The organism is Vibrio sp. NC2 (assembly GCF_025195005.1).
GTDB lineage: Bacteria > Pseudomonadota > Gammaproteobacteria > Enterobacterales > Vibrionaceae > Vibrio > Vibrio splendidus.
This window is the reverse complement of the sequence record NZ_JANVFC010000001.1, coordinates 1-115343: the sequence shown is the minus strand read 5'-3', so window position 1 is coordinate 115343 and position 115343 is coordinate 1. Positions and strand designations below refer to the sequence as shown.

Below are 115343 nucleotides of genomic sequence, written 5' to 3'. Positions count from 1 at the left end.
TTTATAAAACTTATTGTTATAGACAAGGCAGACAGCAATAGATTCCAACCTTGAAGACTTATACTTACTTATACATATAGTCTTAGATTAAGAAAACAAGGTTAAGCATTAAATTGCAACATTTGATTACGAGATTGTAGATGAGTTAATCACGATCTATTAGACCTAAGTCGTATGGTGTCGATATAACAATCCGTTTACAGTGACGTCAGATGATTTATTGGCTAGTCCATGTACAAAAAGGGAAGGATCATGGTTGAAGGTACTAACACTCAAATGGCTATCGATTTACTGTGCTGTCACCTAGGGATTACTGAAGAAGAAGCAAAAAAGCAGATTGGGATCCTAACTCCACAAACGGCACAGACAAAAATCACAGAAACGCAACAAGCATTAATGGGACTGACAAAAGAACATTAATCCCAAACTTGTTCAAAAGACCCGTTTTTACAAACGTATGGTCTAAAGGCTTAACATAGCAAAAGGGCTGCAATCGCAGCCCTTTTCTTATTTAGTACACAAGGTGAGAATCAAAGCGCAAGTAAAGGCTGCACATCAATGTACTTACCAATGTTCTTAGACTTTGCTCTTGGTACGTAAGGGATTTCACCTAACTTCGGCGCACCTAGCTTGTCTTCAAGCATCGCAATAATATCAGCATAATGTTCAGTGCCTGGATTAATGCGGTTCGCTACCCAACCTACTAGGTTTAGACCATCTGCACGAATCGCTTCAGCAGTTAACAGAGCGTGGCTCAAACAACCCAGCTTAATACCAACAGTCAGGACAACTGGAAGCTGCTCTTTCTTAACCCAACTAGATAAATATTCGTCATCTGAAACGGGTACACGCCAACCACCAGCACCTTCAACTAAAACGATGTCAGAGTTTTGCTTATGCTCTTCTAGCTTCGCTGATAATACCGCTTCATCAACCACGACACCGTCATGCTTTGCCGCGATGTGAGGCGATGATGGTAGCAACAATGCATACGGGTTAACGTCTTCGTAAGCAACATCTTGCGTCGCAGCTTCCTGAAGGTGCAATGCATCACTGTTACGTAACCCTTCTGGGTATTGTTCACACCCTGCAGCAACTGGTTTATAACCAATTGTTGATAAATCCTGTGCGGCCAAAGCTTGAAGAATCGCTTTTGAAACCACAGTTTTTCCCACTTCGGTATCCGTACCTGCAATGAATAATGCATCAATCATAATTGAATAACCCCTAAACAAACTTGATATGTTGCTGGTAAGAAACCTTGATGGTTTTTAAACTCTCGATATTCCCGTTCAACAAACTGCAACATGCGGCGACTTGTTAAACCTTGTGAGCGACCACTTACGTGATTCGCGCCGATACCTTTAAGGTCGCGCATCAGTTCAAACGCAGTGTCGTACCAAACGGTGATGGTGGGCAAGTCTAGTTGATGAGCAGTACAGCTAGATTGCGCTAACGCAATTTTTACCTGATTGATTGTAATAAAATGGTTAACGTGTTGATGTGCGTCAATTTTGGACCATGATTTTTCCAGTTCAAACAGTGACCCATCAAGCAAAGTTGAGAAAATCACACGTCCGCCAACCGCTACAACGCGCTTCATCTCTTTTAAAGGTGAGGATAAATCATCGCACCATTGCAACGCTAAGCTTGAAAAAACGATGTCAAAACACCCATCTTCAAACGGCAATTGTTCAGCATCGGCTTGTTGATATAAAGAAACCGATGCACCACAGCGCTGCTCTGCCCTTTCTAACATTCCAACAGAAAGATCAGCACACACCACTTCAGCACCGCGCTTCACCATCTGTTCAGAGAAGTAGCCAGTACCACAACCTAAATCAAGCACCTTTAAGCCAGAGAGGTCTCTCGGTAGCTTGTCTAGGAGTCGGTGACCAACATCGCGCTGAAACTCAGCGTGCTTGTCATACGTTGTCGCTGCTTTACCGAAGGCTTCGGCAATCGCACTCTTATCTTGGCCTACGTAATTATGCACTACTGCTTCTTGTGACATTTACTGAGCCTCTTTCTTTAATTCAAAGCTTGATTCTATGCTTGGTTGGCTTCCAGAGTCGTTGCTTCGCTCTATTGCTTGAAGCAACGAGTCAGTTAACTGAAGAATCTGTTCCTGACTATGGTTCGCCGTTAAGGTAATACGCAAACGAGCAGTCCCAATAGGCACCGTTGGTGGCCTTATTGCCGTTACCCAAACTTGGTTACGCTTTAATTCTTCGGCAATAGATAATGCAGCTTGAGCTTCGCCAATAACGAACGGCTTGATTGGGGTCTGAGTATCAATAAAGCCTTTCACGCCACTCATCTGCTCAGCATAAAGGGCGCCAAGTTCTGTCAACTTCTCTCGACGCCACTCTTGCGTCTGAATCATCTTACAAGCATGAGACAAAGCCACCGCTTGTGAAGGGGGCATCGCTGTCGAATACACATGATGACGAGCAAACTGAGTTAAGTAGTCACCCACCTCTGACGAACAAAGAATCGCAGCACCAGAAAGGCCAAATGCCTTACCAAAAGTCACCACCAAGATATCAGGTGAGATTTGTGCCGCACTGCAGCTCCCAGCCCCTTTATCACCTAATACGCCAATACCGTGGGCATCATCAACCGCCAACCAACTGTCGTATCGATTAGTCAGGTTAAATATCTGGCTAAGAGGCGCTTTGTCGCCATCCATGCTAAACACACCTTCAGTCACGACTAACGATTGTGGAGAGCGGCTTAGTAAAGACTCGAGGTGCTGAGTATCGTTGTGCTTGAAACGTTTCATTGTCGCAGGAGAAAGCATCCCCGCTTCCATTAGAGATGCGTGGTTAAGCTTATCTTGCAATAGAGAATCGTCTTTCTCGAGCAGAGAAAACAACAAGGCTTGGTTAGCGCTGAAACCAGAGTTAAAGAGAATGGCACGTTCAAAGCCAAGCCATTCACACAGCTGAGCCTCTAAATTTCGATGAGCAGGGCTAAAACCCGTGACCAATGGCGATGCTGCACTGCCAGCACCATATTGGGAAAGTCCGGTTTGCCATGCATCGACCAGTTCAGGATCGTTTGCCAAACCTAAATAGTCATTACTCGAAAAATTAACGAAGTTAAAACCTTCACTAGTAAGCAAAGGGCTATTGCTGTTTTCGAGTACCTTAAGTTGACGAGTTAACCCTTGCTCACGGCGATGAGCAAGGGCACTTTTGATGCGAGATTTAAACAGTGGCATCGTAGAACATGTCATCTTTCGTTGGACGAGCAGCAACGCGCTCCACCACTTGATCTAACAATTCGTTTTCTTGAATTTCATCAGGCTTCTGAGCCACTTGTTGGCTGTTGATACCTAACTTCTTAAACAGCTGCATATCCGTGTCTTCATCTGGGTTTGGTGTAGTCAGTAGCTTACAACCGTAGAAGATAGAGTTCGCGCCAGCCATGAAACACATCGCTTGCATCTGTTCATTCATATTCTCACGGCCCGCTGATAGACGAACCGCAGACATTGGCATCATGATACGAGCAATCGCAATCAGCTTAATGAAATCGAAAGACTCAACATCATCGACGTTTTCCATCGGTGTGCCTTTCACTTTTACGAGCATGTTGATTGGCACACTCTCAGGGTGTACTGGGAGGTTCGCTAGCTCGACAAGTAGACCTGCACGGTCATTAGTGCTTTCGCCCATACCAATAATGCCACCAGAACAGATCTTCATACCGGCATCACGCACGTGAGATAAGGTATCTAAACGATCTTGGTAAGTGCGAGTAGTAATGATGCTGCCGTAGAACTCAGGAGACGTATCAAGGTTATGGTTGTAGTAATCCAAACCCGCATCCGCTAATTCACCCGCTTGATCGGGCGTTAACATGCCCAGTGTCATACAGGTTTCCAAGCCCATGCCTTTCACACCTTTGATCATGTCGGTAAGGTGAGGCATATCGCGCTCTTTCGGGTTTTTCCATGCAGCGCCCATACAAAAGCGAGTTGAGCCCGCATTCTTAGCTTTTAGCGCAGCATCCAAAACACGCTCGACTTCCATTAAGCGTTCTTTGTCGACATCCGTTCGGTAGTGAGCACTTTGAGGGCAGTACTTACAATCTTCAGGACAAGCACCCGTCTTTATCGATAGAAGCGTACTCACTTGCACGTGGTTGTGCTCTTGGTACCGTCTATGAACGACTTGAGCTTCAAACATTAAATCCATAAACGGTTTTTCAAGCAGTGCTGTTACTTCAGCAACTGTCCAGTCATGACGAACTTCCACGTGTCGATCCTTTTTTATTATTTGATGTTGCATCTCTATCAATAGAGATTGCATTTATGCTTGGCTAGTCTACCGACAAGCTTTAGACTGTCAACACATTGATAATATCAAAAGTTTACATCTGGTTATTTTTTAATCACACCAAGAATGGAAGTTACTATGGATCTCGCCTTTGATCGCCAGCATATCTGGCATCCCTACACATCAACGTTAACACCTCTGACCTGCTATCCAGTCACCAACGCAGACGGTGTTTACCTAGAATTAGAAGGCGGAAAACGAATTATTGATGGTATGTCATCTTGGTGGTCAACCATCCACGGCTACAATCACCCTGAGTTAAATGCCGCCGCACACAGTCAAATCGATAAGGTTTCACACGTTATGTTTGGTGGTATCACCCACCAGCCCGCTATCGATTTATGTAAGAAGTTGTTGAAACTTGCGCCAAGTAATCTAGAGCACGTATTCTTGGCCGATTCAGGTTCAGTGGCCGTGGAAGTTAGCCTTAAGATGGCACTGCAGTACTGGCATGCTAAAGGGCAACCTCGTTCAAAGTTCCTAACGCTAAGAGATGGTTACCACGGCGATACCTTCGCGGCAATGTCGGTGACCGATCCAGATAACTCGATGCACAGCCTTTACAAAGGCTTTTTGCCTGAGCACATTTTCGCTGATTCGCCAAAAACTGGCTTTTGGGATGAGTGGAATTCAAGTGACATCAATAGCTTTCGAGAGAAACTCACAGCGCATCATGCAGAGGTTGCCGCCGTAATCTTAGAGCCTATCGTTCAAGGCGCTGGCGGCATGCGCATCTACCACCCTGAGTTCCTGAGACAGGTTCGCTTGCTGTGTGATGAATTCAACGTATTACTTATTTTGGATGAGATTGCGACCGGATTTGGCCGAACAGGCAAACTGTTCGCCTGTGAGCATGCCGATGTTCAACCCGATATTTTATGCGTAGGCAAGGCTTTAACTGGCGGCTATATGACACTGTCAGCGACACTTGCGAGCAAAGAAGTCGCAGACACCGTATGTGGCGGTGAAGCCGGTTGCTTTATGCACGGGCCTACCTTTATGGGTAACCCTTTAGCTTGTGCTGTGGGTGCAGCAAGTTTATCCATCATCGAGCAAGGCCATTGGAAAAATCAGACTCAACAGATTGAACAACTCTTTTCTGAATTGCTACCGCCTCTACTCGAGCATGAACTGGTTAAAGACGTTCGTTGGCTTGGTGCTATTGGCGTTGTCGAAACTCACACGCCTGTCGATATGGAAACCATCCAAGCGCACTTTGTAGAGCAAGGTGTTTGGATCCGCCCATTTGGTAAGTTGATTTATATGATGCCTCCGTTCATTAGCAAACCGGAACATATCGAACAACTTGTTTGCGCAATTGATTGCGCATTAAAAGATAGCCGCTGCTTTAAATAGAAGACAAAACTATGACCTCTCCTTGCTGGTTCATTTGCTATCTGCAATATTGAAGTTAAGGAGAGGTCGGTTAGTTATTATCGACAATAGAGAACGACCGCCTTCTAACGAAGTTGGCTGTCTTTACTTGCTCTGCGATTGAACAATGAGTGACGATGCGCAACGTGTTCAAACATGGACTGGCATCCAATACAGAAACGCACGCCTTTAATCGCTAGCCGTCTCTTTTCTGATATCTCATCACCGCACTCGTCACAATAATGCAAGCTTTCCCCACTTTGAATGTTCCCTCTTACACGAGAGATCTCATCATCAATGGTATTTTGAATTTGCTGACTGACGCTATCGTCACCTGCCCATCCTAAGGCCATAAGTCCTCCTCTGTATTTGCATGAGAAAATTTGTACCTACCGCGGTAAGAGCACATTATAACCATTTTTGAGTGATGTAATAATAACCAAAATTAGAGAAACACTATTACAAATGAGTAATGAAACTGGCCCTCGACTTACTGCTTTCCGGTGTAACAGATAATAAAAAACCCAGCCGATTGACTGGGTTTTCGTATAACAGTTTTACTGATTAACCAATGTGCGTTACGCCGCCCATGTATGGTTGAAGTACTGTTGGGATAGCAATACGGCCATCTGCTTCTTGGTTGTTCTCAAGAATAGCAACCATAGTACGACCAACAGCAAGACCAGAACCGTTTAGTGTGTGTACAAGTTCAGGTTTCTTCTCGCCTTTACGACGGAAACGAGCTTGCATACGACGCGCTTGGAAATCCCACATGTTTGAACAAGAAGAAATTTCACGGTAAGTCTCTTGTGCTGGAACCCATACTTCTAAGTCGTAAGTTTTCGCAGAACCGAAGCCCATGTCACCTGTACATAGAATCACTTTACGGTAAGGAAGCTCTAGAAGTTGAAGTACTTTCTCAGCATGACCTGTTAGCTCTTCAAGCGCTGCCATTGAGTCTTCTGGCTTAGTGATTTGTACTAGTTCAACTTTGTCGAATTGGTGCATACGGATAAGACCACGAGTGTCACGACCGTAAGAACCCGCTTCAGAACGGAAACATGGCGTGTGAGCTGTCATCTTAAGTGGCAGTTCAGCTTCATCAGTAATAGTGTCACGAACCATGTTCGTTACCGGTACTTCTGCTGTAGGGATAAGCGATAGCGTTTTAAGAGGCACGTCACTTACTTGCTCAGTTAGTGGGCTTGTGTGGAACAAGTCTTCGCCGAACTTAGGAAGTTGACCAGTACCGTATAGGCTATCGTGGTTCACTAGGTACGGTACGTACATTTCTGTGTAGCCGTGCTCATCAGTGTGAAGATCCAGCATGAACTGAGCAATAGCACGGTGTAGACGTGCAAATTTGCCTTTCATCACGATGAAACGAGAACCTGAGATTTTAACTGCGCTAGCAAAATCAAGACCGCCAGACATTTCGCCAAGATCTACGTGATCTTTCACTTCGAAGTCGTAAGTCTTAGGTTGACCCCAACGAGAAACTTCTACGTTGTCGTCTTCATCTTTACCGTCTGGCACTTCTGCATCAGGTAAGTTAGGAATTGACATGGTGATCGTTTCTAGCTCAGATTGAAGCTCAGCCAATGTTACTTTAGCTTGGTCTAGTTCTGCGCCTAAGTTGCCTACTTCAGCAAGGATACGCTCAGCTTCTTCATGGTCGCCTTTTGCTTTCGCTTGACCAATGGACTTCGATCGAGAGTTACGTAACGCTTGCAGCTCTTCAGTTTTCATCTGAAGGGACTTACGTTTTTCTTCAAGTTCACGAATTGTCTCTACATCAAGGGTGAAGCCTCGACGTGCTAATTTTGCCGCTGTTTCATCCAGCTCAGCTCGAAGTAATTTAGAATCCAGCATTGCTAATCCTATGCTTTAGTTATTTGAATATTCAGTAGATTGCTACTGAATCACTGCTAAACCCCTAAAACTGGTGCTATTTCGACCAATTTCAAACGATTTAATTGAATTTTTATGACTAGGTAACGATATCCAAAAAAGACTACTTTTCATAGCGTTTTTGTGGGCTTTTTGCGTCCAAATCCGCCAGATAATCTAGCTTCTCGCCAATTTTGGTCTCTAAGCCTCGTTTTGTTGGGAAATAGTATTGTGTTTCGCCCATTTCAGGCGGCAAATACTTTTCGCCAGCTGCGTAGGCACCAGGTTCGTCATGAGCATAACGGTATTCTTGCCCGTAGCCCATGTCCTTCATCAAAGTTGTAGGTGCATTTCGTAAATGATGAGGAACTTCATACTCAGGCAGATTGTGTGCATCCGTTAACGCTTGCTTCCAAGCGGTGTAAACGGCGTTACTCTTTGGCGCACACGCGAGATAAACAACCGCCTGTGCAATAGCACGCTCACCTTCGGCAGGACCAATTCGAGTGAAGCAGTCCCAAGCGGACATTGCGACCTGCATTGCGCGTGGGTCAGCATTACCGATATCTTCAGAAGCTATCGCCAGCAAACGTCTTACGATATACAAAGGGTCACAACCCGCAGCAATCATTCTTGCTGACCAATACAACGCCGCATCAGGGTTTGAACCGCGAATCGATTTGTGAACAGCGGAGATCAAGTCGTACCAAATATCGCCCTTATTATCAAAGCGAGCGACTTTCTCCCCAGCTACCTCAGCCAGCAACTGTAACGTTATCGCTTTCTCGCCTTTGTCGTTGTCTTCTGCCATGTCATACAGCAGCTCAAGATAGTTGAGCGACATACGTGCGTCACCGTTGACCAGTTCAGCGAGGCGATCTAAGACGTTACCAGCAAAATCAGCCGTTACATCACCCAGACCGCGCTGTTTATCTTCAATAGCTTGGCGAATAACGAGAGAAATATCATCGGTATGAAGCGAAGTCAGCTTGTAAACACGCGCACGTGACAACAAAGCGTTGTTCAGTTCAAAGGATGGGTTTTCTGTGGTCGCGCCAATAAAGGTCACGGTGCCATCTTCAATATGTGGCAAAAAGGCATCTTGCTGACTTTTGTTAAAGCGATGGACTTCGTCCACAAACAGGATCGTTCTGCGCCCTGCTTGTTTGTTTTCACGCGCTTTTTCAATCGCGATACGAATGTCTTTAACACCCGAGGTTACCGCTGATACGCGCTCAACTTCAGCATTCGCATAGTTTGCTGCCACTTCCGCCAGCGTGGTTTTACCGGTGCCAGGAGGCCCCCATAAAATCATCGAGTGAATATGGCCCGCTTCCAACGCTCTACGAAGTGGTTTACCTGGGCCTAATATATGCTGCTGACCGATGTACTGTTCGACAGTTTCAGGTCTCATACGAGCAGCAAGGGGACGAAAATCTTCGTCCCCTGCAAAATCTAAGCTGTAATTACTCAATTGCAATCTCTTGATTCGTTGATGGCATCTGTGCCTATCGACGTACTACCAAATGATCTGCTTCATTAGATCAGTTTCTTTGGTCGTCGACCTCGACACCTTCCGGTGCCACAAAAGTAAAGCGGTCTGCTGCAGGTTTACCTAAGTCAACATTGCTAAAGGTAAACTCACCTTTCTGACCGTCTTGTTCAATCACGTTAAAGCCCTGAACAATGCCCTTTTCAGTAATCTTAATCTGGAAGTCGCCTTGATTAGAATCTACAGCTGTCGGCGTTAGCGTAAATTGGTTACCCGTTTGCGCGACATTGTAGTTGTCCCAATCGCTTTCTTGGTTACGAGTCAGCAATACAAAAGGCGTTTGCGATGTGGCTTGTTCTTGCCAGTAAATGCTCACTTGTTCAATGAACGGGCTGTAGTACCACAAGCTTTGACCATCAGATACCAATAGGTTTTCATCAGGGAAAGTCGTTTCCCAACGGAATAAGCTTGGGCGTGCAATCTCAACCGTGCCCTCGCCTTCCATAACAACATCACCATCAGGGCTAGTCACGACTTGTTTAAAGTCGGCGCTAAAACCTGCATTCAATGACAAGCGGCTACTCAGTTCTTCTTTCGGAGAAGCCAATACTGAAAAGCTCATAAATAAAAGTGCGAATACTTTTTTCATCAATAATCCTGTTAGAACATAAGTCGGTCATATTCTCGATTTGACCGACTTAATGGTTGTGAGTTCCGAGCGGAACTAATCTTTTGGTGGCGCTGGCGCTAAGACTTCACGGTTACCGTTATGGCCAGGAGCACTCACAATGCCTTGAGCTTCAAGCTGCTCAACAATTCGTGCCGCACGGTTATAGCCAATCTTGAATCGACGTTGTACGCCAGAAACTGAACCACGACGTGAATGGACAACGTGTTCTACCACTTGATCAAACAGTGGATCGACTTCTTCATCGCCTTCCATCTTCTCACCCGGTAACAGTGTTTCCGGGGTTTGGTCGCCGTTCGTAATCTCTTCAATATAGTTTGGCTTACCGCGTGCTTTCCAGTTGTTCACTACCGCGTGTACATCATCATCAGATGCAAACGCACCGTGTACACGAGTTGTGTGGCTTGAACCCGGTGGTAAGTACAACATATCACCCATACCCAATAATGATTCTGCACCACCTTGGTCAAGAATAGTTCTTGAATCCGTTTTGGTTGATACCGTAAAGGCAACACGTGTTGGGATGTTTGCTTTAATAAGACCAGTAATAACATCCACCGAAGGACGTTGAGTGGCTAAGATCAAGTGAACACCAGCCGCACGCGCTTTCTGCGCCAAACGTGCAATCAGTTCTTCAACTTTCTTACCGACTACCATGATTAAATCAGCGAATTCATCGACGACAACCACAATATAAGGCAGTTTTTCCAACAATGGAGCTTCAGGGTCCATGCTGTCGCCCGGTTTCCACAGTGGGTCATGAATTGGGTGACCCGCTTCCGCGGCCATCTTCAATTTGTCGTTGTAGCCTTTGATGTTACGAACACCGAGAGCCGACATCAGTTTGTAACGACGTTCCATTTCACCTACACACCAACGAAGGGCGTTAGACGCATCTTTCATGTCAGTCACAACTTCAGACAATAGATGTGGAATACCTTCATAGATAGACAATTCCAACATTTTCGGGTCGATCATGATGAAACGAACTTCTTCAGGCGATGCCTTGTAAAGCATACTCAAGATCATCACGTTCACACCCACAGATTTACCAGAACCGGTTGTACCTGCAACCAGAACATGTGGCATCTTCGATAGGTCAGCAATAACTGCTTCACCAGCAATATCTTGCCCTAGAACAACGGTCGTTGGTGACTTCGCTTCTTGGAACTGAGGGCTGCCCACCACATCGGAGAAGAATACGGTTTGACGGCTCATGTTCGGCAATTCCAAACCAACATAAGGTTTACCCGGTATTACCTCGACGACACGTACTGCCAATGCAGAAAGCGAACGAGCTAAGTCCATAGAAAGGCCAGAAATACGGCTTACTTTGACGCCAGGAGCCAGATCGAGTTCGAATCGAGTGATGACAGGACCTGGGAAAATATCAACCACATCAGCTTTAATCTTGTAGTCCGCTAGCTTCGATTCAACAAGACGAGCGATCGCCTCTAGTGCATCGCGGTCAATAAAGGTTTCACGTTTTTCAGGGTGGAACAACAACTCAAGCGTTGGCAATGGTTCGGCCGGTTTCGGTAAGTTAACATCTTGCTGTACCAGGAACGGGTTTTGTGTCGCCGCCATGTTCGCTTGTGCCTCAGAGACAAGGCTTTGGAAGGCTGCAACATCTTGATCTTGGTGAAGAGGCTCTTCTTCTGTTACCTGTTCCCAAGGAAGATCAACCGTTGGCTCTTGAGTTTGTTCGTTTGATTGCTCAAATTCTGAATTATTTTGTTGGTTAACTAAAGACTCAGATTGCTCTGCATTATCTTCTTCAGTCGATACAGACTCGAACTCTGTAGACTGTTCATAACTTTGTTCTTCAGCCACATCAAACGGTGATGCTTGTACTGAGAAATCGTCTTCGCTTGGTTCTTCTGGTTCACCCATTGGCGAAGCGTATAACGATTCAGGTTGAACATCTTCCGTATCGAATTCACTCTCAACTTCTGGAGTGCGATCAACTTCTGAAGTGCTATCGACTGCTGACTCAGCACTTTCAAGGCCAATGTCAGTAGGGACAACTTCTGGTTGGTCGTTCTGCATGTATTGTTGGTACGCAGCCTGAGATTCGTGAGCATCCGTCTGATCTTGCTCAGCGAGATCATCTTCATACATAGCGGCATTTTCTAGCTGCTCTATCGTCGCATTCAACTGCTTCGAGCGCTCAATACCTTCTTCGAAAGGTTCTTCTGGCGCGTGGTAAACAGGAGCGACAGAGATAGGTTGCTCTGGTTGAATTTCAGGTTGAACTTGCGGTGCCTCATAAGTAGAAACCTCTGACTTAGCTGGAGCCTCTACTGGCATATGAATATTGTAATGACGCTTCGACGTTGCACTGTTGTCCAACGCATTTACGCCAGTGTCTGAAGAGTCGTTGGTCGCAGAGAAGCTCATCGCAGGGTCGAGCTGATCTTGTTCTGCTTCTTTATACCCTTCTATAGCCTTACCTTCGATAAGATTGTCTTCTAACGCAGGGACATCACGGAAAGTCGGCTTTTGATGACGTTCTGTTAGAGAATCTCTGTCTGTCGATTCTTTCAATTCAGGCTCAAGTAGCTCTTGATCTTGGCCACGCGCCTTATTAACAGCAGATGTAAAAAATTTAATGGCACATTCGCCTAGCCATTCCACAATACTTAACCAAGAAATTCCAGTTAATAGCGTCAAGCCAGCTCCCCATAAGAAAAGAAGAACTAGCGTACTACCGAGAACATTTAACGTGGGAAGCGCAAGGCTTGTTAGTACATCACCCACGACGCCACCTGACGAAAAGTACCAAATGTCGTCAAAGTTGATATCGGCTAGACCGCAACTAGTAAGAATAAGGACAGTAAGGCCAAGTAAGCGAGTACCCCACAGCATGAAATCGATCTGCTCGTCTTCATTACGTTTACGGAATAATACCCACGCAGCAACCGTTACCAAGATAGGTAAAGGGTAAGCCAGAGAACCAAACACAAAGAAAAGCGTATCCGCCAACCATGCACCTAAGTAGCCACCCGCATTTTGAATGTCACCACCCCACGCCGTTTGCGACCATGATGGGTCTGCAGGACTAAAAGTTAATAACGCAACGGCAAGTAGAATAGAGAAGAGAACACCCATAATCAGGCTGCACTCTTTTAGACGTTGAGAACCATTCAAACGAGGAGACTGAGGCTCTTCACTCGTTTTAATGATTGTTTCTACTTTATTACTGCTCTGCTTGAACATAAACCAACTTAATAATTAAACGGAATAAAACATCTCGAGCGACCAAAGCCGCCCGTTTCAATGAAACTACTGTTGATTTAACCATATCAAACAGAAAAACCCAATTCCAGAAAGCAAGAAAGCGGAACAAATGTCCGCTTTCTTTCATTTCACCAATTGTGACTAACGAGTTTTAATCACAAGTTGATTGGTTTGTTTCACTTCTTCCATTACAACGTAAGTTCGAGTGTCGTTTACGCCCGGTAGACGAAGTAACGTATCACCCAGTAGCTTACGGTAAGCACCCATATCCGATACACGTGTTTTTAGAAGATAGTCAAAATCACCCGACACTAAATGACACTCTTGGATGTCATCCAGTTTCTGCACAGCGGTGTTGAATTGTTCGAACACATCTGGAGCACCACGGTTCAACGTAATTTCAACAAACACTAAAAGTGAAGCATCAAGATACTGTGGGTTCAGCAACGCTGTGTACCCAGTAATGTAACCTTGACGTTCTAAACGACGAACACGCTCAAGACATGGAGTTGGAGAAAGTCCTACTCGTTTTGAGAGTTCAACGTTTGAGATACGACCGTCTTTTTGCAACTCATTAAGAATGTTGCGGTCAATACGATCTAGTTCCTTGGACGGCTTCTTATAATTGTCTGCCATTTTTTATTCCACCTTATTACTTCCTTGCAAAAAAATATACTACAACTTTTTAATATTCGGTATCAAATTCTATCTGAACCTATCTATACTAGATATTAATTCGACAGAATTACCCTACACATAGATAAAACAACCATAATATAATGAGGAGTCAGGATGATCATTGGCGTACCGAAGGAAATCAAGAACCACGAATACCGCGTTGGTATGACCCCAGCTAGCGTGAGAGAACTAATCTCACATAGCCACCAAGTTTTTGTTGAAACCAATGCCGGTACTGGTATCGGTTTTTCAGACGATGATTACATCGCTGTAGGCGCATCCATTCTTCCTACTGCTGCTGACGTTTTCGCGAAAGCAGAGATGATTGTAAAGGTTAAAGAACCTCAAGCTGTCGAGCGAGCTATGCTTCGTGAAGGGCAAATATTATTTACCTATTTACACCTTGCACCAGATTTTCCACAAACGGAAGAGCTAATCAAGAGCAAAGCTGTCTGCGTAGCCTATGAGACTGTAACAGATAATATGGGTCGCTTGCCACTATTAGCACCAATGTCTGAAGTCGCTGGTCGCATGTCTATTCAAGCAGGTGCACAAACACTAGAAAAATCTAACGGTGGTTGTGGTCTTCTTCTTGGCGGCGTTCCTGGTGTTGAACCAGCGAAAGTTGTAGTTGTTGGCGGCGGTGTTGTGGGTGCTAACGCAGCACGTATGGCTGTTGGCCTTCGCGCAGACGTAACCATTCTTGATCGCAACGTAGATACGCTTCGTCGTCTTGATGAAGAATTCCAAGGTCGCGCAAAAGTGGTTTATTCTACTGAAGACGCTATTGAGAAGCATGTTCTAGAAGCAGACCTAGTGATTGGTGCAGTACTAATCCCAGGCGCAGCCGCTCCTAAACTGGTTACAAAAGATCACATCGCTAAGATGAAGCCAGGTTCAGCAGTTGTTGATGTTGCAATCGACCAAGGTGGTTGTTTTGAAACTTCACATGCAACGACTCACGCCGATCCAACTTACATTGTTGATGACGTAGTTCACTACTGTGTTGCTAACATGCCAGGTGCCGTTGCTCGTACTTCTACTTACGCACTAAACAATGCAACACTTCCTTACATTGTTAAGCTAGCGAACAAAGGCTACCGCGAAGCACTTCTATCTGATGAAGGCTTCCTAGAAGGTCTTAACGTTATTCACGGTAAAGTAACTTGCAAAGAAGTTGCAGAGAGCTTTGACCTTGAATACGTAGATCCAGCTGAAGCAATCGCAATGTTTAACTAATGCTGTAATAGCTAACTGAGCGCAATAATCTTCTCGTTGAAGCGTTCAGTTAACTCATACACATTAAACAAAAAGCCAGTACGACATTATGTCGCGCTGGCTTTTTTACATTTATAGCTTTGTCTTGTATTCATAGCTTCATTTTTCATTTATGAGTTTAGCTCGTAAAACACGCAACAGTTCTGTCTACTGATAACGCTCAACTTTAACCCCATGAATCAATAGATTTCTTGGCGTAATACTACGTTCACAGAACTCTTCAATCAAAGCTTCATAGCCTTGTTCTTGCAGATAGATGGCACGATCTAAGGCCAACCATATCTCCAATGGTCGTCTAAAGACTTGTTGTACTAAGCTCAACCTCTCCATTTCCCAGAAAAGCGCCTCGCCTTGGGCTAAGTAGAAATCAAAATCGACGTCTGAACCAAGCGATACTTTTTTAACTTCAGATGCCCAGCGGCAGAATGATTCAAAACCCTTAGATAACTCTGACTTTTTAATGCTTGGCACTGGAATGTATTCGTCGATATGACGTTCAGCTTTGAGCAGTTTGCTGAAGCCCAAACGATAACTCATCTCTAGTTGGCGATGTCTCTTTACTCTTTCACCACCAGTGACGGTTTCTTGAAGCGGGATTCTTAAGTCGCTTTTGCTCAACGTTAGTGCTGAACCTTTGGCCACGGTAGACATAGCTTGATACACATCGCCTCGAATAAGGTGATAGCAACAAGGGGAAATTGTTACCGCCGATAGCCCATGTGAAACAGACTTTTTCACCAGTTCAACATGCAGATCACCACAAGCATGGAGCGCAACAGCGTGTTGATCAGAGTTAAATACGCCATCTGCTTCCTCTGAAAACGCGTCACCTTGGACAAAGTGCATTTCTAATTTCTGGTCGTCTGCTACCTTTTGTCCGCTTTCACATAACGATTGTTGCCATTCAAAGCTAGTGACCTTTTGATCTGATTGTTGAGATAAAATTCGGCCCAGAAAACCTTTGCCAGAACACCACTCTAGCCACTCTTTACCATGATGGTGTTCAAGTACAGCCTCTCCCATCGCCACGATTTGTTGCAGCTTTCTGCCGGGAATACCATCAGCAGTACCACGTGGGAGGTCTAATCCAACCAAAGCCGTGTTATCAAACTGGATATTTTGGTTAGCAGCATCTAATCGAGGAAGGAAGCGAGTCAGTTCCTCGACCAAAAGCTGAGGCTGCTCTTTTAACGTTTGAATGCGCTCAATACTCAAACCTTCTAACCAATCGACAAGTGGACGATTCACATCTTTCCATGGTTGATGGTGAGTTTGGCATAGATGAAAAGGCTCCGAACGCCAATAGACTTGGTGCTCTAACAAGAATGAGTCGAGTATTGTAAATCGTGAATGCATGCTTCCCCCTATAATGCGAGGATTGTAGGGGGAAGAGGCCAAAATGGAAAGGAAGGATACAAATCGAGGCTATAGGGACAGGCTATCAGTAAATAATACCAGTCACGGAAAGTCAGTGAACAGAAGTAGCACAGGTAAAGGATTGAGAACAAGGCAGCTCTGTTCGGCAAGTCGTTTCGATAAGTACTTATTCTGCAATCAAAAGTTCTAACAACGTCATCGAGCGTTTTAACAAGCTAGAGTGACCCGTTATTTACTACTATTGGTATAAACCAAAACCGAGTTCAAATGAAAACGGCCTGTAAACAGGCCGAATAGGTATCGAATTAAAGACTGTGCCCCTTAGCGAACAGGCAGGTCGATGTCTTTAAACATCTCTTCGATTTCTTCATTCGATTTCAAAGAAATAGCTTGTTCAACCACAGGACGAGTTAAGTGCGGTGCAAAACGCTCCATAAAATCAAACATGTAAGAACGCAGGAAAGTGCCTTTTCTAAAGCCAATGCTTGTGGTGCTCGCACCAAATAGGTGGCTCGCATCAATAGCAACCAAATCTGTATCTTGTTCGTGGTCAATCGCCATACTTGCGATTACACCAACTCCGATCCCCATACGAACATAAGTTTTAATTACGTCTGCATCCGTCGCGGTAAAAACAACTCGCGGTGTTAATCCTACTTTGTTGAATGCAGTATCAAGCTCAGAACGGCCAGTAAAACCAAATACATAAGTCACGAGAGAATAAGCAGCAAGATCTTCAATCGAGATAGTTCGTTTTTGCGCAAGAGGATGATCTTTAGTTACGACGATTGAACGGTTCCAGTGATAACAAGGCAGCATAATTGCATCTTGATAAAGGTGCAGCGCTTCCGTTGCAATCGCAAAGTTCGCAGTCCCTTTAGCGACCGCTTCTGACATCTGGCTTGGTGTACCTTGGTGCATGTGAAGCGACACTTTTGGATAACGTGCCGTGAAGCCTTTAATCACATCAGGGAGCGCATAACGAGCTTGAGTATGAGTGGTTGAAATATTCAATGTGCCCATCTCAGGATGAGTGTGCTCACCCGCGACTGCTTTAATACTCTCTACACGTGCCAAAATCTCTTGAGAGATACGAATGATATCCTCACCGGCTTGTGTAACCTGAGTTAAATGCTTACCGCTACGTTCAAAAATCTGAATGCCTAGCTCGTCTTCAAGTAACCTAACTTGCTTACTAATGCCGGGCTGAGATGTATACAAACTCTCTGCTGTCGCTGAAACATTTAGGTTATGGTTTAGAACCTCAACAATGTACTTCAGTTGCTGTAACTTCATATCTAACCTCGTAATCCTTTACTCATTTCTGCGCTAACTTATTTGCAAATAGAGCTTTATAGTCTCGTGTAATATAATTAATAGTTATAACGCTTCGAGAACCAAAATGACAGAAATAATGAGTTTTTCTAGCTTAACAAACAAAAACATCACTAACGCTTTGCAACCCACACCTCATTCTCATACATTAGTTGGTAAGTTTTGATTGCCGATTGTGCTCAACAAGAGATAATCAGAAATTGCAATTTACGAGTGCCGATACACAATGGAATCGTGTATCCTCTCAAGTTAGCTATAGAAAACAACAAGCAGACACAAATATATGAATATTGGTTTAATAATCGCCTTAGTCGCCGTTCTTTTGGTGTTGGTTTTAGGCTACAACATCATGCTTCAATACAAAGTTAAGGTAGAAACAGCGAAGAAACAGGAAGCTTCTCGTTATCTAACCATTATTGACGGAACAGAAGAGTTGATTGGTAATGCTCACCACATGCCGTTTAGCCAAGATCTTCTTATATGCTTAAACAATCGAATTCTTGATGCGTTAGAAAACATGTATCAGCTCGATCCCAAAAACAAGCAGCTTGCCCAACGCATTGAAAGCGTAAAACAACAAATCACTCAGCTTAAAGAGAACTACCAAGGTGGTGAAAGTACTACCTTCCGCGTTCCGAGCAGTGACAAACAAGCGATCATGATGCTGAAGCTAGTTAAGCGCCTACGTGATACGGTCCGTAACGAGCACAATAAAGGCCGCTTCGAGACTCAAGCTTATGTGGTTGAAAACGCTCGTTTAGAGACGATTCAAATTCGCATCAACATCGAAAATGTTATCAAGCGTGCAAACGACTCGATTTCTCGCGGACAGCCAGGCACAGCAATTCAGTTACTGCGTAAAGGTATCGACGCATTAGCAACTAAGAACGATTCATACTCTACTCAAGCGAAAGAAAAGCTTCAGCAGATGCTTAACGATCTTGATCAGAAGCGCCAAGATAAAAACGCGCAAGATTTACAACAGATCGAATCTAAAGAGCGTGACGAAGACATGGACGCCCTCTTCGGTCAGAAGAAGAAATGGTAACTGTCTAACGCAATACTTAAAGGCCGCTTATTTACACTAAATTAGCGGCCTTTTTTGTACCTGTTGAATTTCCTTTCTCTGTATAGGGAGATCTCTTGAGCTGTGATAAAATCCCGCATTATCAACAAACTTGCCCTGACCATGTATCAAGAATTATTAGCTCCAATCCACTATTTTCTTAAAGCTGAAACGCCAGATTCATGGATCGATGAAGCCAAAAAGCCTGAAAACCTTCACATCATTCTACGCGATCACATGCTTTGTGAGCTTAAGGCGGCACAGAGTGCTTTGTTCCTTATCCGCAAGTACGCAGTTGATAAAGAAAGCGCAAAGCAACTGAATGAATGGATTTTGCCCTACGAGCAATTTGCTTACCGTCGTGTCGGAGACTTAGAGTCTCTGCGTGGTAAAAGCAACGTATCAAAGCAAATTACAGCGAAAGAAGGCTGCAATTACGGCGCTGACCTGATCGATAAAATGGTATTGCTGATCAAAGAAGAGCTGCATCATTTCTACCAAGTCATGGAATTGATGGTAAAGAAAGGCGTCACTTACCAACCGATTGAAGCGGGTCGCTACGCTAAGGGTTTAATCAAGCAAGTCAAAACTTACGAACCCGATGCTCTAGTTGATAAGCTCATCATCGGTGCGTTTATCGAAGCTCGCTCTTGTGAGCGTTTCGCTAAATTAGCTCCATTCTTGGAAGAAGATATGGAGAAGTTTTACGTGTCTCTGCTTCGCTCAGAGGCTCGACATTACCAAGATTACCTTGAGTTAGCAGAGCAGATCGCAGGGAAAGATATCTCAGAGCGTATTGCTCATTTCGCGCAAGTAGAAGCGGATCTTATCACTTCAGAAGACAGCGATTTTAAGTTCCATAGCGGCGCTCCGGTTTAGGCTAGGCAAGATAACTCAAGTCCAGACCAATTCAATGCCTCGTACACAAATGAAAAGGCCAGCAATTTGCTGGCCTTCCTTCTTATTCGAATAGCTTTCTGATGCAAACTTAAGCTAGCGTACCGTTGATCTCTGCAAGTACAGCGGCAGGATCTATCGCTTGAGTGATAGGGCGACCGATAACAAGGTAGTCAGAACCTGACTCAATCGCTTTAGAAGGCGTCATAATTCTCTTCTGGTCACCAACATCAGCACCTACAGGACGAATACCAGGAGTTACTAGCTTGAATTCTTGGCCAAGTGCACCTTTAAGCAAAGAAGCCTCTTGTGCCGAACATACAACGCCGTCTAAGCCTGAGTTTTTAGTCAGAGATGCCAAGCGCATCACCTGCTGCTGTGGCTCAAGATCCAAACCAATACCCGCCAAGTCAGATTGCTCCATACTAGTCAGTACTGTCACGCCAATTAGCAACGGACGATCTTTACCATACGGTTCCAAAATTTCGCGAGACGCCGTCATCATGCGCTCACCGCCACTAGCATGTACGTTCACCATCCAAACGCCTAGTTCCGCGGCAGCTCGCACAGCTTTTGAACATGTGTTCGGGATGTCGTGGAATTTGAGATCCAAAAATACTGAGAAACCACGTTTATGCAATTCACGAACAAATTCAGGACCAAACAAGGTAAACATCTCTTTGCCCACTTTTAGACGGCAAGATGCTGGGTCAATACGATCAACAAAGGCTAACGCATCCGCTTGGTTATCATAATCCAATGCTACAATGATTTTTTGGTCGTTCATTTCATCTCCTAACGCAGTTAACTTTCTACAAAATATTTATACCAATCAGGCCATAAATAACAGTCATAAAAATGCAGCCCGAAAGCTGCAATTAATAATTTGGTCTTAAAATGACCACGAATCTATTCACCATCAAGCCCACGAATAGGCTTGATCGTTCCCCATCCCTTACATGAAGGGCAGTGCCAATACATTGAGTGTGTTGAGAAACCACACTGACGACAACGATAATGAGGCTTAACCTTAAGTTGTTCACCAACCATAGATTGAAGTGTGGTTAAGCTGTCTTTCGCACGACCTTCTTCTGCTTCCGCTAGGTGATAATCGATTAATCGATAAAAACCCTTCATGGTTGGATTTTTGACTAGCTGCTTTGTTAGTAGCTCTTGAGCAGAACCAACATCTTCATGGTGAGCAACCAATTGAGCGAGCATCAGTTCAGCGGACACACCAGCTTTATTCTGAATACAGGCTTTAAGGAACTCGACTAATTGAGCCTCTTGCCCAAGCTTGTGGTAACACTCAGCAAGGGTTGGCAACACCTCACTAATAAAGTCGATATCTTGCTCGAGTACCGATTCCAAACAATCGATTGTCTTTTGGTAGTCTTCGTTCGCTAAGTGGAACGTGCCTAGAGCGATGCTAGCACGGACACATTTAGGGTCTTCAGAAAGTGCCTTTTTGAAATGCTGAAGCGCTTTAGAACGATTACCATCGGCTTGCTCTTGCATCGCAAGTTCACACCAGAAATGTGCAACTGTCGCACGCATCTTCATTTTCTTCTTACCGAGCTTAACTAGGATATTTCCGTAATGAATAGCCTTGTTCCACTCTCGAGTTTGCTGATAAATAGCAACCAACTGTTGTAGAGCACCCTCTTTGTGATCGGGTTCTTCTACAAGCTGTTCAAAGATTTTTTCGGCGCGATCAAGAAAGCCAGAGACCATATAATCTTTAGCTAATTGTTGTAGTGCGAGGTTTTTCTGATCGAGAGTAAGCCCCGAACGAGAGATAAGATTTTGGTGGATACGAATAGCACGGTCGACTTCACCTCTAGATCGGAACAAATTGCCCAAAGCTAAGTGAGTATCGATGGTTTCATTGTCGACTTGAAGGAGTTCAATGAAGTGATCAACCGCTTTGTCAGACTGATCTGACAGTAATAGGTTCAAACCCGTCACGTATTGACGGGAAATCTGGTGTGATTGTTTCTGTTTTTCTTGCTGAGCATTACGATTACCCATATACCAACCGTAGGCGGCGGCAATAGGTAAGAGCAAGAACAGTAACTCTAACATCAAATAAGACCTTTAAGCTTTGGTATCAGCAGCTACCTGCTTTGATTGCTTATTGAGTTGTTTCTTCAAACGATAAATTCTCAGTTGAGATCGCATGTGCATATTGCCGAAGACTAACCAAGCAAGACCAAAACCTGAAACGAAGACAACACCTAATAAGCTTGATAGGTGGAAGTCACCTTGCGCTAGCAGATAGTTGAAATTCACACTTGTTTGGTTTTGAGAGCCTAAAGCCAGTGCAATTAGGAAAAGTGCGATAACGGCGACTATTTTTATAATTTTCATAGTTCATCACTCATTGGTTAGTTAGCTGTACGATTATGCAGGAAAATTACTAATCAGACCACCATATTATGGTCATAAAAAAGCGGCATACATTATAGTATGCCGCTTTTCTTAATTCCGATAAGTAGTCTACAGTCCTGAGTTTACTCGTTCGCGTAGCTCTTTACCTGGTTTAAAGTGAGGAACGTATTTACCTTCCAACTCAACCTTGTCACCAGTTTTAGGATTACGTCCAACACGAGGTTCACGGTAATGCAGAGAAAAACTGCCAAATCCGCGAATTTCGATTCGATCACCACTTTCTAGTGTTGAAGCCATGTGCTCTAAAATGTCTTTTACAGCGTCTTCAATTTCTTTTGCAGAAAGGTGCGTTTGCTCAGCGCACAGTCTTTCAATCAATTCAGACTTAGTCATAGTTACCCTCGTTGGTTTTCTTTTTAGAAATTATAGACCTATCGGAAAAATAAGCAAAAAAAAAGGAGCCTTACGGCTCCTTTCTTGGCTATATAGCTATAATTCTCTTAACGAGAAGCTATTATTCGCCTTTAGCAGCTTTGAATGCGTCTGCCATTGCGTTACCGAACGCGCCTTCATCAGACTTGTTCAGTGAAGCCATTGCTTCTTGCTCATCAGCTTCATCTTTAGCTTTGATAGATAGGTTGATTACGCGGTTCTTACGGTCTACACCAGTGAACTTCGCTTCAACGCTGTCGCCAACGCTTAGGATTAGAGATGCATCTTCGATACGGTCACGAGAAACTTCAGAAGCGCGTAGGTAACCCTCAACGCCTTCGATTAGCTCGATAGTAGCGCCTTTCGCGTCAACTGCAGTTACAGTACCGTTTACAAGAACACCTTTCTTGTTGTCAGCAACGTATGCGTTGAACGGGTCGTTTTCCATTTGCTTAACGCCAAGAGAAATACGCTCACGCTCTGCATCTACTGCTAGAACAACAGCAGAGATTTCGTCGCCTTTCTTGTATTCACGTACAGCTTCTTCGCCGGCAGCGTTCCAAGAAATGTCAGATAGGTGTACAAGACCGTCGATACCGCCTTCTAGACCGATGAAGATACCAAAGTCAGTGATAGATTTGATCTTACCAGTAACTTTGTCGCCCTTAGCTTGCATTTCTGCAAATGACTGCCATGGGTTAGCTTTACACTGTTTCAGACCTAGAGAGATACGACGACGTTCTTCGTCGATATCAAGAACCATAACCTCAACTTCGTCGCCAACATTAACAACTTTAGAAGGGTGGATGTTCTTGTTAGTCCAATCCATTTCAGAAACGTGTACTAGACCTTCAACGCCTTCTTCGATTTCAACGAAGCAGCCGTAGTCAGTTAGGTTTGTAACACGACCAGAAAGCTTGTGACCTTCAGGGTAACGCTTAGCGATTGCTACCCATGGATCTTCGCCTAGTTGCTTAAGACCTAGTGAAACACGAGTGCGCTCACGATCGAACTTAAGAACTTTAACTAGGATTTCGTCACCAACGTTAACGATCTCTGATGGGTGCTTAACGCGCTTCCAAGCCATATCTGTGATATGTAGAAGACCGTCAACACCGCCAAGATCAACGAATGCACCGTAGTCAGTAAGGTTCTTAACGATACCTTTAACTTCAGTACCTTCTTGTAGAGTTTCAAGAAGTTCGTCACGCTCAACACTGTTTTCAGATTCGATAACAGCACGACGAGAAACAACAACGTTGTTACGCTTCTGGTCTAGCTTGATTACTTTGAACTCTAGCTCTTTGTTTTCTAGGTGAGCAGTGTCACGGATAGGACGTACGTCTACTAGAGAACCTGGAAGGAAAGCACGGATACCGTTAAGTTCAACAGTGAAACCGCCTTTAACTTTACCGTTGATGATACCAACAACAGTTTCAGCTTCTTCACAAGCTTTCTCAAGTACGATCCAAGCTTCGTGACGCTTAGCTTTCTCACGAGAAAGTTGAGTTTCACCGAAACCATCTTCAACAGCGTCTAGAGCTACGTCTACTTCAGCACCAACTTCAACTTCAAGTTCGCCAGCAGCGTTCTTGAATTGTTCAGCAGGGATAGCAGATTCAGACTTAAGACCAGCATCTACAAGAACGAAACCGTTCTCGATAGCTACTACAGTACCTTTAACGATGCTGCCTTGTTGGAATTCAGTTTCAGATAGAAACTCTTCAAAGAGTTGAGCAAAAGATTCAGTCATTATTTAATCTTCAATAATTAAACGTCCATGGGTATCCTACCGCATGGGGTTGATAAATTCGCCGGTCATCATCCTTGCGACCAACGTTCGTACTAGCTCGGCGAAATTACCCAGCCAGTTTCGATTCAATATAGTGTAGTGCTTTTTCTACTACCTGCTCAATATTCATTGAGGTGGAATCAAGCACTAGAGCATCCTCTGCAGGGCGAAGTGGCGCCACTGGGCGATTACGATCTCGGTCGTCTCGCTCTTGGATCTCGCTCAAAAGGTCGTCAAATTTAACATCTAACCCCTTCTGTTGCAACTGTTTAAGGCGGCGACTCGCACGCTCTTCAGCACTTGCATCTAAAAATATTTTCGCTTCAGCTTCAGGGAACACAACCGTTCCCATGTCACGGCCATCAGCAACCAAACCAGGTGCCGCGCTGAATGCGCGTTGACGACGAAGCAGAGCTTCACGAACGCGAGGTAAAGCGGCCACTTTTGAAGCTGCCATGCCGGTTTCTTCTTTACGAAGTTCACCAGACACATCTTCACCTTCTAGGATAACCTTAACTAAGTCGCCTTCAGCAATAAACTGCACGTCTAAGTGTGTCGCAAGCGGTACTAAAGCATCTTCTGATTCAGTATCCACACCATGGTGAATTGCCGCTAAAGCCAATACGCGATAGATCGCGCCTGAGTCTAGAAGATGAAAGCCTAGCTTATCTGCTAGCAACATACACAGGGTACCTTTACCTGCACCACTTGGTCCATCAACCGTAATCACTGGGCTTTGAGAAGGCATCTTTTACTCCACGTTTTGTCGTAAGTTTTATTCTGTACTAGCGATTCGCCACTACTTTATAGGCGGCATATTATAGAGAAAAATTGGAAGTCGAGCGAGGTAAATCTCAGATAATTCCGAGTTGATGATGCATAAACCAATGCAACCAGCCCAATATCCGTTTGCTTAGGTCAATACGCGAGCTTAGATCCATAAGAGACGTTCGCAATTTTCTATAGACATAAAAAAGCCTCACAATAAGCAAGGCTCAGCGGTGTTCTGTAAACAGCTCAAAGAAGCTTAGCCAATAATAGCTCGAACCGCTTCTAGATCTTCAGGCGTATCAACACCAGCAGCTGGCGCCTCTTCTGCAACTGCCACATGAATTTTTTCACCATACCAAAGCACTCGTAATTGCTCTAGGCATTCAATACGCTCAAGAGTACTAGGTTCCCAATTAATATAGGTATTGATAAAACCCGCTCGGTAAGCATAGATACCAATGTGACGAAGCAAAGGAGATTCCGCTGCAGTACCGTTGTTCGCGTAAGCATCTCGATCCCAAGGAATGGTTGCTCGACTGAAATACAAGGCGTAACCGTCTTTATCGGTTACAACTTTAACGGCATTAGGGTTAAACACTTCATCAGCATGAGTGATTTCCACACCGAGTGTTGCCATCGGAGCTGTACTGTTCGCAAGATTGTTAGCAACCTGATTAATGATCGCTGGTGGGATAAGTGGCTCATCACCTTGAACATTCACGATAATATGATCATCAGGAATCTTCATAACTTCAATCACTTCAGCTAGGCGTTCAGTACCTGACTCATGATTCGGTGATGTCATACAAACGGTCGCGCCAAATGCTTTAGCCGCTTTTTCAACTCGAGCGTCGTCGGTAGCGATAATAACGTTATCGGCACCCGCTTTCATTGACTGTTCATATACCCATTGAATCATCGGCTTTCCACCAATGTCAGCAAGCGGCTTCCCAGGTAAACGGCTCGATTGGTATCTCGCAGGTATAACAACCGTATAAGACATTACTTACCCTCATCCATAGAAACGGTGCGAGCTTCAGGTTCTAAAAGAACAGGAATACCCTCTTTAATTGGGTAAGCAAGGCGATCAATTTTACAAACAAGCTCTTGCTTATCCTTGTCAAAAGTTAGTTTACCTTTACATACAGGGCAAGCAACGATCTCAAGTAGACGGTGATCCATAGTATTCCATAACCTCTTTTATTCTTTTTAAAATTTGCTGTTGCGAATCTTCATCAAACTGCGCAGAAACTGGAAGATACCACCAGTTATCTTGAGCATATTCTTCGCATTTTACAGCGTCTTTTTCTGTCATAATCAGATTCATACCTTTCTTAGCTAAGGCATGAAGTTCATCTTTATCAAAATCTTGATGGTCGGCGAAGCCCTGTGTGAAAACCACATCACCATCAAGATCTTCCAATGTTTTAAAAAAGCGTGGTGGGTGACCAATACCAGCAAAAGCCACCAACTTCTGTAGTTCTGCTACCGATATTTTCTGACCAGTCTTTAGGTTAACGGCTTGGCTCGGTAGCAAAGACATAGAGAACTCTCGTCCTTGCACTTTACCGCCATTGTTAACCAAAAAGTCTACGTCATCTAAACGAGATATAGGCTCTCTTAACGGGCCTAAAGGAATTAGGCATTCGCTACCAAAGCGTCTAGCACCGTCGATAACCGCAAATTCAATATCACGTTCAAGTGCATAATGCTGAAGGCCATCATCCGTGATGATGACATCAACCCCTTCGCTCAACAAAGCCTTTACGGCGTTTGCACGCACAGGATCGACTGCGACAGGCGCACCAGTTCGCTTTCGAATTAAACGAGGTTCATCGCCAGAGTGTTCAGCAGGCGTGTTTTCATCCAATACTAACGGGTAGCTTGGCGCTTTTGCCCCATAACCTCGAGAAACCACTCCAGGCTTAAAGCCGTTAGCTTGAAGCATCTCAACTAACCAAATCACAACCGGTGTTTTACCATTGCCACCAGCGGTAATATTACCAACAACAATTACTGGTAAGGGCGGACGGTAGGTCTCTTTTTTACCGGATAGATAGGCGTCACGTCTTTGACCGCTGATCATTTTGAAAAGCAGACTCAATGGCCACAGTAGCGGCCAAAGAAGGTATTTTAACGGATGATTGTTAAACCAAATCTTTTCGATCACAACAAGGCCTAATCTTATCCGCTGAACTGAATTCGGTGGAGTTGTGCATAAGCGCCATCATGCGCGATTAGCTCCGCGTGTGCACCTCTTTCTACAATACGACCATCATCAACCACTAAGATCTCATCGGCTTGTTCGATAGTAGAGAGTCGGTGTGCGATAACTAATACTGTCTTGTCCTTTTGCAGCTCTTCTAACGCAGATTGGATCGCTCTCTCAGATTCAGTATCCAAAGCCGATGTGGCTTCATCAAGAATCAATACTGGAGCCTCTCTTAACAACGCTCTTGCAATAGCGATACGTTGTCTTTGCCCGCCAGATAAACTTGCCCCATTCTCACCAACAATCGTATCAATGCCGTTTTCCATGCCTTCGATAAATTCAGTAGCATGAGCAAGCTTAGCCGCGTGTTCGATTTGTTCGCGAGAATATTTAGCTTCTGCTGCGTAAGCAATGTTGTTGGCTACCGTATCGTTAAACAGGTGTACATTTTGAGAAACAAGCGCAAAGTGCTCACGTAGGTTTCTCAATTCGTAATCACGAATGTCGTGGCCATCAAGCTCGATAGAGCCTGAGTCTACATCATAAAAACGAGTAAACAGGTTCGCAATGGTACTCTTGCCCGAACCTGATCGCCCGACAAGTGCAACGGTCTTGCCTTTCGGTATATTAAAACTGACCTTATCAAGCGCTGGTTTCTCAGCACCTTGGTAAGTAAATGTCACATCTTTTACTTCGACTTCACCCGCTACGGTTTTAGGCTTCAACGTACCTTTATTTTGTTCCGTATCTAGATCCATCAAACCAAATAGGGTCGTACTCGCTGCCATACCGCGTTGGAATTCAGACGTTACATTGGTTAAGGCTTTCAAGGGGCGTAATAAGCCAAACATCGCGGAGAACACAACTGTAAACGTACCTGCCGTTAGCTCAGCTTTAATTGAATCAACACTCGCGAGGAAGAGAACAACAACAATCGCAATTGAGGCAATCATCTGAATAATTGGGTTAGCGGCAGCTTGAGCCGTTACCAGCTTCATGCTTTGTTGGCGCATCTGGTTACTAACGGTATCAAAACGGCCTCTTTCTAGCTCTTGACCACCGTAAGTTAGAACCACTTTATGACCTTTCAGCATTTGTTCTGCTGAAGAAGCAACATGTCCCATGCTGGTTTGCATGTTCTTAGAAATTTTTCTGAATCGCTTTGATACAATACTAATTGCCCAAGCAACAAAAGGAGCGACAGCAAATAGAACTAAAGACAACTGCCAGCTATTCCAGAACATTAGCGTCAGCAAGCCAATGATGCTGGCACCTTCACGCACGATACTCACCAAAGCTTTACTGGTCGCAGCTGACACTTGTTCTGAATCGTAAGTAATTCGAGATAGTAGTGCGCCCGTCTGCTCTTTATCAAAGAAAGAAACAGGCATGTGCATAAAGTGGCTAAAGATCTTACGACGAATTTCCATGACCACATTGCCAGAAACCCAACTGAGGCAATAGGTTGAAACAAAACCACTGACGCCACGAACAAACATCATAACAAATATGATAATTGGAAGTGTACGTAGGAAGTCTGACTCAGCGTTACCAAAACCTTCATCAAGCAGAGGCTTCAGTAAAGAAATCATATAGGTATCAGAGACGGCATTTATAATAAGCGCAATAACCGCAACACCAAGGCCGGCCTTATACAGTCGAATATAAGTCCAAAGTCTTTTAAATGTGACCCAGGTAGTTTCATCTGTTTGTGTTGACATAGAATCGCTTAATTTTCTCACAATAATCTATCTATTCTACTCCCTTACGAAGCATCTGCCTATACCACTGCCTGCCTTGTTGTTCTCTAATCGTATGATATTTCCAACCTTCCTTACTGATAGTGATGGTTATTTGTCCGCTTTCTCCGGTATCAAGCCAAGCACTACCCGTTTCATGATAACGTTCAATCACAGATTTGCTGGGCATTCCCCACTGATTACCTTTGGCCAAAGAAGCGATTGCTAACTGAGGTGAAACTGCCTCAATAAACGGCTTAATCGACGACGAATTACTACCATGATGCGGGACAAGCATCACGTCACTCTTGAGCCGCCGACCTTCACGAGTAAGTAGCCACTCACTTACCCGTTCAATATCACCAGTGAGCAACATCGAGAACTCTGAATTGGGCTCAAAAATCCTGACCACACACGAATGTGGGTTGTACGCCCTCTTTACTCTTTGAGGTGGCCATAAAACCTCAAACTCTAGACCCTGCCAGTTCCACACCTCTCCAAAAGTACATGTTTGGATATTCGACTGAACTTGAACAGTCGATTGTGTTTGTTGATTGATATTCTGACTGGCTCTTATCCACTTAGGATTGTAGTTTTCAAGTAACGCCGGATAGCCACCAGCATGGTCAGAATCGAAATGACTCACTATCACACCTTCCACCTCATGAACTCCTCTCTGATTCAAGGTGGGAATCAGCAAGGATTCAACAATCGAACCTCCCTGCCACGCGTTGCCGAGATCGTAAACAACGACCCGATTGTTCTTTTCCAAAACTAAAGACAACCCATGCCCAACATCCAAGATATCGATTGTTAATTTGTTTTGCTGCTTACCGAACTCCCACCACAGTACATACACTGCAATGACCAATATTGATAGTGTTCGTTTGAGATATCGACTGACGAACCCGAAAAATAAGATGAGGAATACAGACAACGCCATACTGTGATTATCAACTTGAATCCAAAATCGTTCAGAGAAAGGAAGGCTATATACGAGAGGATCAAGCGACAAGTCGACCAACATCCATAGCTGTTCAGAAAAACCATTGCTTAACGCTGTCAAACTCATCACCTCAGACACTGACTCCAATATTAAGCTAAGTAACATCGCAAGAAACAGTAGCGGGATCGTCACCATTGATACCCAAGGCAAAAGGAGCAAGTTGTAGAGAACAGAGACTAGACTCACCCCTTTGAAAAACAGTATCGAAAAGGGAGCAATAAGAAATGTCAGCATCAGCTGAATCTTGATGAGCTGCAGCAATCGATCGATAAGAGTGGCGTTTGAAGATGATGGCCGACTATTCAAGGCGATATAAATAACGGCACCCAACGCACCAAAGGATAGCCAAAAGCTGCTCGACAATGCTGAAAACGGCCAAATCAGCAGAACCACGCACAGGCTTAAGACGACATACCGAAGCACACTGATATTTTGCCCACGCCACAAGAAATAGCTCGCGATAATACACATCACTAAAGCTCTCAAAGTTGGCAGCGTGAATCCAGCAAACCAACTATAGAAATAGGCTAAGCCGAGCCCGAATATTGTGGGAAACCAAAGAAATGAAGGTGAGAGTAACCTGAATACCTTTCCTACCTGATAGCCGATACCAAAGGCAATCCCAATATGTAGCCCCGAGATAGCCATCAAGTGAATCAAACCACTGCTTTTGAGCAAATCCCAACGCTGAGGATGGATAAGGTCTCGATAACCAAAACTCAAAGCCATAATGAGGTCTTGATTTGCTAACTCACTTAACCTTTCAAGACGGTTTTCAAACCAATGAGACCGCATATTGGTATTGGTGTGAATTCGATATTTGGTATCGGCTCTGTAAGTTGCATTGGCAACCACACCGGTGCTAAACAAATACTTTTCTAGATCAAAGCCTGCTTCATTGAGTTTACCCCACACTGGTTTTATTGAGACTGATAAATAGACATCATCTCCGAGCGTCAACTTAAAAGGAGTAAACAAACGCAATTTTATCAATTGGGGAAAGATTAATTTTTCGCCGCCAATTGATCTGGCTACTATTACGCTTTCAAAACCGTGGCTATTTTCACTAAAAAGGCTAACAACCGAAGCATTTATGGTAGTATTCTGCCCTGATTGGAATAAGCGACTCGTTTGTATTTCAATCACATTCCCTAGGCAGATAACTAGTATCAATGCTGTTGCTAGACCTCTTGCACTCAGGAAAACGCTATACTTTGTTGATGCTAGCAGTAACAACAGCATCAATGGTGCCCAAACCCAATGTGGCATCACAGGCCAGAAGCTGGCAGACACAACTGTCGCAGCAAATGAAATCAAGAACCAAGTGTTAAACAAGAGAGTAGCTTCCTCCTATGCCAAGAAAGTTTATCAAACGATTTATGCCTGACCATGAGCTAATCAAGCGTCAGAAAGCATTGAAAGTTTTTGGCAATGTTTTGTACAACCCCAACTTATGGTGCCTTAATCGTCGCTCTGCGGCTGGTGCGTTCGCTGTTGGGTTATTCATGGCGTTTGTCCCTTTACCAAGTCAAATGATTATGTCTGCAGGTCTTGCGGTCGCATGTGGTGTTAACCTACCACTGTCTGTCGCACTGGTTTGGATAAGTAATCCTGTGACTATGCCGGTGCTGTTCTACTTTGCTTATAAAGTAGGCGCATTTGTGATGCATGTGCCGCCTCAAGCCTTTCATTTCGAACTGTCTTGGGATTTCATCTTGGCGCAAATGAGCACCATAGGACCTCCGTTCTTGCTAGGTTGTCTGATTTGTGGTGTGGTTTCTGCAATGGTTGGCTACTTTGGTATTCGCGGGTTATGGCGTTACTCAGTAGTAAGAAGCTGGAAGAAGCGACAAGCAAGGTACTGAACGACCGTTCCTTGTTATTCAATCTATCCTTGTATGCGCTTCTCTTAAAACGTACACAAGTTAAAGTCAGATGAACCACTGAACTCTGCAAGATTGACATGTAACGAAAGTCGTAAAGAACACGAATTGAATTCAATAAAAAGGGATCCCGCTGGGATCCTTTTTTGTATCGACTGAAAAACTGACGGCTTGTTATTTAGAACTCAGCACAGAGGCTGGATTCAACTTCGCTGCTCGTGATGCTGGGTACCATGTCGCAAGTAAACTCAGCACAATCGCAGTGCCGGAAACCACAACAACATCCGTCATATCAAGTTGTGATGGCAAGAAGTCAACAAAGTAGATATCACCGGACAAAAACTGGTGATCGACCAACTTTTCGAGCCCTTTGATAAGCGTAGTGAGATTAAGCGCCACCAAGACACCTATCGCACTCCCGACTAAGCTGCCTAACACACCCGAGAATACGCCCTGCCAAACAAAGATGCGTTTAACAAGGCCGTCTGATGCGCCCATGGTTCTTAAGATCGCGATCTCCGATGCTCTGTCTTTGACTGCCATCATTAAGGTCGAGACAATATTGAAACAAGCAACACCAATAACCAGTACCATCACCAGATACATAATGGTGCGAACCAACTGAATATCTCGATACAGGAAGCCAAACTTCTGTTGCCAACTTCGTAGATACACATACACATCAAGCTGGTTACCCACTTCACGCACAATAGAGTTCGCGTTCAGCACATCGGTCACTTTTAAAGAAACTCCAGTTACTGCCTCGCCTAAGTTTGCATAAGCTTGAGCATCGCCAATCGGGATTAGCGCCAAGCTGTGGTCGATCTGGCCATTAAGCGTCAGCAAGCCAACCACTTTCACTCGAACTCGTTTTGGCGCCTGAACTTTCACAGAACCGTTAACCGTTGGAATCATCAAAGTCAGATAGTCACCCACTTTCGCCCCCAACACGTTAGCCACACCAGAACCTAAGATGATTTGTTGTTGCCCTGCTTTAAACTCACTCCAAGCTTGTTTATCGATAAATTTCGATAGGCTTGATACCTGTTGTTCAAGTTGTGGGTCAACACCGCGAACTTCAATTGCTTTGAGTTCTTTGCCCTTTTCAGCAAGCGCGGTAATTTTTACATAGGGTGCTGCAGCTACAACTTTATCATTTTTCACCGACTGCTCAATCACGTGATCCCAGCGAGTCACTGGTTCATTTACACCCTCGAATTCACCATGTGGAATAACGGAAAGTACACGCGACTCAAGCTCTCGCTCAAAGCCATTCATTGCAGACAAACCGATAATGATCACTGCCACACCAACGGCAATACCAATCGTCGAAGACAAAGAGATGAACGACACCATTTTGTCTCGTTGTTTCGCTCGGCTAAATCGGCCACCTATCAATAGAGATAAAGAAGAAAACACTTAGCTCTCCTCTTTTTCTACGTTGACCAATAAACCATCTTGCATGTGAAGCTGGCGATCCATCTTACCTGCAAGTTCACCATCATGAGTTACTACCAAAAAGGCCGTGTCGTACTCGCGGTTTAGTTCACGCATTAAGTCGTAAATAGAAAGTGCTGTGTTGTGATCAAGGTTGCCGGTAGGCTCATCCGCCAACACCAAAGCCGGTTTATTGACTAAAGCTCGAGCAATCGCCACACGTTGCCTCTCACCACCAGAAAGCTCTGAAGGTCGGTGGTCAACACGATGACTCAATCCAACTTTATCCAAAAGACGTTGCGCCTCTTCTTTTGCTTTAGCTGGCTTTTCACCACCAATTAGCAGCGGCATTGCCACGTTTTCTAACGCTGAAAAGTCCGAAAGAAGATGATGGAATTGATAAACAAAGCCAAGATGCTGGTTACGAAGCTTCGCCTGCTTATTTGAGCTCAAAGATGCTAAGTCTTGTCCGAGAAAGCTCACGCTGCCGTCAGACGCATCATCCAATGCCCCTAAAATATGCAATAACGTACTCTTACCGGAACCAGAGGTACCAATGATAGCGACTAGCTCACCCTTTTCGATTTCAAAGCTGACTCCCTTGAGAACCTCAGTATCTAACGAGCCTTCACGGTACGTTTTACGGATATCATTACATTGAAGAAAATTACTCATAACGAAGGGCCTCAGCAGGTTTCACAGACGATGCACGATAAGATGGGAATACAGTGGCAATCAAGCTAAGTGCAATAGCCAGAACCACAACAACAGCGATTTGAATTGGGTTAATTAAAATTGGCAACTGTCCACCAAATGAAAACAGAGCAACACCCATCGCCTCTAAAATAGTATTGAGGTTCATCGCTAGAGCAACGCCTAACACGCCACCTGATAGGGCACCAATCACGCCGCTACTTGCGCCTTGAACCATGAATATCCCCATAACTTGACCATCGGTCATGCCTTGGGTTTTAAGGATAGCCACTTCAGACTGCTTCTCCATCACCACCATGATAAGTGCCGAAATAATATTGAAAGCAGCAACACCGATGATCAGCCCAAGCATTAAGCCCATCATATTTTTTTCCATTCGAACGGCCTGGAATAACTCACCACGTTGGTCTCGCCAATCACTCCACAACCAACCTTCAGGTAGCTTTTGGTTTGATAGTTTCGCCACTTCAAACGGGTCTTCAAAGAACAAGCGCCAGCCTGAAATGGTATCGGATTTATAGCGCATCAAACGCCCAGCATCTTTAATATCTGTCACCATCAGTTGAGCATCAATATCAGAACCTGTATTGAAGATGCCTGCTACCGTGAAATTTCGCTGGCTAGGAATACGTCCGAGCGGTGTGTATTGACTGGCACTGGTCACCATCAGGCGAACTTTGTCACCCATAGATACCTTCAAATTTCTCGCCAAGGTATGGCCAAGAAATAGCTGATACTGACCCGCTTTAAGTGAAGACAATCTACCCGCAATCAAGTGGTTCTGAAGAGGGTCATCTGAATTAGGTTCAATGCCGATCAACAGACCTGCAGATAACTGAGCAGGACTTTGAATTACCGCTTCGCTGCGAACAATAGGTTCAACGTGACCATTGAGCGACATTTGCTCTGCAAAATTAGGCGCTTGAGCAGAAAGTGATGTTGTGCCTCCCTGCTCGTAAACGACGGCTTGAGGAAGGACACCGAGAATTCGGTCTTTTAACTGCGCTTCGAATCCATTCATTACCGATAAAACAGTAACCAAAGACAGCACACCAATGGTGATACCTGCCGTCGACATATAAGAAACAAAACGGCTAAAGCGATCACCTGAACGACCTTTCAAATAGCGCAGGCCAACAAACAACGAAATAGGATGAAACATACTTTGAACCATCTAAAGGGGATGCGGGTTAATGTAACGGGTATTGCTGTTACTGTGTAGGGGTTAATTGAAAATATAGAGTGAATTAACTCAATTAGTTAGGCTTGAAAAACAGAACCTTGTCAAATAGCCAGATTTCAAACAACTATTTGAGACTTTCAATTAACTGACCTTGATTACTGCGGCCACATAGCGATAATCAATAGATCACTTCAAGGAACTAACGCATGACAGAACAAGAGTTTTTCACCGTTCACCACAGCCTCACCGCGAATATTGAACCAATGGACAGCGGCTTCACTTTACCTTCTCAAATTCAATTCGAATCTGAGATCCCTGCCCCGTTTGTCGTGGCAAGTGAATTTAGCCAATTGGATCTATTAGCTGACAGTGCTCGCAACGAATTGAAAAACAGCGACTTGAAGAATGTCATCAGTTTATTGGATGCACAGAACTCTAAATTAAACCTCTTGTTGAGCTTTATGTTATCGCAACAAGATGATGAACAATTTCGTACCCACACGTATTCATTTGGCGCGAGTCAGTTCTCTTGTTTTTCCAAAACAGATATCGAAGCGGGTCGCTTAGTTAAAGCTAAGCTATTTATCGAGCACCCAGCCGCCGCTATTTATTGCTACGCAGAAGTCTTCGCTAGCGAACCAAAAGATTCAGGCTTCGAAATCAAATTCAAATACGCTCATCTTCGTGATACTGACCAAGACTTGTTGATCAAAGCTGCGCTTCATCAACAACAAAAGCTCTTACGTCAACGCTCTCTAGAACGAGATAACAAGTAAATAGACATGACAAAACAATCCATTTTTACACTACCTAAGCTCAAAGGTGCCGGTGATAAAAAACACATCGGTAACCTAGTTGGTTCATCTCTCGCGCTTGCTATCGCTAGACTTGCGGAGCAGCATAAAAGCCATACTTTACTTGCAGTGCCCGATCCTCAAATCGCACTCAAGCTTCAATCAGAAATTGAACAGTTTACGTCACATGAAGTGGCGCTATTCCCTGATTGGGAGACTCTGCCATACGACAGCTTCTCACCGCACCAAGAGATCATTTCTGACCGTATAGCGCGACTTTATGCACTGCCAACCTTAAAAGATGGCATCACGATCGTACCAATCAGCACGCTACTACAACGTCAGTCGCCACGTGACTTCTTGTTGCAGCACACCTTAATGGTGAAAACGGGCGATCTGTACTCGTTAGAGAAGCTGCGTCTTCAACTTGAAAAGTCTGGCTATCGTTACGTAGACCAAGTGTTTGGCCCGGGTGAGTATGCGAGCCGAGGTTCAATTCTCGACTTGTTCCCAATGGGCAGCAAAGACCCATATCGTATCGACTTCTTCGATGACGAGATCGACACCATTCGTACTTTCGATCCTGAAAATCAGCGCTCTATCGAAGACATCTCTGAGATCCGTTTGCTGCCAGCTCACGAGTTCCCAACCTCTGAAAGTGCTATTGAAGATTTCCGCATTCGCTGGCGCCAACAGTTTGATGCGCGCCGTGAACCAGAATCGGTTTATATGCAGGTTTCAAAAGGCACTTGGCCCGCAGGTATTGAATACTGGCAGCCGCTATTCTTCGACCATGCTGAAACCTTGTTTGATTATGTTGCCGATGAAGCGCAAATCCTCGTTCTAGGTGATGTCGAGACCGCGGTAGATTCATTCCTAACAGACGTTTCTCATCGATACGAACAACGCGGTGTTGACCCGTTACGACCACTGCTGAAACCAGAACAACTTTGGCTACAAAAAGACGAACTGTTCGCACATTTCAAACAAAAGCCACAGGTCAATCTGAGCTTAGATTCAATTGAAGAAAAAGCCGGACGTACCAACCTTCCGGTTGTGTCTCTGCCTGATCTCAGCGTTCAACATCAGAATAAAGAACCTTTGTCTAACCTAAGAAAGTTCACTGAAGCCTTCGACGGCAAAGTAGTCTTTTCGGTTGAATCTGAAGGCCGCCGTGAAGCACTGAGTGAATTGCTTCGAGGCATCAAAGTACGACCAAGTGAAGTTGAAAACCTCGACGCGGCGATTAAAGGTAAAGATAAGTTCACCCTGATCCTAGGTTCTGCTGAGCACGGCTTTATCCACGAAGAGCAAAACATCGCCCTTGTCTGTGAAAGCGACCTGTTAGGTGATCGTGTTGTACAACGTCGTAAGAAAGACAAGAAAAGCGTTAACAGCGACACTGTAATTCGTCACTTAGCCGAACTTAAACCGGGTCAACCTGTGGTTCACATTGACCACGGTATTGGTCGCTACATCGGCCTGCAAACACTTGAAGCAGGTGGCATGAAAACCGAATACGTAACGCTTGAGTATCAAAATGACGCCAAGCTCTACGTGCCTGTTGCTTCTTTAAACTTAATCGGCCGCTACTCTGGCGGCGCTGAAGACTCTGCACCACTGCATAAGTTAGGTGGTGAAGCATGGCAAAAAGCTCGTAAGCGCGCCGCAGAGAAAGTTCGTGACGTTGCAGCCGAACTGCTTGATGTTTACGCTAAACGTGAACTAAAACCTGGCTACAAGTTTGTACTCGACCGTGGCCAATACGCGACCTTCAAGTCTGGCTTCCCGTTTGAAGAAACGGATGACCAAGCAATGGCCATCAATGCTGTTATGTCGGATATGTGCCAAGCCAAAGCCATGGACCGTTTAGTGTGTGGTGATGTTGGCTTTGGTAAAACCGAAGTCGCGATGCGCGCAGCATTCGTTTGTACCGACAACAGCAAACAAGTAGCCGTGTTAGTTCCAACGACGCTACTTGCTCAGCAACACTTTGAAAACTTCCGAGACCGTTTCGCGAACCAACCGATACGTGTCGAAGTTCTGTCGCGATTTAAATCAGCTAAAGAACAGAAATTGATCATGCAAGATGTTGCCGACGGTAAGGTCGACATCTTAGTGGGCACTCACAAGCTGCTTTCCAGTGACCTTAAGTTTAAAGACCTTGGCTTGTTAGTCGTCGATGAAGAACACCGCTTCGGTGTGCGCCAAAAAGAGAAAGTGAAGGCGATGCGCGCGGATGTCGATATCCTCACGCTAACCGCGACACCGATTCCGAGAACGTTGAATATGGCAATGAGCGGTATGCGTGACTTGTCGATCATCGCCACACCACCCGCACGACGCTTAGCAATAAAGACTTTTGTCCGTGAGAGTGATGACGCGATAGTCAGAGAAGCGGTACTGCGTGAAATCATGCGTGGTGGTCAAGTTTACTTCCTGCACAACCAAGTCGACACGATTGAAAAGACGGCTGAGTCACTGCAAAAACTGATTCCAGAAGCGCGTGTCACCGTTGCCCATGGTCAGATGCGAGAGCGAGAGCTAGAACGCATCATGAATGACTTCTATCACCAGCGTTTTAACTTGCTAGTGTGTACCACCATCATCGAAACGGGTATCGACGTACCAACGGCAAATACCATCTTAATGGACAGAGCCGATAACCTTGGTTTAGCGCAACTGCACCAATTGCGTGGGCGTGTGGGTCGATCTCACCACCAAGCTTATGCCTACTTGCTAACACCTCCCCCGAAAGCAATGACCAAAGATGCCATCAAGCGATTAGACGCCATTGCTTCACTTGAAGACTTAGGTGCAGGCTTTACGCTAGCAACCCACGACTTAGAGATTCGTGGTGCAGGTGAACTACTCGGTGATGAACAGAGTGGTCAAATCCAGTCGGTTGGCTTTACGCTTTACATGGAGATGCTTGAACAAGCGGTTGAGGCATTAAAAGAGGGACGAGAGCCATCGCTTGATGACCTACTGCGTGAACAAACTGAAATTGAGATGCGCCTACCTGCACTGTTACCTGATGACTACATCCCAGACATCAATACACGTTTGTCTACCTATAAGCGTATTGCGAGTGTGAGTGACACGGACGAATTGGCCGAGTTGAAAGTCGAGCTGATTGATCGCTTCGGCCTTCTACCTGATGCTACCAAAAACTTGTTGTCAGTTTCTGAGCTAAAATTAGCCGCGGCGTCAATCAAAGCGAAGAAAATTGAAGCTCACGATAAAGGTGGATTCTTAGAATTCTACCCAGATGCTGACATAAACCCGGCCTACCTTGTTAAACTGTTGCAATCTCAACCGCAAAAGTTTTCAATGGAAGGACCAACAAAGTTCAAGTTTACGATACCATTGGTCGACAGACGGAAACGAATTCAATTTGTTAGTGATTTATTGGGCGAATTCAGACAGAACTTGCTGCCTTCAGCATAAGACCCAATCCACTTGCACATATAAATTATCCAGCCGATAGATCGGCTGGAAGACGGAGTAAAAATGAAAAGACTGATCCCACTGCTACTATTGTTCGTCTCACTGCCAAGTTTGGCGCAGAGACAATTTGATATAGAAGTGATCATTTTTAAGCGTGCTGTTGATGCAGAAAAAGTGAATGAATCTTGGCCTAACACACAGCCTAAGATTTCACTTGAGCGCGTTGGTTCATTTCAAGATACCCAATACCGAGCAAAGAAAGGCGTTCAAATGCTTCCTTACTCGGAATACAAGTTAACGCCTCAGAAAGACAAGCTACGTAAACACGCTGGTTTTGAAGTGCTAATGCATACCGCTTGGCGTCAGGGCGACCAAGGTAAGAGCTCGGCACCTGTATTCCACATTCAAGCAGGCAAAGATTTCTCTAAAGACTTCAACGCTGACGGTTCTGAAAAAGGCGCAATCACTGCAGGCAGCGCTGATGGGTTCCAAGAAGAAACCATTGATAAGCCACTTTACGAATTAGACGGCAAGCTGCAAATCTACGTTCAGCATTACCTCTACGCTGAAACAACATTGGATTTGAAAGCGCCGAGCGTTCGTGAAGTGACTCTTCAAGAGCAACAAATCGATCTAGATTCACCAGTAAGTGGCGCCGAAAGCAATGTTCAAGTGGGCAACCTCACTGAAATCTCTCCGACGGTTGAAGTGGAAGAGTTCCTTAAGAGCTACCGCATGGACCAAAAACGTCGTATGCGCAGTACTGAGACTCACTACCTCGATCACCCGCTTCTTGGTATGGTGATTCAAGTTCGACGTGTGGCGCAGTAAGTTACTTGCCGATTCGGCTATAATTATATAAATAATTCAATCCGCCCTCCTAGTGAGGGCGTTTTATTAAGTGCTATCTTTATTCTGTACTGGATCCTTTGTTCAGTACTTACATGTAATTCGGTATTTCCTATGAGCCCTGACTTTCAGATCAATACACAAAATCTCAGCCTCAAAATTATTGAAGCCTCAGGCGCTCAAGAATTTTCTCAGCTGGTTAAGTCCTCCCCGAGTTTATTGCCATGGCTCGACTGGTGTCATAGCGAGTTTTCTATCATCGAGGCCGAGAAATTCATTCTGGCAACTCGCTTAAACTGGGTTAAAGCCGAAGCGTTTGGCTTTGGTATCTTCGAGCGAAAAAGCAATAAGTTAGTCGGTATGGTGGCCATTAATGAGCTTTACCACACCTTTAACATGGCAAGTTTAGGTTATTGGGTGGGTGATGAATTTCAAAGAAAAGGGATAGCCAAGGAAGCGATGATTGCCTTATTTGAATTTTGCTTCGCACTGCTCAAGTTAACGCGTTTGGAGATTGTCTGCGATACAGAGAACCTACCCAGCCAAAATCTGATCGAGAAATGTGGCGCTGAACGCGAAACCATTGCTAAGAATCGCTTTATCTTTAACGGTAAGCCGAAAGATGGCGTGGTTTATTCCGTGCTACCTCCAACCTCTTAACAGCTTAACAGCTTAACAGCTTAACAGCTTAACAGCTTAATAGAGTAACAATCCGTCACAACACGCAGTCGACACGATCAAAAAAAGAGCTCCGAAGAGCTCTTTTTTATTATCAGCGTAATGACCTTAGAAGGCTTACCTGATTAGTGAAGCTTTAGGTTTGGACGAAGTACACGGTTAATACGACCAACTAACATCATCAGCGATGTTTTAATTAGTCCGTGAAGTGCCATCTGGTGCATACGGTACAAAGAGATGTAAACGATACGAGCAATACGACCCTCAACCATCATCGAACCTTTTGTTAGGTTACCCATTAAACTACCTACCGTAGAAAATCGGCTTAGCGAAACAAGTGAGCCTTTATCTTTGTAGATGTAATCTTTCAGGTCGCGGCCGTTTAACTTAGCAATGATATTGCTAAACGCACAACTTGCCATCTGGTGAGCCGCTTGTGCACGTGGTGGAACGAATGAACCGTCTGCTTGCGTACATTGCGCTAAGTCACCAATAGCAAAGATGTTGTCATCAAGCGTAGTTTGTAGCGTGTTTTTCACAACCAACTGGTTGATACGGTTCGTCTCAAGACCACCGATATCTTTCATGAAATCTGGCGCTTTAATGCCTGCAGCCCAAACCATGATTTGTGCTGGGATCTTCTCACCATCTTTAGTCGTTAGGCCGTCAGCATCAGCTTGTGTAACCATTGTAGTCGTACGCACAGTTACACCAAGCTTCGTAAGCTCAGAGTGTGCTGCACTCGAAATACGAGGAGGTAAGGCTGGAAGAATACGCTCACCCGCTTCAACAAGGTTAACGTTCAGCTTGCTTGAATCTAGATCGCCAAAGCCATAAGTACGAAGCTCTTTAACCGCGTTGTGCAGTTCTGCAGAAAGCTCAACACCTGTCGCGCCAGCACCAACAATAGCAATATCTACTGTGCCTTGGCCGTTCTTAGCGTGAAGCTTTAAGAACTGGTTGTTCATTTCTGTACGGAAACGGTGCGCTTGTTCTGGACTATCAAGGAAAATACAGTTGTCGCGAACGCCTGGTGTGTTGAAGTCGTTTGACGTTGAGCCTAGCGCCATCACAAGAATATCGTATTCAAGTTCACGGCTTGGCATAAGCAGTTCACCGTGATCATCTTTCAGTTCGCTCAGGGCGATCACTTTACGTTCACGATCGATGTCGTTCAGGCTGCCCATTTGGAAATCGAAGTAATGGTTTTTTGCGTGTGCGCGGTAGCTTAACGCATCAACACCCTCGTCCAATGAACCCGTTGCTACTTCATGAAGTAATGGTTTCCATAGGTGGCTTGCTTTACGATCTACCAGAGTAATCTGGGCACGCTTTTTACGACCTAAAGTGCGGCCTAGCTTAGTTGCTAGTTCTAAACCACCAGCTCCACCGCCTACTACGATAATTTTTGTCACAATGACAATCCTCTACAAAATGAATAAATGGGGTTCGGCTCGATTACTCCAACCGATAAATTCTATGTATCTACTCGGCCTTGAATGCGAAGGCTGTTACAAATTGGATTACCGCGAAAAAGAATAACGACAGCTCACCGAGTAGTTAGAGGGGTTACAAGCAACAAACATTGGCTTGCCGCTTTGCTCACTTGGATAAAAAAGGTGACTACCTGAGAGGTAGAGCACAAATAATGGGCAAGTTTTATCACTCGCTCTCAATTTTTCTTGATATTTATCAAAATATTTTGCTTGGGAACATTATATATAGCAAAAAGATGACCGCAACAAAAATCCTTACCCACAATGAGGATTCGCGGCGAATTAGTTAACGTTTGCGCAAACTTATCTTTAAATGCTCAAACTCTTCAAAAAATAACTACAACCATTTGATTAATGTTCGGCTCTTGGGTTCAGATGTAAAAAAAGCAGCACTCAACTGAGTGCTGCTTTTATAAAATAACTGGAATAATTAAGCGTTTTTAAACGCTTTCATTGTCTTCAAGTGCTGAGAGATTTTTTTGAACTTATGACTCTCTTTTTCGTCCCAGATGACATCATAATAATCTTCTAACGCGGCAGCTGTTTTGGTATTGTCGTGAATCTCATCTTCACGAGAAAGCACCACTAAACAGCGACCTTTGTTCTTCATACGATATTGAGCAACACACTTAGTCGCGATGTCTTCGTATTCTTCTGGACGGTCAATTCGACCTACCATGTTGTTCTCAGGGTGCAGATTCGGATTGAACACCACCTGCTTAATACCACATAAGAAACCAATACGTTCAGACCAAAAACCACCTAAGCCTACACCACAAATGATCGGATGCGGGTCATCGGATTGCTCTATCACTTTATGCACTTCTTTTAGCAAATGTTGCATATCGTGTTTTGGATGCAAAGTACTGTAGTTGATGAAACGAACGTCATCATCAATGAATTGCAACTGCAGTATTTTTTCGTGATTGCCCGGGCTAGTTGAGTCGAAGCCATGTAGATAAATAATCATTAGTACCTCCTTGTTGAATATTGGTACGTTTTAATTAATCTAACATGAAAAATAAGGTTTTAAAGGGAACACGAACGAAATTATATTTTTCACTTCCTAAACGTGATCCTAGCTACATAAAGTGTGACTCAGCGCCTCTGCTTCACGCAGATAACTTTCATCGCCCCAGAGCTGATGAGCAAGTAAATACCACAGCATCGCCATCATTTGGCTTCTTGGTAACCATGCTTCTACCCCATCAAGCCAAGGTTGGACATCATGGATGCCTCGCAGCTGACAGTACTTGTTAACGGCTTCAGCAACTGGTAACCCTGCAACAGCAATGGTCAGCGTAAGATCAAGTCTAGGGTCTGCTAGCGCAGCATATTCCCAATCAATAATCTTAATGTCGTCACTGTTTCTCACTAGGTTATAACCACCTAAATCAAAATGGCACAAAGACAGGTCAACATTTGGAACACTCGGTGCTACTCGCCACTCTTGGTAAATTTTAGTACAGGCTTCAGTCTTATGAATCGAATCAAGTTGCAGCCAATAGTGGTCAACTCGCGCCGTGAAACTGAACGGTTGGAGCGGCAATCGCGCGGTGTTAACCAAATGCACCGAGATCAGAGTCTTCAACAAATCATCAAGCTCTAAGCCTTCGTAAAGCGTCTCACCCGCAATCCATTCAACCAATAAGCCTTGCTCATTGACCACTATTGGACTTGGTCCAATACCTAGACGCTCAATTGCGGAAAGCACTTGATACTCTTCATGACGAGAGATAAAGAAGGCTTTGGTGATGGGAGTGATTGGACGCCAAACATACGCAGTGCCATCGGCTAACACCAACTTCCAACATCGATTAGTCAACCCGCCGGTCAGCGTTTGAGCTCTAACTGGAGGCTCAGAAAAGTAACCATCAAGCGAACTCAAACTGGTATCAAGAAGCTTAGCCTCAGACCAAGAAAAAATTGCCATATTTACTCCCTATAAACGTCTTAACTGCCCTATAAACGTCTTCATTTCCCTACAAAAAAGACACTGACCAAAAGCCAGTGTCTCTTCATAAACAGCACATCATGCACTGCATTGGCGTGTGGCCAAATCATGCACAGCCAAGACTAGACGCTGTCAAAACTGGCTGCGTTTAGTTGGCAAGTAAGCGAAATTAAAGGCCTAGTAGGCTCTTAGATTGTTGCTTACGGATTTCAGTCTCGTCAGCCCATTCAATCAAGCCAGACTCAAGATCCATTAGACGCATCGTCATTTTGTAGTAAACGTCTTCGTCGCTACCGTCTTTCTTAACGATGCTTGATAGGTTGCCGTACAGCATGTATTGAGCACCGACCATTTTACCGAATTGAATTGCTGAGCTTTGGTTTACAAGCTCATCATTATTTTGGAAGTTCAATTGGTCACGAACAGACTCTACACGGTCCATATCAACGAAACGGAACTTACCAGAATTCAGCATTTTAGTACTGATAGTGTCAGTGATTGACTCAGTATCGATGTGCTCACTTGTCTTGTTCTTGATTCGCTCTACGAACACGATTGGACGTTGCTCACGAGTAATGTAAGACACTGAACCAGACGCCATCATGCTATCGACCATTTCACCCGCAATCGTTTGAAGGTCAGTTGAACCGAAATCGATTGTCGTGGTTTCTACAGCTTGTGCATCACCGTAGCTTACCTTGTTTGAACAACCGCCTAAAATAACCGCTAAACCTAGTAGCGCAATGACACTCTTTTTCATTTTGTTTCCTCAACTTATCACTGAGCGGGGTTACCCACACTCTTAAATTCTTGTATTTACGAATCATTAAACCCGTTTTATCAGACTTACTGCTCTCGGAACTGGACTCTGAATTGAGTCGCTTTCGGGTTTACCGACACTTCCGACAACGAAATACTTTCAAAACCACGAACAATCGCTTGCTTCCAAGGGCCTTGTTTTAGGTTGACCTCAAGCCCGGCATCGTCGTACCAGTAAAAACGATAAAGGATATGTTGATCGCCTTTATAGTTACTGTTTAAACGAACAATTCCTCGAGTGTGACCGTCAACTTGGTCGGTACGGATATCTTCAACCAACAAACGGCTGCCCAATACCTTGTCACCAAAGAAAACGTTCTGGGTCAGACTATCAACCCTTACGCCAGCTGTATTATCAGCACAACCAGCCAGAGCCATAACCGCTGCTAAACTCACTAACCACTTTTTCATTACAGCCTCCCTAGCTGTTTATGCCACATTGTTGCATTGTTACCTTGTCGAGAAATCCACACCAAAGTGGTCTGCCCTTCTCGGATATCAAAGTCGTACGTTTTAGCGCCCGCTTCTAGCGTATATTGACCGCTGTTTGCTACGAACGTGCTGCTCTTAATCTCAGCCGGTAGAGATTGCCAACTGCGTGTGTCTGGTTGTTCGGTGAATGTATTCCACACATTGAACAAGATATTGCCGACATCGTTGCCTTTGGTCGCTTCTTTACGGATACGGTCTTTAGCTACCACACGTAAAGCCTGACGGATAACAATGCTCGTCATACGTTCAGACAAATCATTCTGAGCCATCGCGTTTACATCCGTGATCAAATGTTCTTGTAACGGTTGCCCATTGATTCGCAAGGCAGAAAAACGCTCTACGTTTTGACTCGGGTAATAGGGCAGCGCAAGAGAGTATATTGCCCCCTGATCGCGACTGTCATAAACAGGTAAATCTAATCGCCAACTGTCCATTGCTTGTACAGCGCTTTGTTCTTGAAGCACAATCACTCGCCCTTCACCTGCACCAAGCTTAGATGATTGCTTATAGCGTTTTTCTAATGTCGCTAAATCTTGTCGCATCCCTAAACGAGCAGCTGTTGCCATCGTTCTGTCGATTATTTCTTGGTTATCTGGCATCACAGCCAAAGCACGACGATAGTCAACATAGGCACTGTTTAAATCATTTGAAGCTTCATAAAGCAGACCAGACAAGAACATCAGATACGCATTCTGTACCGACTGCAGCTTTTTACCCGCATCAGGATAGTTTGCAAGGATGCTACCCACATTGGCAGACAGGCCTTGCTTCTTCGCATCGCTGGCTGCTTTGTCTAACTCAGCCTCGCGTTGCTTCTTTGCTTGTTCTTGAACTTGGTTGGCGCGACGCATTTCGATCACCGCACCTTCTAAATCGTTTTTCTTGAGATAGTTTAAACCGAGATACAGATGAAGAAACCCTAGCTCATAATCGGCTGGCACATACTCGGTAATATTATCATTCACAGCCAACGCACCCACGCTGGTTGCACTGTCTGAAATCGAGATAACGGCTTTTCTTTGCTGCTCAGTTACCGCCTGATCCGCCACTTCAAACGAAGACTTACTCTCTGGGTATTGCTGATCCAGAAGGTTAATTCTACCTCTTTCAAAGTTATCAAGGATGTCACCCGCAGCGTAATCTGGTAGCTCTTGTTGAGCCTCTGAATAATCTCCAGATTTAACGGCTTGGTAGATCTCTTTGTTTTGCGCGCTGTAATGACTGAACAGGTTTCCTGCAGACATACTTGCACATCCCACAGTCAACGCCGATAACAGGGCAATGGAAGCGAATCTAAACTGTTGCTTCACTTATCGTCTCCGTGCATGTTTAAAATGCCAACTTTGTTAGGGTCTGTTGACCTTTCGTGGTTAAATTTTGTTCGAGATAGAATCGTTTTAGGCGCGGCAAGGAGTATGTAGCCTAGTCATTCTAAGTTAATACTTCTTAACAAAGCATAAAACGATTCTAGCCGAACCCTTCAGGCAGTCTTTGTGGTTCATTTCTACTGCGTTATCAGCTTCTCATGTAGGCTAGCTACACTTCAAAGCCTCTGCCTTGTAGAAATTTCCCACAAAGTGCTGCAAAAATCAGCTCGAAAGATCAACAGACCCTAGTCTCATTATCAAAACGAAACGTGTTGTAAAAAGGATCTCAAGCCAGTTGAAACCCTACTGATTTAGCCTCTGCCTAGGCGATGCCGACATTCAGACAACAGATAGAACTTAAAGTTGGCATACAAACTACAAATTTTCCAACTAACTACTTGTGTTAACCCACTAATGAGCACGTTTAAACTAGCTCGTTAGCTTTCATTAACTTGTTAGCTTTGCATTAGCTCATTAACTTTTTATTAGCTCATTAAGAGGGGACCAAGTGGACGGCCACCAACCAAGTGCATGTGAATATGATAAACCTCTTGGCCGCCATGAGAATTGCAGTTCACAATAAGACGGTAGCCATCTTCTGCAATGCCTTCTTCTTTTGCTAACTTGCGAGCCACGGTAAACATGCGCCCCATCATGGCTTCATCTTCTACTTCAACATCATTCGTTGTTGGAATCAGCTTGTTTGGGATGATTAAGATATGGCTTGGCGCGCGAGGGTTGATATCGCGAAATGCCGTTACTAAATCGTCTTGGTATAGTAGATCTGCTGGGATTTCTTTATTGATGATCTTACTAAAAATGGTTTCTTCAGCCATGTTTCTCTCCGATAAAACATTTATTTTTTAATGCTTTGAGTATGCGCTATGCCGCATCAAACCACAATAAATCTGCTTTAAAGCATAATAAAAAACACCGTTCAAATCAAAGAAAACGAGCCTTAGCTCTCAAGAATGGCATGTTGGTTATAACTGAGGGCTATTTTTGACGTGTGCGTCATAAAATGCGTAAACGGAGCTCAATAGAATGCTGATAATTTTGTTAGTTTTACTTTGACCTGACATTAGGTCTGCATTTTTATTTAGGGAGAAAGCCATGAAGGGATCTGTGATCAAGCGTATGTACGCTGGTTTCGCACTGATCATCATCATGTTCGCAGTCACGATAACCATCATGATGAACAGCATGAATCAGATACACAGCAATTTTGAGAGTGTCTCAGAAACCTCACTACCACTTGTCGCGCTTTCAAATCAAACAAGTGTTCAATTGCTTTCTGCTGATAAATCATTCAAAGATTACTTAACCACACAAAACGCTGAACGCATGTCTGCAATGCGTACTGAGTTTGCTGCGTCACAAAACTCGTTTTCAGAAGTTCTCGGAAGTTTAGAAGCGGCAAGCCAAAACAATGTTTCGCTCACTGAACGCATTGCCCAATTAAGAGCAATGGAAGAACGCTACTTCGCCGAAGCTGACGAAGCGATGAACAACTACGTCGCAATGTTTGAAGCTCAAGAGCAAGTACAGAAAGCATCTCGCGATTTCCAACGCTTACATTCAGAGTTAACTGTTGGCATGAAAGAGTACGTTGCCGACCAAAAAAGCATCTCTGTAAAAGTGATGGCAAAAAGCTACTTCATTAAACTTCAAGATGCTGAAGTAATTACCTCTGATGCGCTAGCCAGTTCTGATGTTGCCTTCGTTCAGAAAGCCGTTAACCAAAACAAAAAGGCCGTTACTCACCTTAACTACGCTTATCGCGGCCTATCCACACAACTGCCAGCACTTAAAAATGTCTTTGATGAATCGGTTCAGAAATTCACAAAAGACGTTGGTCAAAAAGGCGGTGTGTTGGACAAGCACAACAACTACTTGAAAGCGAAGCAAGCTCTGTACATCAACATTGCTAACTTAGCCGTAGAAATAGACCAAGCCATGGCTGTTTTAGACTCATTCAACGTGACTGCGGAAGAGCAACTGAACGCTTCACTGGAAGACGCAAGCAGCATCTACGACAAAGGCCTGTTCAATGCGATTGCAATTGGTATTGTTGTCACCGTATTCGCTGCAGCAATTGGTTACCATATTGCACATAGCGTAAGAGAGCCATTAACTCGCATTCTAGGTACATTAGAAGGCCTAACTGAAGGCGATATGACTCAGCGTATCGATATTCGTTATGACAACGAATTCAGCCGTGTGAGTCGTCACATCAACACCTTAGCCGACAACCTACGCAATATTCTGGTGAAACTGAATGACGCTTCAGACGACTTAACGAAGACCGCAAGCGTAAACCAGAAAACCTCTACAGAGACGCAAGCTCAACTGAACAGCCAACGTGAGCAAACGGCAACTGTCGCGACCGCAATGACAGAAATGTCTCATTCTGTACAAGAAGTGGCGAACAGCGCGCAAAGCTCACTAACCATGGTTCAACAAGTAGAATCGGCTTCTGAGTCTGGTCGTCAGATAATGAACACCAACATCAGTACCATTAACCAGCTCGAGGTTCGCCTTACTGAATCTGTTGGTGCTGTAGGTGAGTTGCAACAGATGAGTAGCCAGATTGGCTCAATCCTCGACGTGATCCGTGGTATTGCAGAACAAACCAACCTACTTGCACTCAACGCGGCAATCGAAGCGGCGCGTGCCGGTGAGCAAGGCCGTGGTTTTGCAGTGGTTGCCGATGAAGTACGCGTGCTAGCACAGAAGACCACTCAATCAACGTCTGAAATCGAGACCATGATCAGCAACCTGCAATCAAGCTCGAAAACAGCAAGCAACGTGATTGAAAGTTGTATGAGCGATATGGACATGTCGGTTCAACAAGCTTCAAGTGCCAACAGTGCGATGGAAGAGATCCAAGCCTTGATTCTAGAGATCAGCCACATGAGTACACACATCTCTCAAGCAGCCGCTGAGCAGAGTGAAACTTCTGGTGATATTGCGCGGAATATAGAAGACATCAACCATATCGCAGATAAGAGTTACCAAGCGATGTCTTCAATTGCTGAGGCAAGCCAAAACCTAACAATTCTCGCAAACCAGCAAGGTGATTTGGTTCATCAGTTCAAGCTATAGGTAGCTGAGAAATTGATAGATATTTAGTGAGAATATTGGGACTTCTTACCCAATAGTGATAACTATTTGAACAAGGGCAACTTTTATCAAGGGTTGCCCTTGTTTTTTATGATCTTTGTCATTATATGATTATTAAGGCTTGCTGCTTCCCGTTTTTTCTTTCACCTTTATGAGCGAGCCGCTATTAAGGAATTTATATGGCTGTTCATGTTGGCATTATCGATCAAGATCCCATTCGCTTGATCACCCCACTACTCGATAACCGAACGATCAGCACTCACATCGTGTTCATCGGTGACAAGAATCAAGTCAGTATTTACCAACGCTTAGACAGCGTTTTGCAGAAGCGCGACATTACGAGTGAATTTTTCGAGATTCCAACCCTCGTAAATACATCCGCGATTAAAGAGTCTATCCAAAACCTTGCCGAAGACCTCAAAGCTCGTGGTGAAGAAGTGAAACTCAACGCAAGTTGTGGCCTTCGTCACCGCCTACTTTCTGTCTACGAAGTATTTCGTACTTACCACTGGCCAATCTTTGTTGTTGAACCAAACAGTGACAAGCTGTGCTGGCTTTACCCGAATGGTAAAGAAGACGCACAAGTTCAAGACCGCATCACTATCGACGACTACCTGACTGTGTTCGGCGCTCGTGGTGAATTCAGCGATGTACAGCTGTCTCCGCAACTTGATCAAAAGCTTTATGAGCTGGGTGAACGCTGGGCAAGTAATGCACTAGAACTCGGCCCAGGCCTTGCTACATTGAACTATCTTGCAACGACCTGCCGCAAAGAACAGAGACTTGATGTAGGATTGTCAGAGAAACAACAAGGCTATCGCGAGCTAAACATGCTGTTGAGCGATTTGGTTGAAGCTAAGATCGCCACTTATGACAATGGTATTTTGACGTTTGCCAATGAAGACGCACGACGCTTCTCAAACGGCGAATGGCTTGAAACATTGGTTCATAGCACAGTTAAGCAGATCCAAGATGACATGCCGACCATTCAAGATCGCTCTTTGAATGTTCAGGTTTATCGTCAACTCGGTGAGCGCGAGGTGCGTAACGAGCTTGATGTTGCTTCTGTAGTAAACAATAAGCTGCACATCATCGAGTGTAAGACCAAAGGTATGCGTGATGATGGCGATGATACCTTGTACAAGCTGGAATCGCTTAGAGACCTTCTGGGTGGCCTACAAGCACGTGCAATGTTGGTGAGCTTCCGCCCTCTTCGTCATAACGACATCACACGAGCAGAAGATCTTGGCCTTGCATTGATTGGCCCTGACGAATTAAAAGATCTTAAAACACACCTAGCGGCATGGTTTACCGCCGCCGGTGGTGATGAAGATTTAGAATGCTAAAAGCCAATAGGCTCTTGAGAGCTCAACGCTCTTAAGTAAATCTAAAAAGGCGAATGACGATTAAGTCACTCGCCTTTTTTGTTCTCCAGCCATTTATCTGTTCCGCTCTATTTTCATCTTTCAACTCTCTATGTCTCTAATTTCTTTGCCCCATAAAAAATGGCCGCATCATTTGATGCGGCCATTTTTAAATCTTGGAAACAGACTTAAAGCATTTTTATAACTAAAAGTATGTTTACAACTTAAAGCATTTTACGAGCAGCTTCTACAACCACTTTGATTGAACGAGCTTCTGTTACTTTTAGTGTTTCGTGATCAGGCGTCTCTTTTTGAGTACGGTTGATGATTACACCAGCAACACAACCCGCTTTAAGACCCGAACTTGCACACATAGTTAGAAGCGTTGCAGATTCCATTTCGAAGTTTAGAACGCCCATGTCTTGCCATTCTTGCATAGAGCCTTGGAAACGCTTAACAACGCGACCAGAGAACGTGTCGTAACGCTCTTGACCTGGGTAGAACGTATCGCTTGATGCCGTTACGCCCATGTGGACCGTTGCACCTGATTCATCAACTGCCGCTTTCATTGCTGTTGCAACTTCAAAGTCAGCCACTGCTGGGAACTCCATAGGAGCAAAGTGCAAGCTAGCGCCGTCTAGACGAACAGAACCTGTAGAAACAATCATGTCACCCACGTTTACGTGTGGTTGGATAGCACCAGTAGTACCGACACGTAGGAAAGTGCGAACACCAAGTTGAGCAAGCTCTTCAACTGCGATAGAAGTAGATGGACCACCGATACCTGTTGAACATACAACAACTGGCTTGCCGTCTAGCTCTGCGCGGTAAAGCGTGTATTCACGGTGACTAGCAAGAAATACAGGATTCTCCATCTCTTCGGCAATTTTTTGCACACGAGCAGGATCACCAGGAATGATCGCAAGAGTAGCACCGTTAAGATCTGCTTCAGTAACACCTAAATGGAAAACAGCTTGAGACATAGTTCGCTCCTTTTGGCTTATTGGGCTTTTTACCCTTATTTAAGCTCATAGTAAATTCGTGGGGTACGAACACACTCTAACCAAGCTCATTACAAAATGAAGTGACGAGTGTCACACCAATGATCGCAACAAGATTTCAAGTTTCACGAAAAACCGATTGGCATCACAAAAATAAGCAATCTACACGCATGTGTTGCATACGAATGAGACAAAAAGCGCCTTTAACGTATTACCGCTAAAGGCGCTTTTTATATTAGGCGTTTTTGATATTAGGTGCTTTTAAATTGAGAGCGTCCTACATCAAGAACCTGAAACTAATCCGCTTTTGATTTGAATCGAAGTAAACGAAGAGCGTTGAGTGTCACCAAAGCTGTTGCGCCACTATCCGCTAAAACTGCCACCCACAAACCGGTAATACCTAGCAAACTGGTCACTAAGAACACACCTTTCAAACCAAGTGCGAGTGCGACGTTTTGACGAATGTTATTCATAGTCGCTTGCGACAGTTCAATCATCGCTGGCAACTCAGTTAAACGGTTATGAGTCAGTGCTGAATCCGCAGTTTCAAGGGCAACATCCGTACCACCGCCCATTGCGATACCTACATTTGCTGTTTTCATAGCCGGCGCATCGTTGATGCCATCGCCCACCATGGCCACGTGTGACTGCTGAGACAACTGTTCAACGTAAGACACTTTGTCGCTTGGCAGCAGGCTTGCTTTATACTGCATGCCAATCTTGCTGCTGATCGCTGCCGCGCTTCGCGGGTTATCCCCAGTAAGCATGATAGATTGAATACCCAAGTCATTGAGTCGTTCAATCGCAAGCTTAGCGTCACTGCGTAACGTGTCTTGCCAAGCAATCAGGCCAATCACAGTCGCAGCTTGCTCGGTTGATTCTTCTTGATCTTTAAGCTCAAGAGCAACCACAACCGTCTTGCCCTCGCCTTCTAATGCCTCAACCTGAGAAACAACATCGGCACCAAGATCGAACGTCACCTTAGAAGGCGATAGAACCTGATACTTAATTCCGTCGACATCGCCTTCAACACCACTACCGATAAGCGCGGTCTTGTTGTGTGACTCTGGAATTTCGACATTCAGTTCTTTCACTTTAGCAACTAGCGACTGCGCCAATGGGTGAGTAGAACCCACTTCAATTGCTCCAACCACACGAAGCATCGCATCTTGTTGCCAACCCGATAGAGGCTGAATGTCCGTAACCTGAGGTTTACCTTCAGTCAGTGTGCCCGTCTTATCGAAGGCAATAGTTTGAATTTTACCAAGCTGCTCCAGTGCTGCGCCGCCTTTAATTAGCGCACCACGTTTCGCGGCGGCTGCCAAACCAGACGTAATCGCGGCTGGAGTTGAGATAACCAACGCACACGGACAAGCAATCAACAATAGCGCTAAACCACGATAGACCCACGTTTCCCACGGCTGTGCGAACAACAATGGCGGCGTTATGATGACTAAAAGAGCCACCAACATCATTAACGGTGTATACCAGCGACTGAACTTATCGAGGAATCGCTCGAGCGGCGCTTTACGAGATTCTGCTTCTTCAATCAGGTGAAGAATACGGTCGATCGCGTTCTCACCCTGCTTTGAAGTGATGGTAATACGCACCACTTTATCCACGACCACAGCGCCAGCCATGATGCTGTTGCCTTCGATGTGTTCGACAGGAACAGATTCCCCCGTTAATGCACTTTCATCGAAGCTTGCAGCGTCGGTAATCAGTTTTCCATCAGCAGGTAAACGAGAGCCCGCCGCTACTTCAATCACGTCACCAGGAACAAGTTCACTGACTGCAACTTCAACACGCTCGCCGTTGATGATCTTGGTTGCGTTTTCTGGTACCAATGCCATTAGCGCTTGAACGCCACTTCTTGCTCTTGATGAAGCAAACGCTTCTAAGCGCTCACCAATCAAGAACAACAGTAAAACCATCGCCGCTTCCGCGGTTTCGCCCAGGTACAAGGCACCCAGCGCGGCAACACTCATTAGAGTTTCTATTGCGAAAGGTGTACCTGAACGTGCCAGCTGAACCGCTTTCTTAGCCACCGGATATAATCCGAGTAGACAGGTTGCGGTGAATAAGCCTTCACTTAATTGAGGATATGTACTTTTCAGAAGCGCAGCGAACAGCATTGCCGCTGCAATCGCGATAATCTGAAAATTAGGTTGGATGTACGCTTGCCAAAAAGTCTCAGGTTGTTGTTTTTCTTTCTTAGAACCGACTTCCGAAAGAGGGAAACCCGTTTTGATAGAGACCTGTTCAATGGTGTCGGCAAGACTTTCATTATCGAATTTAACAACCAGTTTTTCGGTAGCAAAGAGAACCTTCGCTTGAATAACACCGTCAATATTACTGATCGCGTTTTCTATTTTTCTTGCACAAGCTGGGCAGTCCATTCCAGCAACCAGCCAACTTTTGGAAAATTGGGCGTTAAGAGATTCAGTTAAGGGCAGCCGGTCTTCTTCTCCACTGTCTGAACCACAACAATCATCTGCTGCTGCAGAAGCCGTCGTAGAACTACAGCATGATGAAGTACCCGCTGCCGTGATGCTGGAAATTTTAGGACTGGAACAGCTTGCTCCTGCCGCTTGAGGTTGAACGTCCACTTTTGTTGAGCGGCACGCTGCATGTTTTGCGCACATAATGTATCTCCTTAATACTCAAAAGCCTTGAGGTTGTTGCTAGCTAATCACAGCAACCAAACCTTAAGTTCATCAAAAGTATAAACCTTGGAGGCTACTCCAAGGTCAAGAAGAAATTGTCCAAGGCCAAGAAGAAATTTGCAAACCGACCAATCTCGTATTGGAATGCCGGTGTTATTGCGACTTGAACTCTTTACACTCTTCTCTGTTCGCAGATACATCATCAATAAGAACCGCATCGTGTGAACAAAACGGTTGTGTATTCAAGCTCACTATCGATACATCGTCTTCTACAGGATCAACTTGGGAACCTTGCATAAGCTCGGCAATATGATAGCGAAGCACCAAGGTACCAAGTATTCCGAACAAAACATTACCCAAGGCTTGCCCATACAACACACCCAATGCGCCATACCATTGCGAGCCTAAGTAGACGAACGGCAACGTACCAAGAGTGGCTTTACCCAGATTCAGTGCTGTCGAGTAAAGCGGTTTACCCAGGTTATTGAAAGACGTATTGGCAACAAACAGCGCGCCATTAAAAGTAAAGGTTAAGGCGACATAAGTACAAAATGCCGCAACAATAATTGCTGCATCACCTTGCAGGCTAAAGCCTTGGATCACATAGTCTTGGACAAAGTACAACAGAATACAGACGGCGATGGTGTATGCCGTAGTAACCAACAATGAGTTGTTGAGTGTTTCTTTTACTCTGTCCATTCGTTCTGCACCAAAGTTTTGCCCAATGATTGGTCCTACAGCGCCAGACAAGGCAAAAATAACCGCAAAGCAAACCGGCGTTAGACGACCAATCACGGCAAAACCCGCGACAAAATCCTCACCGTATTGTGCGATACCCGTTGTCACAATCGCATTACCGATAGGTGTTGCGGTATTAGTGATAATTGCGGGAAGCGCAATGGCCAATATAGGGCGAATATTAATGCGCCACTGTACCAGTGAAGGAGGTGCAACCAAGTGATGACTACGAATCAGAGGATACAGCGAGAAAAGAAGCACCGAAAAACGGGCAAAAACAGAAGCAATAGCCGCCCCTTCTATATTCCAGCCAAAACCAAAAATGAACAGAGGGTCCAAAATCGCATTAACGATACCGCCCGACAAAGTCGCCCACATCGAACGTTTGGCATCTCCTGCAGCCCTCAAACCCGCACCAGCCGCCATCGCCAACGCCAAAAATGGACCACTTGGCAATAAAATCTGTAGGTAAGCTTGGGCACGCTCTGCGGCAACCCCTTTTGCCCCTATAGCGGCTAACAGTTCTGGGATATAAGCAAACATCACCGCGGTAATCGTCAAACTGATGACAAAAGCAGTCAGCATAATACTGGTGGCGAGGTTTCGAGCGTGTTCCTGATTCTTTGAACCGATCGCTTTGGAAACTAACGCGCCCATAGCAATGGAAGTACCGATCGAAACGGAGGTAGAGAAAAAAGTCAGCGTGCCTGCAAAACCCACCGCAGCGGCCAATTCTACTTGTCCCAACATACTGATGAACAACATATCGAGTAAATCGACCACGAATAACGCCATCAAACCGACTGAGCCAGCCCCCGACATCACCAAGATGTGGCGCATCGTTGAACCTTCTACAAACTTTGCCGTTTGATTTGACATGAAACCTCCAAAAGCTGGGACACCCACAAGCAAGCTCCCTAAACTAGTGATCCAAAGCAAGCGTTCCACAAGCTAGGGAGCGACAAAGAAAGGAGCGACAAAGAAAGGCTCTATACAGAAAAAAGGCGCAAGTGCGCCTTTTTTCAATTGAGGGTATTGAGAAAAATAATCGTTCTTAACACGCTACTATACCTGATGTTTGAAGCATTCTTCCAAGTTCTTGCCGATTGCTCTCAAAACATCGGTTCTGGTGATAATACCCACTAGCTTTTTGTTATCGAGCACTGGATAAGCTTTGGGTTTACCCACTTGCATCATATCTGCCAATTCAATGATGGATAAGTCTGGTGATACCGATAACACCTCTTGGTACATACAATCACCCACAATGTGTGTGTCTTGGCAGAAATAGCTTACCTTTACCAATTTTTCTAATAAATCTTGCTCAGAAAGGAAACCAATAACTTGCTCATTATCATCAATTACTGGACCGCCCATGTGATGGCTGCTCATTACTCTATCTAACGCGAGACTTAACGGCATGTCAGGAGTGAATGTCACAACCTGCGGCGTCATGTAATCTTTCACTTTTATTGAATGCATTGCGTTCTCCCTAAATACTTTTCGTCATGTCTTTTTCTATCTTGTTAACCTAATTGTTGTCTAAAATCTTGATTTTACTAAATGGATTTCAACAATTTTATTGATAGGTAAAACCTACCAAGGCGAGCAAACAAGGTCACAAAAGGCTTGTGAGCATTTTTACGCGAGCAAAAAAATAAAAAATAGAGTCCTTACAAAGCCTTACTTTATGACACTGGCTTGAATGAATAAACCTTGTACTCTTCACGCCATAAATAATTATATCGTTACAATTAGGCCGTTTATGCAACACAACAACAGTATGTACGCGTACATTTATTCCGGTGTCGATGGTACAGAAAACACCCTCATCGCCACTGTCGACAACCAAGAAAAGCCCCTTATCTCTAGCTGCGTCGATGAGATAAAACACATGTCTAGCTTAGCGATTGATCTAGCGGCAAAACACAATTTGAAAGTAAAGTTGGTCAAATACCAAAGAGCACAAGAGATCGACTTCGGCTTGTTCGTTAAATAGCAGACTCATCACACATGTCTTGACCGACAAGCTCAACAAGCATTGTCAACGGCACCTGAATACCGTATTTTGTGGCAAGTTCTTGAGTAGGTAATCACATTGACGATGATTACCTGCTTTAACCGATAAGCGCTCGAATTGGAGACATCCGTCGCACCGCTTTTCATTGTCCAAACGGTTCACTATGACTTCGCTTCGTTCTCCTCAAACTGTTCTATCTCACTTTATCCCTAAGCTAAAAAGCTACTTTAGCGAATTATTGGATTTCCAATCGCGCATTTGGGTGGTTCATATTTTTGAAGACTCCATCACCGATCAGTCCTTTGTGATAAATGAAGATGGCTTTAAAGAGCCGTTAGAGTGGATGAAGAAACGAGCCTATCAAACAGCAATGCTTGAACGAGTTGAGAAGATGAAAATCTCACAAGTGATTGAGATTCAATTCGAAGACAAGATGCATCGATTGATGCGAGTGAAGTAGCTCTATTGTTTGGGCATTCACGAAAGGCCCTTGCTAGAAATCAAGCACAAAAAAGGCCAGCACTCGCTGACCTTCTCTCATTGGTTAAAAACCATCATCTAACGCGCACAATACTCATGCCACAGACGCACCGCTTTCTGGTATGCCTCAGTTTTATCGTGCGTTTCTGCGAATAAAATCGCAGTCATACTGTCCACAACACTGTTCGCCATCAACTCCATCTCATCTTCCGGTGTACCCAGTACACATTCAGAAGGCAGAGGCAGTTCAACATTCATCGAGCCTTCCCAGTAGAAAGATTCCACCTTCTCAGGAGAACTCATCCAGACCGTTTGACTCACTTTAGGGTTGTATTCTGATTCGCCATTCATGCCTTTAAATGAAATCACCGAGTGCGATTTATTACCAATGACATGTTCAACTTCAGCGTGTAATTGAGGAAAGCCCGGGTGAAAACTACCACGCAAGCCCAAACGACCACCACCGGGGTTCAATGCTCGAACTACAGTATTAATCGGCGTTCTCAGCCCGTAACGGTGTTTCCAACCAATCATAGTTTGAGCTTCAGGTGCGAAGTTCGCCAAAGGCAAATAGGCGATACCATCCGCTTCAAGGATCTGCTTGGCGTCTTGTGTGTCTTGAGCTCGGCGAACACCAACACACTCTAGATGGGTCTCAACGTGCGTACGGCCACTTGGTTTGTCCATGTAGCCATGCATTAAGACTTTATAGCCATTATCAGCTAAGATTTTTGCCGCCAACAAATTCCAAGGCTTACCACTGGCGGTATCGTTACGCTTACCTGCGTAGCACGGCCAGTCAATATCGGCGCCTAAGTCTGGCACTCGAGATTGAAACGCTTTTACAAAGCCAGCGATCTCTTCATTAGTTTCATTCTGCACACGAATCAACATCAGTAGCATAGCCATTTGGTCGTCGCCGACCTCTCCGCTTAAATACTCATCCATGATGCGGTAGGCTTGTTCGAACGATAAAGGCTTACGCCCTCTTTCTCCTCGTCCAACTGTACGAATACACTCTAAAATACTACTCATTGATTGTTTATTCTCTTCCGTTGATATCAATAAAATTCGAATACGCTTTCGATTCTATGATACCCACAGTGCATTGCAAAGCGATTCAGTGGCTATCGACCTAATTACCAATACGCGGATTGGTGTTCTAAAAGTAAACTTACTGGTGTAAAATTAGCGTATGCAATGCTAACCGCGACCTATTGAGTAGTATCCCGATGACTGTAAAAAAAACGCTGAGCCAAAGAAAACGTGAATCGATCGTTGCCGCTGCTATCGCAGAGTTTACTGAGCACGGTTACAAGGCCACCAGCATGGATAAAATATCGAGCCGCGCGGAAGTATCAAAGCGCACGGTATACAACCACTTTGCCAGCAAAGAACTGCTTTTAGATGAGATTTTGGACAGCATTTGGAGCAAGACTCTCGCCGCGACGCATTTCCCTTATCAAGCAGAACTTCCTCTTGATGAGCAACTCACTTCGATTGCCAATCAAGAACTAGAACTTTTAGAATCAGAAGGCTTTATCGACTTATCTCGCGTGCTGTTCTCAGAGTATTTCCATAACGCCGAACTGGCGCATCAAGCGATGGAAAAGTATTCCCAAGCAGAAAGTGGACTCACAACCTGGATTAAAGCAGCACAGGCAGATGACCGCTTGATTGAACTAGACCCTCTATTTGCATCTACCCAGTTTATTGCACTGTTAAAGTCTTTTGCATTTTGGCCACAAATCATTGGTCATACGCCGTCACCGGATGCTGCACAAAAACAGGTAATCATCCAATCCAGTGTCGAGATGTTCCTGAAACAGTATCAAGCGTAATAAAAGTTGAGCTCGGCTAAGTTTTATTGGGTTTGATTAGAGATGCACAAACGAGTGAGGTATGATTCGCCTGCTTCACTCGTTTACCAAGACTAAGAATTCATGCCAAAGTTGATTAACAAAATTTGGGTACACGCTTTCATGCTCTTCGCTATGCTAATGGCCACCATTAGTGTGGACAGCATCGCGAGCAGCAATGCTCTGCAAGCCCCCCAATCTCAATCAACTTCTGCCAATAGCTTCTCTTTCTCTGCTTCTAACATCAGTTCTGTAGAGAGCACCCCAACACCTTTTTCCAGCGCACAACCCACCGTTGAGCACCACTGTTGTGGATCGGTCTGTCTACTGAAAATGCCACCACTGATCGTTTCTGAATCTTTCGAACCGCAGATTGAATCACTGGCACTGATAGAAAAAGAGCCTTCGCACAAAGCGATTGTTGCACCACAAGCGCCATACCGCCCCCCTATTTCCTAATCGTTTGTCCCTGTTTGGCAATATCTGCCACCAAGTTATAACAGCATTTTTGCTGTATCAAATGACATCCGAATTTAGGAAATGAACACATGAAAAAACTATTTAGCCTCTTTGCCGCTCTACTCTTGAGCGCTTCAGTAAACGCCGCACAATTTGAAGAAGGCACGCACTACAAAATCCTTGATGTAGCAAAGGCCGACAAGCCTGTCGTTACCGAATTTTTCTCTTTCTACTGCCCACATTGTTACAAGTTTGAAGGGGTCATTAAGTACCTAAAAGCAGACTTGCCAAAGTCAGCAAGCTTCCAAAAAGTGCACGTCGCTTTTATGGGTAACAACATGGCAGTACCAATGGCGAAGGCTTACGCGACCATGATTGCTCTAGACGCTGAAGAAAGCATGGTTCCTGCCATGTTTGCTCAGATCCATGAGAAGCAACAAACACCAAAAAATGAAGCAGAACTGCGTGAAGTTTTCATTGATAACGGTATCGATGCGAAGAAGTTTGATGCGGCATACAACAGCTTTGCAGTGAACTCGATGCAAAAACGTTTCGATAAAGAGTTTGATCAAAGCACACTAACAGGTGTTCCTGGAGTTCTGGTTAACAACAAATACATCGTGAAACCGGATCAAATCAAGAGCTACGAAGAGTACAACCAACTAGTTAACTACCTGCTAACGCTCTAGGTCTGTTTTTCATCTCAAAGCCAGTGATTTCATCGCTGGCTTTCTTATATATGAAGTCTCCCTAGCCACTCACCATTTCCGTAAATCCGCTTGGGAAGTATTGTTAACTGGCATCCTCCACAATTTTTCATATACTGCACTCAAATAAGCTAACCACTGTGCTGTAGCACTCAAAATATTAGCACTCAAATATTGGGACCTTTATGATCATTCTGACCACAAACTTTGGCGACATTGAAATTGAACTGAACCTTGAAAAAGCGCCGGTAACGTCGAAAAACTTCCTTAAATACTGCCAAGATGGCTTCTACGAAGGCACAACATTTCACCGTGTTATTGAAGGTTTCATGATTCAAGGTGGTGGACACACTATCGACATGACAGAAAAGCCAACTCGTGCACCTATTGTGAATGAAGCTAACCGCGGCTTAAAGAACGTGATTGGATCTCTCGCAATGGCTCGCACTGACGCACCCCATTCAGCAACGGCGCAGTTCTTTATCAACCTTGACGACAATGATTTCCTTGATCATACAGCAACCAGCAACTCAGGTTGGGGCTACGCTGTGTTTGGCAAGGTATCAGCAGGTATGGATGTGGTAAACAAGATTGCGCTTGCACCAACCACCACTCGCTGGGGGCATGAAGATGTACCGTGTGAAGACATCGTGATTACTAAAGTCACTGTTCGCGACTAATTCACTCACGTGCTTTCCTGCCACTAGTGCATTCGAATTGATTGCACAAAGAAAAGAAGGCAGCGCGATAGAACTATGGTGGTAAGGATTCGACTTTACCACCTGTATTCAAAGCTCGTTATTAGAATCGTTACCAACGAGAGCGGTAAGTGCGGTGACATCCTTTACAAGTATTGTTCACAGAATCTAACCCTTGTTCTGCGCTCGACAAATCTTGCTCAACACTCGCTTGATAAAGCTCAGAAAAGCCTTGGTTCATCTGCAACATCAGTTGGTTAAATTTCTCAGGCTTACTCCAAATCTCCTTTTTTGCCTTACCTCCAGTATCACCTTCAGCAAAACTCGCATTCAATACGGTTCCATGTTCCACCAACATGTCACTTAACTCACCCACTTTCAGCCAATCCACATCACTGTTATTCAATTCTGAATCGACTTGTTTGCTGACCTCTTCAATAGAGCTAAAAGCTTGCTGACGATTATTTACAACATCCGCTGCAGCGATAGAGATCATAGGTAGAGCAATCGTAGGCAGTGCGATGATTAAAGCGATGGTGAATTTTTTCATAGTGTCATTCCTAGTGATTAATTGATTGAGTGCTTAATTGACTGAGTGATTTGTTCGTTAATCACTGATTGGTTTCTTAGTAAATTACGGCTTGATAGTTCAGCCGTAATCGATGAGATGCATTTAATTTACACAACAATAGTTGCTCACGCAACTATTGTTGTGTAAGTTATTCCCACCAAGCAAATTCGCAAACAGGAAAACCATTATGAAAATCTGGGATCTACCAACTCGACTTTATCACTGGCTTCAAGCCGCACTCTTTATTGGTCTTGCTGCGTCAGGGTTTAACGGACAAGGCCCTCATGTTTACTTAGGCCTCGCACTGTTCAGTCTGATTTTATGGCGCTTGGTTTGGGGAATCGTCGGCAGCGATACCAGTCGCTTTTCTCAATTTATTAGCTCTCCAAAATCAGCTTGGATTTACTTACGGGGAAAAGCACAACCAAAACCGGGACATAACCCGTTAGGTGCTTGGATGGTGATAGGAATGATCACAACTCTGTTTATCCAATGTATGACAGGGCTTGTTATTGCCGGATTCTTTGATGCGATTCCAGGCTCGGAACTCGTGATTACTGATGCAGTATTTGATGTGTTATGTGGTGTGCATGGTATTGCAGCACGCATGTTAGTGGTCTTTGTGGTACTGCACTTGGTGGCCATTATCATTTACAAACTGCGTTCAAAACCGCTGGTTCTTGCCATGATCACAGGCAAACAAAGCCATTCAGCGTCAACGGATTATTTCAGAAATGGCAGTCAATTGGCTTTTTCATCAAATAGGAAAGCGTTGTTGGTGCTAATTGCATCGGTATTAGTTACGATGACAATAGTTGTGATATCACAGTAAAATTAGGTTGCGAAAGATGCCAGAAGAGTTTGATAGACAAAAAAGCTTTGGTTGGATGATCAATGTGATCGCCAATAAAGCGACCAAAGATTTCGACACGGAATTGAAGGAACATGGCTTAAGCATTGCACTATGGCCAACCATGATGTGTCTTTGGGAAGAAGAAGGTGTGACTCAGCGTGATATTGCTGCGAAATCCAAAGTCGAGAATTCAACAACGACACGTACATTAGACAAGTTAGAAAAGCTTGAACTGGTCGAACGCAGAGCCGATCCAAACAGTCGCCGTTCTTTCCGAATTTACTTAACGGATAAAGGTAAAGCACTTGAAGAACAACTCGTTCCTATCCCAGTTCGTTTAAACAAAGCGTTGATGAATGAGTTAGATGCTGAAGAACAGCAACAAATGCTCAAGCTACTTCAGAAGGTAGTCGCGGCAATCTGATATTACCGCGTTCACTGCTTACCAAGCTCACTGCTTAGCAAAGCTTATTACACTCTGAACGTGTATTGAAAAATAACCAACACTCGGCCTTGCGCCGAGTGTTTTATTTTCGTCTCGACCATTTGATATAGCAAAACAGTGAAGCAATGATCACCGCTCCACCGAGCAGCTTCTGCATCTCTACACTTTCGCCAAGCACACTCACACTTAACAGCAGCGTCCACACAGGCTCAAGAATCATGATCAATGCCGCCACTTCCATATTCACGGAGTGCTGACCGACCGTTTGCAGCAAGTAACGAATAGATGTTGCGATCACCGCAGAGACAATAAACCAGAAGACTAAGGTTTTGGTGATTTCGAACTCCGGCTGAGCTGTCATAGAAGCAAAGGCTAAACCACTCACACCCACTACAAACAGCTGCACACAAATTGATGCGATAGGCTTGATATTGGTAATCACACGCTTGTTCATCACAAAGTGAACAGACAACAACATCGATGCTAACAAGAAGTAAACCTGACTCTGCTCAACATACCAGCCGTTGCCCAAAGTCAGCAGTAGCATGCCGATAATCGCGATAGGGAAAGACATCCAAAACGCACGATTAGGCTTAACTCGAAAAAAAATCCAAGACACAAACGGTGCAATGATCATGGCTAAGCTCATGATGAATGCCCCTTCCGACAAGCTTTCAGTCACCGAAACTGCAAATACCCATACCTGCAATGAGGCAGACAGCAGCAAACCCACTCCGCAAAGAGAAAGAACCTGCTTAAGCGAAAGCTTACGAATATGGTGAATACAAAATGGCAGAAGAATCAAACTCGCGACGAGGAATCGCACACCAATGAACACTGGCCCCGGCATTTCTAATACCACCAGCTTAGATGCAATCCATCCAATCCCAGCTAACAGGGTAGCAAATAGGAGGTAAAGCTCTCCGCGCATCGCTTTCATCATTTTACTTGGTCCAATAACAAAAAAAGCAACCCGACTCTGCAAGGTTGCTTTTTATAAACATTCAACAGGATCAAGATACTATCTCAATACTCTGCTTCAGGCAGCTGTTTTTAGCCTGCGTATTCTGGGTAATCAATTAAACCCTTTTCCGCACCACCAAACAATGTGTTTGGATCGTGCGCCGCAAGTGGGTAACCATTTTGAATACGAGCTGGTAAATCTGGGTTAGCAACGAATGGACGACCAAAACCAACCATGTCAGTTACGCCTTCAGCAACCGCTTTTTCGCCACGCTCGCTATCGTATTTACCCGCATAAATCAGGACACCTTGATAAGCATTACGTACTGCTGATTTAAAGGTTTTTGGTGTTTCAGGTGCATCGTCCCAATCGACTTCTGCAATGTGTAGGTAAACAATTTTGTATAGGTTAAGTAATGCTGCCGCCGCTGTGTAAGTCTCGACTGGCGTAGCATCAACGGTACCATTCAACGATGTGAACGGAGCAAGACGCACACCAACACGGTCAGCACCAATCGCTTCAACCATAGCCTCAACCACTTCACCTAGGAAACGTAAACGGTTTTCGATTGAACCACCGTATTCGTCAGTGCGATTGTTTGCTTCAGAATCGATGAATTGGTTGATTAAGTAACCATTCGCGGCGTGAAGTTCGATACCATCAAAGCCTGCTTCAATCGCGTTCAAAGCCGCTTGGCGATACTGTTCAACCACTGCTTTGATGTCTTCTTTCGTCATCTCACGAGGTTCAACCACATCCACAAAACCCGGCTCATCAGTGCCGTTATCGATGAATACTTTTACGTTTTCTGCTTTAAGTGCAGAAGACGAAATTGGTTGTTCACCACCAATGTTGTCTGGGTGTGTTACACGGCCTACATGCCAAAGTTGAGCGAAGATAACGCCCTCTTTTTCATGTACGGCATCAGTCACTTTTTTCCAACCCGCAATCTGCTCATCAGAATAGATACCCGGAGTCCAAGCGTAACCTTGGCCCATAGGTGAAATTTGTGTGCCTTCCGCAATAATCAAACCTGCAGAAGCGCGTTGAGCGTAGTAAGCCGCCATCATGTCGTTTGCTGAATTACCAGGTTGCGTTGCGCGAGAACGCGTCATCGGAGGCATAACAATACGGTTTTTAAGCTCGATATTACCAAGTTGAATTGGTTGAAATAGTGCGTTTGTCATTGTTATATCCTCGATTAACCTAGTTGAATCAGTTCGATTTGGTAGCCGTCTGGGTCAGTAATAAAAGCAATGTGCGTTGAGCCACCTTTTACTGGCCCCGCTTCACGAGTCACATTGCCACCTAGCGATTTGATCTTGTCGCATGCTGCGTAAATATCGTCTACACCCAATGCCAGATGACCAAACGCGCTGCCCATCTCGTACTCATTCGTATCCCAGTTGTACGTTAGCTCGATAGTCGTGCCGCCTTGTTCGTAGCCAACAAAAACCAATGTGTAGCGGTAGTCTTTGTTTTCATGGCGTTCAAGTTCCTTCATTCCCAATACCTTGGTGTAGAACTCGATAGACTTGTCTAAATCAGTAACTCGGATCATTGTGTGTAGGAATTTCATATTTCACCCTTATTAGCACCACAAGCATGGCGCCGTTATTATTTTGAGTGGAGGTTATCCACTAATCTCTGAGTGAAATAATACGATTCAGCGAGGAATTAAGGAAATTATCAAAAATTCTCAATGTGATAATTTTTTGTTATGAACTTTATGACTAACACGAAATCAATGACACAAAAAAGGGAAGCCAATGCTTCCCTCAGAGTTAGACCCTCAATTAGAACCGCAAACGCCTATCTTTAAGCGCCTTCGACATTGCATCTGATGTACTGATGACTTGTTCTCTGAACCATTTATGAGCGGGGTCGCTGTTCTGCTTCTTCAACCAAATCAGGTAGTGAGACATCGGCTGATACTCAAAAGGCGGCTTGAACAGCTGCAAACTTAACTTTTCTTGAAACTGCACGGCCATTGATAAAGGCACCACTGTAATGTAATCAGATTGGCTACACAGCAAGATATTACTGAACAGTGAACGCCCATGAAACACGATTTTACGCTGGGACAGATCCAAAGATGTGTAGTGATTCAAACTGCGAACTTTGCGTCGTGTTCTGTCTAATACGGCATGCTTTTCACTTAGGAACTGAGCTTCGCTGATTTCACCTTGGATTCGCGGGTGATCAGCTCGACACACGATCACAAACTCGCCCTCATAAAGTGTTTCACTGACGATACTTGGGTGTTCAGGTACCACAATATCGATCATCGCATCGAACTCTTGCGTCAAAAGATCTTCGTAAATGCGCTCATCACTGTCTGGTTGATCAAACACTTCTAACGACAAATTTTGATTGGGAAGCGCCGCGAAACTATTGAGTAATACCCACTGTAAGTGCTCAGGCGCAGAAATCACAAACTTACGCTCAGAGGCTTGCTCATCAAAATTAGCCATCGACTGAAACACACCATTGAGTTCATTGATCGGCGCTTTAATTTGTTCATACAAGCTTTGCGCATAAGACGTAGGCGCAACACCTCTTCCTTTACGAACAAAAAGCTCTTGGCCAATCTCTTTCTTTAGGCGGGCTAACGCGGTACTGATGGTCGATTGGTTGGTACTGAGTTGATCCGCAGCCTTACTTAAACTGCCCTGCTCCATCACCGCAGAAAACACAGCAAGTAGGTTGAAGTTGGGGATGTCATTACTCATATATCATTACTCGTTAGGCGACCATGAGTACTATGCTATCGTAAAAGCGATAGAATGAAATAAGAATCCCTCGTTTAAAGTCCCAAATTGAGACACTAACATCCCGCGTAATTAGTTTCTTAATAGGTTTCCCCATGAAAAAACACTACCTTGCCATCACTATTGCGATGATGACGAGTAACGCGATGCTTTCAAACCCAGCACTGGCTGCGGCTCACCTTCTTCCTGAACTTGGTTCTCTCAACGCAAGTACCGCAGGCGCAGGATCGGCAGCGTTAGCTGAAAGTGCGTTAACCACATGGACTAACCCTGCCGCTATGTCTCAGCTAGAAAACCCTGAACTCACCGTCAATCTGGCAGGCCTCTACACAGACATCAACTATTCAGACACAGACCCAACAGAGCGTTTTGACAGTAACATTGATGCTGGTGGTTGGGCTCCGGTAGGAAGCTTCTACTTTGTCACCCCTATCAACGACAAATTTCACGCTGGCTTTGCTTTGGCTTCTCAAGGTGGTTCAGGGATCGATTATGGTGATAACTTTTCTGGGCAGCGTTTATTAAAGAATGTTGAATTCATGACTGTTCAACTAATGCCTTCGATATCTTACAAAGTGAATGAGCAGCTTTCGTTGGGTGCCTCAGTCAATGCGGAATACCTCACTGCTAACGGCGAGTTGAATCCTTTTATCGGCACTGGCGACATTGGTTCTGAACACTTATTCGAAGCAGACGCGGATGATTTCACGGTTGGCTACTCTCTTAGTGCCTTTTACCAACCGAACGAACAACACCGTTTTGGTTTTATCTACCGCTCTGAACTTGCTCATTACGGTGAAGGGGATCTTCAACATTCGGCTAGCGACACCAAGCGTGATGTTGGGCTCGACTTTATCATGCCTCAACACATCCAAATTAGCGGCGTGCACGCCGTTAATAACCAATGGGACATGCTGTGGAGTGTGACTTGGTATGACCTATCAACTTGGACTGACCTCACACTAGACATCAATGATAACTCAGTAAAAGTTGTCGACCGTAACTTTGACGATGTGTGGAACCTAGCCATAGGTACTCATTACCAAATCACCCCAACCTTGCGACTAGAAACAGGCATCAGCTACGAGACTTCTCCTCAAGATGACGCAACTCATCAATATATGGATCTTCCTGTAGGCGAAACCAAACGTATTGGCGCCGGTGCCACCTATGCGCTCAATAAGAACTGGGAACTGCGCGCTTACTACGATTACATCGATCTCGACGAGCCTGAGCTTAATTACTCAAAGGGGCAAGTTATCAATGTTCAAGGCGCTTATGATAACAGCGCACACTTCTTCGGTATGCAAGCGAACTACCGCTTCCTGTAAAGCGGCAGTCTCGACCTTTCGTCAATTATCTATGAGTCACGCACAGTGCCTGATTCATGGCCTCACTCGTGCACAACATCAAGGCCTAGCTATCCGCTAGGTCTTTCTCTATCTGTTCTTCAACTGCAATGTTTTATCCCCAATCAACATCCCATTTGATTGGGTTAGATTACACATTCAATAGAACATAAACAATACGATATTGTCTCGTTTATCATGACACTGTGTTCAGCGACATTGAGATATACATTTGAAGAATTAAAGCTACAATATTTCGAATCCAGCGCTCTACCGTAAACAGAAACGTATTTTTCCAGTGTTCAAAAACCTATTATCAGTTATATGCCATCCATCATTCGTTTCTATTACTCCTTTTATTGTAAGAAGCGTGTAAAAAGATTAATTCCGCCAAATTGCTTACTGATGCTTTTATTAGTCATTTCATTGATCCAAACCAAGTTAATGAACAATGTTTTCTATCTGTATATGAGCCTTTTCAAATAAATCGACCTACCGATTTAGAGTTATAACTACTAATCGTAATTACGATATTATCAAATCGTAATTCTGGGTAGATACTGCTCAAAACTCTTCCTATTATCCTGCTAACAAATCAATTCTTAGCCCAAACAGAATGCTGACAAATGTTTTACAACACTATGTCAATTGCCATGGAAGATCCCCTCGACAGACGAGGTATTACACGTAAAGAAGACAATAGCTAAAAGAACGAGCCTAATATTTCGTTCAACAGTGCATCGTCATTCAACCTGCGTTTCAGGCTAACAATAAGAATTGATTTGTAGAGGAGCATATTCGCTTCTTGATACCGAGAATCGGTTGTCTGGACTGAGCAATATCACTTTAAATATCATCTATTACTTTTGTTTATTATGAGCACCAATCTCTCCACATAATAGACATCTACTTTTTAAGATGTCATTAAAGATGACTTCTAGGCTGCAAATTCTCTCTTCTTATTGATGTAGGTTGAGATATGAACTTTATAAAAATCGTTTTCCAGAAGATCTGGGCCGTTGCTATGGTCTTGATTAAATTCTGCCTGTTTATGGCGGTGATGTTTGCTGGTGCATGGGCTCTTGCACCGTTAGGCACTATCCATTCTAAAGACATCGACATGTCTCAATTCAACAACCATCCCAATGAAATGATGATGAACTTCTTCCAGATGGAATACTTCTCTGGTTACTTGTTCTCAGTGACCATTGCTGTGGTATTAGCCGGTGTTTACGGCATGTGGCAATTGCATGAACTGGGAGTGCATAAAGCAAAAGAGCACAAAAGCGCTCACGTACAGATCGTGTTTGCACTGTCACTTTGCGGGCTCTTCATCAGCAAAACATTCTGGGTTATCGCGTTGGTTATCGCATTGGCGAACTGGAAGCATATTGGTCAATCACTGAGTGATGTGATTCGCCGTGGTGTACAGCCTAAACAAGACGCGACCAATACAGAGACAGCCGCAGTACACGTATCACCTGAACAATCGGTAACAGAGCCGTCTCAAACACAACACTCTCCAGTAGAACCGTCTTCAGAAGCTCAGCCTTCAAAAGAACAGGCTTCAGAAGTAAAGGCTCCAACAAAACCATCCCCTACAGAAAAAGAGGTCGCATAATGAAAGAGATGATGATTCCATACATCCTAATTGTATGGTCACTGTTTGCGACAGGCGCACTTAAGAAGAACTTCAAAAACTATACCTGGGCTGCCATTGGCGGTGTAACGATTCTTGCGGTATTAGCGGTTATCTCTCGCTTGTGGGCACCCGTTGATTTAACGAACTCAACCACAGTGAAAGCACCACACGCGGTGATGTCACCTATCTTCGGCCAACAGATCGACCAAGTGCTTGTTGATCACAACCAAATGGTTAAAGAAGGCGACATAATCTACACGCTCGTCGACATCGATTCTGCCGCAGACAAAGCAAAGATCGAATCTTCAATTGTTCAGAAAGAAGAAGAAATCAAGCAAATGACTCGCGACTTAGAGCGTGCTGAAACGTCACCTGAAATCTTCAATATGCGTGACGTAGAAAAATACGACTCCGATCTTCGAGTGCTGCACGCTGAACTTGTGTCGTTAAAAGCCGACCTACAAAAAGTAAATTGGGCGCAAGAGAAGAAAACCATTAGGGCTGAATTTGATGGTCAGGTATCGATAGTGAATATTGCTGAAGGTTCTGTCATGGGTAACATGCACCTCTACAACACCAGCAAAAAGTTCCTTGAGATGCGCATTTCAGACCAAACTTATGGCTATGTTCAAGTAGGAGACTTCGCTGAGTTCTTCGTTGATGCCTACCCTGGGCACGTGTTCCGAGCAAAAGTACACAGCTTTAATGCCGGTACCGGTGAGTCGAGTATTTCTCCACTTCAGGGGCCACAAAGCGTCGGTCAACACGTGGTAAGAAACGGTAATGCTTTAGGTCGTACTATCGTACTTGAGATCATCGAACCAGAAGGTTACAACATCCCTATTGGTTCAACTGGCGCGGCTTGGATCTCGGCTGAGAAGCCGCATCCGTTCTGGGGCTTCATCGATGTAATCGGCGCAGCAACGGTTCGCCTACAATCTTACAAGTCTTACTTAGGTGCTTGGTAAGTACTGAGGTTCTCGGTAAGTATTAAGATTCTCGGTAAACACTTATATAACAGCTATTAGTTCCAAATTAAATGCCCTGAATTTCAGGGCATTTTTGTATCTGTCACAAGCCCCCACTTACTAATTGATTTAGATCAAGATAAATCGCCAATACAATCATTAGATATATAAATCATCGAAAAAACGATATATCGATATCCTATTAGCGCGTAGATAGCGACCTCTCCCACCTCTATCATTTGGCTCAAGAAATCCAATTCCTGTATCCAAATATAAGGTCACTACCATGACTAATACATTCAAAAAAATGGCGCTCCCTGTTGCTATCGCGAGCGCTCTATTTGCTTCTGGTTTTGCATCTGCAACTCCAACTGTAGAAGCGACATCGAAAGTAGGCCAAGAACTTCAAACAGCAAATGCTGCGCAATACCAAAACATTGACCTTGATGCTCGCTACAAGAGTGAGGTTCTTTTCGAACACAAGTCAAACCTATTCTGGGGCAAAGGCGAGCGCATCCAAGTTGTATCGAAAACGGGCGACTCTCTGGCTTACACAGAAGAATCTGATCACGTTCATCCAATTCTCACCAAGCACGGTCGTAAAATGGACCAAGCAATCATCAAAGTGGATGACAATATTTATCTTGGTTACGGCTTCGGTCTAGACACTCCTGTCATGATCGAAGGTACGGACGGCATCATCATTGTTGATCCAGGCGAGTCGGTAGAAATGGCTCAATCGGTTAAAGAACAGTTCCGTCAAATCACAGACAAGCCGGTTAAAGCCATCATCTATTCTCACAACCACATCGACCACATCTCTGGTGTGCGTGCATGGGTGACTGATGAAGAAGTAGCATCAGGCGAAGTAAAAATCATCGCTGAAGAAGGCCTAACCGCAGCAGTGGCTAACTGGTCTTCAAACCTAGGTACTCTATTTGGTCACCGTACTTCTTACACAGGTGCTAAGCACGTAGAAGAAGGTGAGCACGGCACAGTAAACGACGGCCTTGGTCCACGTTTCATGCAAGGTGCTATCTCGTTCATTGAACCAAACCTGCTGGTACCAAGCCAAAGCCACATTGAAATTGAAATTGCTGGCGTTAAGATGCACATTGAGAACGTGCCATCTGAAACTAAAGATGAGTTAGTGGTTTACTTCCCAGAGCAGAAAATCCTGCACGCGGCTGAAGTACTTCAAGGTGAGAACTTCCCTAACCTTCACACCATCCGTGGTACTAAATTCCGTGACCCATCAATGTGGTTCAAGGGCATCGACGTAATGCGTAAGTTCGACACTGAGATCATGATTAACTCTCACGGTCGTCCTGTTGAAGGTAAAGAAGCGGTATCTGACGTATTAACGGCTTATCGTGATGCGATTCAATACACGCATGACCAAACAATCCGTTACATGAACAAAGGTATGACGCCAGACGAGCTAGTTGAAGTGGTTAAACTTCCTGAGCACCTTGCAGAGCACCCTTGGTTAGGTGAGCACTACGGTACCGTTGCACACGCCGTTCGTCAGATTTACGTAGGTTACAACGGTTTCTTCGAAGCGGATCCATGGCAGCTAGAGCCAATGGCTTACGATCAACGCGCTAAAGCATTCGTAGAGATCATGGGCGGTCGTGACAACATCATCGACACAGCAAAAGCGGCGATGAAAGCAGAGAACTACACCTTTGCAGCAGAGATTCTTTCTTACCCAATCACGGTAAACAAAGATGACATGGAAGCACGCTTACTGAAAGCACAAACTTACAAAGCATGGTCTGCAGATCAAGTGAACATCAACTGGCGCAACTGGGCATTGAATGCTGCAGCTGAACTAGAAGGTACTCGTGATTTCTCTAACATGATCAGCTTCGCTTCTGTAGACGTACTAACTGCGCTACCAAGTAAGCAAATCTTCGATATGATGACGTCGACGCTAATCGCAGAAAACTCGTTAGACGTAAACATGATGCTAACGTACAACTTCTCTGATACTAACGAAGCATTCACTATCGAAATTCGTAACGGCATTGCTCAGTTACATGAAGAGGCAGTGAAAGGCGCAGACGTTCAAATCAACACCACTCGTGCAGTATTGAACCAAATCTTGATTGCGGGTCCAAACGCTCAACAAGTGATTGGTACCAACCTACAGTCTGGTGCATTCAAGTTCTCGAATGGCGACATCAAAGGCTTCGGTCAATTCATGAGCTACTTCGATAAGCCAATGACTCCAGAAGAGATCATGCTCATCGTTCGCTAATAGCGGGTTCGAACGGTCGCTCTTCGGCGATAGCTCTTCGATGATAGCGTGTTAGTAAACAATCACTAACACACTATCAACCAATACGCTGACCGCTTCACATGGACGACAAACAAATACAGGGACCCTTTGTGGTCCCTTTTTTTATCGTCAGGTTCGGCTTCTGCCGTCAGATTCTTAACCCTGTTATAGGTCTCGATAACCATTATGTTAAAACGATTTGCTCTGATTCTTTCACTCACCTCTTCACTCACGTTTGCCTGTGGTCTTCACCAAGATACCGGATTTAGTTTGGTGACAGAGCCCGGTTCACTCGAGGTATTTGGCAACGTCATTACAGCCAGACAAGACGATGAATTCAACAACCTCAATAAGCCGGATCACTTTCGACTCTTTGCCATCAAGGCCGCGCTTGCGAAACCCCACCCAAACAAAATTGAGTTCAACTTATTCGAAGCAATTAAAGGTCATTACAGCCAAGTGAAGTTTGAGAAGGGTGTCGATGTCTCAGGCAGAGATACTTTGCCTACCGAGGAAGATCTATTACTGATTACGGAACTCGATGTGTTCGATGCGCTAGCAACTGGCACCATATCTTGGGATCACGCGACACTAAACGGCTTAGTGATCATCAACGGCCCACAAGATAAACGAGAGCAGCTTGAAGATTGGCTGAGTGATATTTTTGAAGGGTAATAGCTTAAAGCGGGACAGATAAAAAGTCGTCAAACCCTCGGACTTCAGAACATTGAGGGTTCAACGACAAACTTAAATCAAAAAAGCGTAGGCAACGGAATCAACTCCAGTCCCAACACACCACTGATGCTCATCACCACCAGCAGGGACACCTTAAACACCGTCTTTGACCACTGGATGTAGTTGAGGCAATCAACCTTACGAAACGTCACTTTAGTCCACATACAACAGACTGCCGCCGACACCGCGAGGTATTCATAGCCCGCTTCTCCGAGTAGGAACAGCGCCAACGAGACTGCGCCAAACGCTACCACATACGCTTTCATGTGCTGATGCGCTTTGTCGACGCCCTCTTTCACCGGTAACACAGGAATGCCTGCATCTCGATAATCTTGAAGGCGGAACATCGCGATCGCGTACGAGTGTGGCATTTGCCATAAGCAGAACATCACAAACAACAATACCGCTTCAAGGCTGATGTAATTAGTCACCGCCAAGTAACCCACCAATGGCGGAACTGCGCCAGAGATACTGCCGACTAAAGTGCCGTAAACCGATGTACGCTTGTACCACATGGTGTAGAAAAAGACGTAAAACACATAGCCAAGCAACACCATGACCGCAGAGATCGGATTAGCGAACTGGAACAGAAGCGCTGTGCCTGCTAGCAGTAAAACCAAGGCATAGACGAACGCTACATCTGTATTGATGTTTCCTTGAACCAATTCTCGATTTTGTGTGCGCTTCATCTTTTGGTCGATGTCTCGATCAAAGATGTTGTTCACAACACAACCTGATGCAATCACAAGTCCCACACCCGCTAATGTTGTCAGTAACAACATCGCACTGGCTGGTTCTGTTTTTGCGGCGAGGAAGAACCCCGCCGCAACAGAAATCAGGTTGCCGAAAATGATGCCCGGTTTGGTGATAGACAGATATCTTTTCAGCATACCCTAGCCTACAACTTCATGTTGACGTTCATGTTGTAGATGATCCATACCGAGCCAGCGATAAGAATCAATACAACAATGGCGGTAAACATCAGTGACACCAAGTTCCAACGCCCATCGGAAGATTTCGCTTCCATATGTAGAAAGTACTTAAAGTGCACAAAGATTTGCACCAACGCGCAGCCGAACAAGATCACGTACGTTTCTGTGCTTGGTAACACATGCGCCCACACGATGTAGAACGGAATAATGGTGAGAATCAGTGACGCAATAAAGCCTTTCACATAATCCGTTGCACCACTGTCTAGATGCTGTTCCATTACATCACCCCCATTAAGTACACGATGGTAAATACACAAATCCAAACGATATCAAGGAAGTGCCAAAACAAGCTCAAGCACTGGAAGCGCATCGACATGTTGTCGTTCAAACCTTTGGTTGAAAGCTGGTGATAAGCCACCGCCATCCAAATCAGACCAAACGTTACGTGCAAACCGTGTGTGCCAACCAAGGTAAAGAACGCAGAAAGGAATGCACTTTCTTGAGGGCCATAACCTTCTGCAATCAAATGATGGAACTCATACACTTCCATACAGATAAAGGCTAAGCCCAATACGAAAGTCACTTTGATCCAGCGCTTCAGTCCAGTCACGTCTTTGCGCTTCATCGCAATCATGCCAAAACCGAATGTGATACTACTGAACAGCAGCATCATGGTTTCGACAAACACGAACGGCAGTTCAAAGATGTCTTTACCTGTCGGCCCTGCAATTGATCCACTCTCAAGCACGGCATAAGTCGCGAAAAGCGTGGCAAACAGGACACAGTCACTCATCAAGTAAACCCAGAAGCCAAACAACTTGTTGCCCGCAGCTTCGTGGTGATGATCATGCGAATGTGCAAGATCATAAGTGTGTGACGGAGTATTAGCTTGCATACGTCGTCTCCAAGTCATCTTTATTGTCGTTGTTATCACTATCAGCATCACCGTCAGCGCTGTTACCACGACCAGAGTTGTCGCCTTTCACTGACTGTTTCTTTGCTTCTTCAAGCTGCGCACGTCGAGCCGCTTCAATCGCTTTGATCTCTTCAACTTCCACGTAGTAGTCCACATCGTCGTTGTAGCTGTGTTGAATACACGTCACCACGATGCCCACTAAGCTTGCAGCCGCTAGCCACCAGATGTACCAGATCATTGCGAAGCCAAATGCCAACGCCCATGCAGACACATAAATGCCTGTCGGTGTGTTCTTCGGCATGTGAATACGTTCGTATTCTTCTTCCTGAGTTGGATCAAACTCGCCACTTTGCTTTTGATACCAGAACGAATCGATCTCATCGCCCTTAGGCAGTTTTGCAAAGTTATAGAACGGCGGTGGTGAAGACGTTGCCCATTCAAAGGTACGTCCGCCCCACGGGTCACCGGTTAGATCTCGGTTTTGGTCGCGGTCACGAACACTCACGTAAATCTGCACGAACTGACACACCACACCCATCGCAATCACGCCCGTACCTGCAGCCGCAACCGCCAGTAGTGGGAAGAACTCCGGGTTGATGTCTTGGCTCAAACGACGTGTCATGCCCATAAAGCCCAGAGCGTAAAGCGGCAAGAACGCCATCAAGAAACCGATGATCCAGCAGTAGAATGCGCGTTTTCCCCAAAGCTCGTTCAGAGTGAATCCGGTCGCTTTCGGGAACCAGTAACCAATTGCAGCAAAACAGCCGAAGACCACGCCACCGATGATTACGTTGTGGAAGTGAGCAATCAGGAATACCGAGTTATGCAGAATGAAATCCGCACCCGGAACCGCCATCAATACGCCCGTCATACCACCAACGGTGAAGGTGATTAGGAAACCGACCGTCCACATCATTGGTGTGGTAAAGCGGATACGACCTTTGTACATTGTGAATAGCCAGTTGAAGATCTTAACCCCGGTTGGGATAGAGATAATCATGGTCGCGATGCCGAAGAAGGCATTCACATTGGCGCCAGACCCCATGGTGAAGAAGTGATGCAGCCAAACCACAAACGCTAAAATAGTGATAGCCACCGTCGCCCATACCAGCGAGGTATAACCAAACAGTTTTTTACGAGAGAAGGTTGCAGTTACTTCAGAGAACACACCGAAGATAGGCAAAATTAGGATGTACACCTCAGGGTGTCCCCATGCCCAAATCAAGTTCACATACATCATCACGTTGCCACCAAGGTCATTGGTGAAGAAGTGCGTGCCGATGTATCTATCCAAAGTCAGTAACGCGATGGTGACCGTTAGGATTGGGAAAGAGATGATGATCAGGATGTTGGCACACAGAGATGCCCAAGTGAACACTGGCATCTTCATCATTGGCATAGATGGAGTACGCATGCGCAAAATAGTCGCGAAGAAGTTCACACCCGTTAACGTGGTACCCACACCGGATATTTGCAGTGCCCATATCCAATAATCGACCCCGACTCCCGGGCTCGCCTCAATGCCAGACAACGGCGGATACGCCAACCAACCCGTACGGCCAAACTCACCCAAGCCAAGCGACATGTTGGTTAGGATAATACCCACCACAAATAGCCAGAAGCTCAAGTTATTCAGATAAGGGAATGCAACATCACGAGCGCCAATTTGCAGCGGCACGATGATGTTCATCAAGCCGATAACCAGAGGCATCGCTACGAAGAAAATCATGATCACGCCGTGAGCCGTGAAGATTTGGTCGTAATGATGTGGCGGTAAATAGCCAGTCTCACCAGCTGCAGAAAGCAATTGCTGACTGCGCATCATCACCGCATCGGCGAAGCCACGAACTAACATCACCATCGCGACCGCAATGTACATGAAGCCTAGTTTTTTGTGGTCTACAGACGTAAACCATTCATTCCATAGGTATTGCCACTTACCGGCTTTTGTTACCGCATACACCACTAAACTACCCACTAAAGCGATCATGGTTAAGGTGATCAAAATAATGGGTTCGTGGTAGGGAATTGAGTCTAGAGTTAATCTTCCAAACATGACGATTATCCTTGGGTTTCCGGCAAACAGTTCATTGAACCAGGGTGCTGGGTCACGACATCAGTGAATAAAAATGGTGGGATACTAGAAAACAGAGTCACAGGTTCAGCCACACTTGGCGCGGCCAATGAACGGAACTGCTCCCAATCTTCAATACGATCAGGACTTGCTTTCACTTTCTCCACCCAGTTTAAAAACGCCACTTGATCAGGCATGGCTGATGCGGTGAATTTCATTTGAGAGAACCCTTTACCACTGTAGTTCGATGCAAAACCTTTGAAGTCACCTTCGTGGTTCGCGATCAAATTCAGCTTGGTCACCATTCCTGGCATCGCGTAGATCTGCGAACCAAGACGCGGGATAAAGAACGCGTTCATGATGTTGTCTGAAGTCAGCTTAAACGTCACCGGAACATCTTTCGGGAACGCAACATAGTTAACCGTCGCAATGTTTTGCTCCGGATAGATGAACAGCCATTTCCAGTCCAGAGAGACCACTTCGATCACCATAGGCTTAACGTCACTCACCAGAGGCTTTGATGGCTCTAATTCGTGTGTTGTTCGCCAAGTGATGGTGGCCAGAATCGCAATAATGATGATTGGAATCGTCCATACCACTATTTCAATCTTGGTTGAGTGTGCCCAGTCAGGTGCATACTCTTCCGTGGTATTGCTCTCGCGGTATCGGTAAGCAAAGTAGATGGTCATCAGAATCACTGGGATGACGACAATCAACATCAGCAACAGAGCCGTGATAATCAGCTCTTTTTCCTGAACGCCAACGCTACCTTTTGGGTCGAGCAATGCGGAGTTACATCCTTCGAGCATCAGAACGGTTCCCAGCAAACTAATCTTCGACAAATTTGTCCTCGATAAAATGCGTTTATATCTTGAAGCTTCCATTAACTTTCTCGATGGTTATCCAGCCTCAGAACGAACGTCTGAGTACTGGTTGTCATGATCATTAGAATATTTATGTGTTGAGCATGTGAAACGCCGCATCTCAAAAAGCAATGCAAGTAAGGTTCGTTACTGCTGAGTTAAAACCACACAGAAAACATGACTTAATTGTTACACTTTGAAATACATTGTTACATTTGGCGCATTATGAAGAGTTGAAATTGAAAGCTCACCAAACAAACTTGGAAACTAACCTTCCATTTATGAAGACGAAAACTAAGAAGCAGTAAGCGATTAAGACACACACCAATAGCGTGCTACACAGGTGGAGCCAGTACTGACAAGGGGTTTAGAAAAAGTAGATAAACACTCACTCACCACTAAAGCTCGGGGCAAGTTCAAGGTACATTAGAAAGAGCGAATAAATAGAAGTGTGACGCCCGTCAAAATTGTGAATTCACATACCATTTACAAGGTATTCACTGGTTAGATTATTCAAAACCCACACCCATTCACCAACAAGATAATCAAGCATTCATCGATGCACTAATGTGACGAATTGAAAGAATATAATGACTAACAGAAAGAATATTGTGGCTAACAGAAAGGATAATTTGACTAATTGAGGGCGTAATAACGGTGAAAAGCACAACAAAAAGGTAGGAATTGGGATGAATTTATCGAGAATAACAACACCATAATCGAGCCAGATACGGCTCGATTATGGGCAATTGAAGAGTAGCTAAATTGAAGAGCAGTTAAATTGAAGATGCGTTAAATTGAAAAACAGTTATGCCGCTTGAGTAGCGATGGTTTTTCGCTGATTTTTAGTCATTAAATGATAAACCACCGGCACAAAGTAAAACGAAATAAGCGTGGTTAACACGGTACCGCCCACAATAGCGACCGCAAAAGGAGGCCAGAAACCGCCACCAGCGATGATCAATGGCATAAAGCCCCCCACGGTTGTAATCGTGGTTGAACTGATATGTCGAGTACACGACATAACGGCATCAACGACTGCATCAACATTCCCAGAGGAAGCCTCCTTGTCTAGCTTTAATTCCGTCAGAATGACAATGGCCGCGTTGATCGCCAAACCTGCAATGCCGAGCATCGCGATGATCACCGTAAAACCAAATGGGTAACCGAAAATCCACACCGACAACAACCCTAACCCACCAGCCAATCCTGCTACCATGAAGATGATGCTACTCATTCGGAACGAGTTGAACGACATCACCACCACCAACACCATCAATACCACCACGACTGCGACATTCGAGATCAGGCTGTTGACTGAATTGTCTCGTTCAGCGGATTCACCACCAAAACCAATCGTATAACCCGATGGCATCTGATAACTTTCTAGGCGTTTTTGGAATTCATTGAGCACGGTTTGAGGCAAGACTCCCGCTTCAATGTAGCCCTCAATGGTATTCACACGTTGCCCATTTCTACGGGTAATCGCTCCACGACTTGTGGTCAGTTCAAGTTCGGCCAGTGTCGATACGTTAATACCTGTCGAATAAACATCAGAACTGATTGGCAAACGAATATTGCTTAAGTGCGCTAGATTTTCACGCGCATCATCCGCGACACGAACACGGATTGGTACCGACTCACTGCCTTCAATCACAGAACCACTTTCACGACCTGTCAACGTAGTTTGCAGCATACCTGCGAACTGGTTCAATGAAATACCATTCAGCTTTGCGGTGTCTTCATCGACCTTCAACCACACCTTCGGAGTACCTGGTTGCAGCGTTTCCCTTGTGTGCGTCACATGAGGAACACCCGCCAAAATCAATCGCACATCCTCACCAATCGCTTTCAACGTATCGAGGTTTTCACCATACACTCGCAGTTCAACGGGCGCGGTAAATGGAGGCCCTTGGTTAAGCTTACGTACCAAGATTTGTGCTTCCGGCACCTCTTCATCCAACACCTTTTGCAACTGTGGAATTAGCGCATTGGCTTGGTCAAAGTTCTCTGTTTTCACCATGGCTTGCGAGAAGTACGGCGCGTTATTTTGCCTTGCTTGCAGGTTGTAATAGAAGGATGGGAAGTTTGCGCCCACTAGCCAATCGATACGCTCTACTTCAGGGTAACGATGAATGATATCGTCAATTTTCTCAGAGGTGTTTTTAGTGGCGTAAATGCTCGCTTGCGGCGGCATGTAAACCTGAATCTCAAACATGTCTCGGTCTGATGGCGGGAAGAATTGCTCAGTCAGCTGAGACATACTCCAGTAACCGGTAAACGGAACCAACAACACCAAAGCAATCGTGATAATTGGATGCGTGACACCAAAGCGGACAGAAGACGAGAACCAGCGCGTCAAAGCCGGGATTCTTAAGCCGGTCATGTACCAATGGTGCTGTCCTTTCTTGTCGACATCACTGAGTTGCTTGGGCAGTAGCTTGGTCGCCAACCCTGCGATTAAGGTGTGCGAGATAATGTAAGAGCCGATCAATGAGAAAGAAACGGTAATCGCAATTCCCCCCACGAACTCACCTGATGCACCCGGCATCAAGATAATCGGGGCAAACGCCAACACGGTAGTTAAGGTTGAGCCTAATAACGGCACCCATAAATGCTTCAACGCATTCATGGTCGCTTCAGCTCGTTGTTGCCCTTTCAAACGATACGCTTGAATGGTATCAACCATCACCACCGCGTTATCAACCATGATCCCGAGCGCCACAATTAGGCCCGTCACCGACATTTGGTTAATCGGCACACCAGTCATTTTCATGATCGACAAGGTCAATAATGAGGTTAACGGCAGAGAAATGGCGACTAAGATCGCGGCACGCACGCCTAAAGTGACAAACAACACAATCAAAATCAGACCGAAACCGATCATCAAGCTTTTGCCTAAATCGTCTAAGCGAGTTTCGGTATAACCTTGCTGATTAAAGAGCACGGTCACCTTAACGTTACTTGGTAACTCTTGCTCAAATTTACCAATCAGAGCATTAGCTCGCGACGTCCAGTTATCGACTCGCAGATCAGGGTGCATTCTTGCCGCGACAATCACACCCGGTTCACCATCAATAATAGCAATCTGGTCTTGTGGGGTTTTCTCACCACGTTTCACCGAAGCAATGTCTTCCATACGGATGATGTGACCTTTGCTATCAGTGGCTATTGGCACTTGCTTAATGCGTTCAATAGAATCGAGTTCAGATTTAATTTCTAAGCCAAAGCGAGAATAAGCACTGACCAATTCACCGGCGGAGTTCTTGGCGTCGGCCCCTTCTAGCGACTCAGCAATATTAGCACTTGAGCGCCCCAACGCGGCTGCATCTGCGGTACGTAAACTGATTTGAATCTCTTCTTGTGGCATCCCGTATTCATCAACGAATTCAGTACCCGACAAGGTTCGTAACCGCTTGGCGAGCTCTTTAGCATAACGCCCTAGGGTTAATCGGTCAGGCTCGCCTGCACCAGACCAAGTTAGAGATGCGATGGTCGTGAAAGCATAGGTATGGTCGCTATCGAGATCGGGAGATTGAGCACCCGCAGGCAAAATGGATTCGATGTCAGATAACTTGTCGCGAGCTTGGGACCAGACGGGTTCTGGCTCGGTAATGGTGTCGTTAAGTTCTAGCGTAACAATTGATACGCTCGGCCTAGAGGTTGAGCTCACGAGTTTAACTTCACTCAGTTCACGGAGTTTATTCTCGATAACCTCAGTAACCAAGGTTTCAACACGCTCGGCACTGGCGCCGGGGAAACTGGTTGTGATATTCGCATAACGGTTGATGATTACTGGGTCTTCTGCACGTGGCAAGGTCATGAACGCCGAAATGCCGCTCACCATCAGCAGTGCTGTCATCAAGATAAGCAGTCGCGTGTTGGAAATAGTCTCTATGATTTTCATGCTATTTCCTATTCAGCAGTAACGCTTGCTGGCTTCACGGTTTGTCCGGGAACTAAACGATGTAAACCACTGGCAATCACTTGTTCACCGTCTTCAATCGCCCCACTCACGTACGCTTGTTGATTGTTGGCAAACAACACCTGAACACTTCGGCGCTCAACTTTGTTGTCTTCACCAATCACAAAGATGTTCCACACACCGCGCAATCCATCAATCAAACCCGTTAATGGCACCCAGTAGCCTTGGTCATCAATCTGCTCATCAAATTTCAGATAGGCAAGTTGCCCTTCTAACACCGACGATTGTTCTGGAAACAAGTAACGCAAACCGACACTACGAGACTGTGTGTCAACCATTGCGCCCGGATTCAACAGACTCACAGCAAATTCATCTCGCCCGACGCGAATACTTGGTGCGGAAAGTGAAGTAACCTTTTTCATTTGATGGGCAGGAATACCGATAAAGGCTTCTTTCCCTTCAGAGGCAAGCAGTGTAAGAGTTGGATTCCCTACATTCACCACATCTCCAAGCGAGACATAGCGGGTTGCGATGGTCCCTGAATATGGCGCACGAACTGTCGATTTCACCAACTTCAATTGATTGCCTTTTACCGAGGCATCAATACGCAGCAAGTTCGCCTGCAATACGCGTTGCTCACTGGTTAACGAATCAATCTCAGCTTCGGCACTGAAGCCTTTCGCTTTCAATGAACGTTGACGTTTAAGGTTCGCTGCCACCAAACTCAATTGAGCTTTGACTTCTTCAGCCTGCGCTTTCAGTTGGCTAGACTCGGTTTCCAAAAGTTGGGTATCCAGTCTGATCAACGGCTGACCCGTTGTGACTGTGTCACCGACATCCACCAGAATCTCGTTTATTTTGCCCGCCAGTTCGAAACCTAAATTAGCCTGTTGACCCGCCTTAACCACACCGACATATTCGCGTTGTACTGCATAAGAGGAAGACAGCGCCAAGGCCATCGTTTCCACCGTTAAAATGGTTTGGACGCTCGATGCCGTTTCAGCGGTTGAATCAACCGACTCTTGGGCTTGTTCCTTTTCGCCACATCCAACAAGAAAAGCCGACAACGCCACTGCCACTGCGCTTCCCTTCATCAATTTATACATACGTACTGTTCCTATGCGGTACTCAATTATGTTCTTTTTTTAGACTAACCAAATCAAACTAGACTGTCTAGTTTGATTATGTTAAAAATAAGTTTCATCGTTAATGATTGATAAAACCATCACAAAAAGCATAATGCTTAGCGTAAAACGAGACACATAGAACTGAGCACCAACAGGCACCAAGCAAAGAGACAAACTAGGTAACGAGACAACACTAAGTAACGAGAAGCAAGCACGTGACTAAAATCATCAAGAGTGAACAGAAGAGATCGCAGATCTTAACCGCAGCCAGCCAACTTTTCTCTGAACATGGCTTCAAGATCAATATGGATCAGATAGCCAAAGCAGCGAACGTTTCTAAGCAAACGGTCTACTCTCACTTTAAAAACAAAGACGAACTTTTCGAAACCTGCATGCAAACCAAGTGTGCGGAGCGAGAACTCAGTCCTGCAGCCTTTGATATGGATGCTGCGGTGGGTGATGAGTTGGTGAAGTTTGGTGTGAAGTTTCAGGATTTATTACTTGATGAACAATCTAGACAAACCTTTCAAAATGCCATTAGCCAAGCGAATACGCATCCAGAGATCGCCTCTATCTATTTAGAAACTGGCCCTCAGAAAACCACAAAATTACTCGCCGATTACCTGCAGTCAAAAATAGACTCTGGTGATCTCACATTGTCGACTTCAAGCTCGCCAGTCATTGCAGCCAGACAACTGCTGCTTATGTTCCATGGTAAGTCAGCGTATTGGGGATTCTTCGGACACGATAGCGGAGAATCTGAAGAAGAAAGACTTCACTACACTCGCGAATGTGTCGCGCTATTCTTAAACGGCAATCAGCCTCGTTAATCGTTCAAGGTTCATGTCGCCGTTAGCTCGCATTAGAAGCTGACTCAAGAAGTAACTCATAGAAACGTTTAGCAGCTGGGCCTGTCTTGGCTCCTTTTGGTAAAGTCAGGTGCAGCGGAACGTGATACCCACTGCCATTTTCGACATTCAACACCATTAGCTTGTCACTTCCTCGACTTTCCACAATGTGCTTTGGTAGTCGACAATACCCAACCCCCTGCTCTACCGCGCCAAACGCATGGTCGAAATTATCCACCGTAATACGCTGACTCGACTTCAACCAGCCCACATCCTGTTTGTTCCCTTGGCTTTTAGTGCCTTGATTAGATCGTGTACCTAAATCCCTCACCACAATTTGTGGCAAAGACGACAGTTGATTCAACGACACTGAAACGGCACTTGCTAACGGGTGTGAGCTAGCAACGACAGGCTCCATCATCGTAAAACCAAAGGCTTCGGCTGAGTAATTAGTAATAGGCAAGTTGATGATAGCCACATCAGCCAGTTCTTGAGTCACCATTTCCGTTGTTTTAGACAATGACGTTTCCATCACTTGAATCGATGTGGTGCTGTTCTCCGTCAAAAATGTAGCCATCGGTTGATAAAGGCGTTCAAGGCAGCACAAGTGATCAACCGCAACCACAATTTCAGACTCAACACCTTTCGCTAGCTGTTCACTGATCAACTCTAGCTCGCGAGCTTGTTCCAACATACTGCTCGCACGGCGCAACAGTGATTTCCCATCCTCCGACAATACCGCCCTGCGACCTTCAACCTGCACTAAAGTCACACCCAATTGATCCTCCAATTTTCTCAAAGCATAAATCAGCGTGGTATGGCTCTTATTCAATTGTAGTGCCGCAGCCTGAATGCTGCCTGCACGGTCAATTTCGTAAAGCGTTTGCCATTGGTCGAGGGTGGTTTTCAATCTCATCGGTCTAAAATCCTGACAGTTAATAACTATATTATGAACTTTTCTGTCTGTTTTTTACAGGTAATATCTATTTCAACAGGCAATCAAGCCTCCTATGTTTTGCGAAATGACCATGAGTCTCAGCGCAATACCAAGTAACTGTTTGGAGAAATAACCATGAAATTATTACAAGTCGATTTTGAATTTAGCGGCCCATTTGGTGAAGAAATGTCAAACGCACTCGTTGACCTAGCAAAGTCTATTAACAACGAACCGGGCATGATCTGGAAAATCTGGACAGAGAACGAAGCAGAAAAACTGGGCGGCGGCGTCTACTTATTTGAAGATCAGCTGAGTGCTGAAACCTATCTGGCGATGCACGCTGCTCGCTTAAAAGAGATGGGCGTAGCGGAAGTGCGTGGGGTGATTTTTGACGTCAATCAGCCATTAACTACCATTAATAAAGGCCCAATCAACGGTTAATCAAACTTGTTCATTCTCTGAATGACAACAAAGATACTGAATCGCTAAGTCGCTAAGTAATAAGTAGAGAGATACGTAATGAACAACAAAACTTTTCTTAGCCTACACGGCATTATTTACGCAGGGTTTGCCATCGCACTGTTTTTTATGCCAACGGTAATGTGGCCCATGTATGGCGTGGAAATTAATGACAAGTACGCTTACTTTCTCTCTCAACACACCAGTATCTTTTTGGGTGGTATCGCAGCGATAAGCTGGTTGCTTAGAGACATTGAACCTGGCGTCTCAGCTAAAAAGCTCATCCAAGGTTTGGTGGTTACGAATATGCTTGGCGCGATCATCACACTGTATGCAGCGTTTACAGGAATCTTTGTTGGCTTTGGCTGGAGCGACCCAGCATTCTTCATTTCACTATCGGTACTCAGTGTTTTGCAGGTTCGTCGACAACGTTAGTTACTTAACGAGCTAGCAAACACAAAGAACAAAGCCAAACCAAAAAAGGCACCGTTGAATTGCTCATCGGTGCCTTTCTTCAATCAAATGTAGCTGTTCTCAAGAGCTAAGCATTAGAACTGTTATCAAGAACTAGGCTTATTGTCATGCTCCACAAAAATCAACTCGTCAGTATTGAAACCGCGCTCTTTTGACATCGCTTTGAATTTCTCCATGACCTCTGGTGCAACCTCAGGTGTTCTTGAAAGCAGCCATAAGTAATCGGTGTCTGGGCCAGAAACAAACGCATATTGGTATCCCTCTTTGTCCAATTCAAACACCACATAAGCGCCGTAGAAAGGGCCAAAGAAAGACACTTTCAAATAGCCTTGTTCAGAACCTTCAACAAAATACGCTTTGCCTTCCGCTTCGTTCCATTCACCTTCTTCCGCCGAATAACCTCGGTTTATTACCTTCACGCCGCCATCATCACGAAGGCTGTACTCAGCACTGATGTTATCTAAGCCACGCTCAAACGAGTGATCCAAACGAGCCACTTCGTACCATTTCCCTAAGTATCTATCCAACTCGAACTGTTGAACGGGCTTTACTGCTTCAGGCATGCCGACACACCCACCCAATAAGATCACGCTAAGCAGCAATAATATTTTTTTCATCCTAACCTCGACTTGTTTTTATTAGTAATGCGAGTAAGTCTCTTGAAAACATAAACTTACATCCTTGGTAATACGTTAAATCCATTTTTATAGTTCACTTAACTGTAATTTATTCAGAATCTTATGTGAATCGTTTAGTCTGCGAATGAATCAATGGCGTTTCATTGCTATTCGATATTGAGTCGGTGTCACCTGTTTATAGGATTTAAACTGACGATTGAAGTTAGCTTGGTTGTCGTATCCCACTTTCTCCAAGATCAAACTGACAGGCAATGACGTATTAATCAGCAAGTCACACGCGACATTCAACCTGATTTTTTTAAGCCGTTGACTGAAGCTCTCTTTATAATGCTTTTGAAATAAACGCCTAACACTGCTCTCACTGATGTATAGGTGACTGGCTAAATCGTTAACCGAGATATCTTGAATGAAGTGATTCATTAAGAAGGCTTCGACCTTATTTAGCTTATCGCTGATCTCATCACCTTCACAGGCCTTAAAGATCGGGTTAATCAACTGCACCACCTCTTCGTCATCAAGTAACACCGAAAACAATGAGAATAAGGTGAGTAACTGTTGGTGTGGCGGTTTCTCCATCACCCTATCTAACAATTCCGTTGCCTTCTCCGCCGAACTGGGAGAGAACTGCAATCCTTTCTTTGAATCTTCCAGCAAAGCACGCAACGGTTCGAGCTCTCGACAGCTGTCTATCAACGGCTCTATCCAGTCTTTACGAAACCAAACCACGTGCGTTTCACATACTCGTTGGTCATCAGCGCTCTCTTCAGAATAAATAGCATGAGGCAAATCTGGCCCTACCAAAATCATGTGATTATGAAACACATCGCTTTGATGGTGCCCAATAAAACTATGGCCAGCAAAGTGACGATGTATCGCTATCTCATACTCTTCGTGTCGGTGCCAACCATAGCTTTTACTGTTCTCGACAATTTTCTTATAGCGCCAAGACATGCCAACTCGTTGTGGCACTTTTTCCAAGTAACCTTTCATTACGATACTCAATGACTTTTTAATATTGAAAGTATACGTAACAAACCACCCAAATCAGCACATTGACTGAAAAGTATTGAACATTGCGCTGACGGTACTCTTCTCTTCGTCTCCGATAAATATACTGCAAGTGAACTTAATCAGGAGAGCAACTATGGACACTTTATTATTAAAAATTCGCGATATGATTCTTGCCACACGTCAACAGTGGATCGGCGAGATCACCTACAGGCACAATATTAAGGGTGACCACACCTGGAAATTCTATGGCTATAACTCTTATGACGAATATAAGAAAGATCTGCGTGAAAGCCTAAAACAAGAGTCGTGATTGAAGATTTGTTCAAGACACAATTTATTGATTAATCGCGGCTTTTATTTGTCATTCATGTAGAGTTTCACACTTGCCACTCGCTTCTATACTTACTAAACAGTGGAACATGGAAGACATAATAATGGACAACAAGCTCACGCTGCCACGCACTGCATGGATAGCATTACTCGCAAGCTTAACGGCCGCAGCGCCGGTTCTTGCACAAGCCAACACCGTTGTCCAAGCGCAAACAGCAGTTCAAACACAAACAGCAGTTCAAGCGCAAACAGCCGTTAAAAGCCAAAGTGCAGACCAGATATTTACCAATGCAGATATATACGGGCATCGTGAGTCGAACTCGATCGTTACCCACAAAGGCAAGATCATCTTCATCGGTAACCAATCGCAGGCACAAACTTTTCAAGGGCAACGTACCGATGTTATCGACTTAGAAAATGCCTTTGTCCTTCCGGGGTTCATTGACAACCATAACCATGTGTTTGAAGCCGCCTCAGAGCTGGGTGGAAATTGTGAACTCGACTCTGAAGCAACATTAGAAGAGCAAATCCCCTACTTAGAAGCGTGTAAGATCAATGCTGATACCGATGGCAGAGGTTGGCTTATGGGCTATGGTTTTTCTTTGGAAGCCACGCTCGACAGCGACTCTGACTACACGCCACTAGAGATCGTCGACAGTATCTTCCCGGATCGCCCAGTGGTGATCATGGAGCAGACTTCACACTCGATGTGGGTCAACTCTAAAGCCCTGAAGATTGCCCGAATCAGCCAGCAATCGCCAGATCCACAAGGTGGCGCTTATTTAAAAGACCAAGACAGCGGTAAGCTCAATGGCATCTTATTAGACAATGCTGGCGATCAAGTGATGGAGATGGCTTGGAACAGCCAAAGCGAACTGTTTGAGCAAAGCTACCAAGGGTTAATGTTCGGGCTTGAGGAAGCGGCAGCCCACGGCATCACCACCATTGGCGACGGCCGCATGTATTGGAAACGAGGTTGGTATGACGTTTGGCTAGAGGCCGAGCAAAATCAAGACTTAACGGCGCGTGTCTCGCTACGCCCTTGGGTGTATCCATCGATGGCGATACCTTCTCAATTAGAAGTCTTTGAAAAGATGTATTCCGACGATAAAAGTCGTCTGCTACTTGTCGATCAGGTGAAAATGTACAGTGATGGCATCTTTATCAATGGCACCGCCAAAACGCTCGCACCCTACTTAGATACTTATCTACCCCTGTCTCCTAATGGCTTGAACTATATTCCGCCGGAACAAATGAAAGAGTGGCTAACTGCGCTCGAAAAAATAGGTTTTAGCGCCCACATTCATGCCATTGGTGATGGTGCCGTTCGTGAATCGCTTAATGCGATAGAAAGCATTCGCAAACAAGGTTCAACCAAGCCCTACACCCTAACCCATGTCGAATTAATCAATGATGAAGATGTGCCACGTTTTCGCCAATTAGACGTGACCGCAGATTTCCAAGTCGGCTCTGATTACGTTACAAGGCATCAACACCAATGGGCTGAAGCTTTTCTTGGTGCTCGCCGTGCCAAAGCCATGATGAACTTAGACGCAATACTCAAGACCGACGCCAATATCACATTAAGCAGTGATTGGAACGTACACGACATCAACCCTTTAGTCGGTATCGCAAACAGCTTAATCATGGGGAAAACGGGCCTAACCGATATCTACACGGCTATCGACGCTTACACGATTAATGCCGCTTCTAGCTTGGGCATCGACGACATCACTGGATCTATTGAGGTAGGAAAATCGGCGGACTTCGCTATTCTCGACCGAGACATCACCACAGTGTCAGCAAGACAAATCGCTAAGACTCAAGTATTGATGACGGTGTTACGCGGGGATGTGGTTTATAACTCAACCATGCACGATTAGAACATGTCGGATTTAAAAACAGACAAGTAATGTACGTAACCCACTCATTTTTAAACGATCATCATTGGGGTTGCTCTACAGCATCAGCGCTTGTCTTTCTTTTCACAGAGTAGGTTATTGCCAGAATCAACATGGCAAATACTATACACAAGTAAATAGGATACACAGGGCTAAGTGTCGACGTAAACGCAAGTAAAGATGCTACGCCGTAACCCGTGGTATGAGACATCGATAAATAGCCCGCAGCCGCGCCCGGTGCGTCGCTTTGCTTCTCGGTTGCGAATAAAGTGTAAGCAGGAACAAGCAACGCTGCGCCACCAGCTGCAAACATCATCGCAACGCCAAACACCCAAATATTGGGTATCAGGAACATCAAGAATCCCGTCACTAAGCCAAACGATCCCCAAGTGTACATAGTAAAAGGCGTCAGTTTTCTCTTCTTGATGACCAAGATTTGAGTGGCAAATGTACATGCTGCACTGATGGTCAGCAGAATGCCGATCGCGTCACTTAATTGATCCGTAGGCCAATGGGTGACCGAATAAATAAGTGGAGTAAAACTGTATTGCAGTAACGCTACTGCCGCGCATAACAACAACCCGCTAGATAAAAAAGGCAGTAATGCTTTATTCGGTAACCAAGAAGATTGTCCCCTACCTTCAATTTGTCCACTTTCCATCTTCGGTGCTGGCAATAACATCGCGCCAACTAAAGCCACACAAGGCAACAGAATCATCACCATCAGCGGTGCAAAAGGCGACAGTTTTAACACCAGAATGGAGATAAGAGGCCCAATCAATCTTCCCGCACTCAATCCGATACTGACCGAAGTTATGGCCTGAAGACGGTTATTTTTACCACACAGAAGCAACGCCCAATGCTGACTCGCGGGCACCATTCCAGAAACCGTACAACCATAGATGATCCTAGCTACCAGCAAACCGATGAAACAAACTAATAATGTCTGGCCGCTGCTACTGCTACTGCTACTGCTACTGCTACTGCTACTGAACATGGCGAAAAAAAACAGTAGAGCAAAACTAATCGCCATTCCAACCAATGCCTGAATAACCACTTTTTTAGGGCCATGCTTATCACTGTACCTTCCCCAAAATGGAGCGGATGGCAGAAACAGTAAGCTCCCTACCGCGATAAGAATCGACCATGTTGGCAAACTAAAAGCAGATTGTTCCACTAAAAAAGGCAGTGAAACGAGTAAACCATTTTGTCCAATCCCCATAAGAGCCGAAGCAAGGCCAATAGCCATTAGTTGAAATTTTTTGTTTTGTATAACAGACATAATATCGAAGGCGCTAGATAAGGTTGGTCAGCTCGTAGTGGGCACGAGCATACTACAATGATAAGTCGATTGATTTAGCGAATAATTATCATTTTTATTTCACTGTGTTACATTAGCGGCTAGCAGCCCATAACTCAACTTCATATTGCATTATGTACACACTTACCAATGCCTCGTTCGAAATCGACGGTAAGAAGATCCTTTCGCCAACGACTTTGACCTTTGAACCAAAGAAGGTCACCACCTTGCTGGGTCATAATGGATGTGGCAAATCGACACTCATTAAACTGTTAAGTCGACAAAACACGCCAACTGAAGGTGACGTTCTCTTCAATGAGCAACCCCTCGCCTCATACAGTAACCTTGAATTTGCACACCAAGTCGCCTACCTGCCGCAGCACCCACCAATTACTGATGGCGTGACCGTTCGTGAACTGGTTTGCTTTGGCCGTTACCCATGGAAAGGCGCGTTTGGACGTTACAGCAAAGACGACTACGCCATTGTAGACGAAGCGATTGAAAAGGTTGGGCTTAACGCCTTTTCTGACCGATTTGTCGCAACGCTTTCTGGCGGAGAAAGACAAAGAGCTTGGGTCGCAATGCTACTTGCTCAGCAAAGCCAATGTATTTTGCTTGATGAACCAACTTCAGCACTCGATGTGGCACACCAACATGAATTACTTGCTTTAATCAGAGAGCTTAATCAGTCACTCGGCTTAACCGTGATCATGGTGCTTCATGATGTCAACATGGCCGCCAAATTCAGTGACCATTTGATTGCGCTTCATTCTGGAAAAGTGATTGCCTCCGGTTCGCCTAAAGATTTGATGACACCAGAAACACTGATGCAAATCTACGGAATGGAACTTGCGCTCTTTAAGCACCCTGAGACAGGGCAACCTATCAGCTACATCCCTTAAATAAAAAGGTACCTGTTGTGAAAAAGTTCATCACCATGCTGTTCACGGTATTAGCTTTCAATGCCATTGTTATAGAGAACGCTCACGCACTAGAAATCAAACATGAAATGGGCAGTGCCTCTTTCGATGCAACACCTAAAAAAGTGGTGGCTTTAGATTGGGCACTCACCGAAACCGTATTGAGCCTAGGCGTTGAGTTGCAAGGTGTCGCAGACGCACAAGGTTATCAACAGTGGGTAGTGAAACCCGAACTGAACTCAAACGTGACCGATGTTGGGTCTCGACGCGAACCAAACCTAGAACTGCTGACGGAGCTAAAACCCGATGTCATTTTAATCAGTGAACATATGGCGGCGGCATACCATCAACTGAATAAAATCGCACCGGTATTGGTTTACAGTATCTACAGTAAAAAAAAGCAGCCGCTTGAATCAGCAACAAACATCACTTTATCTTTGGGCAAGCTGTTCGACAAAGAACAACGCGCCCAACAAGTGATTGATGAGACAAGCAACAGATTAAGCGATAACGGTGAAAAAGTCCGTGCCGCTGGCAACTCAGACAAACCGCTGATCTTTGCGCGCTTTATCAACGACAAAACGTTACGCATTCATAGCCAAGGTTCATTAGCACAAGCCACCATCAGCAGCATGGGTCTGAAAAACGATTGGCAAGAGCAGACCAACCTCTGGGGTTTTAGCACCACAGGTACTGAAAGGCTCGCGGAACACCAACAGGCGAATGTGATGATCTTTGGCCCACTGACGGAAGAAGAGCGTAAGCAACTGACTCAATCTCCTCTTTGGCAAGCAATGGCGTTTACGCGCACAGACTCCGTTTACGAACTTCCTACTATCTGGACCTTCGGTGGGCTAATCGCCGCTCAAAGGTTCAGTGACAACATTACAGAACTGCTTACCCAAAAATAATGGCTACCATCAAGCTCGAAAAAACCGTCACAGGACGATTGAATATCAAGGCAGCTGTGCTACCTATCGCTGCTATTTTATTGATCAGCTCGCTACTGCAAATTACCGCTCCTTACTCTCAAGGGGTTGGCTTGATTTGGGATACGCTGTTTCACTTTGATTCTTCAAACTATCAGCATCTGATTACTCACCTCACCTATTTACCTAGGCTTGCCGTCGCTCTCATTTGTGGCTTCGCACTGGCAGTGGCTGGGTGTGTGATGCAATTTGTACTGCGTAACCCCATCGCCTCACCTACCACATTGGGTGTTGCTGCGGGCGCAGAACTCGGCATGGTGTTGGGAATCCTTTTAATACCTGCCAACCTGGCGATCCCGGGGTTTATTCCCGCTTTCATTGGGGGCTGCCTTGCAACAGGCCTAGTCTTTACCTTAAGTTCTGCACGAGGCTTTTCGCCATTACACATGGTGTTAGCCGGTATGGTTGTCAGCCTGTTTTTAGGCTCACTCAACACCATGTTGCTCATGTTGCATGAACAACGACTTACCAGTATTTTTGTTTGGGGCGCCGGTGTACTGAATCAGAATGACTGGTCGAGCGTGCAGATCTTACTTCCGCTAGTCTCTATACCGACTTTGTTATTGCTGGTTTTACAACGCCCACTATCAGCGCTGCAATTCGGTGACAATGTTGCGACATCACTTGGTGTCAACATCAAACAAATCAAATTGCTTTGCTTATCATTGGCCATTTTTATAACCGCAGCCGTGGTCAGTGAAGTGGGCTTAATCGGATTCGTTGGCATTGTGGCTCCTGCTATCGCTAGGCTTCTCGGTGTAAGAGCACTGGCGAAACAGATTCTAGTCAGTGGGTTGGTGGGTAGCTTCATTCTATTAATTGTGGACTTAGTGATTCAGCCATTCTCCGGCTTTGGTGGCGAACTGCTCCCTACTGGCGCAATGACGGCGCTGCTTGGTGCTCCCTTCTTATTGTGGTTACTGCAGCGCACTAAGCTGCAGTCCGACCTCAAAAATCGCAGTGAAACCATTGAGCACTACAAATTCGTCAGTACGCGTAAAGTACTGACCGTGATGTCAGTGCTGTTGATGGTAATGTGTGTTCTTGCCCTTACAGTAGGTAAAAACCAGTTCGGTTGGAATGTTGAACTCAACCCATCGCTATTCGATCTGCGTATACCTCGTGTGTTGGTTGCGTTATTAGCCGGTATCGGGCTTGCGTTTGCAGGCACAATTATTCAACGTATCTCAAACAACCCGATGGCGAGCCCCGAAGTATTGGGGATCAGCTCAGGGGCTGCTCTGGCGTTAGTGCTCGGCACACTATTTGGCACAGCTGTCAGCCGAGAAGAGCAAATGCTGCTCGGCACGCTAGGCGCGACGTCGGTGACGGCATTGGTTTGGTTGATGGGTAGAAAACACAATTTCGCCCCAACGCAAACCTTGTTAACGGGCATCGCGCTAAGTGCGGGGCTCGACGCTCTACTGCGCATCACAATGAGCTCGGGCAATGAGAATGCAACCGCGCTCCTCACTTGGCTTTCAGGCTCGACTTATTTAGTCGCTAATCAAGATGTTATTTTGCTCGCCGTTGGTGTTGCCATCGTAAGTGCAGTGGCGCTGTCTTTGAATCGCTGGATTGAGCTGATTAACTTAGGTGACGTCACCACAAGCAGCCTAGGTATGAACACAACCGCTGTTCGATTGGCTTTGCTTTTGCTAGTCGCGGCACTAACAACTCTGTGCACCATCGTAATTGGGCCATTGAGTTTCATTGGATTATTGGCGCCACACATGGCGCGTTCGCTTCATCAATATCGCGCGATTCCTCAAATGCTCACTGCAGCATTATTAGGCGCTATTATCATGGTTGCTGCCGACTGGATTGGCCGAACATTATGGTTCCCATGGCAATTCCCTGCGGGGTTATTAGCCTCTCTGCTTGGTGGCGGTTACTTCCTCTATCTAATGAGAAAATAGGCGCAATTTATAAGTCACTTTACCCGCGGCTCCCCCGTTTGAAGTCAAGGCTTTAAGCGGGGCTCCCTTCTAGCCCCCTAATTAACACACTTGCCAATAGACTTATCAATAACCAACAAACTATTCAATTACCGACAAACCGTTCAATTACCAACAAACTTATCAGCATTGTCTTTTGGTTACAGAAACACAATTTATGGTATTTAAACCTTTTTGTGTTTACCATGAAACCAAGATAAAACACATACTCTGAGCGTCATGGACATAACAACAATTACAAAGCTCCAACAAGATTTGTTATTCAAGGTCATCGCGAGGCTAAAAGCCGACAATGCGAAAGCGGGCAGCAGCCTGAACGAATCGTCATTGGCACAACAATTCGAAGTATCGAGAAGCCCTATTCGAGCGGTGTTAAAGCACTTGTCAGCGCAAGGCATCACTAAAGTAGTCCCTTACAAGGGTTCGGTGTTGCAAACCGATGCAGCAGATATTGAAATTTCAGGCCAAGACAACGACCAACAACCTCGCCAAGAAAAATTATACCTGCGTGTACTCATGGATTTATTCTTTAGTGAATTAGGTCAGTCGTTTTCCGAGAAAGACCTGCAACAACGTTATGATGCCAACCGTGGTGAGATGCAAAGCGTACTGCGCCTACTAGAAAACGATGGTATTTTTCGCCGTAGCCCGGGATACAAATGGCAGCTTGATGGTGTTTTAAATACATTAGAAAGGCACACTGAAAGCTATCGATGTCGACTCATTTTTGAGCCAGCAGGCCTACTCGAACCAACATGGATACTTGATGGTTCCGATCTGGAAGGCTGCCAAGAGCGCCATGTGCAAGCCATTACGAACCCAGAATCTGTTAACGCCAGCCAACTCTTTAGCCTCAGTGCCGAGTTTCACGAGCAGCTTGCCGCATGTTCAGGAAATCGCTTCTTATTGAGCACCATGCAGCAACATAATCGCCTTCGTAAAGCGACCGATCTGGTTTCGATGCACATCCAATCATCAGTCATTAAATCGTGTCAGCGACGCCTAGAGATCATTGAACTAGTACTTGAAGGTAACAACCACGTAGCATCAACAAAGCTAGCTCAGCTACTGGAAAATGATATTCGCGTCATGAAACGCACCTACAACGACGTAATGAATGTCTCTATGGAACAGCGAGAAAGTTTAATCAACAGTATCATGGCAAAAAACAGTTAATCACTTGGGCAGTCAAATCATGGCTGCCCTCTATCGTGTCCCTCTATCGTCACAAACATCATTTTCTTCCTGACTCTCACGATAACACCTACGATTAGCACCCGTTAAATTATAGGCTTAGCGCCCACTTCAACACATACAGCACAAGGCTCTAACCCTACTTTTCTTCTACGGCTAACAACGTCGCCCAACCACTGATTCCAAATCTATAAAATAAAATTGCACTTTCATATTGTATTTTCGCAACAAAAACACAATAATAATGATTCTTATTTAGAATTGATAAGCTTAACGATAATGCTTCGTACTTTTGTTTTGAATTGATTGTCGTTTAAGTGACATGAACGTGAACGTATACAAGCTTGGAAGATATCGAGATGAGTATGTTTAAGGTCATAAGTAATGACCACCGTTCACCTCTTTTCTAATTTAAGAGGCTTCATTTATTACTGACCAGTAAAGATGAATGCTTAATTACTTATAAAAACAACAAAGTCACCGCACAGATATGAGTCTTTGTGCAGCCTTTTATTGATCAAGATTGAGAACAAAATGAAAACCGAAAAAGGAAGTTTCAAGCTTTCCACTGTTGCGCTAGCGATTGTCGCAGCCAACACAGTGTTTACAGCCCAAGCACAAGAATACACAACCGAAGACAAAATGGTGGTTGTCTCTAGTCGTACTCCTAAAGCGATCAGTGACATTCCGGGTACCGTTTGGTACATCGACTCCGATAAAATTGAACAGGAATATCGTGGTGGTAAATCACTAGGCGAGATTCTATCGGCAAGCATTCCCTCTCTAGATGTAAGCAGCGGTGCTCGTACTAACTATGGTCAGAATCTGCGTGGCCGTAAGATGCTCGTTATGATTGATGGCGTATCACTGCAATCATCTCGTCCAATAAGCCGTCACTTAGACTCCATCGACCCATTTAACATTGAACGAATCGAAGTACTGTCTGGTGCAACTTCAATTTATGGTGCAGGAGCTTCAGGCGGTGTGATCAACATCATCACCAAAAAAGCGCAAGGCGAAGAGTTAGAGTTTGAATCCTTTGTTGGAGGCTCAACTGGCTTTAATTCTGGTGAAGATTTCGATTACAAAGTCGGTCAATCTATCTCTGGCGGTAACGACAAAGTTCAAGCGCGCACCTCTGTGGTTTACACCGAAACACAAGGCTTTTTCGATGCTAATGGCGACATCGTTACCCCTGATATTTCTCAAGGCTCACTACAGTTCAATAAGACGGTCGACTTCCTAACGACGGTAGGCGTGAACCTCTCTGACACGAAGAAACTCAACTTCCTTGCACAATATTACGATAGCCAACAAGACTCACCTTACGGCCTGTACATTGTCGGCCGCGACTTTGTTGACGTACGTAAAGGCTTTGATTCTGACCGTGAACATGGCACCGAACGTATTATGCTTAGCGCCTCTTACGTCGATGATCAGTTCCTTGGCCATCAGTTGATTGCTGAAGCTTCGTACCGTAAAGAAGACCAAACTTACACACCTTATTTCCAATCTTCTGGTCAGCAAATTACCGATGTTATTGCATTAAAAACAGCACTGGCTAAGAGCTTCAATAAATTCAATGTTGTCTATGGTATCGATGCGTATCAAGACCAACTAGACAGCAACCAAGCGCTTTACGATCCGACGATTGCGAACAATTCAGGTAACTTGATCAACAAAACTTACGCGAAAGTCGGCCGTTACGCTGGGGTTAAAGTCAGCTCTATCGCGGGCTTTGTTCAATCTGATTATGCGATCACGAATGACTGGACGGTAGAAGGTGGATTCCGCTACCAATACATGTCTAACAAGATTGATGATTTTGTTGGCTACAGCCAACAGAAGAAAATTGCAGCTGGCAACGGCACTACAGCCGACGCAGTACCTGGCGGTGAAACCGATTACAGCGTTGGTCTATTTAATCTCGGTACGATCTACCACCTCACCAACGAATCTCAAGTATGGGCAAACTTCTCACAAGGTTTTGATCTTGCTGACCCAGCGAAATACTACGGACAAGGCGACTACACCCTAGTTGGCGATCACTGGAAACTTAACGACAGCATCAACGTTAATGACTCGAAAATGTCTGGCATCAAAACCAACAGCTTTGAGTTAGGTTACCGCCTTGATAATGGTGATTTTAACCTGCAAACCGCGGCGTACTATTCACAATCTGATAAATCAGTTAAATACGACAAGAACACACTACTTATCGAAGAAATCGACGATAAAAAGCGTGTCTATGGTTTAGAAGCGATGGCATCTTACTGGGTGCATGAGAACATTCAGATAGGCGCATCAGGTCACTACGTGATTTCAGAAGTGAAAGGCGATGATGGCTGGGAAGACTTTACGGCTGGTGAGGCAAGCACTTCAAAAGCCAACGCTTGGGCTGGCTGGTATGACACAGACCTATCTGTGAAAGTACAAAGCCAAACGATGTTTGATTACGAAGATGACAATCAAAACAAACTTAACGGCTATACCGCCTTTGACTTAGTTGGTACCTACCAGCTTCCAGTGGGGAGCTTAGGTTTCGGTATTCAAAACCTACTGAATAAAGACTACACCACCATTTGGGGTCAACGTGCTCAAATCGTCTACGCGTCACATTACGACTCAGCAGCGTATGACTACAAAGGTCGTGGCCGAACTTACAATGTAAACTACCAAGTTAAGTTCTAACCGAGTACTCATCAAAAATATAATTAAAAGGGTTGGTATTAATACCAACCCTTTTTCACAATTAGATGTGACTTAGCTTAATTAGCGTATGCGAATAAACGTCAATTCCAACATGCATTCTAAGTCAATTCTAATTTTTAAATTATTAACTATACAGTCATTTATTAAATTGCATAAAAATTAACAAGTCGCTCACTGTAACCTAAATTAGCCGGGGTATGATTAATTTCCACTGTAATATTACCAGAAAGCTCACCGTCGGCCTTATATACAGGGCAAGATGCTATATCTGACAAGTATGACTCTTCCGTAGGCGCACTAAAGTAATAGATTTTTTGTAGGTTACATTCACCTACCTTCATTCCCAAAGCTTCAACTTCCGAGCGCTGACGGTAATAATTTGGGCCAATGTCTAGAAGGTATTCAGGGCTATGGGTATAGATCTCGCTGGTATAACGCTCAGCAAATTCATTCTCAGCAATGAAGTTCTCATTCTCCATGCTGTAAAGAATGTTCAAGTGCCAATAGAGCAATTCAGATTCATCACTCGTTGATTGACCCGGTTTAGAATACACACATTGGATCTGACTGTGAGGAACATCTAAACCTTGATTAACTTGAATATCATTACGAAGCGTATTGATACCACAGCGATGCAGTGCAAAACCCTCTTGCTTCATCGACTCGTTAACTTGGTTAGTTGATTGGTATTGAACGTAGACACCTTCAGGTGATTCACCTGTGATAACGTTACTATTATCAGCATAAGCAAACGGACTTAGGCAGGCGGTTACAGACACTAACGCTATTGTTTTTTTCATTATTATTTTTCCTTTATGATTGGCGGCAGGAAAATAACCCAAAAATAAAATATGCAATACAGTGCTTATTGATATTTGTGATCTTGGTTAAAGCAATGATTGATTTTATTAATATTAGGGGTTGTCATCAGGTATATTTTATATATCGAAAAGACAACACCTTAAAAGCAGTATGGATAATAGACACAGGTTAAAATTTTAATAATTTCGCCTATTCCATCATTAATAATAAATCAATATTTAAACCAACTTAAAAGTTATTAATCATTCTGTTTAATTACCAACATAAAAAACGAGCCTATCTTATCTGACTTCTAGTTGTTAATTTAATCTAATGCGTTGGCTCGACAATGATCATTATGGTTTTTAGTGTTCTGAAATGAGGTTCGATAGAGCTTCATGCTGAGTATGTTGTGATTTGATTAACCGCTTAATACATAAAACAGAAAAGGGTTGGCAAACATGCCAACCCCTCTCATTGGAGAGTTCATTCCAAACTCCCCAATTTTCTACTCTACTTATGTTTAAGCTGTCTTTTCTTTCAAGTTTGATTCTTGCTTTTCATCCAGAGCAAAGTAGATCTTCGATACAATCACTTCAGCAACCAGAATCGTAAATACCACAGCGAAGAACGCTACTACACCGCCCCAAGGGCCAGTGAAGCTCACCTTGTCACCGAACATGAGGTTTATCGCTTCTAGCATGACGAATTTTGAGCCAACAAGAATAATGTATGTCGACAGTGCTCGATACACCTTAGGTGCCGTTCCAGATTTCTGTTTGAAGTAATCCGCTACCTTGTGCTCTAAACCAATAGAGAGCTTCAACAACAACTGCAGTAACAACGCCGCTATCAAAGAAATAGTGAAAGATTCAATGTTGACGAAGTCCCAGTACTCATCGAAAAAGTTAAGTACTACTAAGTCCACCAGCACGGCTAACGTGTAACCTACGAATAGACGTTGTGGAGTGTTGAACCCGTAAACTTTGTCTGATTTAGTCATTCTGTCTCTCTCTAATTTGATAAGTAGCCTTGATTTGAAATACATCTTAGCGTTCGAATCGAAGCAAAACTTACCATTTCATGACACTACTCAAAATCATTCACGACATTAATGAATCGTCATAGTGTCCTCGCGCCTCCACCTTTAATAATCCTGATCGCCCACGTACCACTGTAAAGTAAAATGGCACTATCGAGTGATCTGCTGCTACCAAGTAACCTGCCACTACCAACTAAAAAAGAATAGCGACGCTAAATGAATGACCCGTATTTAAGCAATAAGTGTGTTAATTGAAATCTTGCGTCCAATAAGACATCTTCGATGCATCTGACTTACTGGCTTTGTATCCAATTCCCATCTTTGTGTGTCGGCTATTCATCACGTTTTGGCAGTGACCTTCGTGACCAGCCCAACTATTGAGGCCGGCATTGTTAACTTGCCCATCACTTCGCGGGCTGGTGTAACCGAAAATAGGAATCACAACCGAATTGGATGAAAGGACAAACGCATTCTGACCAGAACTGTTCACAACAAAGTGACCTTGAGCATCTCTTCGGTACTGCTCATCTGAGTTCAACTGAGCATTACTCGCCGTGTTATTGTCCCAAGCGATAGGAGCTGCTGGTGGGTAGTTACCACTCGAAAACGATGAACCAAAGGCATCACAATAACGTTGTGTCGACCTCGCACAATTTGTCGAGATAACAGATTGGTACTTAATACTGTTCTGACTTAGATCTTCTGGAATGTTCACAATTCGGCACCATTTTTCATCGGCAACGCCTTGACCGGGCATCCCCCAAATCGCACCGTTCAATAATTGATTTGTATCTAGTGAAGCGAAATCGATGAGAGTGTCGCTATTAAGCTGATCTAGATCCAAATCGATCTTTCCAGATGAAGTGTTCAACTCAAAGATCGAGGCCCCAACCTCCTTAGCTGCTGCATTAATTTTGTCGCGCTGTAATAATTCCCAAGAATCACCAAACCGCTCTTTTGACTGCTCTCCATAAGCTTGAGCGATAAAATCGTAAGTAGGTAAATTAGACTCTATCCCACTTCCATCTTTGGAAACTACGCTGCCAACGGTTTTAAATTCCAACGAACTGTCGAACACCGCATCGTTAAACACATACGATCCCAAGTGCTCACTAGAACAAGAGTTACTTTGCATATCGTATCGATATTCAGAAATTGTACCGTCCACAAGTAACTGATGATTCTTCCTTTGCGCGCTTAATCCTGTGGTTTCGTAACAGTGCCAATCGTTAACAAAGTTGCTGCCATTATCGATAACGATTGTTGGTACAGCGATAATCACATCAACCTTCTGAGTATCTCCACTCTTGAACGCTGGCAGCTCATTTTTGACGGCAATAGATGAGAAATTTCTGATTGGATCCGTTTCTTCGATAAAACCTTCGATAGCAAAAATCATATTGTTGCTAAGAGCTTTAATGTCAGGCTGCTGAGAGGTAGATGATGAGCCGGTATTACTCGGATTACTTGGATTACTTGGATTACTTGGATTACTTGGATTACTTGGATTACTTGGAACATTAGCGTTGTTAGACGTTGTGTTGTCACCTCCTGATGAACTTTCTCCTCCACAACCCGTAATAATCAGTGCTAGAAGGGCGACTGCCAAGATATTTTGTTTTTTCATGAGTTAATCCTTAACCATATGTTTTTCTTGATGTAAGGATGTTGCCTCATAGAACGAACTTAAATTTCAGAACAATGTCAGAGCCCCTAAATACTGACACCGATTTAACATTTTATAAGATATTGTCAATTTAACGTTCGACCTATAAGTAGATGAACTCATTCAGTATTTTCCTTAGTCCTTCCGTTTAAGAGCCAGTTACAGTTCGGTAAATTGATTCTCAACACAAGGTGACGACGATTTGAAATACACCTTAACGTTCGAATAGGAAAAACTTAGAAATATAGAAAAGCACCAAAAGATAAGTCTCGTCATTGCTTGTCACCAAATGGCCATTCTTCAAATGCTGCGCCCCATATGATGACCCCATCAGCGACACACACTCATTTCCAAAAGGTGCAGACTATGAAAAAGCTAATCACTAACGCGAACGTATTTAACGGTGTTGATAACAACTTAATCGAGAACGTATCGATCCTGATCGAAGATAACTTGATCACTCAGATTGGAGAGATTGACCCAACGATTGCCGATGAAACGATTGATGCTCAAGGTGGTACGGTCATGCCAGGCCTGATTGATGCGCACGTTCATATCACGCTCTCTGCCTCTTTTAATGTCATTGATACGATGACTCGTGAAGAAGTGGCGATTCGCTCAGCAAAGATTTCTGAAGAGATGTTAATGCGCGGTTTTACTACCATTCGCGACGTGGCGGGTAATACGCTTGGCCTTAAAAACAGCATCGACAAAGGCTATGCCACTGGCCCACGTATTCTTCCGTCAATGGCGGCTATCTCGCAAACTTGTGGTCACTCAGATTACCGTCAAAACCAAGCACAAGAGCGTTTAGCAAACGGCCATGAAGATTCACCTATGATGAAACTTGGCGCCATGAAAGTGGCAGATGGTCGTTCAGAAGTATTAAAAGCTGTGCGTGAACAACTGTTTATGGGCGCTTCTCAAATCAAGATCATGGCGGGTGGTGGTGCATCTTCAACGTTCGACCCGCTAGACACGTTGCAATTCACATCAGAAGAAATGAAAGCCGCGGTTGATGCCACTTCTGATTATGGCACTTATGTTGCCGCGCACATCCACACCTCTGATGCGATGCGCCGAGCCGCTGAAGCGGGCGTGATGTCTTTCGAACACGCGACCATCATGGACGACGACATTGCAGAAATCATTAAAGAGAAAGGCATTTGGGTGATTCCTTCTTACTTTACCTCTTCATTGATTGCAGAGCGTAAGATCCCGCTGCCAAATGAAGAGACATACCGCAAGACAGAACGCGTAGGCAAAGCGATGTTCAAGTCGGCAGAGCTTATCAAGAAATACGATATCCAGAACATCGCTTTTGGCACTGACTGTGTAGGTGAAACCAACGTTCACGCGACACAATTGAATGAGCTTGGTGCGATTGAGCAAGTATTCGATACCATCACCGCACTTCGCATGGCGACATCAAACTGTGGACGCTTGTTCGAGATGTCGACCTATCAACACCCATACCAAGAAGGCAAGTTAGGTCAGATCGTTGAAGGCGCGTATGCCGACCTATTGATCATCGATGGCAACCCACTGAAAAGCGTCGCATGTGTCGCTGACACAGAGACACAAAAACTGATCATGAAAGACGGTAAGGTGTACAAAAATACGCTTTAACCTCGAAAAGCGCTCGTCCCTACGCCAAACAACAAAACAACAAAACAACAAAACAACAAATCTAAAGCAAATAACCGAGATGACTAACTTGGTTGTTTGCTTTTTTGATCGCCTAAAGCTTATCTCGCTTTCGACCAACAAACTCTGGCAACAACTCGATTCTATTTTAGAACAGCATAAACTGTGGTTGGAAAACCAAGGCGGCGAACGAGCACAATTAGGTAATACCGATCTAAGTAATCTAGCGCTTCAAGATGTTGACCTTCGTTGCGCCAACCTGATACGTACCGATTTTAGTGGCGCCAATTTATCAGGCTCCAACATGAATGAGGCTGACATCACCTACGCCAATTTCAGCCACGCGAACCTCAACAATACCAGTTTCCGCGATGCTGACCTACGTAACGCCAACATGAGTCACGCCCAAATGCTCAACGTCGATTTACTGCGCGCCGATTTATTCCGTACCGATTTCAGCAATGCCCAAGTCAATGACTCTGCTTTCAAACGAATCGACACAGGCAATACCATTATTGAGTTGCGAGATCCTACCCGACAGTGCCTCTCTGCCAAGTAGGCTCAAACAGTTACTATCTGCAATGCGCTGATATAAGAGCAGCGCATACCCAAGCAACATATCCCCAAACAAATCGAATAAGCATGGCCTATACATAACCCGACAAACCAGTTGGCGTGAATGGTATGAACATTGGCGGTATTTGCACTGCAAGCCAACACGCCAATCTTTATTCTAGTCCCATAAATCAGCACACGGAGTGACGCTAAGCCTAGCGAGCTAGGTTTCAAAACAAGGATAGTGACTTTCTAACTTGGGATAGAAACGATGACTATCAATGAATTAAAACGCAGAGATTTTTTCAAAGTTATGGGGAAAGGTGCAGTTTCAGCTGCGGCTATCTCTCTGCCTACCTTAGCGAATGCAACGCCAACTTCGCCAACAAATTTGCCTTCAGATCACCAAACCGTTGACTCGCCACTGGATGCGACCGAGATGGCGAACCTGATAAGAGACAAAAAAGCCTCGCCAAAAGAATTCGTACAAGAAGCCATCTATAAAATTCGCCAGACCAACGATCAAGTTAATGCAGTTGTTTCTGAGTGCTTTGACTTAGCGCTAGAGCGTGCAAACTCGTTTAACCCGAACTCACCCTTTGCTGGCGTGCCTTTCTTGGTGAAAGACTGCGTTGATGTTGTTGGGCTTGAATGCACCCTGGGTTCGAAGCTAAACCAAGGCAGAAAACCCAACGCGACCTCTTGGTTTATTCGAGCGACTCAAAATGCAGGGCTGAACACCATTGGTATGACGAACATCCCTGAGATGATGACACTAGGCTGCACACAGAACTCCCTTTACGGCGCTACACGCAACCCATGGGATCTAAGCCGAGGTGTTCACTCATCGACTGGCGGTGGCGCAGCGGCGATTGCAGCTGGCTATGTACCCTTAGTGCACTCTACTGATGGCGGCGGTTCTTCTCGTATGCCTTCTTCGGCGACTGGGATCTTTGGTTTTAAGCCAAGTCGAGAATCTTTGATCTCAGGGCTAACTGATGGCTCAACAAACGAAGGTTTTACTCATCAATCGTTTATGTCGAGAACCGTTCGTGACGCAGCTTTGGCTGTTTCAGTCACAGAGCAACATACAAAGAATGATTTTGAGACGCCTTTTCCTCGAACCCCAATAGGAATGGTTAATGCTTCTCTTAACCGTCAGATAAAGATTGGCGTCACCCTTAAAGATATCCACGGTAGGCTTCCTGATGAAGATACGCTTGCAGCCATTCGTTCTACGGTCTCTTTGCTCGAAAGCCTTGGGCATATCGTTATCGAAGTTGAACAACCAATCCAAGATGGCGATGTGTTCATGCGTAACTATATGGGCGTATTTGGCAACAAGATGGCAAGCTTTGCTGAGCAATTCGACCACTTAGGTATGCCGCTAGAATCGATGCCAGACAAAGTCAGCGATAACGTCGTCTATTTAGCTCGCACGATGCAAGCTCGCTTAAAAGCAACTCCTAGCTTGTATATCGACTCTCAAGAACGATGCCGAAACTTCGCGACCAATCACAACCGAGAGTTCTTTAAAAACATCGACATTTGGCTCACCCCTTGTGCAAACCATGTTCCTTTGGACATCGAATATTTCAACCAGAAAACGCATTCCGGCAAAGAGATATGGGCACGTTCAGAGAAATTAATGTCCTACACGCCAATCGAAAACGTGGCAGGCAATCCGGCGATGTCGGTTCCCTTGTATTGGAACAAGCAGAACCTTCCTGTTGGTAGCCACTTTTCCGCAGCAAGAGGCAACGACCGCCTGCTATTTGAATTGGCCTATCAACTAGAACACGCCAAGCCTTGGGCAAACAAAAAAGCCCCGATTGCGCTTTAAAAAGCAATTCACTTTCAAAACAGTTCAATTTAGAAAACCATTTAAGTACGAGTCTTTTGATGAAACATATTATTTTCCTATTCTTGGCAAGCCTGACGCTTGCGCCACACTCATTCGCAGCTCTAGCACCAAGCGAAGGCTTCAGTGGCAACATGACCTTCCTAACTGGCTTCACCGCAAACTCAAGCAACCTCGATGTTGGTCAAAGCAATCATCAATCTCAAGCCGATTTAATGTCGTCGGGTAATACGGAAGCAGAGGGAATGGTCGCGGTTTTGGGTTCAGTGCAATACACCTTTGGCGCTTTGAATCACAAACAGTTTTTCTTAGGTACCTCAAGAGACGACATCATCACAGGTACGTTGGCATTTGAAGTTGGATATAGGCAGCAAGTGGAAAGCGGAATGGTGGTCGATTTTTCTATCTTGCCGACTCTGATATCTGGCGAAGTATGGGATGACCCTTATGCTGTTGACTCAAATAGGAAAGAAACCGACCTCACTGGCACTGTGGTTCGAATGCAGCTTTCAAGAATAATGGGCTCGAACTTTAATCTCGATGTCGCTTCTGGTGAGTCAGACGTTAAAAAAGAAAACACCGGCCTAAAGGGGCTTGGTTTAACCGAAGAAGAACGCGCATTGATGATTCGAGAACGAAAGTACTTTTATCTCAAGTCTGGTTATCAGTACTTCTTGAAAGATGGGTCAGGCATTCTCACACCTTCAATGAATGTTTTCTCTTCAGATTCTGAGGGTGATGCACTATCGTTCTTGAGCCTTGGCGCGGAAATCAACCTAGCGAAAAGATACGGAAATCATGGTCTTGCTTTAACACTCAATGCAGCAAAACGCAGCTATGATAAAGAGAACCCAATCTTTAATAAGACACGTGAAGACAAAGACTTTGGCGCCTTCGTTGCTTATGAATATGCCAATATTTTTGATGCGAAAAACTGGTCTCTGGTATCACTACTCGGCGCGAAGACAACGAATTCGAATATTGAGTATTACCAATCATCACAATATGTGGTTTCAGTCGGTGTTGATTACAAATTCTAAGATTGAACTGAGGTTTTCATTACTTGTAACCCGAAACAAATCCTTTAATTTGGACATATTACCGAGAAGAACACTCTTCAATCGCCAGCAATAACAGGGAGTTATGGTGGAAAGTTTTAGTACTCAATTGCCCATTTTTTGGTTTAAAACTTTAGATTCTGCTATACAGGCTAGAATTGGAGACAGCAGCGATATCTGGTCGGGAGCAGAGGTCTATAAACAACTTTGCTCCGCCGAATCGATCTCGGCTTATCAGCTTCAAACCGCCATCACCAATATCTACCAACGCTTTGATCATGAACTGATCGACCTATTTGATGAGTCCGCTCGCTACTTCGATGAGCTTGAAATGGGCGCGCCGGTCATGGCCATGCTCACCGCGCCAGATCTCGCCAGCTTTTGCCAACTGCTGAGTCGATATTCCATTCATATACATCCGCTACTGAAAATATTCAGCCGTGAAACAGAAAATGGTGAAGTCGAGCTTTGGGGCGTCACACCCGAGTACATTGACGAAACCACACTGATGACACACATCAGCTTGGGGCTCTATTTCAGTATTATGATCAAGCTCGTTCGCAGATACCTTAATGCGCCGAATCAAAAGCTCGCCATTCACATCCACAAGAACACCATCGGTGATGAGTTCTTGAGCATCTATGAGCGTGTCTTTAATGTTGAAATGAAAGAGGGCTTCCCCGCCCGCTACCTTCTATTTCCTAACGATCTTGTCCAGGCGAAACCTCGCCAATTCCAAGCTGACTTTCATGCAGAGTTAGTACGAATCGCCGATCAACAGATGGAAAAAACGTTAAAAACTAACTTGATCTACAAAGTGAATGAAACGTTCAAGGTGCTCGCGGTGAAAGACACCAACCTAGATAGCGTAGCGAATAATCTTCACATCAGCCCTCGAACCCTGAATCGTAAGCTTAAACAACAAGGTGTGAGCTTTCGTCGTTTGTTCGATAAATACCGACTTGAGCTGAGCATGACGTTACTGAATCAAAACGACGGCAACATTACCTATGTGGCTCACGAACTTGGCTTTTCAGACTCGAGCGCATTCAGTCGAGCATTCAAAAATTGGACTGGGCACTCTCCTACTGAACTCAGGTCGTAATAGCAGATCTCGCACCCCATATCACTAAGCATCGAACGACATTGTTCTTACTTGGTTTTTTGTTCTTACATATTTTCGATTCTCATGTATTATGTGCGCCCATAATTGTATGACAAATATGTAGCGCCGTTTCTGTATGACCAAAGCCACCAACCACGCGATTTTGCTCTTAGTATTCGCCAACCTGCTCGCCTCCTTTTCAGACGTCTCACTAAAAGTGCTGAACGGTGAAGTGCCCACGTTCCAATATGTGTTTATCCGCCAGCTATTGAGCGTGATGTTGCTGCTCCCTTTTTGGCTAAAGCTACCCAAAGAGACGCGCATGCAAGGTGGTTGTCGCATCAATTTTTTGCGGGCTCAGTTCATCCTAATGGGAAGCGGCTGCGCAATGATTGCCATCACACACCTCACCTTGGCGACTGCAAATGCGATGTTCTATGTTGGGCCCATTCTTATGCTCCCGCTTTCTATTGTTTTACTGAAAGAGAAGCCGACATCATCAAAAGTGGTCGCGACACTGATTGGCTTCTTGGGTGTGTTAATCGTGTTGCGTCCAGAGCAATTTCACTGGGCCGCTATTGCGGGCTTAGGCAGTGCGCTCGCGATGGGCGTCGGCAATATTTTGATTAAACGTCTTCACGCAGAACAACACATTATCTCGACACTATTTTGGACCAGTGTGATGACTCTGCCGTTGGCGTTGGCTCTTGCTCTGCCTGCATGGGCGGCGATTGAATGGCGTCATGTTGGGTGGATTATGGCAATCAACCTATTCGTTCTGGGATACCATGCCCTTGTGGTGGTGGCTTATAAAAAAGCGCCAGCAAACCAAATTGCTCTCGCAGAATACTCGGGGTTGGTGTTTGTGACCCTATTTGGCGTGATGTGGTTTGACGAGATTCCAGGCATGTTGACCCTTGTCGGTATTAGCCTGATCGTCATTCCTATGATGCCAATAAAATGGAAGAAGTACTTCAGTAGGCCAAATCAAACGGCGCTAGATATAGAAGCCAATCAACCTAAACCTTAATCGTCGACAGTGCTATTAAAGCGTATTGCGCTAACCCAATTTCGACTTATTCAAACTAGTAAAGGGACCGGTATTTCTACCCGTCCCTTTTTGTTTTCGTTTGTGTAAGGTGTTACTTAAGCTTGAACACCAACACTTTGTTGTATGCCGTCACCATCAGTAAGTCTTGCTGTTTCCCGCCAATTTCTAGATTACTAATATGGCCAGCATCGATAGCGATAAAGTCTATTTGCTTACCGTCTTTATCGAACACACCCACACCACCATGCGCTGCAACAAATAGGTTGTCATCAGCATCAACAGCAACACCATCAACCATAGGTTCTGAGCCAGATTCCGCTTTCGCTTGGGCAAACTGAGTCTTATTGCTGAGTGACTGTCCATCAACATCAAATCGGTATACCCAGCCATCAGACGTGTCGGCAACGTATAACGAAGATTCATCAGAAGAAAAAGCGATGCCGTTTGGCAGCTTGAACTCTCCGGTGATCAACTTTAGATCACCATCTAAATAACGATAAACGCCATTAACCGGTTGCTCTGGTTCTGCCTTTGCTGGGCCGTAACCTTGGATACCAAACGGAGGATCGGTAAACCACACGCTGCCATCACTGTTAACGGTTAAATCGTTAGGGCTATTAAGCAGTTTGCCGTTGTACGTTGCAGCGACAATCACTTTCTCTCCGTTGCCCTGACGGTACGACAGCTTTCTATCATGACGAGCAGCCCACAGGTTGCCTTTCGCATCGATATCGAGACCATTAGCATAGCCAGAATTGTCATCAAACACGCTCAGCTTGCCGTTAAGATCGTAAGAATAGGTTGTGTTATTTGGGATATCGCTAAACAAGAAATGTTGATGTTCCACATCCCATGTTGGGCCTTCAACAAAGCCGAATGAGTCTCCAACCAATGTTGGGTTGCTTTCTACAACAGAGGCAGCTGAAACATTCATAGAGGCAGCCATTGCAGCGGTAATAAGTAGTAATTTGTTCATTGTTCTTCTCCTTTCTGTTTACGTTTTGAATCTTAGTTTCTTGAAAGAGTGAGAAAAACAGTACAAAATGACTTCACTGTTTACTAAATGGTGTTAATGATGAATTTAATTTATATGCAGACCTTCTTGACTGTCGCCGAAGAGCAAAGCTTCACCAAGGCCGCTGAAGTATTGGATGTGTCAAAAGGTTTGGTGTCTCGGCATGTACAACGACTCGAAGAAACATTGAATTCTAAACTGTTTCACAGAACGACTCGTTCTATCAGCCTCACGGAAGTGGGCGAAGAGTTGTATTCGAAAGCGAAGCAAATTCAACTATTAGCAACCGAAGCGGAAATGCGTGTCTTAGACATGACGCAGGAAGTGGCAGGCGATTTGAAAATTACCGCGCCGATAGAGTTTGGGCGTGCGCTTTGTCGTCATATCATCCCTACTTTCAAGCAAGAGTACCCAAAAGTGGATTTGATTCTCGACTTTGGGCCGATGAAAAAGAAGATAGAGTCTGGCGACTTTGACATTGCTTTCCGAGCCTACGATGAACTGCCTAATGATGTGATTGCCAACGATCTCGGGCATATCCGCAATGTTCTCGTTTGCAGTGCGGATTACGCATCAACTTACCCACTCGCCACCACCAAAGACATCCATAAATGCAGCTTCATTCTTAACAGTCAAAATGAACGTTGGAATCAGCTGGAGTTGATCAATGGCGAACAAACCTACCATGTTGAAGTAACCGGAAGTGTTAGCTCTAATACCTACAGTTCAATTTTGGAGTTAGCAATGCAAGGGATAGGTGTCGCCAGCTTGCCGTTCTATCAAGTTGAAGAGCAGATCAAACAAGGTAAGCTTATTCACGTGTTCCCAGAATGGTCGATTAAAGCCCAAAAGCTAAACCTTATCTATGCTCAAAGAAGAGTAACACCGCAGAAGTTGGTCACTTTTAACCGAGCCGTAAAAGAGTGGTTGGAATCGAATAACGCTTATACGTTGTAGGTTTTATAACGCTAAATCTTTCAATTGGAATGCATGTGCGTTCCATTCATATCAGGCGCAATCACAATACTTTTCAATAGCTGATAGGCTGCCGTGTGTTCGTCGATTTTGAAACACCCTCCCCCTCAAGTTGAGTTCATCACCCCTGTAGATTGACGACCGAGGGGGAGAACCTTCTTTATCGCTGAACGTGTAAATGCACATGCCGCCATCGGTATTCAGTTCCTCCCCTTTCTTCTCATAGTTTAAGCTCATTCATAATTTGATCTATCACTTCTCTATAGATCTCCTCAAAAAGGCTACATAAGAAAACGAATTATGGGCCTCGCACGTTCCAATGTTGAGCTCGTGCGTTGTTGGCGAAAACACTGTATTCAGACAGAAAATCAATGAGTTGAGCCAGAATTGTCTCAGCTGCGTTTTTCTCAATGCCAATTCGGTTTGTGGTATGTTTCATGTGTTCCTACAATTTCAATTGAGGCTCATGTTTGAGTGAACTCTGGAGAGCTTGATAATGAAGTGCTTTAAAAGCGTAGCTTCAGGCTTTGGTGTGCTAACGCTTATCCGGTTTTTTCTAATATACTATCTAGCTACTTCGAGCATTTCTGTAGCATTTGGAAACGAATGATCAATCAAAGAACAATAAGGTTAGTGGTAGAATTCTGCCCCCTTTTCTTTTTGGAGATGTTCGTGAAAAAGTTACTTTTGTTATGTATGGTGTCTTTATCTTTAATGGGTTGTGTGTCATCACAAGTAGCCGTTGTTGATAACACTGCCGTAGGCAACAATAACATTCATGTTGTAATTGAAAGTGACGAGGTTGAGGACCGAATTGGTGTTGGTCCGGTTATCTTGAAGTATTTAGAAGATAAACAAATCTCATCAGAATTCGGTCATGGCGGCAAGCATTTTGCTCAATCTGGCACTGGCAGCGGTTTCTTGGTGGCTGAAAACAAATGGCTCACCAATTACCATGTAATAAAAGATTTAGATGACATTACTATCAGTTATGCGGGAAAGAACATTCCGGCTACCGTTATTGCTACTGATGAACATAATGATCTAGCCCTCCTTAAAGCAGACAGCGGTGATTTGAAATCAATAAAATTCGCTACCGCTGAAGTTGGAAATAGCATTTATGTATCGGGTTACCCGCTCTCGTCTATGTTGGGCGATTATGCAAGGCTGACTACGGGAAACATCAGCAGTTTGTATGGGTTTGATGGTAACGCTAGCAACATACAAATTACAGCCCCGATCTCTCCTGGAAACTCAGGAGGTCCTGTAACAAATACTGACTTTGAAGCGGTGGGTGTAGTCGTAAGCACGGCAAATACTGTCGCGATGGCCAATAGAATCGGTTCGCTACCTCAAGGCTTAAATTTCGCTGTATCTCCGAACGTTGCCTCAGGGTTCTTGTTGCAAAATGGCGTTGAGACACCTAAAGAAACAATAAAAAGCGTTCAAGCGCTTCTCAATAGTACGGCATTAATTTGGAATGGCAATTCAACAAAGCAGAAGCGAACCTATATCGCCAAGTTTACTTATAGATATTATTGGGACCTAGGTAACCATCTGTCTTATATGAGATTGCACCTGATTGATAGCAATACTGGTGAAACGGTTTTAAAGTCATCCCTCGAAGCTGATTCAATGGGTATCCAAGGTCCGGTTTATGACATGATGAACAAGGTCACCGCGGAATTAGCGATAGGCCTCAACCAAACCAATATGTGATTTGGATAGCCAAGGTTCAATATCAAAGGGGCGTTCTACTTAGTTAGTTTGGCTTTTTGGCATTTTTTGCTGCAAGTACTCAAAGTTGTCACGCGAAATAAAAATCCTGACAGGTTTGGTTTATGGGGGGCTTTCTCTACGTCATGTGTATTTAAAGAACTTTTGTTTGATTGTTCTGCACCAATAGGACTGGGCGCTTCGCTAAGCGACTTTCCAGCCCCAAAAGTTGTCCGAATTACCAAATTTAAGTCATTGCTATAACTCGTTTATATCCAAACCCAATTCAGCACATTCAAAACAAAAGGGATTGGTATCTCTACCAATCCCTTCACTACTTATTTATAAAGTAACGGCTCTTACTCTCTACAAACTCTCAATTGCTTTTTGTACCACAGTGTAGTGGTCAACAAATACCGGACACTGACTTAAGCCGATTTTCGGCATTCACTGGCGACAGCCCATCATTTGCTTGATGAGGCCGTTGCCGATTATAGTAACTCATCAGGTAATGGCTGATGTCTTT

Annotated in this window: 102 protein-coding genes; 43 read left to right on the top strand and 59 right to left on the bottom strand. The window is 44.7% G+C overall.

Annotated elements, in window-relative coordinates; all coding sequences use genetic code 11:
- Positions 1–252 precede the first annotated feature (252 nt).
- Entirely contained in the window at positions 253–420 is a 168-nt protein-coding gene (locus NX845_RS00510; protein WP_017078977.1) for a hypothetical protein, read from the top strand.
- 110 nt (positions 421–530) lie between these two features.
- Here the strand turns inward: NX845_RS00510 and bioD are convergent, their stop codons facing one another.
- The 4 genes from bioD to bioB are packed head-to-tail and all read right to left on the bottom strand — an operon-like array spanning position 531 to position 4265.
- On the bottom strand, positions 531–1214 hold the full coding sequence (bioD, locus tag NX845_RS00505; protein WP_004734548.1) for a dethiobiotin synthase: 684 nt from the start codon (positions 1212–1214) through the stop codon (positions 531–533).
- Complete coding sequence (gene bioC, locus NX845_RS00500; protein WP_065681203.1) at positions 1211–2014, bottom strand: malonyl-ACP O-methyltransferase BioC; 804 nt, start codon at positions 2012–2014, stop codon at positions 1211–1213. Before bioC ends, bioD begins: the two co-directional genes overlap by 4 nt.
- Entirely contained in the window at positions 2015–3226 is a 1212-nt protein-coding gene (bioF, locus tag NX845_RS00495; RefSeq protein ID WP_065681202.1) for an 8-amino-7-oxononanoate synthase, read from the bottom strand.
- Entirely contained in the window at positions 3213–4265 is a 1053-nt protein-coding gene (gene bioB, locus NX845_RS00490; RefSeq protein ID WP_004734551.1) for a biotin synthase BioB, read from the bottom strand. Before bioB ends, bioF begins: the two co-directional genes overlap by 14 nt.
- A gap of 159 nt (positions 4266–4424) precedes the next feature.
- Here bioB and bioA point away from each other — a divergent pair, with 159 nt between their 5' ends.
- Complete coding sequence (gene bioA / locus NX845_RS00485) at positions 4425–5702, top strand: adenosylmethionine--8-amino-7-oxononanoate transaminase (protein WP_065681201.1); 1278 nt, start codon at positions 4425–4427, stop codon at positions 5700–5702.
- 104 nt (positions 5703–5806) lie between these two features.
- On the opposite strand, the gene NX845_RS00480 is transcribed toward bioA, so the two are convergent.
- The 6 genes from NX845_RS00480 to lrp all read right to left on the bottom strand — a co-directional run bounded on the left by NX845_RS00480 (position 5807) and on the right by lrp (position 13666).
- Positions 5807–6073, bottom strand: coding sequence for a DksA/TraR family C4-type zinc finger protein (locus NX845_RS00480; protein ID WP_065681200.1), 267 nt, complete (start codon positions 6071–6073; stop codon positions 5807–5809).
- Positions 6074–6284: 211 nt separating this feature from the next.
- Positions 6285–7592 (bottom strand): serine--tRNA ligase, encoded by a 1308-nt coding sequence (gene serS / locus NX845_RS00475; protein WP_004734554.1) that lies wholly within the window; start codon positions 7590–7592, stop codon positions 6285–6287.
- A 142-nt stretch (positions 7593–7734) separates the two neighbouring features.
- The gene (locus NX845_RS00470; protein WP_241909547.1) at positions 7735–9090 is read right to left on the bottom strand and encodes a replication-associated recombination protein A; all 1356 of its coding nucleotides are present in this window, start codon (positions 9088–9090) and stop codon (positions 7735–7737) included.
- 64 nt (positions 9091–9154) lie between these two features.
- Entirely contained in the window at positions 9155–9751 is a 597-nt protein-coding gene (gene lolA, locus NX845_RS00465; RefSeq protein WP_029222076.1) for an outer membrane lipoprotein chaperone LolA, read from the bottom strand.
- A 75-nt stretch (positions 9752–9826) separates the two neighbouring features.
- The gene (locus NX845_RS00460; protein WP_065607786.1) at positions 9827–13009 is read right to left on the bottom strand and encodes a DNA translocase FtsK 4TM domain-containing protein; all 3183 of its coding nucleotides are present in this window, start codon (positions 13007–13009) and stop codon (positions 9827–9829) included.
- A gap of 162 nt (positions 13010–13171) precedes the next feature.
- Positions 13172–13666 (bottom strand): leucine-responsive transcriptional regulator Lrp, encoded by a 495-nt coding sequence (gene lrp, locus NX845_RS00455; protein ID WP_004734558.1) that lies wholly within the window; start codon positions 13664–13666, stop codon positions 13172–13174.
- A gap of 156 nt (positions 13667–13822) precedes the next feature.
- Here lrp and ald point away from each other — a divergent pair, with 156 nt between their 5' ends.
- Positions 13823–14947, top strand: coding sequence for an alanine dehydrogenase (ald, locus tag NX845_RS00450; protein WP_004734559.1), 1125 nt, complete (start codon positions 13823–13825; stop codon positions 14945–14947).
- A gap of 186 nt (positions 14948–15133) precedes the next feature.
- Here ald and NX845_RS00445 read toward each other — a convergent pair whose 3' ends face one another.
- Both NX845_RS00445 and cysB read right to left on the bottom strand, forming a co-directional pair.
- Entirely contained in the window at positions 15134–16342 is a 1209-nt protein-coding gene (locus NX845_RS00445) for a methyltransferase (RefSeq protein WP_065681199.1), read from the bottom strand.
- Between the two features lie 342 nt (positions 16343–16684).
- On the bottom strand, positions 16685–17659 hold the full coding sequence (gene cysB / locus NX845_RS00440) for an HTH-type transcriptional regulator CysB (protein WP_004734561.1): 975 nt from the start codon (positions 17657–17659) through the stop codon (positions 16685–16687).
- A 322-nt stretch (positions 17660–17981) separates the two neighbouring features.
- Between cysB and NX845_RS00435 the strand changes: the two genes are divergently transcribed.
- Together NX845_RS00435 and NX845_RS00430 are read left to right on the top strand one after the other, a co-directional pair.
- Positions 17982–18746 (top strand): hypothetical protein, encoded by a 765-nt coding sequence (locus NX845_RS00435; RefSeq protein WP_004734562.1) that lies wholly within the window; start codon positions 17982–17984, stop codon positions 18744–18746.
- A gap of 102 nt (positions 18747–18848) precedes the next feature.
- Positions 18849–19643 (top strand): tRNA isopentenyl-2-thiomethyl-A-37 hydroxylase MiaE, encoded by a 795-nt coding sequence (locus NX845_RS00430; RefSeq protein ID WP_302622109.1) that lies wholly within the window; start codon positions 18849–18851, stop codon positions 19641–19643.
- Between the two features lie 109 nt (positions 19644–19752).
- On the opposite strand, the gene pyrF is transcribed toward NX845_RS00430, so the two are convergent.
- From pyrF to NX845_RS00375, 11 genes are all read right to left on the bottom strand, one after another.
- Entirely contained in the window at positions 19753–20448 is a 696-nt protein-coding gene (gene pyrF / locus NX845_RS00425; protein ID WP_017078954.1) for an orotidine-5'-phosphate decarboxylase, read from the bottom strand.
- 122 nt (positions 20449–20570) lie between these two features.
- The gene (gene lapB, locus NX845_RS00420; RefSeq protein WP_065681198.1) at positions 20571–21746 is read right to left on the bottom strand and encodes a lipopolysaccharide assembly protein LapB; all 1176 of its coding nucleotides are present in this window, start codon (positions 21744–21746) and stop codon (positions 20571–20573) included.
- A 12-nt stretch (positions 21747–21758) separates the two neighbouring features.
- The gene (locus NX845_RS00415; protein ID WP_065681197.1) at positions 21759–22031 is read right to left on the bottom strand and encodes a LapA family protein; all 273 of its coding nucleotides are present in this window, start codon (positions 22029–22031) and stop codon (positions 21759–21761) included.
- Between the two features lie 129 nt (positions 22032–22160).
- Complete coding sequence (gene ihfB, locus NX845_RS00410) at positions 22161–22445, bottom strand: integration host factor subunit beta (protein ID WP_010439923.1); 285 nt, start codon at positions 22443–22445, stop codon at positions 22161–22163.
- Positions 22446–22566: 121 nt separating this feature from the next.
- Entirely contained in the window at positions 22567–24237 is a 1671-nt protein-coding gene (rpsA, locus tag NX845_RS00405) for a 30S ribosomal protein S1 (protein ID WP_017057038.1), read from the bottom strand.
- Between the two features lie 106 nt (positions 24238–24343).
- Positions 24344–25024: a (d)CMP kinase gene (gene cmk / locus NX845_RS00400; protein ID WP_017060237.1), complete on the bottom strand. Its 681-nt coding sequence runs from the start codon at positions 25022–25024 to the stop codon at positions 24344–24346.
- 279 nt (positions 25025–25303) lie between these two features.
- Complete coding sequence (kdsB, locus tag NX845_RS00395; protein WP_004736427.1) at positions 25304–26050, bottom strand: 3-deoxy-manno-octulosonate cytidylyltransferase; 747 nt, start codon at positions 26048–26050, stop codon at positions 25304–25306.
- Positions 26050–26229 carry a Trm112 family protein gene (locus tag NX845_RS00390; RefSeq protein WP_004736429.1) on the bottom strand — a complete coding sequence of 60 codons (180 nt, stop codon included), beginning with the start codon at positions 26227–26229 and terminating at the stop codon, positions 26050–26052. The genes kdsB and NX845_RS00390 overlap by 1 nt, the downstream gene beginning before the upstream one ends.
- Complete coding sequence (gene lpxK / locus NX845_RS00385) at positions 26210–27217, bottom strand: tetraacyldisaccharide 4'-kinase (RefSeq protein WP_065681196.1); 1008 nt, start codon at positions 27215–27217, stop codon at positions 26210–26212. The genes NX845_RS00390 and lpxK overlap by 20 nt, the downstream gene beginning before the upstream one ends.
- Before the next feature lie 14 nt (positions 27218–27231).
- Positions 27232–28980: a lipid A ABC transporter ATP-binding protein/permease MsbA gene (msbA, locus tag NX845_RS00380; protein ID WP_054541053.1), complete on the bottom strand. Its 1749-nt coding sequence runs from the start codon at positions 28978–28980 to the stop codon at positions 27232–27234.
- Between the two features lie 31 nt (positions 28981–29011).
- A complete protein-coding gene (locus tag NX845_RS00375) occupies positions 29012–31339 on the bottom strand; it encodes a DNA internalization-related competence protein ComEC/Rec2 (protein ID WP_065681195.1) in 2328 nt (775 codons plus the stop codon).
- A 17-nt stretch (positions 31340–31356) separates the two neighbouring features.
- Here NX845_RS00375 and NX845_RS00370 point away from each other — a divergent pair, with 17 nt between their 5' ends.
- Positions 31357–31869 (top strand): DUF2062 domain-containing protein, encoded by a 513-nt coding sequence (locus NX845_RS00370; RefSeq protein ID WP_017078948.1) that lies wholly within the window; start codon positions 31357–31359, stop codon positions 31867–31869.
- A gap of 192 nt (positions 31870–32061) precedes the next feature.
- Here the strand turns inward: NX845_RS00370 and lolE are convergent, their stop codons facing one another.
- From lolE to lolC, 3 genes are read right to left on the bottom strand one after another with little or no spacing between them, the layout of a single operon-like run.
- The gene (gene lolE, locus NX845_RS00365; RefSeq protein ID WP_065681194.1) at positions 32062–33306 is read right to left on the bottom strand and encodes a lipoprotein-releasing ABC transporter permease subunit LolE; all 1245 of its coding nucleotides are present in this window, start codon (positions 33304–33306) and stop codon (positions 32062–32064) included.
- Positions 33307–33999 carry a lipoprotein-releasing ABC transporter ATP-binding protein LolD gene (gene lolD / locus NX845_RS00360; RefSeq protein WP_017083246.1) on the bottom strand — a complete coding sequence of 231 codons (693 nt, stop codon included), beginning with the start codon at positions 33997–33999 and terminating at the stop codon, positions 33307–33309.
- Positions 33992–35200: a lipoprotein-releasing ABC transporter permease subunit LolC gene (lolC, locus tag NX845_RS00355; protein ID WP_065681193.1), complete on the bottom strand. Its 1209-nt coding sequence runs from the start codon at positions 35198–35200 to the stop codon at positions 33992–33994. Before lolC ends, lolD begins: the two co-directional genes overlap by 8 nt.
- A gap of 227 nt (positions 35201–35427) precedes the next feature.
- On the opposite strand from lolC, the gene NX845_RS00350 reads away from it, so the two are divergent.
- From NX845_RS00350 to NX845_RS00335, 4 genes are all read left to right on the top strand, one after another.
- The gene (locus NX845_RS00350) at positions 35428–35997 is read left to right on the top strand and encodes a hypothetical protein (protein WP_004736257.1); all 570 of its coding nucleotides are present in this window, start codon (positions 35428–35430) and stop codon (positions 35995–35997) included.
- 6 nt (positions 35998–36003) lie between these two features.
- Positions 36004–39465 (top strand): transcription-repair coupling factor, encoded by a 3462-nt coding sequence (mfd, locus tag NX845_RS00345; protein ID WP_065681192.1) that lies wholly within the window; start codon positions 36004–36006, stop codon positions 39463–39465.
- A 63-nt stretch (positions 39466–39528) separates the two neighbouring features.
- Positions 39529–40296 carry a peptidoglycan binding protein CsiV gene (locus NX845_RS00340; RefSeq protein WP_065681191.1) on the top strand — a complete coding sequence of 256 codons (768 nt, stop codon included), beginning with the start codon at positions 39529–39531 and terminating at the stop codon, positions 40294–40296.
- Between the two features lie 132 nt (positions 40297–40428).
- Positions 40429–40974, top strand: a complete 546-nt coding sequence (locus NX845_RS00335; protein ID WP_065681190.1) for a GNAT family N-acetyltransferase — start codon at positions 40429–40431, stop codon at positions 40972–40974.
- A 143-nt stretch (positions 40975–41117) separates the two neighbouring features.
- Here NX845_RS00335 and NX845_RS00330 read toward each other — a convergent pair whose 3' ends face one another.
- The 7 genes from NX845_RS00330 to hinT form a co-directional block, all read right to left on the bottom strand.
- On the bottom strand, positions 41118–42407 hold the full coding sequence (locus tag NX845_RS00330; RefSeq protein WP_004736261.1) for an NAD(P)/FAD-dependent oxidoreductase: 1290 nt from the start codon (positions 42405–42407) through the stop codon (positions 41118–41120).
- A gap of 511 nt (positions 42408–42918) precedes the next feature.
- Positions 42919–43458 (bottom strand): alpha/beta hydrolase YcfP, encoded by a 540-nt coding sequence (gene ycfP, locus NX845_RS00325; RefSeq protein ID WP_004736262.1) that lies wholly within the window; start codon positions 43456–43458, stop codon positions 42919–42921.
- Between the two features lie 108 nt (positions 43459–43566).
- Positions 43567–44421 (bottom strand): phosphotransferase, encoded by an 855-nt coding sequence (locus NX845_RS00320; RefSeq protein WP_065681189.1) that lies wholly within the window; start codon positions 44419–44421, stop codon positions 43567–43569.
- A gap of 190 nt (positions 44422–44611) precedes the next feature.
- Positions 44612–45202, bottom strand: coding sequence for a penicillin-binding protein activator LpoB (gene lpoB / locus NX845_RS00315; protein WP_017107631.1), 591 nt, complete (start codon positions 45200–45202; stop codon positions 44612–44614).
- 86 nt (positions 45203–45288) lie between these two features.
- Entirely contained in the window at positions 45289–45672 is a 384-nt protein-coding gene (locus tag NX845_RS00310) for a YcfL family protein (protein WP_004736265.1), read from the bottom strand.
- Positions 45672–47063, bottom strand: coding sequence for a COG3014 family protein (locus NX845_RS00305; protein ID WP_102456023.1), 1392 nt, complete (start codon positions 47061–47063; stop codon positions 45672–45674). Before NX845_RS00305 ends, NX845_RS00310 begins: the two co-directional genes overlap by 1 nt.
- Positions 47064–47605: 542 nt before the next feature.
- The gene (gene hinT / locus NX845_RS00300) at positions 47606–47956 is read right to left on the bottom strand and encodes a purine nucleoside phosphoramidase (protein ID WP_004736268.1); all 351 of its coding nucleotides are present in this window, start codon (positions 47954–47956) and stop codon (positions 47606–47608) included.
- 277 nt (positions 47957–48233) lie between these two features.
- Between hinT and NX845_RS00295 the strand changes: the two genes are divergently transcribed.
- Together NX845_RS00295 and NX845_RS00290 are read left to right on the top strand one after the other, a co-directional pair.
- On the top strand, positions 48234–50225 hold the full coding sequence (locus NX845_RS00295) for a methyl-accepting chemotaxis protein (protein WP_004736269.1): 1992 nt from the start codon (positions 48234–48236) through the stop codon (positions 50223–50225).
- Positions 50226–50422: 197 nt separating this feature from the next.
- Positions 50423–51589, top strand: a complete 1167-nt coding sequence (locus NX845_RS00290) for a DUF1887 family protein (RefSeq protein ID WP_004736271.1) — start codon at positions 50423–50425, stop codon at positions 51587–51589.
- 242 nt (positions 51590–51831) lie between these two features.
- On the opposite strand, the gene udp is transcribed toward NX845_RS00290, so the two are convergent.
- The 4 genes from udp to NX845_RS00270 all read right to left on the bottom strand — a co-directional run bounded on the left by udp (position 51832) and on the right by NX845_RS00270 (position 57494).
- Positions 51832–52590, bottom strand: a complete 759-nt coding sequence (udp, locus tag NX845_RS00285) for a uridine phosphorylase (RefSeq protein WP_004736272.1) — start codon at positions 52588–52590, stop codon at positions 51832–51834.
- Between the two features lie 314 nt (positions 52591–52904).
- Positions 52905–55253, bottom strand: a complete 2349-nt coding sequence (locus NX845_RS00280; protein WP_065681187.1) for a zinc/cadmium/mercury/lead-transporting ATPase — start codon at positions 55251–55253, stop codon at positions 52905–52907.
- A 174-nt stretch (positions 55254–55427) separates the two neighbouring features.
- Positions 55428–56891, bottom strand: coding sequence for an MATE family efflux transporter (locus tag NX845_RS00275; protein WP_017086104.1), 1464 nt, complete (start codon positions 56889–56891; stop codon positions 55428–55430).
- Between the two features lie 186 nt (positions 56892–57077).
- On the bottom strand, positions 57078–57494 hold the full coding sequence (locus NX845_RS00270) for a CBS domain-containing protein (RefSeq protein ID WP_017078938.1): 417 nt from the start codon (positions 57492–57494) through the stop codon (positions 57078–57080).
- Between the two features lie 283 nt (positions 57495–57777).
- On the opposite strand from NX845_RS00270, the gene NX845_RS00265 reads away from it, so the two are divergent.
- Complete coding sequence (locus NX845_RS00265) at positions 57778–58011, top strand: hypothetical protein (RefSeq protein ID WP_017078937.1); 234 nt, start codon at positions 57778–57780, stop codon at positions 58009–58011.
- A gap of 184 nt (positions 58012–58195) precedes the next feature.
- Entirely contained in the window at positions 58196–58492 is a 297-nt protein-coding gene (locus NX845_RS00260) for a hypothetical protein (protein ID WP_004736279.1), read from the top strand.
- A gap of 98 nt (positions 58493–58590) precedes the next feature.
- Here the strand turns inward: NX845_RS00260 and NX845_RS00255 are convergent, their stop codons facing one another.
- Positions 58591–59547: a glycosyl transferase family protein gene (locus tag NX845_RS00255; protein WP_065681186.1), complete on the bottom strand. Its 957-nt coding sequence runs from the start codon at positions 59545–59547 to the stop codon at positions 58591–58593.
- A 197-nt stretch (positions 59548–59744) separates the two neighbouring features.
- Here NX845_RS00255 and NX845_RS00250 point away from each other — a divergent pair, with 197 nt between their 5' ends.
- The 4 genes from NX845_RS00250 (at position 59745) to NX845_RS00235 (ending at position 62217) form a co-directional block, all read left to right on the top strand.
- Positions 59745–60353: a TetR/AcrR family transcriptional regulator gene (locus NX845_RS00250; protein ID WP_017091364.1), complete on the top strand. Its 609-nt coding sequence runs from the start codon at positions 59745–59747 to the stop codon at positions 60351–60353.
- 102 nt (positions 60354–60455) lie between these two features.
- Entirely contained in the window at positions 60456–60830 is a 375-nt protein-coding gene (locus NX845_RS00245; RefSeq protein WP_065681185.1) for a hypothetical protein, read from the top strand.
- An 89-nt stretch (positions 60831–60919) separates the two neighbouring features.
- Positions 60920–61519, top strand: coding sequence for a thiol:disulfide interchange protein DsbA/DsbL (locus NX845_RS00240; RefSeq protein ID WP_054541062.1), 600 nt, complete (start codon positions 60920–60922; stop codon positions 61517–61519).
- Between the two features lie 203 nt (positions 61520–61722).
- Positions 61723–62217 carry a peptidylprolyl isomerase gene (locus NX845_RS00235; RefSeq protein ID WP_004736286.1) on the top strand — a complete coding sequence of 165 codons (495 nt, stop codon included), beginning with the start codon at positions 61723–61725 and terminating at the stop codon, positions 62215–62217.
- 130 nt (positions 62218–62347) lie between these two features.
- Here the strand turns inward: NX845_RS00235 and NX845_RS00230 are convergent, their stop codons facing one another.
- Positions 62348–62785 (bottom strand): cytochrome c, encoded by a 438-nt coding sequence (locus NX845_RS00230; RefSeq protein WP_065681184.1) that lies wholly within the window; start codon positions 62783–62785, stop codon positions 62348–62350.
- 208 nt (positions 62786–62993) lie between these two features.
- On the opposite strand from NX845_RS00230, the gene NX845_RS00225 reads away from it, so the two are divergent.
- Entirely contained in the window at positions 62994–63638 is a 645-nt protein-coding gene (locus NX845_RS00225) for a cytochrome b/b6 domain-containing protein (RefSeq protein ID WP_065681183.1), read from the top strand.
- A 16-nt stretch (positions 63639–63654) separates the two neighbouring features.
- Positions 63655–64083, top strand: coding sequence for a MarR family winged helix-turn-helix transcriptional regulator (locus tag NX845_RS00220; RefSeq protein ID WP_017091366.1), 429 nt, complete (start codon positions 63655–63657; stop codon positions 64081–64083).
- Between the two features lie 103 nt (positions 64084–64186).
- Here NX845_RS00220 and NX845_RS00215 read toward each other — a convergent pair whose 3' ends face one another.
- The 4 genes from NX845_RS00215 to NX845_RS00200 all read right to left on the bottom strand — a co-directional run bounded on the left by NX845_RS00215 (position 64187) and on the right by NX845_RS00200 (position 67800).
- A complete protein-coding gene (locus NX845_RS00215; RefSeq protein WP_065681182.1) occupies positions 64187–65047 on the bottom strand; it encodes a DMT family transporter in 861 nt (286 codons plus the stop codon).
- 110 nt (positions 65048–65157) lie between these two features.
- A complete protein-coding gene (locus NX845_RS00210) occupies positions 65158–66255 on the bottom strand; it encodes an alkene reductase (protein WP_065681181.1) in 1098 nt (365 codons plus the stop codon).
- Between the two features lie 14 nt (positions 66256–66269).
- Positions 66270–66647, bottom strand: coding sequence for a lactoylglutathione lyase (gene gloA / locus NX845_RS00205; protein ID WP_004736293.1), 378 nt, complete (start codon positions 66645–66647; stop codon positions 66270–66272).
- A gap of 217 nt (positions 66648–66864) precedes the next feature.
- Positions 66865–67800, bottom strand: coding sequence for a LysR family transcriptional regulator (locus tag NX845_RS00200; protein ID WP_017086115.1), 936 nt, complete (start codon positions 67798–67800; stop codon positions 66865–66867).
- A gap of 134 nt (positions 67801–67934) precedes the next feature.
- Here NX845_RS00200 and NX845_RS00195 point away from each other — a divergent pair, with 134 nt between their 5' ends.
- From NX845_RS00195 to NX845_RS00175, 5 genes are all read left to right on the top strand, one after another.
- Positions 67935–69170: an OmpP1/FadL family transporter gene (locus NX845_RS00195; RefSeq protein WP_065681180.1), complete on the top strand. Its 1236-nt coding sequence runs from the start codon at positions 67935–67937 to the stop codon at positions 69168–69170.
- Positions 69171–70167: 997 nt separating this feature from the next.
- Entirely contained in the window at positions 70168–70809 is a 642-nt protein-coding gene (locus NX845_RS00190) for a magnesium transporter (RefSeq protein ID WP_065681179.1), read from the top strand.
- The gene (locus NX845_RS00185; protein WP_017078921.1) at positions 70809–71798 is read left to right on the top strand and encodes an efflux RND transporter periplasmic adaptor subunit; all 990 of its coding nucleotides are present in this window, start codon (positions 70809–70811) and stop codon (positions 71796–71798) included. The genes NX845_RS00190 and NX845_RS00185 overlap by 1 nt, the downstream gene beginning before the upstream one ends.
- A gap of 286 nt (positions 71799–72084) precedes the next feature.
- Positions 72085–74061: an alkyl sulfatase dimerization domain-containing protein gene (locus NX845_RS00180; protein ID WP_065681178.1), complete on the top strand. Its 1977-nt coding sequence runs from the start codon at positions 72085–72087 to the stop codon at positions 74059–74061.
- Positions 74062–74268: 207 nt separating this feature from the next.
- Positions 74269–74757, top strand: coding sequence for a hypothetical protein (locus NX845_RS00175; RefSeq protein WP_102569331.1), 489 nt, complete (start codon positions 74269–74271; stop codon positions 74755–74757).
- Positions 74758–74834: 77 nt separating this feature from the next.
- On the opposite strand, the gene cyoE is transcribed toward NX845_RS00175, so the two are convergent.
- The 7 genes from cyoE to NX845_RS00140 all read right to left on the bottom strand — a co-directional run bounded on the left by cyoE (position 74835) and on the right by NX845_RS00140 (position 84633).
- The gene (gene cyoE / locus NX845_RS00170) at positions 74835–75707 is read right to left on the bottom strand and encodes a heme o synthase (protein ID WP_260256399.1); all 873 of its coding nucleotides are present in this window, start codon (positions 75705–75707) and stop codon (positions 74835–74837) included.
- An 8-nt stretch (positions 75708–75715) separates the two neighbouring features.
- Positions 75716–76027: a cytochrome o ubiquinol oxidase subunit IV gene (gene cyoD, locus NX845_RS00165; protein ID WP_004736302.1), complete on the bottom strand. Its 312-nt coding sequence runs from the start codon at positions 76025–76027 to the stop codon at positions 75716–75718.
- Positions 76027–76644 (bottom strand): cytochrome o ubiquinol oxidase subunit III, encoded by a 618-nt coding sequence (cyoC, locus tag NX845_RS00160; RefSeq protein ID WP_010439790.1) that lies wholly within the window; start codon positions 76642–76644, stop codon positions 76027–76029. The genes cyoD and cyoC overlap by 1 nt, the downstream gene beginning before the upstream one ends.
- Complete coding sequence (gene cyoB / locus NX845_RS00155; protein ID WP_108112117.1) at positions 76634–78721, bottom strand: cytochrome o ubiquinol oxidase subunit I; 2088 nt, start codon at positions 78719–78721, stop codon at positions 76634–76636. The genes cyoC and cyoB overlap by 11 nt, the downstream gene beginning before the upstream one ends.
- A gap of 5 nt (positions 78722–78726) precedes the next feature.
- Complete coding sequence (cyoA, locus tag NX845_RS00150) at positions 78727–79623, bottom strand: ubiquinol oxidase subunit II (RefSeq protein ID WP_260256398.1); 897 nt, start codon at positions 79621–79623, stop codon at positions 78727–78729.
- Between the two features lie 787 nt (positions 79624–80410).
- On the bottom strand, positions 80411–83509 hold the full coding sequence (locus NX845_RS00145) for an efflux RND transporter permease subunit (RefSeq protein WP_260256396.1): 3099 nt from the start codon (positions 83507–83509) through the stop codon (positions 80411–80413).
- 8 nt (positions 83510–83517) lie between these two features.
- A complete protein-coding gene (locus NX845_RS00140; RefSeq protein WP_102491468.1) occupies positions 83518–84633 on the bottom strand; it encodes an efflux RND transporter periplasmic adaptor subunit in 1116 nt (371 codons plus the stop codon).
- A gap of 236 nt (positions 84634–84869) precedes the next feature.
- On the opposite strand from NX845_RS00140, the gene NX845_RS00135 reads away from it, so the two are divergent.
- The gene (locus NX845_RS00135) at positions 84870–85484 is read left to right on the top strand and encodes a TetR/AcrR family transcriptional regulator (protein WP_004736309.1); all 615 of its coding nucleotides are present in this window, start codon (positions 84870–84872) and stop codon (positions 85482–85484) included.
- 22 nt (positions 85485–85506) lie between these two features.
- Here NX845_RS00135 and NX845_RS00130 read toward each other — a convergent pair whose 3' ends face one another.
- Positions 85507–86418: a LysR family transcriptional regulator gene (locus tag NX845_RS00130; protein ID WP_260256393.1), complete on the bottom strand. Its 912-nt coding sequence runs from the start codon at positions 86416–86418 to the stop codon at positions 85507–85509.
- A gap of 156 nt (positions 86419–86574) precedes the next feature.
- Between NX845_RS00130 and NX845_RS00125 the strand changes: the two genes are divergently transcribed.
- On the top strand, positions 86575–86880 hold the full coding sequence (locus NX845_RS00125) for a monooxygenase (protein WP_017089138.1): 306 nt from the start codon (positions 86575–86577) through the stop codon (positions 86878–86880).
- Between the two features lie 78 nt (positions 86881–86958).
- On the top strand, positions 86959–87333 hold the full coding sequence (locus NX845_RS00120; RefSeq protein ID WP_102452907.1) for a hypothetical protein: 375 nt from the start codon (positions 86959–86961) through the stop codon (positions 87331–87333).
- A gap of 125 nt (positions 87334–87458) precedes the next feature.
- On the opposite strand, the gene NX845_RS00115 is transcribed toward NX845_RS00120, so the two are convergent.
- Both NX845_RS00115 and NX845_RS00110 read right to left on the bottom strand, forming a co-directional pair.
- Positions 87459–87989, bottom strand: coding sequence for a lipocalin family protein (locus NX845_RS00115; protein ID WP_102500381.1), 531 nt, complete (start codon positions 87987–87989; stop codon positions 87459–87461).
- A gap of 150 nt (positions 87990–88139) precedes the next feature.
- Positions 88140–89000, bottom strand: coding sequence for an AraC family transcriptional regulator (locus NX845_RS00110; protein ID WP_065681174.1), 861 nt, complete (start codon positions 88998–89000; stop codon positions 88140–88142).
- 154 nt (positions 89001–89154) lie between these two features.
- On the opposite strand from NX845_RS00110, the gene NX845_RS00105 reads away from it, so the two are divergent.
- Both NX845_RS00105 and NX845_RS00100 read left to right on the top strand, forming a co-directional pair.
- Positions 89155–89331, top strand: a complete 177-nt coding sequence (locus NX845_RS00105) for a hypothetical protein (protein WP_175400130.1) — start codon at positions 89155–89157, stop codon at positions 89329–89331.
- 124 nt (positions 89332–89455) lie between these two features.
- Positions 89456–91234, top strand: a complete 1779-nt coding sequence (locus NX845_RS00100; RefSeq protein ID WP_065681173.1) for an amidohydrolase — start codon at positions 89456–89458, stop codon at positions 91232–91234.
- 61 nt (positions 91235–91295) lie between these two features.
- Here NX845_RS00100 and NX845_RS00095 read toward each other — a convergent pair whose 3' ends face one another.
- Complete coding sequence (locus NX845_RS00095) at positions 91296–92534, bottom strand: MFS transporter (protein WP_260256392.1); 1239 nt, start codon at positions 92532–92534, stop codon at positions 91296–91298.
- 152 nt (positions 92535–92686) lie between these two features.
- Between NX845_RS00095 and NX845_RS00090 the strand changes: the two genes are divergently transcribed.
- The 5 genes from NX845_RS00090 to NX845_RS00070 all read left to right on the top strand — a co-directional run bounded on the left by NX845_RS00090 (position 92687) and on the right by NX845_RS00070 (position 100304).
- Entirely contained in the window at positions 92687–93454 is a 768-nt protein-coding gene (locus NX845_RS00090; protein ID WP_004736319.1) for an ABC transporter ATP-binding protein, read from the top strand.
- A 17-nt stretch (positions 93455–93471) separates the two neighbouring features.
- Positions 93472–94383: an ABC transporter substrate-binding protein gene (locus NX845_RS00085; RefSeq protein WP_004736320.1), complete on the top strand. Its 912-nt coding sequence runs from the start codon at positions 93472–93474 to the stop codon at positions 94381–94383.
- Complete coding sequence (gene fhuB / locus NX845_RS00080) at positions 94383–96380, top strand: Fe(3+)-hydroxamate ABC transporter permease FhuB (protein WP_065681171.1); 1998 nt, start codon at positions 94383–94385, stop codon at positions 96378–96380. Before NX845_RS00085 ends, fhuB begins: the two co-directional genes overlap by 1 nt.
- A 258-nt stretch (positions 96381–96638) precedes the next feature.
- On the top strand, positions 96639–97595 hold the full coding sequence (locus tag NX845_RS00075; RefSeq protein WP_017086131.1) for a GntR family transcriptional regulator: 957 nt from the start codon (positions 96639–96641) through the stop codon (positions 97593–97595).
- 552 nt (positions 97596–98147) lie between these two features.
- Positions 98148–100304 carry a TonB-dependent receptor gene (locus NX845_RS00070; protein WP_065681170.1) on the top strand — a complete coding sequence of 719 codons (2157 nt, stop codon included), beginning with the start codon at positions 98148–98150 and terminating at the stop codon, positions 100302–100304.
- A 164-nt stretch (positions 100305–100468) separates the two neighbouring features.
- Here the strand turns inward: NX845_RS00070 and NX845_RS00065 are convergent, their stop codons facing one another.
- The 3 genes from NX845_RS00065 to NX845_RS00055 all read right to left on the bottom strand — a co-directional run bounded on the left by NX845_RS00065 (position 100469) and on the right by NX845_RS00055 (position 103795).
- The gene (locus NX845_RS00065; RefSeq protein ID WP_017095197.1) at positions 100469–101125 is read right to left on the bottom strand and encodes a hypothetical protein; all 657 of its coding nucleotides are present in this window, start codon (positions 101123–101125) and stop codon (positions 100469–100471) included.
- 524 nt (positions 101126–101649) lie between these two features.
- Positions 101650–102129 (bottom strand): hypothetical protein, encoded by a 480-nt coding sequence (locus tag NX845_RS00060; protein ID WP_004736325.1) that lies wholly within the window; start codon positions 102127–102129, stop codon positions 101650–101652.
- Between the two features lie 286 nt (positions 102130–102415).
- Positions 102416–103795 (bottom strand): CAP domain-containing protein, encoded by a 1380-nt coding sequence (locus tag NX845_RS00055; protein WP_260256391.1) that lies wholly within the window; start codon positions 103793–103795, stop codon positions 102416–102418.
- 405 nt (positions 103796–104200) lie between these two features.
- Between NX845_RS00055 and NX845_RS00050 the strand changes: the two genes are divergently transcribed.
- The 6 genes from NX845_RS00050 to NX845_RS00025 all read left to right on the top strand — a co-directional run bounded on the left by NX845_RS00050 (position 104201) and on the right by NX845_RS00025 (position 111090).
- Positions 104201–105463 (top strand): amidohydrolase family protein, encoded by a 1263-nt coding sequence (locus NX845_RS00050; protein WP_065681168.1) that lies wholly within the window; start codon positions 104201–104203, stop codon positions 105461–105463.
- A 181-nt stretch (positions 105464–105644) separates the two neighbouring features.
- A complete protein-coding gene (locus tag NX845_RS00045; protein WP_065681281.1) occupies positions 105645–106040 on the top strand; it encodes a pentapeptide repeat-containing protein in 396 nt (131 codons plus the stop codon).
- Positions 106041–106307: 267 nt separating this feature from the next.
- Complete coding sequence (locus NX845_RS00040) at positions 106308–107879, top strand: amidase (protein WP_065681167.1); 1572 nt, start codon at positions 106308–106310, stop codon at positions 107877–107879.
- A 59-nt stretch (positions 107880–107938) separates the two neighbouring features.
- Complete coding sequence (locus NX845_RS00035; protein ID WP_017084624.1) at positions 107939–108937, top strand: DUF2860 family protein; 999 nt, start codon at positions 107939–107941, stop codon at positions 108935–108937.
- Between the two features lie 103 nt (positions 108938–109040).
- A complete protein-coding gene (locus NX845_RS00030; RefSeq protein WP_004736336.1) occupies positions 109041–110060 on the top strand; it encodes an AraC family transcriptional regulator in 1020 nt (339 codons plus the stop codon).
- Between the two features lie 136 nt (positions 110061–110196).
- A complete protein-coding gene (locus tag NX845_RS00025; RefSeq protein ID WP_065681166.1) occupies positions 110197–111090 on the top strand; it encodes a DMT family transporter in 894 nt (297 codons plus the stop codon).
- Positions 111091–111202: 112 nt separating this feature from the next.
- Here the strand turns inward: NX845_RS00025 and NX845_RS00020 are convergent, their stop codons facing one another.
- Positions 111203–112087, bottom strand: coding sequence for an SMP-30/gluconolactonase/LRE family protein (locus NX845_RS00020; protein ID WP_065681165.1), 885 nt, complete (start codon positions 112085–112087; stop codon positions 111203–111205).
- 99 nt (positions 112088–112186) lie between these two features.
- Here NX845_RS00020 and NX845_RS00015 point away from each other — a divergent pair, with 99 nt between their 5' ends.
- A complete protein-coding gene (locus NX845_RS00015; RefSeq protein ID WP_065681164.1) occupies positions 112187–113083 on the top strand; it encodes a LysR family transcriptional regulator in 897 nt (298 codons plus the stop codon).
- Between the two features lie 316 nt (positions 113084–113399).
- On the opposite strand, the gene NX845_RS00010 is transcribed toward NX845_RS00015, so the two are convergent.
- Positions 113400–113540, bottom strand: a complete 141-nt coding sequence (locus NX845_RS00010; protein ID WP_157936576.1) for a hypothetical protein — start codon at positions 113538–113540, stop codon at positions 113400–113402.
- Between the two features lie 233 nt (positions 113541–113773).
- Here NX845_RS00010 and NX845_RS00005 point away from each other — a divergent pair, with 233 nt between their 5' ends.
- Positions 113774–114820, top strand: coding sequence for a S1C family serine protease (locus NX845_RS00005; protein WP_157936575.1), 1047 nt, complete (start codon positions 113774–113776; stop codon positions 114818–114820).
- Positions 114821–115343 lie beyond the last annotated feature (523 nt).

Coding starts and splice junctions, on each gene's coding strand:
- NX845_RS00510 (WP_017078977.1), top strand. CDS start 253: ATGGTTGAAGGTACTAACACTCAAATGGCTATCGATTTACTGTGCTGT.
- bioD (WP_004734548.1), bottom strand. CDS start 1,214: ATGATTGATGCATTATTCATTGCAGGTACGGATACCGAAGTGGGAAAA.
- bioC (WP_065681203.1), bottom strand. CDS start 2,014: ATGTCACAAGAAGCAGTAGTGCATAATTACGTAGGCCAAGATAAGAGT.
- bioF (WP_065681202.1), bottom strand. CDS start 3,226: ATGCCACTGTTTAAATCTCGCATCAAAAGTGCCCTTGCTCATCGCCGT.
- bioA (WP_065681201.1), top strand. CDS start 4,425: ATGGATCTCGCCTTTGATCGCCAGCATATCTGGCATCCCTACACATCA.
- NX845_RS00480 (WP_065681200.1), bottom strand. CDS start 6,073: ATGGCCTTAGGATGGGCAGGTGACGATAGCGTCAGTCAGCAAATTCAA.
- serS (WP_004734554.1), bottom strand. CDS start 7,592: ATGCTGGATTCTAAATTACTTCGAGCTGAGCTGGATGAAACAGCGGCA.
- lolA (WP_029222076.1), bottom strand. CDS start 9,751: ATGAAAAAAGTATTCGCACTTTTATTTATGAGCTTTTCAGTATTGGCT.
- NX845_RS00460 (WP_065607786.1), bottom strand. CDS start 13,009: ATGTTCAAGCAGAGCAGTAATAAAGTAGAAACAATCATTAAAACGAGT.
- lrp (WP_004734558.1), bottom strand. CDS start 13,666: ATGGCAGACAATTATAAGAAGCCGTCCAAGGAACTAGATCGTATTGAC.
- ald (WP_004734559.1), top strand. CDS start 13,823: ATGATCATTGGCGTACCGAAGGAAATCAAGAACCACGAATACCGCGTT.
- NX845_RS00445 (WP_065681199.1), bottom strand. CDS start 16,342: ATGCATTCACGATTTACAATACTCGACTCATTCTTGTTAGAGCACCAA.
- cysB (WP_004734561.1), bottom strand. CDS start 17,659: ATGAAGTTACAGCAACTGAAGTACATTGTTGAGGTTCTAAACCATAAC.
- NX845_RS00435 (WP_004734562.1), top strand. CDS start 17,982: ATGAATATTGGTTTAATAATCGCCTTAGTCGCCGTTCTTTTGGTGTTG.
- pyrF (WP_017078954.1), bottom strand. CDS start 20,448: ATGAACGACCAAAAAATCATTGTAGCATTGGATTATGATAACCAAGCG.
- lapB (WP_065681198.1), bottom strand. CDS start 21,746: ATGTTAGAGTTACTGTTCTTGCTCTTACCTATTGCCGCCGCCTACGGT.
- NX845_RS00415 (WP_065681197.1), bottom strand. CDS start 22,031: ATGAAAATTATAAAAATAGTCGCCGTTATCGCACTTTTCCTAATTGCA.
- ihfB (WP_010439923.1), bottom strand. CDS start 22,445: ATGACTAAGTCTGAATTGATTGAAAGACTGTGCGCTGAGCAAACGCAC.
- rpsA (WP_017057038.1), bottom strand. CDS start 24,237: ATGACTGAATCTTTTGCTCAACTCTTTGAAGAGTTTCTATCTGAAACT.
- cmk (WP_017060237.1), bottom strand. CDS start 25,024: ATGCCTTCTCAAAGCCCAGTGATTACGGTTGATGGACCAAGTGGTGCA.
- kdsB (WP_004736427.1), bottom strand. CDS start 26,050: ATGTCTTATACGGTTGTTATACCTGCGAGATACCAATCGAGCCGTTTA.
- NX845_RS00390 (WP_004736429.1), bottom strand. CDS start 26,229: ATGGATCACCGTCTACTTGAGATCGTTGCTTGCCCTGTATGTAAAGGT.
- msbA (WP_054541053.1), bottom strand. CDS start 28,980: ATGTCAACACAAACAGATGAAACTACCTGGGTCACATTTAAAAGACTT.
- NX845_RS00370 (WP_017078948.1), top strand. CDS start 31,357: ATGCCAAGAAAGTTTATCAAACGATTTATGCCTGACCATGAGCTAATC.
- lolD (WP_017083246.1), bottom strand. CDS start 33,999: ATGAGTAATTTTCTTCAATGTAATGATATCCGTAAAACGTACCGTGAA.
- lolC (WP_065681193.1), bottom strand. CDS start 35,200: ATGTTTCATCCTATTTCGTTGTTTGTTGGCCTGCGCTATTTGAAAGGT.
- NX845_RS00350 (WP_004736257.1), top strand. CDS start 35,428: ATGACAGAACAAGAGTTTTTCACCGTTCACCACAGCCTCACCGCGAAT.
- mfd (WP_065681192.1), top strand. CDS start 36,004: ATGACAAAACAATCCATTTTTACACTACCTAAGCTCAAAGGTGCCGGT.
- NX845_RS00340 (WP_065681191.1), top strand. CDS start 39,529: ATGAAAAGACTGATCCCACTGCTACTATTGTTCGTCTCACTGCCAAGT.
- NX845_RS00335 (WP_065681190.1), top strand. CDS start 40,429: ATGAGCCCTGACTTTCAGATCAATACACAAAATCTCAGCCTCAAAATT.
- ycfP (WP_004736262.1), bottom strand. CDS start 43,458: ATGATTATTTATCTACATGGCTTCGACTCAACTAGCCCGGGCAATCAC.
- NX845_RS00320 (WP_065681189.1), bottom strand. CDS start 44,421: ATGGCAATTTTTTCTTGGTCTGAGGCTAAGCTTCTTGATACCAGTTTG.
- lpoB (WP_017107631.1), bottom strand. CDS start 45,202: ATGAAAAAGAGTGTCATTGCGCTACTAGGTTTAGCGGTTATTTTAGGC.
- NX845_RS00310 (WP_004736265.1), bottom strand. CDS start 45,672: ATGAAAAAGTGGTTAGTGAGTTTAGCAGCGGTTATGGCTCTGGCTGGT.
- hinT (WP_004736268.1), bottom strand. CDS start 47,956: ATGGCTGAAGAAACCATTTTTAGTAAGATCATCAATAAAGAAATCCCA.
- NX845_RS00295 (WP_004736269.1), top strand. CDS start 48,234: ATGAAGGGATCTGTGATCAAGCGTATGTACGCTGGTTTCGCACTGATC.
- NX845_RS00290 (WP_004736271.1), top strand. CDS start 50,423: ATGGCTGTTCATGTTGGCATTATCGATCAAGATCCCATTCGCTTGATC.
- udp (WP_004736272.1), bottom strand. CDS start 52,590: ATGTCTCAAGCTGTTTTCCATTTAGGTGTTACTGAAGCAGATCTTAAC.
- NX845_RS00280 (WP_065681187.1), bottom strand. CDS start 55,253: ATGTGCGCAAAACATGCAGCGTGCCGCTCAACAAAAGTGGACGTTCAA.
- NX845_RS00275 (WP_017086104.1), bottom strand. CDS start 56,891: ATGTCAAATCAAACGGCAAAGTTTGTAGAAGGTTCAACGATGCGCCAC.
- NX845_RS00270 (WP_017078938.1), bottom strand. CDS start 57,494: ATGCATTCAATAAAAGTGAAAGATTACATGACGCCGCAGGTTGTGACA.
- NX845_RS00265 (WP_017078937.1), top strand. CDS start 57,778: ATGCAACACAACAACAGTATGTACGCGTACATTTATTCCGGTGTCGAT.
- NX845_RS00260 (WP_004736279.1), top strand. CDS start 58,196: ATGACTTCGCTTCGTTCTCCTCAAACTGTTCTATCTCACTTTATCCCT.
- NX845_RS00255 (WP_065681186.1), bottom strand. CDS start 59,547: ATGAGTAGTATTTTAGAGTGTATTCGTACAGTTGGACGAGGAGAAAGA.
- NX845_RS00250 (WP_017091364.1), top strand. CDS start 59,745: ATGACTGTAAAAAAAACGCTGAGCCAAAGAAAACGTGAATCGATCGTT.
- NX845_RS00245 (WP_065681185.1), top strand. CDS start 60,456: ATGCCAAAGTTGATTAACAAAATTTGGGTACACGCTTTCATGCTCTTC.
- NX845_RS00240 (WP_054541062.1), top strand. CDS start 60,920: ATGAAAAAACTATTTAGCCTCTTTGCCGCTCTACTCTTGAGCGCTTCA.
- NX845_RS00235 (WP_004736286.1), top strand. CDS start 61,723: ATGATCATTCTGACCACAAACTTTGGCGACATTGAAATTGAACTGAAC.
- NX845_RS00230 (WP_065681184.1), bottom strand. CDS start 62,785: ATGAAAAAATTCACCATCGCTTTAATCATCGCACTGCCTACGATTGCT.
- NX845_RS00225 (WP_065681183.1), top strand. CDS start 62,994: ATGAAAATCTGGGATCTACCAACTCGACTTTATCACTGGCTTCAAGCC.
- NX845_RS00220 (WP_017091366.1), top strand. CDS start 63,655: ATGCCAGAAGAGTTTGATAGACAAAAAAGCTTTGGTTGGATGATCAAT.
- NX845_RS00215 (WP_065681182.1), bottom strand. CDS start 65,047: ATGATGAAAGCGATGCGCGGAGAGCTTTACCTCCTATTTGCTACCCTG.
- NX845_RS00210 (WP_065681181.1), bottom strand. CDS start 66,255: ATGACAAACGCACTATTTCAACCAATTCAACTTGGTAATATCGAGCTT.
- gloA (WP_004736293.1), bottom strand. CDS start 66,647: ATGAAATTCCTACACACAATGATCCGAGTTACTGATTTAGACAAGTCT.
- NX845_RS00200 (WP_017086115.1), bottom strand. CDS start 67,800: ATGAGTAATGACATCCCCAACTTCAACCTACTTGCTGTGTTTTCTGCG.
- NX845_RS00195 (WP_065681180.1), top strand. CDS start 67,935: ATGAAAAAACACTACCTTGCCATCACTATTGCGATGATGACGAGTAAC.
- NX845_RS00190 (WP_065681179.1), top strand. CDS start 70,168: ATGAACTTTATAAAAATCGTTTTCCAGAAGATCTGGGCCGTTGCTATG.
- NX845_RS00185 (WP_017078921.1), top strand. CDS start 70,809: ATGAAAGAGATGATGATTCCATACATCCTAATTGTATGGTCACTGTTT.
- NX845_RS00180 (WP_065681178.1), top strand. CDS start 72,085: ATGACTAATACATTCAAAAAAATGGCGCTCCCTGTTGCTATCGCGAGC.
- NX845_RS00175 (WP_102569331.1), top strand. CDS start 74,269: ATGTTAAAACGATTTGCTCTGATTCTTTCACTCACCTCTTCACTCACG.
- cyoE (WP_260256399.1), bottom strand. CDS start 75,707: ATGCTGAAAAGATATCTGTCTATCACCAAACCGGGCATCATTTTCGGC.
- cyoD (WP_004736302.1), bottom strand. CDS start 76,027: ATGGAACAGCATCTAGACAGTGGTGCAACGGATTATGTGAAAGGCTTT.
- cyoC (WP_010439790.1), bottom strand. CDS start 76,644: ATGCAAGCTAATACTCCGTCACACACTTATGATCTTGCACATTCGCAT.
- cyoB (WP_108112117.1), bottom strand. CDS start 78,721: ATGTTTGGAAGATTAACTCTAGACTCAATTCCCTACCACGAACCCATT.
- cyoA (WP_260256398.1), bottom strand. CDS start 79,623: ATGGAAGCTTCAAGATATAAACGCATTTTATCGAGGACAAATTTGTCG.
- NX845_RS00145 (WP_260256396.1), bottom strand. CDS start 83,509: ATGAAAATCATAGAGACTATTTCCAACACGCGACTGCTTATCTTGATG.
- NX845_RS00140 (WP_102491468.1), bottom strand. CDS start 84,633: ATGTATAAATTGATGAAGGGAAGCGCAGTGGCAGTGGCGTTGTCGGCT.
- NX845_RS00130 (WP_260256393.1), bottom strand. CDS start 86,418: ATGAGATTGAAAACCACCCTCGACCAATGGCAAACGCTTTACGAAATT.
- NX845_RS00125 (WP_017089138.1), top strand. CDS start 86,575: ATGAAATTATTACAAGTCGATTTTGAATTTAGCGGCCCATTTGGTGAA.
- NX845_RS00120 (WP_102452907.1), top strand. CDS start 86,959: ATGAACAACAAAACTTTTCTTAGCCTACACGGCATTATTTACGCAGGG.
- NX845_RS00115 (WP_102500381.1), bottom strand. CDS start 87,989: ATGAAAAAAATATTATTGCTGCTTAGCGTGATCTTATTGGGTGGGTGT.
- NX845_RS00110 (WP_065681174.1), bottom strand. CDS start 89,000: ATGAAAGGTTACTTGGAAAAAGTGCCACAACGAGTTGGCATGTCTTGG.
- NX845_RS00105 (WP_175400130.1), top strand. CDS start 89,155: ATGGACACTTTATTATTAAAAATTCGCGATATGATTCTTGCCACACGT.
- NX845_RS00100 (WP_065681173.1), top strand. CDS start 89,456: ATGGACAACAAGCTCACGCTGCCACGCACTGCATGGATAGCATTACTC.
- NX845_RS00095 (WP_260256392.1), bottom strand. CDS start 92,534: ATGTCTGTTATACAAAACAAAAAATTTCAACTAATGGCTATTGGCCTT.
- NX845_RS00090 (WP_004736319.1), top strand. CDS start 92,687: ATGTACACACTTACCAATGCCTCGTTCGAAATCGACGGTAAGAAGATC.
- fhuB (WP_065681171.1), top strand. CDS start 94,383: ATGGCTACCATCAAGCTCGAAAAAACCGTCACAGGACGATTGAATATC.
- NX845_RS00075 (WP_017086131.1), top strand. CDS start 96,639: ATGGACATAACAACAATTACAAAGCTCCAACAAGATTTGTTATTCAAG.
- NX845_RS00070 (WP_065681170.1), top strand. CDS start 98,148: ATGAAAACCGAAAAAGGAAGTTTCAAGCTTTCCACTGTTGCGCTAGCG.
- NX845_RS00065 (WP_017095197.1), bottom strand. CDS start 101,125: ATGAAAAAAACAATAGCGTTAGTGTCTGTAACCGCCTGCCTAAGTCCG.
- NX845_RS00060 (WP_004736325.1), bottom strand. CDS start 102,129: ATGACTAAATCAGACAAAGTTTACGGGTTCAACACTCCACAACGTCTA.
- NX845_RS00055 (WP_260256391.1), bottom strand. CDS start 103,795: ATGAAAAAACAAAATATCTTGGCAGTCGCCCTTCTAGCACTGATTATT.
- NX845_RS00050 (WP_065681168.1), top strand. CDS start 104,201: ATGAAAAAGCTAATCACTAACGCGAACGTATTTAACGGTGTTGATAAC.
- NX845_RS00040 (WP_065681167.1), top strand. CDS start 106,308: ATGACTATCAATGAATTAAAACGCAGAGATTTTTTCAAAGTTATGGGG.
- NX845_RS00035 (WP_017084624.1), top strand. CDS start 107,939: ATGAAACATATTATTTTCCTATTCTTGGCAAGCCTGACGCTTGCGCCA.
- NX845_RS00030 (WP_004736336.1), top strand. CDS start 109,041: ATGGTGGAAAGTTTTAGTACTCAATTGCCCATTTTTTGGTTTAAAACT.
- NX845_RS00025 (WP_065681166.1), top strand. CDS start 110,197: ATGACCAAAGCCACCAACCACGCGATTTTGCTCTTAGTATTCGCCAAC.
- NX845_RS00020 (WP_065681165.1), bottom strand. CDS start 112,087: ATGAACAAATTACTACTTATTACCGCTGCAATGGCTGCCTCTATGAAT.
- NX845_RS00015 (WP_065681164.1), top strand. CDS start 112,187: ATGAATTTAATTTATATGCAGACCTTCTTGACTGTCGCCGAAGAGCAA.
- NX845_RS00010 (WP_157936576.1), bottom strand. CDS start 113,540: ATGAAACATACCACAAACCGAATTGGCATTGAGAAAAACGCAGCTGAG.